Here is a 94593-nt window from a genome sequence, read left to right on the forward strand (position 1 = left end):
GAAGATATGTTTCAACGGCAGGGTTAACTTCAAGGCTGGAAAAGGACAGCCGTTTACACAAAATTATTGACGGTCCCTTTTCTCATTTTTGTTTACTTTATCCCTGAAAAAGGAAAGCGTTTACTAATGCTCAACTTAAAGGAGAGATAATGATGGCGGAGGATCCAAAAAAGCAGAACAGTACGTCGATAAGCTGGATCAGGAAGACAAAGACCAGATCATGCAGAACTTTAATACCTTTAAAAATTATCTTGGCGATCAGGTGAAAAAGGGTGAAAGTATCGGTCTCGGGAAAAAAGGGCTGGCGAAAGCCACCAAACGCGTCGCCGAACACCTGGCTAAGCACGAAGAGCCGCGCAACCGGGAGGAAAAGGTGCTGAACGAGCTCTGGCAGAATGCCGAAAAGGATGAAAAAGACGCCATTGCCAAAGCGCTTGTCCGCATGGTCGACCAAACGAATAAGGACGAAACCGAAGCATAAAAAAAATCCCGCTTTTCAGCAGAAACTGAAAAGCGGGATTTTCATTCACTCATTGTCATCCGCCCTGTATGGCGTTGTAAATAAAGTAAGCAATCACAAGTACAATGGCCACCGGCAAAATAAACTTAAAGAAACAGCCAGCCATACGGATAGCAAGAAAAACAAATACGATAAGCAGCAGAATACCTATAATAAATTCCACGAATATGGCCTCCCTTCTAAAACACAGCTATCTATCAAACATTATTAACTATTTTTCACTTTAATACTGCTAACACATATCTTTACACCGTAGGCTTTTAATAAACATTATTCAGCACCTTTCGATATTATTACACATTTCTTCATGCAAAAAAGCCCTCATGCAAGGACTTTTCAGCTGCCGCTATGCGGCTTTTGGAGTTTGTTGTTCTTTAGGCCCCCGTCCGACTTTTCCTTTTAAAGCTGGAACAAAGCGGTCAAGGCCGATTTTACCGGCATTACCTTTTCCAGCCAGGATGAGGATTGCGAGAATAAGCATGATCGGGTTCGTCGACACTGTGCCTGCGAGCAGAAATGCCATGTTCATCGTACCGCCGAAGAAGGCAGCAGTGGTTGTAAACAAGCCAACAATTAAGCCGGCACCCACCAGTACTTCACCCCACATGACGAGAAAGCCAAACAGTCCGGCATTCGGAATGGCGACATTTTCCAGGAAGGCTGTGTACCATGGATAAGCTGCTGCTGTGCCCCGGCCCTGCATAACCGGTTCAGCGACCGCCCCCTGCAGAAATCCTCCAGGATTAAAGCCCTCTGTTATTTTACCAAGTCCCGAAGTGAGCCACGTCCAGCCTAAGTACAAGCGTGCCAGCAGAAACAGTACCGTCGCAATCGTCGATTCCTTCAAAAAACGAATAATCATTATGAATCCCCCTTTTGTGAATATATTCACATATTTCTTATCTTTAATATACCATATTATATTTTATTGTGAATAATTTCACATGAATGGTCACAAAGTATTCATATATGTAAGATGTTGAAAATGATAAGCAACTTTTTCGCGAACTCCTTTTGGATCGTGCTATAGTATTTTGGCAGAAGGAGGGCTTAAGCAATGAACGAAAAATATACCCCATTATTTCAACCATTAACATTACCGAATGGAATCACCTTGAGAAACCGCTTTGTACTGGCACCGTTAACCCACGTGTCCTCCAACGAGGATGGCACCATTTCCGACCGCGAGCTTCCTTACATTGAAAAACGGTCGGAGGATGTCGGTCTGGCTATTACCGCAGCAAGTAACGTAACAGCTCTGGGAAAAGCATTCCCCGGACAGCCGTCCATTGCCAGAGACTCAGACATCGAAGGCCTGCGCCAGCAGGCTGCTGTCATGAAAAAGAACGGCGCAAAAGCCGTCGCCCAGATTCACCACGGCGGAGCCCAATCTTTGCCAAACTTGACTCCCGGCGGCGATGTGGCCGCGCCAAGTGAAATTGAACTGGCGAGCTTTGGCGAGCCGCAAAAGCATCATGCCCGCCCGATCACGCATGAAGAAATCAAAGAAACAATTCAGGCGTTCGGGGAAGCGACAAGACGTGCAGCCCAGGCAGGCTTTGACGGCGTAGAAATTCACGGCGCCAACCACTATCTCATTCAGCAGTTTGTGTCCCCGTATTATAATCGCCGGGACGATGAGTGGGCTGACCCATTTAAGTTTCCACTGGCCGTGGTCAACGAGGTAACCGCCTCAGCCAGGGAACACGGCGGCGACGATTTCATCGTGGGATACCGCCTTTCCCCGGAAGAAGCTGAATCCCCGGGCATCACAATGGAGCTGACGAAGGAATTAATTGATCAACTGGCCGAGCAGCCGCTGGATTATTTCCATGTGTCGCTGATGGATATTCATTCCGAAACACGGGAAGGCCAGTACAATGGACAAAAACGTATTCAATTGATCCACAATTGGATTGGCGGGCGTGCTCCGCTAGTCGGTATCGGCTCCATTTTCACGGCAGATGATGCCCTGAGCGCTCTGGAGACAGGCACGGAATTAGTCTGCCTCGGACGGGAATTGCTGCTCGATTATCAATTTGTGCGAAAAATCCAGGAGGGGCGCGAGCACGAGATCAATGCCACCTTTGATCCAAACGAGCCGACGAAATACCACGTTCCAGAACCGCTATGGCAGCAGCTCTACAACGGATTTTATCCGCTGCCGAGAAATGACAGCTGATATTTTTATACGGCTGATAATAAAAATTAGCTAAAAAATAAGAAAAACCGCCCCTGGGTCGAGCGTTTTTACGTTGAACCAGGAGCGGTTTTTTCTTTCATAAGCTAAATAATAAAACAGTGCAAACCAATAAACCCGCAGCCCATCACCATCAGTATCCAGTCAAATTAGGATCGGTTTTTCTTTCCATTGATTCGATATTCGGTGTCCGGTTTCTGCTTCAATGATGTTTAGTGCTTTTAAGGCGACAGCAAATTCTTTACGGTAATACTTTTTGATTTCCCAGGCCAGCGTATTCTGCAGTGACATACCCTGTTCATAGCGGCGGATGGCAAAGCTTAAATGATCAGTCAATGCAACATATAAGTAATCATCAAGCTTCACGCCAAGCTCCTCTTTAGCCAGCGAAATAATCTGCTCTGCAATTGCCAGGTAGGTTTCGGACACGTCTGCGAGCAGCTCCGCCAGCTGATCGGAGACATTTTCGTTTTCAAGCACGAACGTTTTCTCTACCTGCTCCTGATCAACCGCTTCGCCTGCCTTGCGCTGAAAGGCAAGTCCTTTTCCCATCACTACCATTTCTTTTCCGTAGCGGTTTTCCGTCAGTACTACGTTGTTGTTAAAGACTTTTTTTATTTGCATATCTCCTCGCCCTTTGCCTGAATAGTCCAATAAAAAAACCTAAACTCACACACCATTCTACCACGAACGGCGCGAAGTTTAGGTTTTGCCTGCTTTCTCAGTAACAATCCTAATTTAAGGGAATATTCTTTTGTAAACGCTTTCTATATATCTATTTTTACCACAGGCCGGAGATAGGGTCAATACTTATTTCCTAAATAATAACCAGGACTTTAGATTTTCGTTGCAGCCTCCCGCATCGTTTCCTTCCTTCTGCATCTGCACGTGCCAGGAGAAGGCTTCTTCCAGCAGATGCGGCGTCTGTCCGCTGGCTTCCTCACAGGCACGCTGAAAATAGCTACACAGCTGCTCCTGGTAAAGCGGATGCGCGCAGTGCTGAATAACTTCTGCAGCCCTCTCCCGTGGGGCAAGTCCCCGGAGGTCAGCATAGCCCTGCTCCGTTACGAGAATATCGACGTCGTGCTCCGTATGATCCACATGGGAAGCAAACGGCACTATGCTGGAAATATCGCCGTTTTTGGCAATTGATTTTGTTACGAAAATAGCTGTGCGGGCGTTGCGGGCGAAGTCACCCGAGCCGCCAATGCCGTTCATCATATTCGTACCATTTACATGAGTCGAATTAACGTTGCCGTAAATATCTGCTTCGAGGGCCGTATTAATGGAAATCAGGCCGAGGCGCCGGATGATTTCCGGGTGATTGGACAATTCCTGCGGACGCAGGACCAGCTGATCCCGGTAATTTGCAAGCTTCGGAAACACTTCGTTCATTTTTTCCCCGGAAAGGGTAATTGAACAGCCGGAAGCAAACCGGACTTTGCCAGCGTCCATCAGGTCAAACACGGCGTCCTGAAGCACCTCGGAGTACACCTCCAGATTCGTAAATTCTGAATCCAGCAGCCCGTGAAACACAGCGTTCGCTACTGTACCGATGCCGGACTGCAGCGGCGGAAGTTCTTTTTCAGCATTTCCGTGCCCGTATTCATTTTTCAAGAAATCGATCAGGTGTCCGGCTATTACCTTTGTCGTTTCGTTCGGACTCGTAACAGTGGATGGGGAATCCAGTTCATTCGTGATAATGATGCCCTGGATTTTTTCCGGGTCCACAGGAATAGCGGTGGTGCCGATCCGGTCCTCTACGTCCCTTAGTGGAATCGGACCTCTTTCTCCCTGGCGGCCCATATGGTAAATGTCGTGCATCCCTTCCAGTTCGGCAGGCTGAGCCGTATTCAATTCCACAATAATCATCTCAGCCTCTTCTGCAAAAACCGCCGAATTGCCTACTGAAGTGGAAGGCACGAGCCATCCTTCTTCGGTGATTGCTGCTGCTTCTATAATTGCAGCATCAATGCGGTTCAGCGATCCGTGGCGCACGCCTTCTGCAGTGTGGGACAGATGCTGGTCAATAAACGAAATATTACCCTGGTTGATCTCTTCGCGCATCCGCTGATCCACCTGGAAAGGTAATCGCTTACAAACAATGCCGGCGTCAGCCATGATCTGATCCGTATCCGAACCGAGCGAAGCGCCAGTATAAACGTCAAGGCAGAAATCTTCATGCTTCGCTTTTTCCACAAGAGCCCCGGGCACAGCTTTTACATCTCCTGCACGTGTAAAGCCGCTCAGTCCGACGGTCATTCCATCCTTTATCCATCCTGCTGCTGTTTCGCTGTCCACAATGCGTTCCTTCAGATCGCTGTGCCGAAGCACCTGCTGCAGCTTATTGTTCACGGTAACCCCTCATTTCTTTTTGTACAGCGTAGCAGGATGTGTCATAAGATTCTTTCAATTATGCACAAGCGACCGATATTTATGAACAAGCCAGCAGGTATGCGGATGAATCAGAACTGCAGCCGCCACCGGAAGCTGCTCGCATACGTCTGGCCGACCGGCACGCGGGATCCATCCTCCATGATGAGCGTAAAGGTGGAATGCGAATCGGGCTGAATGTCCCGGATTTTGTTTATATTTACGATAAATGAACGGTGGCAGCGGATGAACGTATCCTCCGGCAGCAGCCACTCCAGCTGGTGCAGCGTGAATTTGTTTGTGCCCCGTTTTTCACTCGTCTGTATCCACGTTTTCCGGTCGTATGCTTCCATATAGGAAACCTCGCTGTACGGCACGGGTTTCCATCCATTTTCATGCTGCATCGTCAATATTTTAAGCTCTTCCGGAGCTTCGCCCGGCACGGTAATGGCCGTCAGACAGCCGACGAGTTCATTTTTCTGAATAATGGGCACCGATGTTCCGTAGTAAGGGACACCGAACACGTGACTGCTCACATGACGGGATGTTTTCTTTTTCCGCATCAGCGAATGGTAGCTGACCGTATCCTGCACAACTCTGTCGCCCGGGGTAATCGACAGATCAACTGTCCGGCTCGGCTTATAGTAGATGAACGCATCTGTACTCGCAGCTGCAAACGAGGTCTCCTTTGGAAACAACTCCTTAAAGCTGTCGATTAACGGCGCAATGGATGAGCTGTCCATGCTTTTCCTCCTTCTATTCAAAATTTCTCCTGCTTTTATTATATGGTAGTTTGCTGCCGCAAAAAATTCTGCTTTCGAATACGCGGCATGCTTCCCTTCTATTTTCCCGATTATTTTTTGACGAGCTGCACGCCCGCTTCTTTTTCAAGCACAAGATTAAAGCCTGTCTTTCCCTTATTCAAAACTGCCTGCCTCCAGCTTTCCTCCGGCGGGTCGAACAATTGATGAAATTCCTTCTGCAGCTCTCTAGCATCTGCTTCTTTTTTTGCCCCGTACCAGTAGTACTGATTTTCATGCACGACAATATCGAGCGCTCTCATCTGATCAGGCAGCCGGTTGCCGATCGTGCCGAATTCCAGCAGGCAGGAGAAGATATACTTATCCGGATGCCTCCTGCTGTAGACGTCCTTCACGTATTCCGCATCCTCGCCTTTAATTTCCCGCACATCTGTTTTTTGCACATCATTTACCTCAGGATCCCCGAACTGCTTTTGGAGCTGCTTTTCCTTGCGAGGGTCTGAATGCGGCACCTGCAGCCACAGCTGTTCGGCGGGACCAAGGCCGGTGTGAATATCAATATGGATGACCGTTTCGTATTCCTTTACCCACTCATCTATGCGTGACAGGAGCTTTTCCACCGGTTCTTCATGAGCTGCCCCGCCGTAAAAAATACCGGTGGGATACTGGTACTGCCCCATCGTTGCCGCTTTTTCCAGTCCGGATACGCCGCGCTTAAACACCTTTGCCCCGAGAGCGCTTAATAGATTCCATCGCTGTTTTTTCCAGCTTTTTACCGGCTCTTCCGGCACAAAGTGCTTCTTTTCTTTTTCAAATCGCTTGTTCAGTGAGGCAGGCACATTGTTCCAATCTTTTATAAAATTACGGTTCAGATCCACGTTATTTTCGCTCACCCGCCGCCGGTTTTTCATCCCCCACGGATTCACGGCATGCACGAGGCGTATCCCGGTCGTATTCGGATTCAGCTGGGTTAAATATTCATCGATGAACAACTGCAGAAGCGCCGATCCTGCATATCCTTCTATCCCGTGTACGCCGGTGGTGACGATAATCAGCGTGCTTGAATGGTATTTGGCGTCCGCTGCAATAATATCGGTCGTATTATTGTTTTCCGGTTTTCCAACAGCATACTGGGTCAGCGAGGCCTCCGGCCAGACCGCTGCCACGTCTGTGCTTCGTTTCCGGAAGGCCCTTCTTGCTCCCTCATACGTCGGGGAAAAATGTTGATCGGATTGTTTCATTTTGTGCTGCCTCCCTGTTCAAAATTAGTCTTACGCTCATTATTCCTCGTCATTTCGGGTACAAACCTATTAGCGGCAAAAGAAACTACAAAAAAGGATGATAACTATGCAGCTGCCTTCTTCTTTAGTACAACTCGCCAATGAACGGATTGAACCATTTGACTGCGAGGGATTTCTGCCGGGCGCCGGTCCGTCGGAGGCCACAATTATGTTTGTCGGGGAAGCCCCGGGTGAGACTGAAATTCATAACGGCATCCCCTTCAGCGGCAGGGCGGGAGTCATTTTTGACTCGTACCTCGACGACTTGAACATTAAACGGGACGATATTTATATTACCAGCGCCGTGCGAAGCCGTCCGTTCAAATGGGGACAGACCAAAGCCGGAGTGCTCCGAAAATATAACCGGACGCCAAACCAGAAGGAAATTCAAGCTCATGCGCCTGTGCTCGATTATGAAATTTCCCGGGTGCAGCCACAGTGGCTTGTGCCGATGGGGAAAATCGCCTATCAGCGGCTGCTCGGAAAAAGTCCCAGACTCGGTGACGTGACCGGCCGAATACAGACATCTCCCGTGCAGCAGTGGGACGAAGCAGACGAATCATACGTTTGGACAAAGGAAAGCTACAACATCTTTCCGATCTATCATCCGGCCGCGATCCTGTATAACCGGAGCCTCGAGCAGACGATGAAGGACTATCTGAACACACTTGCTGCCCACGCGCTTCATGCATGAAAAAGCTCCGGAGTACAGATGAATGTCTGGGCTCCGGAGCTTTGTATTAGTAGACTTCGTACGTCTGGCCGGTCTGCTGGCCTTCGACACTTTTCTGATATGCAAGAGCGACTTTATCTCCCGGCACGGGGTCAAAGCCGCGGAAAAAGCCGCCAAGCTTTTCTGCCGATTCGCTTAACAGGTTCGGGCTGATATTGTTAATCCGGATCCCTCTTGGCAGTTCAATTGCCGCAGAGGTGACGAAGCCTTTCACGGCACCGTTTGCCATTGCTGCGGACGTTCCCTGAGGAATCGGATCATCCATCATGACTCCGGATGTAAGCGTGAAGCTGCCGCCGTCATTCACGTATGGAATGCCAAGCAGCACCAGATTAATCTGGCCCTTCATTTTACTGTTGATGGCCGTCTGGTTCTTTTCCGGAGTCAGCTCGGTGAGCGGGGCAAAGCCGGCGCTGCCGGACGCTGTAATAACGGCATCCACGCGGCCGGTTGATTCATACATTTGGCGGATGCTGTCTTCATCTGTAATATCCACCTGCACGTCCCGGCCGTTTCGTCCGGCGCAAAGAATGTCGTGCTCGTCCTTTAAGCGTTCGTACACGGCACTTCCGATCGTACCTGAAGCCCCAACTAACAATATGCGCATGAAAATCTTCCTTTCTTTCTCCAAAGTTTCTCTACGCTTTATTGTTCCACTTTTTTCCGTCTTACAAACACAGGACATTTCATCATTCCCACTGCAGAGACTGAAGCTCCCATGCGTCGACGTGAAAGACTGCCGGCGCTTCAGCTGAAAATTGGAGCTCTCCTTCTTCCTGCTCCGGGAAGATGCGGGAGGTCGAGACGTATTCCCCGTCGTTCACAAACACTTCTGCAGAGGAACGGTCAAACAGGCACCGAATCGAACGCGCACTGTTTACCCGGCCAGTACGGCAGACCGGAGCGCCCGTCTCCAGATCCGGCCGTTCAAAGGTAATCGTCTGCTCCCGGGCATCATAGGAAATATGAAAATAACGGCGCCAAGAGACGGTCCAGCTTTTATCCTCCTCCACATCCAGGTAAACCTCTGCCACTGCGGCATTCCATGACTGCCACACTACCGCCTCATTATCCACAGCAACAACCGCGGATGCGTGTTCTTTTCGCAGCTGGCGATACTCTTCAATTGGCTGCTGGTACAGATGCCCGTTCTGCATTGTCAGCTCCCGGGGGGCCGTCAGACAGTGAACCCAGCCGTCGGCAATCGTCGGCTGCGCCTGTTCCTGCTGGTCCGGCACTCCCATCCAGCCAATCAGCAGGCGCCGGCCCCGTTCGTCCAGAAACGTCTGCGGGGCGTAAAATTCAAAACCGAGGTCTATTTCACGAAACCTCCCATGGGAAAACGTGCCTGTTTCAGGGGAGAATTCACCGGCAAAAATGCCGGTCTGATACTGATTCTGATACCGATACGCTTCTGCTTCAAGCCCCTGCGGAGATATGAGCAGAACCCGCGAGCCGTCCAGTTCAAAAAAGTCCGGGCATTCCCACATGTAGCCAAAGGAAGCACCCAACGTAACGCCTTTTCCGGCAAGCGGCCCTAAATATTCCCATTCCCAGAGGTCCGGAGACCGGTACAGCAGCACCTGCCCTTCCAGATCAAGGCGCTGGGCACCGATCACGAGCCACCAAAAGCCCGACTCAAACCATACTTTTGGATCACGGACGTGAGCGGTGTATCCTTCCGGCTGATAAATTACGGGACCGTGCTTTTCAAACTCCACTCCGTCGCTTGAAACCGCAACACACTGATAGCTCGTCCGGTTCCCGTGCTCGTCCTTGACGTTTCCGGTATAAAACAAGTATAGAAAGCCTTCATGCGCTACCGCACTGCCGGAATAGCAGCCGTTTTTCTCAAAATCATGCACCGGTGCGAGTGCCGGGGGCAGAAGCTCCCAATGGACCCAGTCCCGGGTCGCCGCATGCCCCCACCATTTGCTGCCGTGGCCGGTATGAAACGGCATCCACTGGTAAAACACGTGGTACACTCCCTGCCACTGTACAAGCCCGTTCGGATCATTCATCAACCCAGCAGGAGGCACCAGATGAAACTGCTGTCGAAAGGGGCCTGCCGCTTCGACTGTTTGTATTATTTGTTCTGCTTCCTTTCGAAGAGCCTGCTCCTCTTTCATGGCTTCCTCCTTATACAGCTTTTTCCTCACTGTCTTTTTCTGTGTTTGTCTCTTCTTTCTCCGGCTGCTGTTCTTCTTCCTGCCAGCCGAGCAGCCACGTCGCGCTGAATGCGCCTCCGACAGCAATCAATATTCCAATTGCATAATTAATAGGATCGTTAGCAAGCGCAAACATCGGGAGCCCGGTAACGCCAATTCCGTTCGCTGTTACAGTAGTTATCGTCACGTAAGCACCGCCAAGAGCGCCACCGATAGCGGCTCCAATAAACGGTCGGCGGTAACGGAGATTCACTCCGAAAATGACCGGTTCTGTAATACCGAGAAATGCTGCCAAAGCCGATGGCGCAGCTATCTCTTTCATTTTTTTATTATTCGTTTTCAGCCAAACAGCAAGACCAGCTCCGCCCTGGGCTACATTTGCCACCGCCCAGATTGGAAGCAGATAGTTAAAGCCGACCTGGCCAAGAATTTCTGCCTCAATCGCATGAAAGCTGTGGTGTACGCCGGTTAAAACGATCAGTGAGTACAAGCCGCCAAACACAAGGCCGGCAAATCCTGCTCCGTTTTCATAAAGAAAGCTTAGTGAAGAAGTGACCCCTTCTCCAAGCAGACGACCAAGCGGACCCACGACCATCAGTGCTACAAACCCTGTCGTCATGATCGTTAAAAACGGAGTCACGAGCAGGTCCACCATATTTGGTACGACTTTGCGGAACAGCTTCTCCAGCAAGCACATCACATACACAGTCAGCAGTACCGGAATAACCGTGCCCTGATAGCCGAGAAGTTCAATATTCATACCGATGAAGTTCAATGTTTCCGGCTGAACGTTTGGATCCTGAAGCCCCCATGGATTCAAAAGATTCGGGTGAGTCATAATCCCGCCGACGACAGCCCCCAAGTACGTGTTTCCGCCGAATTCCCGGGCCGCGCTGTAGCCAATCAAAATTGGCAGAATAATAAAAGCGGACGCAGAAAACATATCAAGCAGAATGTATAGAGAGCTTTCGCTGTCTGCCAACCCAAAACGGTTTAATAGATTCAGCAGCCCCATCAGCATGCCGGCAGCGACGATGGCTGGAATAATCGGTACAAAAATATTGGAAAGCACTTTCGCAAATCGTGATACCGGATTCATTTTCTTTTTTACTGCTTCGTTATGATCCAATTGTTTTTGCTTATGCTCTGCGGACTCATCATCGAGACCAATTTCCTCGGCAAATGGCTGAAACACTTTATTAACCGTGCCGGTGCCAAAAATAATCTGAAACTGACCGGAGCTGGAAAAGGCTCCTTTTACGCCCTCCAGGTCTTCAATTTCCTGCTTATTAATTTTGCTTTCATCATCGATGACCAGCCGGAGTCTTGTGGCACAGTGGCTGGCGCTGATAATATTATCTTTCCCGCCAAGGAGCGGCACGAGTTCTTTTGCTGTTTGTTTATGATCCATTCGGACATTCCCTCCCCTGAAGTAACGGAAGCTGTTTTTAAACATAAAAAAGACCCAAAACGAGAAGGGTAAACGTGTCCCTGGGATACACGTTTCCTGTCCTCATTTTGGGTCTTGCCTGCTCGAAGCAGTAACAACTCCCGATATGTGTAATGTACGGAAAGTATACAAAAAGAAAATGTTCATGTCAACGCTTTCTTTTCAATTTTATGAAATCGACTGATTCGATAAAATGCGCTGAATATGAAGCGCAATATAGCCGATTTCCGGCAGAGGAAACGGGAGACCCGCCTCCTGTTTAACGTAATCAGCCAGTTCGTATGCGACAGCATAGGCCTTTTCGTATTTCGTCTGAATCAGCTCCAGCATATCGGGATCCATATCATCAAATACCTTTCCGTCCTCTGCTCGCGAGAGGGCGAAGTTTAAATGAACGACGAGCCGGTGATACGACATGCCGCGATCCTCAAGCTCGAGCCCGGCACGGTCTTCGACGATTTGAATCAGCTCCTGAATCAGCGATGTTCTGTGCATCGTCTCCTCCATCGATCCGGTCTGCAGCTTCGCCGTATGCAGATGCAGCGCAATATGACCCGCTTCGTCCTCAGGCAGTTCGACGCCCAGGTCTTTTTTGATCTTCTGAATGGCCCAAACGCCGATACTGTATTCCTCCTGATAAAGCGCCTTAATTTCATGAAGCAGCTTGTTTTCTATTGTAAAACCCTGTTTAATGCGCTCAAGTGCAAATGCCAGGTGATCAATAATGGAGATATGAATGTGGTCGCTGAGCGGCAGATGCATTTCCCCCTCCGCATAGCTGATAATTTCTTCCCCTACTTCAATAACTTCAATTGGAAGAGTCTTCAAAAGCTGCTCAAATTTTGGCGTTTCTTCTTCCATGCTGAATATCTTTTCTATTTTCTTCTGGTTGACGGGATCGTTTTTACCTTTTTGAAATCCAATTCCTGCCCCAAAAACGATCTTCTCCCGGTCTCCGTGATGGACGACTACTGCATTGTTGTTCAGTACACGCAGGATTTTCATGCACCGGCCTCCTCTCCTTCGATACTATATCACCCTCCGGCCGACATTTCACGCGGCGAGCAAATACGCCTTTCCCGGAAAAGATAACACAAAAAGCCGCCGGTAGTATAACCCGGCGGCTCCATAAGGGGTGCAGATGCATTTATTTCAGGCCGTGTTCTTTTTTGTACGCTTTCGAATACTGATCGGCTGCCTGCATCGCGCTTACAACGTCATAGGGAGTCAGCGCAAACGGCATGTTGTGGCTGCTTTCCCCTTCGGTCAAGGCCGCTTCCGCCACCTTCATCAAGTCCTCCTCTGAGGCGTCTCCAAGATGCAGATCCTCCAGAGTGATCGGCAGCTCCAGGCGGTAATACAGATCCACATACTTTTCAAATTCTTCTTTCGAGCGGTTCTCAAGTGTCAGCTGGCTCAGTGTGCCAAAGGCTACTTTTTCCCCGTGCGTCATGTGATGCACTTCTCCATCGAGAACGGTAAATCCGTTATGAATCGCATGGGCAAGCGCAAGACCACCGCTTTCAAATCCAAGTCCGCTCAGGAGCGTGTTTGCTTCAACAATCTGCTCAAGGGCATGGGTGACAATCTGCCTTTTGTTGGACTCATAGGCAAGGAGTCCATACTGAAACAGCGTTTCTTCACATTTTTCTGCAATTGCTGCGCCGGCAATTGTGGAAAGGCCGCCGGACATCGCATTGGCATTCGCCTGAATAGCCATGCGTGCTTCCACCCATGTAGCCATCGCATCCGCAATCCCGGAAGCGAGAAAACGAGGCGGGGCGCCGGCGATGATTTTGGAATCCATCACGATTAAATCCGGATTTTTCGAATAAAAACGGTATGATTCAAATACGCCCTCGTCCGAATAGATAACGGAAAGAGCGCTCGTCGGGGCATCTGTGGAAGCCGTCGTCGGAACGATGACGCAGTAGGCATCCGGAATTTGGTCACGGACCCCTTTTGCTGTATCGAGCGTCTTACCGCCTCCTACAGCAACAATCATTTCTGCGCCGGCCGATTTGGCTTCTTCGATAATCCGGTTAATTTCCCCGGTGGAAGCTTCCCCGCTAAAGGTAACGTTTACAGCTTCAATGCTCTGCTGCTTGAGGCTGTCGACTACTCTGTTGCCGGCCAGGCCCCATACAAATTCGTCTGCAATAACAATCGCTTTACTGCCCATTTCTTTAACATAGGATCCTACTTCATCAACAACATCGACACCCTGTACATATTTACTCGGACTGATAAATACTTTGTTTCCCATTTTCATTCCTCCAGCTTCAATTTTTCACTCTTTGTTCCTATTCCCACTCTGTTTAATTTTTATTCAATCAACAATAGGAACAAATGTTCCCATAAAGGTTGTCATATTTAAAAAAAGATGCCTTTTATACGTATAACCTAAAGGAGGAATCCGCATTGACCGCGACCTTTCACCAGCAAACGCTCATTCAGCACTTTTTTGACTCCTCTGAGCACCAATACTTCTGGGAACATGGGTATACAGATAAGCTCGATGAAGCCTTCCGTGCCTTTTTTCTTGATGTAAAAAAGCGAGTCTACATGCAAAAAACAATTTACTGGGCAGCGATTCACTATGATAAGCGGGAAAGAAAGCACCGGGACCGGTTTCCACTCGCTCTTGATTCAGAGGAAGAAACGTCTCAGGCACTCCTTCCGGCTGTCGCTTTTGCGGATCAGTCCCGGAGCTTTGCCGTCAAACTTTCCGGACATATTGAAAATCCCGAGCTTTATGACATTATTCAACAGCGGCCGGAAAAGGAGCAAGCAGTGCTATACGCGTTGTTTGTTGAAGGATCGACAACGGCGGAGACCGCCCGGACGATGAACGTTTCCCAGCAGGCTGTCTCTAAAATCAAACAAAAATCCCTGCGCATCCTAAAAACGCATTTGGAAAACTGTGAGATATCCATTGATAAGTAATTTATGTTTTTTCTTGTCTTCCTTTACAGGAATTCCTTGAAAAAAGTGTCCGAGCACCTCTGAAAAATGTATAATAGATGCAACCTTAATTGAAGGAGGATACATATGGGAAATTGGTTAACAGCTGATACATGGTTTTATAACCTTGTAGGGTCTCTCAGTGACGTGATCTGGAATTATTTGTTAATCGCACTCTTACTTATTTTAGGCGTTTATTTCACCATCCGTACCGGCTTTGTGCAGTTCAGAATGCTAAAAGAGATGGTTGTACTTTTATTTAAAGAGGGCACTGATCGCTCAGGCTTCAGGGAGCGCAAGGGTACTACAGCGTTTCAGGCATTTACGATCAGTACTGCTGCCCGTGTCGGTACCGGGAACCTCGCCGGGGTAGCCCTTGCCATCAGTGCCGGCGGCCCTGGCGCAATTTTCTGGATGTGGGTCATCGCTATTATCGGTGCCGCTACCGGTTTTGTGGAAAGTACACTTGCCCAGATGTATAAAGTGAAAGACAAGGACGGCTTCCGCGGCGGCCCGGCCTACTACATGGAGCAGGCGCTGAACGCCCGCTGGCTCGGGATTATCTTCGCTGTTTTGATTACCCTTTGTTTTGGTTTTATTTTCAACGGCGTGCAGACCAACACCATCGCCCAGGCGTTCAACGGTGCTTATAACATCCCAACAGTTTATGTCGGGATCGCTATTATGCTTTTAATTGGTGTTATTATTTACGGCGGGGTCCGGCGTATTGCTGTGGCAGCCGAAATTATTGTGCCAATTTTTGCTTCGCTGTATGTAATTGTAGCCGTTATCATTATGATTATTAATATCGCAGACGTTCCGCAGGTATTCGGTCTTATTTTCGGTCAGGCCTTCGGGATTCGCGAGGTCGCCGGAGGCACAATTGGCGGTGCTCTCATGCTTGGTATCCAGCGCGGGCTCTTCTCCAACGAAGCCGGTATGGGTAGTGCACCGAACGCGGCCGCAACAACGTATGTGAGCCACCCGGTCAAACAGGGACTCGTTCAGTCTCTCGGCGTTCTGACAGACACGCTTATTATCTGCAGCGCCACGGCGTTTATCATCCTTCTTTCCGGTACGTACGCTGATGCCGGGGCTAATATTGAAGGCATCCAGCTGACCCAGCAGGCGCTCGCCTTTCACTTAGGGGACTGGGCGCAGACATTTGTGTCTCTTGCCATTTTCTTCTTTGCTTTCAGCTCCCTGCTCGGGAACTATTATTACGGCGAGGTAAATGTGGAGTTCATCTCTCCGAAACGCAGATACGTTCAAATTTTCCGTGTCTGCTTCCTGCTGTTCGTTCTTCTTGGAGCAGCCAGCGGCCTCGAGCTTGTGTGGGCGATGGCAGACCTGTTTATGGGCTTAATGGCAGTCGTCAACCTTATAGCGATCGCGCTGCTCGGTCATATAGCTGCCGCTGCCCTCAAAAACTACATGGATCAGCGCAGACAGGGCATTGATCCGGTCTTTTACAATGACAGCATCCCGGGACTGAAAAATTTAAAGGTCTGGGGCAAAAAACGATAATTCTCCACCATTCAGCTTTCATCCTTTCGAAAGGATGGATGCTTTTTTTGTGCATTTTTTTCTGTGTCTACCGTGTTACGTGGTACGATGAAAGTATAATGTTATAAACAATACCTCGTGCCGGACACGGGCTTTGAAAGGAGTACGTCTATGCCAGACCGTTCCACCGCTATCCAGCCTATTGTTTCCTATTCGCCGGAAGAGGGCCTTTACGCAGCAGAAGACCAGGTTGCCCTGGAAAAGCCGATGACGATTGTCGTAAACGATGAAGAGTTCGCAACGCTTGTATGCACCCCCACCCACGTTGAGGAGCTCGTCGTCGGGTTTCTCGCATCCGAAGGAGTCATCTTATTCTACCGGGAGATTGAATCGGTTTCTCTCGACGATGACCTGGGCTTTGCCTATGTTTCCATCAATTCCAACCGGGTTAAGGAAGCTTCTTTTTACTCCAAGCGGGTAATTGGTTCCTGCTGCGGCAAAAGCCGCCAGTTTTATTTTCAAAGCGATGTCCAGACGGCGAAAACAGCTGTTACCAAACGCACGCTTACACCTGAGCAGTGTCTTGGGTTTATGAAGGAAATGCAGGACAACAGCGTCGTGTTTAAAAACACCGGTGGCGTCCATAACGCTGCCATTTGCGATACAGACGGCATCATCGTCGACCGCTCTGACATCGGCCGGCATAATGCCCTCGATAAGCTGTACGGTTACTGTCTGATGAACGGTATTCAGGTACGCGACAAGGTACTTGTTTTCAGCGGGCGCTTAAGCTCCGAGGTGCTGACAAAAGCAGCCAAAATGGGCATGGGTATTATTTTATCCAAATCCGCTCCGACAAACCTGGCAATCCGCCTTGCAGATGATTTAAACATCACAGCTGTCGGGTTTATCCGGGGCTCCACCTTTAACGTTTATGCCCATGCCGAACGAATCAGCGCCGACGTCCCTTCTGCGACAAAATAAGCACTGGCCCTTACGGCTCAGTGCTTATTTTTCAGTTTATCCAGCTTTTTATACAGGGACTTTTTCCATTCCTCTGAAAGGGCAGCACATTCCAGCGCCTCTTCGACTTCGGCCGGATCCCCTGAATGGTACGTGATCCGGTTCACGCCAGCAACGCTTAAGGAGGTTGTTCTCGTTTCGAGGCGCAGCGGCTGATGTTTTTCTATGGTGCCTGTCTGGCGTACCCGCAGATAATAGCCGGAATAACTGGTTTCCCTGACATAGAGAGGCAGCTTTTTAATGCCGTGGCGTTTCGCAATTTTATAGCAGGGCTCCCGTGGCTGGCTGATTTCCACAACTGCTTCTCCCCAGCGGAAAACGTCGCCGATCATCACATCCTCCTCGACGCCGTTCTGAACCGTAATATTTTCCCCAAATCCTCCGTGCGGAAGAGCATCCTCAAGCGTTCTGCTCCAGTACGCGTAATGCTCCCATGGATATACACATACTGCTTTCTCCAGGCCCCCGTGGCTCTTTTTGTCGGCCTGCTCGTCTCCGTCCAGGCCGGTCTCCGATAAATACAGGGACTCTTCGAAGCGCTTTGTTTTATTAATAGCCGAAAACACCGGCTTTTCTTTTTCAGCTGATATGTCTTCCGGTTTTCCCGTAAACCATTCCATTACCCGTATGTTCATATGCTGCCCCCCTTCTTTTCTTCAGTCTACCGCGAGTCCTCCATCCTGCCAATACATTCTCAGCCTATATTTAAGACTGCCGGTTTAAGGATGCTTTCCCCATTATTTTGCCAAGCAGTGTGTCCCCGTAAACCGTAGCAATAATTGCCACAAAGACGAGCACGATGCCGAAGGTCTGCCAGAGCGTAAAGGAATCACCAAAAACAGCTACACCGATTACGATCGCCACCACCGGCTCGATAATCGAAAGGATGGAGGCCCTTGAAGATTCCACATGGGCCAGGCCGGCTGTGTATGCTACGTATGCTATCGTTGTAGCTGCCACCGCAAGCCCGATGCCGTTCCACCATACCCCTGGCTCCGTAAAAGCCTCCGCCTTTTCCCATAGGCGGCTCGCAGGCAGTAAAAACAGGCCGCCGAGGATCATGGAATAGGTCGTGATCGTAAGCGGATGATACCGGCCGCTTAAAAACTTTCCAAAAATACTGTAGAGCGCGTAAAAGAAACCAGAAGCAACTCCGAACAAAACGGCCGCTGCAGCGACACTGTCCGACCCAAGAGGGATCAGTCCGACCGCGTACATGCACCCCGTAATCATAATCACAAGCGCCGCTATTTTCCCTGCCGTCAGCGTTTCCTTAAAAACAAATTTGGCGATAACGGCCACAAACAACGGTCCCGTGTAAAGCATCACTACTGCGAGAGAGATGCCGGAGACCTCCATCACGGAGAAAAAGAAAAAGTTAAAAAAAGCAATACTGATAATACCAGTGCCGACAAACAGCGGCAGATCCTGCCAGCGGATGCGCAGCAGGCTTCTCTCCACAATACTTAAAAAAAGGGTAATAATAACCGCTGAAAAAATCAGGCGGATGCCTACGACCTCCCATGGCGTGAATCCATATGTATATAAGTTTTGCACAAACAGCCCCGTTGTGCCCCACAATGCCGCCCCTGCCAGGACGAGCAGATAAGCTAACCGTGCCGGCATGACCCTCTCTCCTTTGTATGTTCTGCTGCATTATTTATATGAACTAAGCTTATCATATCCTCCGGCCCAGCTGACAAAATCTGCATAAAAAAGCAGAAGACCATATGGCCTCCTGCCTCTGTTCACATCGCGTGCTTGATACCTTTGTCAACGAGCCACCAGTTTACCGGGTAGCTGGTTAAAAATCCGATGACCATCGCAATCTGCATCATAAACCAGAACGTCGGCCCGGCCGGACTCGGTGGTGTGGCAAAGAATACAAAATGAACTAAAGCCATAAAACCAAACATACCGATCTGGTAAGCAACAAGCGAGAGCGTATCCGCTTTGGCGGCTTGTTTGATGCCATGGCTTTTACTCATCTGTTCATTCATCGGCAGGATAGACGCCAGCTGAAAGAAAATCCCGAACGTATAGGCCAGTATAAATTCTACGATATAGTCGGCAAACAGCCGGATACCTGCAATCGTCCATCCTAAAGCCACAACGATGGGAATACCTATAATATCCCCAAGCGCACACCCCGCGCCGCAGTGGCTGGTGGATGCGACCGTAGACTGCCACATTGGCTTTTCGCCATGTCCTTTACGTCCGATATAATAATAAAAAAACAGTCCCAGCGGCCCCGAATACAGCACGGTGAGCGGCCAGACAACATTCATAACCATCATAGGCTGCGGATTTCTCCGGACATCTACGATCACGACCGCTGTAGAAATAAAGGCAGCTGCCAACGAAACAACAGCAATAATAGAAATCGTCTCCATCGTGTTTTCCCCTTTCTTTTTATTTCATGGACAACGATACCCCGCAACCGTATATTTTACACATCTGCAATACATAAAAAAGGCTTTCCATCCCGGAAAGCCTTCTCTGTTTACACTTCTTTGTTACGGCCGGCACCCATACCGGCACCCACCTGAAGAACGGATACAATCATTAAAATAACCAGTGCAGGCATCCACGTTTCCCAGGCATCAAAGGAAGCACCTACCAGGATCGGCCCAAGGGCAGCCATAAAATAACCCACCGACTGGGCCATCCCCGATAAATCCGCTGCCCGCTGCGGAGTGGAAGCACGGATGCTTAACAATGCCAGCGCGAGGCTGATGCTTCCACCCTGGGCAAGGCCGATGAACAGTACCGCGATCGTAAGCATGAACGACCCTGTGTTTGTCATAAGGAGCACCAGGCCGAGCACCGCAACCACACCGATTATGGCAATAATGCCCTGCTGATTACGGAACCTGCCGGCAAGAATCGGCGTTAAAAAGGTAGCCGGAAGACTTGCGACCTGCATAAGCGCCACAAGCCAGCCCGCAGCTGCAAGCGGCATGTTTCCAAGGTTATTTAAAATATCCGGCAGCCAGGTGATAGTCACATAAAATCCGATGGACTGCAGGCCCATAAATAATGTTACCTGCCACGCGAGCGGAGACTTCCAAATCGAGCCTTCGGACCTGCTTCGCTCCACCGCTCTCACACGGCCCGGCATCTGAAGCTGCCTGTTTTTCAGCACAAATCCCCAGCACAGCAACGCTGCTGCTGCGGGAACAACCCAGAACAGGAGCGACCACTGCCACCCCAGGCCGGCGCTGGCCGCAAGCGGCACCGAAACCCCTGAACCGACTGCGGCCATCAATACCATCGTAGTCGTATAAATACTGGTCATTACACCGACATTATGTGGAAAGGACTCTTTAATGACACCGGGGAGGAGCACATTGAGCATCGCAATACCCGCTCCTACAAGCAGGCTGCCGGCAAACAAAAACAAGGCTTCGGGCACGTAGCGCATAACAATTCCCACAATGAGTACGATAACACCAACCATTAAAGCCCGCTGGTGCCCAATTTTTGATCCGATTTTTGGCGCCACCGGCGAAACTGCCGCAAACGTCAGCAGCGACAGAGTCGTAATCAAACCAGCCGTCCCTCTTGTCAGGGAAATATCCTCCCGGATTAACGGGATTAACGGACCGACGCTTGTTAACGCCGGCCGGAGATTGACCGCGAGCATAATGATTCCGGCAAACAGCAGGGCAAGCTGTGCTGTTGATAAATGCTGCCCCCGCTGACGCAGTCTTTCTCCTGTCTGTTTATTCTGCATACTTCTCTCTCCTACGAACGCTTTTCATATTGGTTTACTCTACATTCTTTTTCATTGTACAACAACCTTTCTCTGCTTTTCTTCCTGCTGCCACTTTGATTCTCAATTTCAGAACAAGGCAGCCTTTAGGTTAAAAAATAGCGCCGGATGTCTTCCCAATGATCAACTCTAGTATATGCCGTGTCGTAAACATTGTGAGGAGCGGTATATAAAATTCCTTTGCCGGCAAAGCGTTCGAAGTGTCTGGCATTATCATCTATCAAATAATCTGCATGAATGATGCTTTTATCGCCACAGAATACAAAATTCATATCTCCCAAAAAAGACAGATTGTCTTTCAGCCACTCATATTTTGCCGCAAACGACGGCGGAAATTCCATCGCTGCTGTTGTAATAAACACTTCATATTGCCTGGCAAGCTGTTTGATTACCTCCGGCGCACCGTCCATGATCTGCAGATGACGGAAAAAAGACGGTTCGTAGAAATAAGCTTTAATCTCATCATGAAGCTCCGGATGCAGGGCCTCCAGTTTCATGCCTCTAAGGTCCTCAGCTGTAACACTGTATCCGTAATCCCTGTTAAATCTATGTAGCAGCGTCGGCAGCGTATTTACCGTTACTTCATCCATATCAATCGCTATCCGTTCCATGTGAAACCTCCCTTTTTACATTAAGAAGAAGCCGCGCAAATGTGCGCAGCTTCCATCTGTTATTCAAATGTAATGACTGGTTTGATCGTTTTGCCCGCTTTCATGTCTTCAAGAGCCTGTTCCAGATCTTCAAATGGATACATGGTAATCAATTTATCAAAAGGAAATTTCCCCTGCTTGTAATATTCCACAAGCATCGGAATAAACAGCTTCGGCACGACATCTCCCTCTACAACACCTGACATGGTTGCGTTTGGCACGATGAAGTTCTGATGCACATGAAATTCGGTATCTGCGCCGGCACCGACGACGGCCGATTCTCCCTTGTAGCGGAGCACGTCCATCGCCTGTTTTGCCAGGACAGCCACTCCGGTGGATTCAAGCGCATAATCTGCCCCGCCATCGGTCCATTCCTTCACTTTTTCAACAACGTCTTCCTTTTTACCATTGATCGTATGCGTCGCTCCGAGCTCCTTCGCCAGCTCCAGACGCTCCTCATTGACGTCTACGGCGATGACCTGCAGGGCTCCGGCGAGATGCGCGGCCATAACGGCACTCATACCGACTCCTCCGCAGCCAAAAACGACTATCGTATCGCCAACGCCTACGTTCAAACGGCTGAGAACTGTGCCTGCACCAGTCTGGACACCGCAGGCTAAAGGACCGAGCAGACGGATATCTACGTCTCGGCGGACTTTTACTACATTATTGACGGGTGTCACAGCGTAGGTGGCAAGTGATCCCTGCCCGAACAAAGAAGACACTTCACTGTCTTCACTGTGAAGACGACGGGTGCCATCGTTCATAGTGCCGCCAAAATTCAGGGCATTAAAATTTTCACATGCCCCGGGATGTCCTTCGCGGCAGTTACGGCACGTGCCGCAGTGCGAAAATGTGATAACCACATGGTCACCGGGCTCTACATCCGCGACCCCGTCGCCGACCTTCTCCACCACGCCTGCTCCTTCATGTCCTAAAGCAATCGGGAGCGGTGTCGGGATCTCCTGCTGCTGCACCCCGAGGTCGGTGTGGCAAATACCGGCTGCAGCAATTTTCACTCTTACTTCCCCTGTTTTTGGTTCATCGAGCTCTGCTTCTGTATGCTGAATGGCGCCAGCTTGTTCACTGACCACAGCTGCCTGAATTTTCATTGCTATCCCTCCTGCTTGATTCTTCCCGATAGAACGCAAAGGGAAACCGAGTCTAGAAGTGAACATTCATCCAATGTTTACCTTCCAGATACCTTGCCACGAGCATACTTGAAACGTTATCACCCGCAACATTTACAGTTGTCGCAGGAGGATCAACAACAATTCCGATAGCAGTAATAATAGGCAGGGCTTCGATAGGCAGGCCGTAGAGCGTAATAATCATAATTTCTCCAATAAATCCTCCGCCGGGCACCCCGCTCATCACCATTCCACTGAGCAGCGCAATGCCGATCGCCGTTAAATATGTATCTAACCCGGTAAATTCCATTTGAAAAACACCGAATACAAAAGCTATTTTTAATATAGCTGATAAGCAGGAACCATCCATATGTATGGTAGCTCCGATAGGAAGTATTGTTTCTCTTATATCTTTAGGTACTCCGGCATTTCTGGCTGCATTTAAATTCACCGGAAGGGATGCTACGCTGCTGGCTGTACCAAGTGAAGTTACTGCCGGTGCAAAGATATTTTTCCAAAAGCGGCTGAATCCCTGCTTTCCTCCGGCCACCCAGGCGTAAAAAGAAAAACCAAGAATAAAATACAAAATGGCTACCGGGTAATAAACTGCTACCGCTTTAGCGTATTCTCCGATCAGTTGTGGGCCGTATTCTCCTACCAGGGCTGCAAAATAAGCGCCTAACCCAATTGGGGCATAATAAAGAACCAGAGCCACTATTTTCATGAATACTTCCGAGCCGCTCTGTAAAAACCGTGCAAAAGGCTTTCCAGATTCCCCCGATAAACCTGTAGCTACGCCGACAAGCATCGCAAAAACAATAAGAGCGAGCATATTTTCAGTTGAAAATATGTCTATAAAATCAGAAACTGTGAATGTCTCTACAAGCTGATCAGCAAACGAGCCCTCTTCCTCCTGCTGGGATGGCTGCTCTTCGCTTACACTTACGTTTTCTGCAGGCGGAAATACTACAACAGCCGCCAGCATAAGGCAGGAAGAAATAATGCCGGTTACAATAAAAACAATCATCATTGAACCCAGAATACGGCCAAGCCGCTTCACCGAATCCATGACCGCTACGGCTGAAGCAATAGAGAAAAACACCAATGGTACTACAATAGTAAACATCATATTTAAAAATAAATCACCGAGAGGCTGGACCACCATGGCGTCTTCGCCCCAAATAAAACCCGCTATGCTTCCAATGATAATAGCAATAAGCATAATTACCGGAAACCGGTAAGCCTTCCAGGATCCCATGCTTTCACTTCCTTTCCTTTTAAACTTTTAAGATAATAAATAATATTATTTATTATACGGAAAGCTGAAGTGGAAAACTATGGAACTTTGAACATTTTTTAATTTTTCAAAAAGCAAACCATCCAGTGCTCGTCATCGTATCCTTCTTCTGTTTTCATCGCTTCTTTTTCTGTCGAAAAGACAGAAAATCCGCAGGCTTCGTACAGGCGGACAGCATGCTTATTTTTACTCACTACGGTTAACTGCACCTGCTCCACCCCGTCCTGGTCTGCCTGCTTCAAAGCAGCCTCTACGAGCCTGCCTCCAAACCCGTTTCCCCTGTACGCAGGCTTTACATACATAGCGAGAATCGTCGCTTTATGCTGAAGCTTCTGCATTTGCATCGGGAGCAGAGTGATGACACCCGCCAGCTCGCTTCCGGCCTCGATTCCCCATGTAAAAGACCGGCTTCCCTCCAGTCTTTCTTTATATTTTCTGACCAGGTCCGGGTTCTGTCTTTCCTCTTCCAGGGTCGAAGCAAAGGCCTCCGGACTCTCCTCCAGGGCCTGCATCCGAAGCGCTGCGTATGCTTCAGCGTCTCCGCCTCCTAAAACCTTCAATTCTGCTTCCTGCACCCGTCTCACCGCCCGTTCTCTTTTCCGAAGTCCTTCGCCGTAAAGTCTCCTCCTTTTTTCGGATGACTACCTGCCTCTACTTCCCCGGCGTAGTCCTCTGCATTCTCCCGTGGCTCGTAGCCAATTTCTTTTGCCCGGGTGTTTTTAAATTTCGCCCGGGTGTTATTTGAAATGCCGTAAACAATCAGGTACTCAGGCACTGCGCACGTGAGCGCTGCTTCAAATAATCGCTCTGCATCGCGAGGGCTGAACCAGTTTTCCAAATCGTGTTCGGATGCCGGCCGGTCCTGAAAATTACAGATACGCACACCAATGCCCTTTAACCCAAATTTGTCGTGATAATAACGACCGAGCGCTTCCCCGTAGGCCTTACTAACCCCGTAAAGCGTGTCGGGCCGCACTGGTGAGGCTTCGTCCACCCATTCGTCCGCCGGATAAAAGCCGACTGCATGGATACTGCTCGCAAAAATCAATCGTTCCACACCGGCCTCAGCCGCCGCCTCCATTACATGAAACGTGCCTTTTATATTCGCCTGCTCAATGGATTCAAAGTCCACCTCAACCGGTATGCCTCCCAGATGGATGACCGCCTCCACCCCGTGCATCAGATCGCGGACCTCCGCTTTGTTCGTAATATCCGCTTCCATGAATGTTTCTTCGCTTGTTAAGTCCCCCGGGGGTTTCGTGTCTGTCAGTACAAGATCAAAACGCTTTGACAGGTAGTTTCTCAGCACAGTGCCGATTGTACCTGCAGCTCCCGTAAGTAATACCTTCTTCATATGTAAGTCTCCCCTTTCATGTCATATTCTTTTATAAACCTTTTCCTTTTATTTGAAACCTACGGCAGGCACTTTTTTTGCTTTTCATTTATTTATTTTTTATCCTCAAGGAAAGACTTTATATAAAGAAGGGATAAGCTATGGCTATCGAACACTTTCATTTAACGGCGGACTGGCCCGGCGGCCGCAATGCGGTCGGCTCTATTGATGCCGGTCAGCTGAAAACGAATATTTCCATTCCCGAAGAAATGGACGGGCCGGGCGTTGGCACAAACCCCGACGAAATGCTCTTAGGCGCCGCAGCCACATGCTACATCATCACACTCGGCGCCATGCTTGAACGGGCGGAGCTTCCGGTCGACTCCATGGCTCATACGAGTGAAGGGCGCGTAGATGTCACAAACGGCGTGTTTACGTATAAAGAAATTATCCATCGCCCGGTAATCACCCTCGAAGCCGGCGCTTCCGACAAACAGATGGACAAAGCGCAGAAGCTGATCGAAAAAGCGGAAACAGCCTGTATGATTTCCCGGGCCATCCAGGGGAACGTGGAGCTTACGCTCGAACCAACGCTCCACCGTACAGATAAAGCCCGTACCTGAAAAAGGCACGGGCTTTTTTTGAGAGCCGTCAGCTCTGCTCCAGCAGATTGGTCAGTTCATAAACAACCAGCCGCTGATAGTCTGCATCGTCTCCGTATCTCGAAAAAATACTTTCATATGCTGCCGAGCGTTCATCTGCATACGATTCATCATTTTCTGTGAGCCCAAGGCTTTTAAAATACTTCATTGGCTCCTGAACAAAAGCGGGCCTCGGTCCCCAGCTGAAATAAACCTTTCCGTGTTCATCAGAAACCACCACTTTTGGCACTGACGTGCCGCCGAGCGTCCGGAATTGATCGATAAAATCCGGGTGCTCCTCCTGAATAAACACTTCCACCGGAACGCCTGCTTTTCGCATCACTTCCACGATTACCGGAAAGTTCCGGTGCACATCCCCGCACCAGTCGGATGCAAGGATAGAGCAGTGCAGATCATCCCTGGACTGCAGGGCGAGCAGCTTATCCTCCGGGTGATGGTTCCAGGAGAAAGCGGCCTGCCACGGCTCCATTTTCTCCCGGTACGTTGGGCGCATGCGTTCAACAAAATCGTCTACGGCCAGGCCGTGGCCTGTTTTATCTGAAATATCAAAAGCGGATGGCATAATTATCGTCCTCCTTGGTAGTTATCTTCCTCAGCTGACTTTTCTTTAAACAAACGTTTTCTGAATATAATCCATGCTTATACGCACGCTTTCCAGGGGCTTTCGTCGCGAGGCGTCCTGCTCCACGATCTGCCAGGAAGCCCCGGCCTCCTCTGCTTTTTTCATAATCGACTCTATATCCATTTTCCCTTCGCCGAGCTCCGCAAAAAATTCCTCTCCGTCTTCAGTCATATCTTTAATATGCACAAGTGAAAGCCGGTCCCTGAGCCGGTCCATCAAGTGAAAGCCGGTCCCTGAGCCGGTCCATCCAGGCAAAAGGGTCTTCCCCCGCCTTCTTTACCCAATATGTATCAAGCTCCACCTGCACGTGCTCCGGCTTCATTTCCTCAAGCATCACTTCAAATGGCAGCTGTCCTTCGAGCGGGAGCAGTTCGAAATCATGGTTATGATACGAAAATGTGATGCCTTCCTTCCGGCACGCTTTTCCGATTCTGTTCAGCTCCTTCGCCGTCTGCTTATAGGCCTTCAGACTCGAGCGTTTTTCTTCATCGAGATATGGACAGACAATGTGGCGGCATCCAAGCGCCAGATGCTTTTCTATTACCCCGTCCAGGTCATCCTGCAGATCCTCCAACGACACATGGCTCGAGACTACCTGAAGGCCAATGTTTTTCATCGTTCCCGCTAGCTCCTCTGTACCGAAGCCGCCGTTCTGGCCGGCGAGCTCCACCGCTTTGTATCCCATGGTTCTCACCTGCTGGAGCGTTCCGATAAAATCCTCTTCAAGCTCGTTTCGAAGCGTGTAAAGCTGCAGTGCGATATTCATAGATTCATCTCCTTTTGGTAAACGTTTACATATAGTATATACGGTTTTGCTGTTCTATACAAAAAAGCCTCCGGCACAGGAGTCCGGAGACCTTTCTATTACGCTTTTTTTGCTTTGGATAAACCGTTTCCAAGACCTGTCTTTTCACAGAACGACTCATATTCCGTATTCCAGGCAGTATGCTCTTTCGGGGAAAAGGCGTTTACGTTCACTGCTTCGCGAATATACCTGCGCGCTTCGTGGCGGTCTTTTATTTTTCCGGCAGCGGTCAGCTGCACGGTGATATTGCCGAGGGCACTCGCTTCCTTCGGCCCGGCCCACACGTTACGTCCAAGCGCATTTGCTGTAAACTGGGACAGATGTGTATTTTTAATGCCGCCTCCCACCATGTGAAGCCCGGAAAAATACTGACCGGAAAGCTGTTCCGTCCGTTCGAGCACGTAACGGTATTTCATGGCCAGACTCTCCATAATGCACCGTCCAATTTCCCCCTTCGTTTCAGGGATTTTTTGGCCGGTCTCCCGGCAGTACTGCTGGATTTGGGAAGGCATATCTGCCGGATGCAGAAACTGGAGATCATCCGGATCGATAAATGACTGAAAGGCCGGGGCTTCTTCCATTTGGGCAAGCAGGGCTTCATGCGAAACATCATCGCTGCGCCAGACACGCCGGCATTCTTCGAAAATCCACAGCCCCATAATATTTTTCAGCAGCCGGAAGGTCCGCTCAACACCGCCTTCGTTGGTGAAATTCCATTCAAAGGCTTCCGGGGTCGTAGCAGGCTCTTCAATTTCGGTGCCCATCAGCGACCATGTGCCGCAGCTTAAATAGGCAAAGGAGGAGGATTCAGCCGGAACTCCGGCTACCGCTGCCCCCGTATCATGCTCGGCGCTTGTGTAGACAGGTATTGCCGGCACCTGCAGCTCCTGCTGCAAATCTTCACGAAGCTCTCCCACCCGGGTACCCGGCATCACTACATCAGGCATCCACTCCCTTGGCACGCCGATAGCCTTTAACAGCTTCTCGTCCCAGTCCATTGTCCGGGGGTTAAACAGCTGGGTCGTGGTCGCATTTGTAAATTCACTTTTTATTTCTCCCGTTAAAAAATAGCGCAGCAGGTCAGGGATCATTAAGAGCGTCCGCGTTTCCTTTAAAACTGGGGAATCGGTCTTCACCATCGCTTCAAGCTGATAAATAGTGTTAAATGGCAGAAACTGAATGCCGGTGCGTTCAAAAATAAACTCCTTGCCGAGACGCTCCGTTACCTGCTCCATCACTCCATCTGTATGAGCATCGCGGTAATGATACGGGTGGCGCAAAAGCTCTCCGTCCTTCCCTACACAGCCGAAGTCGACCGCCCAGCTGTCGATGGCGATGCTTTCAATGTCCTGCCGCTCCTCATAAGCCGCACGAATGCCTTCTTTTAATTCGTGAAAAATACGGTAAATATCCCAGTGAAAACGGCCATTCACCCGTACTGGTTCATTTTTAAAGCGGTGCACATCCATGGTTTCAAGCCGCCCGGCTTCGATCCAGCCAAGCACGGCTCTTCCGCTGCCTGCACCTAAATCGAACGCGAGTACACTCACCAGCTGGCACCACCTTTGCCGCGGGAGAGGATTTTTTCCCCATAGCCGCTGGCGCGATAAGCGTCCATCGGCTTCACCGAAGCGCCTGCTTCTTCGCGGAATGCTTCGAGAAGCGGTGTAACATCAGCTTCAAAGGCAGACCGGATCGCGCGTTCAGCACCTAGAACGTCCTGCTTCTCCTGAGCGTTTCTCAGCTCCTCCAAATTCACCAGGCACGCCTTGGCATACATTGTCTGAACGTTTTCAATCGAACGGATCATGGCCGGGATTTTTGGTTCCAGGTTATGGCACTGGTCGAGCATATACGCGATATTTTCTGCGTTTTGACGAACCGCTGGATCCGGGTCCTCCTCAGCCTGCACAATCTGCTGCAGAATTAAAAATACTTCATACGGATCATGCGCGCCGACAATAAGATCATCATCTGCATACTTGCGGCTGTTAAAGTGAAAGCCGCCCAGCTTCTGTTCGTCGAGCAGGTACGCCACAATGTGCTCGATATTAGTCGCCTGCGGATGGTGTCCGGTGTCCACCAGCACCTCCGCTTTGCTGCCAAGTTTGTTGGCTGCGTTAAATGCCATGCCCCAGTCTGCAAAATCAGTGTGATAAAACCCCGGTTCGAAAAACTTGTATTCAATCAGCATGCGCATCGAATCGTCCAGGGCGTCATACGTGCTTTTCAGCCCTTCAAGCATCCAGTTTTTCCGCTTCCGAAAGTCCGCCTGCCCCGGGTAGTTGGTACCGTCGGCAAACCAAAGGCTTAACACATTGGAGTCTACTTCCCGTACAATATCAATGCATTCAAGCAGATGATCGAGCGCCTTCCGACGGATCGCCGGGTCCGTATTGGTTAAGCTGCCAAATTTATAATCGTCATCCTGAAACAGATTCGGATTCACCGCTCCAATACTCACGCCAAGACTTTCTGCGTGCGCTTTCAATTCCTTGTAATTATCTACTTTATCCCACGGAATATGAATCGCCACTGAAGGGCTTGAACCGGTGTGCTTGTGCACCTGAGCGGCGTCCTCCAATTTTTCAAAAGGATCTCGCGGTATGCCTTCCTGCTGAAATACTTTAAAACGGGTGCCGGAATCTCCAAAGCCCCAGGAAGGGGTTTCGACCTGCAGCTTCTGCAGCTTCTTTTTAACCGCTTCGAGGTCAATGCCCCTTGCCTGCTGCTGTTCTTCGAATAATGTATAATGACGATCACTCATGTGTTATCCTCCTATCTCTATTTCAAAAGCGGGCCACACCGATGTCTGTCTTCTTTATTCAGAAGGGGCACGCCCGCCGGAGATTTTCCCGGCAGGCAGCTCCTTGTTTTCGTTTAGCGTGTGAAGGCCGCTGGTACACCGCCGTCTACGGTCAGCATGCAGCCGGTTGTTTTTTCTGATTTTGATGAAGCAAAGAAAGCAATCGCTTCTGCAATATCCTCCGGATAAATATTAACGAGCAGCGTTGTGCGTTTACGGTAATGTTCATCGAGTTCGTCAGCTTCAATACCGTAGGCCGCCGCCCGTTCTTCCTTCCACGAAGAGGACCAGATTTTCGATCCCTGCAGCACTGCGTCCGGCAGAACAGAGTTCACGCGGATGCCGTACTCGCCGCCTTCGGCTGCGATGCAGCGTGCAAGGTGGGTTTCAAGTGCCTTTGCCGAGCTGTATGCTGCCGCATTTTTTCCGGCATATACCGAGTTTTTAGAGCCGACAAAGACCATATTCCCTCCGGTCCCCTGCGCTTTCATCTGGGTAAATGCTTCACGGGCCACCAGGAAGTAGCCGGTACCAAGCACGTCCATATTCAGCTGCCACTGCTTCAGCGTCGTTTCGTCTAATGGGCTTGAAGAAGCCAGGCCGGCGTTATTCACGATAATATCCACACCCCCGTACTGCAGAGCCGCTTCTTTAAAGGAAGCCGCGACAGCTTCTTCAGAGGTAACATCCATCGCCACGGCATAAGCTCTTTCTTCACCGTACGCCTGCGTGTATTCCTCCGCTTTTTCCTGCGCTCCCTCGGCGTTTAAGTCGGCAATCACCACATGGGCACCGTCGCCGAGCAGTTCTCTGCAGGCTGCTGATCCGATCCCGCCGGCTCCTCCGGTGATAAATGCCACCTGTCTCGAGAACTCTGCTTCCGGCGGAGCAAGTGAGAGCTTATACAGCTCGAGCGGCCAGTACTCCACGTTATAGGATTCATTCTCCGACAGGGAAACGAAAGAACCGAGAGCAGTGCTTCCTTTCATAACAGCAATCGCCCGGTGGTAGAGTGCTCCACTTACATTGGCCATCCGCTTATCCTTGCCGGTATTGACCATACCTACGCCCGGAATTAAAATGACGCGCGGCGCCGGCTCAAACATCGTGTCGCCCTCATTTTTGTTTCTTTCAAAGTACCTGGTGTATTCCTGCTTGTATGTCTCGATGCCTGCTTTTACTTTTTCAGCCAGAGCGTCTTGTCCCTCGGATGGCTTCCAGTCAACAAACAGAGGCGTTCGTTTCGTGTGCACGAGGTGGTCCGGGCAGGCAGCTCCCACCTGGGAAAGCTCAGGTGCGTCTTTACTGTTCACGAATTCAAGCACTGCTTCGTCGTCCGAATAAGAAAGAATCATTTTTTTATGGTCGCTCACTGCTCCGCGGATAACCGGCATCACTCCGGCAAGCAGTTCTTTGCGTTCTTCCTCCGGCAACGCCTTTGTATGTTCGCCTCCAAACACCGTTTGCTGATTTTCCTGCGTTTTTACAATGTAGTCTTCTGCTTTCTGAATTACTTCAATAGTCTGGTCGTAGCTTTCTTTCGATGTTTCTCCCCATGTGACCAAACCGTGCTTTTCCATCAGCACCATTTCTGCCTTCGGATTATTTTGTACGCCTTCGGCGATCATTTTGGACAGTGTAAAGCCCGGACGTACATACGGCACCCAGACAAACCGGTCCCCGAATATTTCGCGGGCAATATCCTTGCCGTTGTCTGCGCAGCAGATACTGATAATAGCATCCGGATGCGTATGATCCACGTGTTTAAAAGGCAGAAAAGCGTGGAGAAGCGTTTCAATGGATGAACGCGGATGGCCCGGGTCGATCATGCAGTGACGCAGGTAGGCTACCATTTCCTCGTCCGGCATTTCTTCGCGCTCCATTAACGGACGGATATCCTCCATACTCAAAGCGGTAAAGTGTTTTTCTTCCATGGTCGCAAGGTCCGAGCCGCTTCCCTTTACCCACATTACTTCAATGTCCCGGCCGCGGAAATCCTTTTCCGTGGTCTTCAAAGACGTATTTCCTCCGCCCCAGTTACATACCGAACGGTCCTGCCCCAGCAGGTTGGAACGGTAGCGAAGCTGTTCTACGCCGGTCTTGAACCTGGATGCTTCATTTTCATTCCAGAGGTTTTTCACCTTTTTAACGTTTGTAATCATTCTTCAACCTCCATTTAATCTTCTTTAAGCGTTTTCATACACCTATACTATCATAAACTACAGTAAAAACAAACATAAAACAAAATAAAACAAATAAAATTCACCATTTAATTTTCATTGTATGTTTTTACTTTTCTATTTGCGCTCTTTACGGAGAATCCGGGCATCGTTTTTATCCAGATTGCAATGAACAGCAAGCAAATCATCCGTTAACAAATCCGTGTATCTTCCGCACAGCTTTACCTGCGCCGGCTCTTTGGAATGATTCAGCAGAAATAAATATTGTTCGCCGTTCTTCACTCTTTCAACGGCCTCCACCCCGTCTGTCGCCCCATTCACTAATGGGGAAATGTTTTTATCAGCTGCGATGGTTGCCACCAAATCCTGCAGTGCCCGGTGTTCCATATGAGAAGCAACGTACCAGGCCTCTCCTTTTCCGAACTGATTTTTTGTTATCACCGGCATACCGGCGTAAAAATCTTTTTCATATTCTGCGATCACTTCAGCTCCTTCGGGGTGAAGCAGATCAAACAAATAACGGCATTCATAGGCGCCCTTCAGCTTGCCGACAGGACCCGAAACTGCCGCGGTATTCGTATAATCGGGCGGCAGGGCATCAATTTCTTCCACCCATATCCCAAGAACGTTCCGGAGCGGTCCCGGGTAGCCTCCGGGGTGAATGCGATCCGATTCATCCGCAATGCCGCTGAAATAGGTGGTGACAAAGATTCCGCCCTGCTTTGTAAAGCTTTCCACCCGCTCGGCCCATTCTTTTTTCACCATATACATCATCGGAGCAACCACAATGTCATACCCGCTCCAGTCCTGTTCCGGATGAACCATGTCTACAGGGATGTGGTTATCAAAAAAGGCCCGGTAATATGCATGAACTTCCCGTACGTAATCAATTTCTACTGACGGACCGCTCGACAGCTCTGCAGCCCAACGGGTCTCCCAGTCATAAAGAATAGCAGCGCGGGCGCGACTGGTACTATCCGTTAACGCGTTTCCGAGCTTTTGAAGTTCTTCGCCGAGCGCCGCAGTCTCCCGAAACACACGCGTATGTTCATGACCGGCGTGCTCAATCACCGCTCCGTGAAACTTTTCGGTTGCTCCGGGGGAACGCCGAAGCTGAAAAAACTGTACTGTGTCTGCCCCGTGAGCCACCGCCTGATAGCTCCACAGGCGCATCACACCGGGGCGTTTTAAGGAATTATACGGCTGCCAGTTCTGCTGGCTCGGTGTCTGCTCCATCAGCATAAATGGCTGTCCCTGCTTCAAGCCGCGCATCAGGTCATGCGTCATGGCGGTTTCGCTTGGAGGTGTTTCCATTCCCGGATAGTTATCCCACGACACGACATCCAGGTACGGGGCCCACTGAAAATAATCGAGACCTTCATACGTTCCCATAAAATTAGTCGTGATGGGAAGGTCCGGTGTGTAGCTTTTAATGGCTTCATACTCCATACGGTAGCAGGCCAGGAGCTGGGTACTCATAAACCGGCGGTAATCGAGCGAAATGCCCTGATTGTCGGTTTCACCGCCTTCCCGCTCTTCACTCAGCGCGTTCGGCACGACGATTTCCTTCCAGTCGTAAAACGTGTGTCCCCAGAACGCCGTATTCCATGCATAATTGAGCGCTTCCAGCGTCCCGTATTTGTTTTGCAGCCATTCCTGAAAGGCTTGTTCACAAAGAGCACAGTAGCACCGCCCCCCATATTCGTTGGACACGTGCCAGGCAAGCACGGCCGGATGGTGCTGATAGCGCTCGGCAAGAAAGGCAGCGATACGGGCGGCATAATCCCGGTAGACCGGGCTGGTTGGACACGAGTTGTGACGCCCGCCGAATTTGCGCTTCCGGCCGTGAAAATCTACCCGCAGCACTTCCGGATATTTTTTAGCCATCCAGGCCGGATGCGCCCCGGTTCCTGTGGCTAAGCATGTATAAATTCCGGATTCGTATAAGCGGTTAATCAAACGATCCAGCCACTCTGCTTTGTAGATTTGTTCATCAAATTGTATTTTTTCCCAGGAAAAAACGTTTAAGGTGACCACATCAATGCCGGCCATCTGAAACATCCGAATGTCTTCCTCCACGGTTTCCTCCGGCCACTGCTCCGGATTATAATCCCCGCCGTACCAAATTTTTGGCAGACTTTCATGAATCATTTCAATTCCCCCGTTCAATTATTCTTTTACGGAACCGCCAATAATTCCGGAAATAAAGTATCTTTGTAAAAACAAGAAAATAATGAATATTGGCAGAATCGAAATAGCCGCCCCGGTCATTAATACACCGTAGTCAATCGAACGCTGACCGGCGATCGTGGCAAGAGCTACCGGAAGCGTATACATGTCTTCAGAAATCAAAGCAATCAATGGCCATAAAAAGTTATTCCACTGGTGCGTAAATAAAAATATAGAAACAGCTGCAATGGCCGGTATCATCGTTGGGAGAGCGACCCGGAAAAAGATATATAACTCACCTGCTCCGTCCACTCTTGACGCCTCAATCAATGAATCGGGTATCGACTGCATGTTCTGCCGCATGAGAAAAATCGCAAATGGATAGGCCAGCTGCGGCAGAATAATCGCCGCATACGTATCAAGCAGACCAAACGATGCAAACAGTTCAAACTGCGGAATTACGAGTGCCTGATAAGGGACCATCATCGACAGAAGGAATACACCGAAAATAATTTCTTTACCTTTGAAATGGTATTTTGCGAACGCGAATCCGGCAGCCGCACTGATAATCCCTCCGAGCACCGTGTAAACAATTGTAATAAACGCTGAATTAAACAGCGCCTGCCATATGTCAATCTGGCTTAATAAGCTTTGAATATTTTCAAGCAGGTGACCACCCGGAATGAAATTAGGAGGAATACTGAGTGTCTCCCCGGACGGGTTTGTGGCGCCGACAATCATCCAGTAAAACGGCCCTACAGTTAGAATAACTCCGAACATGAGCACAATATAAAATGCTGTTTTTTGCAGTCTTACTTCTGTCATTTTCGTTCACCGCCCAATCTGAACTGTAGGAATGAAAGAATTACTATGATAACTACGACTACGTATGCAATCGCCGAAGCGTATTCAAAGTCAAAATACTCGAACCCGTTTTCATACAAGTACATCGTAATAGTGGTTGTCGCATTTACCGGGCCGCCGCCAGTCAGAGTATACGGCTCGTCAAACAGCTGCAGCGTACCAATGGTCGAAATAATAGCTGCAAATAAAATAACCGGACGGAGCTGCGGTACTGTAATGGAAAAAAACTGCCGTATTTTTCCCGCTCCATCGATGCGGGCCGCTTCATACAAGTCGTTCGATATATTCTGCAGGCCCGCCAGAAGAATGATCATGTTGTAGCCAGTCCAGCGCCACAGCATTACGAGTACTAGCGAAACCTTGGCCCAGAACGGATTGTTCAGCCATCCGACCGGTTCAAGCCCCACCGCCGTCAGCAGGTAGTTGATAAGCCCGTAATCCGGGTTTAACAGCAGTAGAAAAATCACTGATGCTGCTACAAGGGAGGTTACTGCCGGGGTAAAAAAGGCAACCCGGAAAAATCCTTTCATTTTCAAGAACGCTGAATTCATCAGTACCGCCAGAATAACAGCAAGAAAAATCATAATCGGCACCTGCAGCACGAGTAATAACAGCGTATTCCCTAAAGCCTGGTAGAAGACAGGATCCTGAAACAAACGCACGTAGTTGTTCAGACCGACAAACACCCGTTCTCCGGCTTCTGTAGTTTGAAAGCTCAACCAAAACGAAGCAATAATTGGATATGCCGTGAAAATTAAAAACAACAGCACAGCCGGGAGCAAAAGTACATATGGAGCTGTCTTTACAGTGAACCATGTTCTTTTTACCGGCCTGCCTCCAGGATCTGGCGAAGATCCTTTTTCCTCCGATTCTGTTTCCCAGTTCGTTTCTTCGGATGGATAACTCATTACTTACCGCCCCCTTTATTTATTCTTCATCCGTCTCTCCTACGTCTCTTCCTGTCCCCGCCTTCAGCCGCTGTTCAATTCTATCTACAATGTCCCCGGGATCTTCATCGTACAAATACATGGAAACAATCTCTTCGTTGAACGTATTGTCCGCTCTCGCGTAGTCGCTCGTATACGTTACTTCCGGTATTTCCGTAGCAATATCGGCAAAGTCGGCATACACTGACTGACCATCGAAGTACTCCTGACCTTCCTGGAAAATGGGAGCATCATATGCTTCGGTCAGCGATGGAAACAGCCCCTGATTTTCCAATCCGTCCAGTTGGGCATCGAGGTTGGTAGAAACGAACTCGCCAAATAAATAAGCTGCCTCTTTCTGTTCGGAAACCTGAGGGATGGCGTAGCTGGAGCCGCCGCTGTTGGCAGCACGGACGCCCTGCTCTTCAAATTCGGGAAGCGGAAACATACCCCAGGACCCTGACAGCTCCGGCATCTGGTCAGTCATTGTTCCGTACCACCAGACCGCGTTCGGCAGCGTAGCCACTTCGCCGTTTTTCAGGCCGGCCACCCGTCCATCCCAGTTCGTAACGTTCGACATAATATCTTTATCTTCAAATTCCTTCATTAAATCTGCAGCCCGTCTTGTCTCTTCTGAGCCCACGGTCAGTTCCCCGTCACTGTTAAAGTAAAAGGCATCCTGCTGATGGATCATGAAACGGTTCAGCGGAACGGATTCATTCAAGGTCAGACCGAGCATGTCTGCCCCGGTTTCATCTTTAATCGTCTCTCCTGCGTCCACATAATCGCTCCATGTTTCAATCGACTCTGCCTCTACACCCGCTTCTTCAAATATGTCTTTACGGTAAAAGACTCCCACTGGGCCAACGTCTCTTGGAAAAGCAATCACGTTGCCCTCTTCGTCTTTAATGGATTCTTCCTTGGTCGGAGTGAAGGAGCCCATATGCTCTTCAAATCCTGATTCAGAAAGATTTACAAATGTATTTGGAAAATCATTTTGAAATGACGGCAGTCGCTGGTCCTCTACCTGCACCAGATCCGGAAGCTGTCCACCCTCACCGGCTGCAAGTCCGGTTATCAGCCTTTGATACACCTGGTCTGGTCCTTGTTTATTGATATTCACTTCTATATTTGGATACCTTTCATTAAATTCCGGAACCATAGTTTCCAAAAAATCTGCTTCGAGTGCCCATGCCCACACGGTAATTGAACCTGAAACGCTCTCAGGATCTTCAGGCTTCTTTACCTGATCTGTCGAGGCTGTATTTCCGCTGCAGGCGGACAATATTAATGAACTGCCGAGCATAAGCGCAGCTGAGGCTTTAAGAATTCGTTTCATACGCGTCCCCGCCCTTTCTGTTTTGGGTTGCTTCATTTGTTTCTATACTTTCCTTTGCTCCTTCGTGCATGCGTTTATGCCATTGTGCCAGCCAGACAAAATAGAGGATGGGGAGACTCGCCCCGAAAAATAATGTAAGTCCCGGCACAAGCCACAACAAATACACCCACGCCCCACCTCCAAAAACAAATCCGAGTGATAAAGGAAGCCGGCCGACACTAAGCAGAAATGCCTGTCCAATTTCACGCGAGAACGTCCGGGGGAGGGCTTCGTTAAACATTAATAAGTATATGAGCATCACTGTTATTACAAATACCGCTGTCCCAACGAGACCAATGACCGGGGCCTGCCACCCTGGCCCCAGGCTTTGCAGCATTAACAGCTGCATACATGCAGCTCCCATAAAAGCTGCTATACCGAAAGCCCGGAGGTTCATTGCCCAAAAAAATTGTTTATAGAGCTTAAAGAATACACGTAACGAAGTTCGTTCCTGTCGCAGTTCTTTTTTCCATACTTCCGATACTGCTGCCGTTGCCGGCGCCCACCCGAATACAAATGCTCCCGCAGCTGTCCCTGTAAGCCAGTAAAAATTCAGTCTAGCCGCATTCACCACCCACTCCATCACCCGGATTGCTTTCATTTACTAACCTCCTTCAAAACAAAGTAAAATTTTAAGTAAAATGATAACGTTTTCATTTTATCTTAGAATGTTTAACACGCAGCGTCTTACCAAATGAAGAACTCCCTTACTAAATTTGGAACAAAGAATATACAATATTATTTCTTTACTGCCGACTCCGCCCGCTGTAAAGCAGCAAAAAAGCAGCCCTGCTTTACGCAGAACTGCTTTGCACGCTGTCACTCAACCAGGCCGAACAGCCTTGGCAGGAACAAACTGATTTCCGGAATGAATGCCACTAAGACAAGTGCTGCGACAAGCGGCACATAAAACATCATCAGCTTCGGTATAATTTTTTCGATTGGTACTTTACTGACACTGCTGCCGATAAACAGCACAGTCCCAATTGGCGGCGTCGTAACTCCGATTGCAAGGGCCATTGCCATAATCATTCCAAAGTGTACCGGGTGAATACCCATCTCTGTAGCCACCGGGAACATGATTGGTGTGAAAATGAGCAGGGCCGGCGCTACGTCCATAAACGTACCTACAACCAACAAAATCAAAAGCATAATAAGTAATAAAATGATGGTGTTATCTGTGACAGAAAGCATGGCGTTAGTGATCGACTGCGGAATTTCCGCGTACGCAAGCACCCAGCTCATCGCTGTCGATGCACCGATCAAAAGCAGAATAATGCCCGAATAGGAAACGGTCTCCTTCAAAATCTTTGGAAAATCAGAAAATGAAAGACTACGGTAAATTAAGCAAAGCAAAAGCGCATAGAATACTGCTACTGCAGCACCTTCGGTTGCTGTAAATATTCCGCCGGCAATACCGCCGATGACGACTACAATCAAAAACAAACTAGGTACAGCCTGCCAGACAATTTTTACTGCTTCACCAGCTCCCGTTTTATCAGCAACTGGATATTTCGCCCGTTTGGCAAGAATGTAGGCAACAATTATTAACAGCCCGACCATCAGAAGTCCCGGCAGATACCCGGCAATAAACAAGGCGCCGATGGATGTTCCACCAGTCAACAATGAATAGATAATCGGCATACCGCTTGGCGGAATGATCAGCCCGGTCGGTGCCGAAGCAATGTTAACTGCCGCAGAGTAGGAAGAGGAATAGCCTTCTTTTTCCTGCTGGGGGTGCATGATTCTTCCCATCGAAGCAGCAGCGGCAATTGCCGAGCCCGAAATGGCTCCAAACAGGGTGTTACCGATAATGTTTGTATGAGCAAGCGAGCCGGCCATTCTTCCGCCGATCAGCTTTGCCAGATTAATCAGCCGTAGCGCAATACCACCGTTGTTCATAATGCTTCCCGCAAGCATAAAGAATACAAGAGCGAGAAGCACGGTGCTGTCCACCCCGGTAATTAACTGCTGGGACACCGCAAGAAGCGACGCGTCCACGGATAAAATCAGCAGCGCAGCGGCGAATGTTGCTGCTGCAATGCTTACCGCGATCGGCACCCCGATAAATAAGAATAGGAAAAACAATCCAAATAGTATAATGCCAGTCCAAACAGCTACATCCATTCATGATCCCCCTTTTCTTCAATACGGGGCGCTTCCACTTCCCGGCGGTTCATCATGTTGTAAATTTGATAGAAAATAACGATGACCCCGCTTACCGGAAGTATGCCGTAAATCAATCCCATTGGAATTCTCAAAATAGGTGAAAGCTCCGCCATCGTCGCGCTTGCGATCGTATAGCCGCCAATCACCAGAACGAATAGCGCAAAGCCAATCACAATCAGGTCAATCAGCCAACGGAGCCCCAGGTGGGCTTTTCCGGTAATTTTGTCTCTTAAAAAGGAAATTGCCAAATGCTCGTCCTGGCCAAAAGCGTATGCTCCGCCTAAAAAGGCGATCCAGATTAATGAAAAACGCAGTACTTCTTCTGTAATAATACTCGGATCTCCAAGTACAAACCTCGTAAATACCTGCCATATCGCTGCTACAGTCAGAAATATAACCAGGGCACTTGTAATAACTAAAAGCACCATATCAATACTCTTTTTTACTGCCCGCATGTTCCTCACCCCTTACCTATCCACTTATTCTTCCATTGCTTCAATTTCACTGATTACTTCATCAACATCCGGATTTTCCGACCGTCGTTCCTCAATAAGGGGCTCCACCTTTTCCCGGAATGGTTCTTGATCAGGATAAGAGAATTCCACGCCCATTTCTTCTTTCGCCTGCTGCATGCTTTCTTCAATCATCGCATCCCAGCGCTCATTATGGGTCTCTGTCGTTTCCTTCCCGGCTTCCTGGATGGCCGTCTGTTCTTCCTCACTCAACTCCTGCCATGTGTTATCGCTCATCATAAGAAAGTCCGGTATGCGTGTGTGCTCATCAAAGGAGAACTGTTTTGCCACTTCACCGTGATTGGCGTCCGTCAGGGCAATCGGACTGCTTTCCGCCCCGTCAATGACGCCCTGCTGCAGGGAGGTGTAAACTTCCGTTGCTGCAAGCGGTGTCGGTGAAGCACCGAGCATTTCCATCGTCTCAATCGACGTGACGTTCGTCATTGTCCGGATCTTCAGCCCCTGGAGGTTCTCTGGGCTTTCAATTTTTGTATCACTTGTATAAAAGCTCCGTGCTCCTGCATCATAATATGTGATGCCGCGGAGCTGGGCTTCTGATAAATCGTTGTACATATCATCAATTGTATCCGTTTCCATAAATGAGCGGAATTGTTCGTTGGATGAAAATATATATGGCAGACTGAACACAGAGAACTGTTGATCAAAGCTTTCGACGACCCCGCCGTTCACCTTGGCGAAATCAATCACCCCGTTCTGCACCAGCTCCATTACCTTCGTTTCCCCACCAAGTACGCCCTCTGCGTAAATATCCACCTTTACGCTTCCATCAGTCTTTTCTTCCACTTTATCTGCAAAGTCTTCAAGGCTTTGATATACAGGACTTGCATCGTTGTGAATGTGTGCAAGTGTTAATGTCTGTGTTTCTTCTGCATTCGCCTCTGCTGAATCCGTCGAATTACTTCCACTCCCGCCGCAGCCGGCGAGTGTCAGCAGTGCCGAGGAAGTTAATGCTATCGTTCCAGCCCGTGCCCATTTCCACTCTTTCATATAAGAAACCCCTTTCTATTTTGTCAGCAAGGAAACATCTGATCTCTACTGCTTTGTTATTATTTTAAGCGCTTTCAAAACTTACGTCTTATTAAATTAAGAATTTCACTCTCAATTTCAGAAGAAAACAGAAGAATTCTATAAAAAAACAACTCCGGGAGAGTTGTTTTTCCTTGTTTATGTTGTATTCAATCGAAAGGTCGTAGAACTTTGGAATTGTTTTTCCGCCTCCAGATACGCAGTCGGCTTTCCTAAATGAGCAAAATCCACCGGCAGCTGCTGGGTCTCAATGCAGATTCCGCGGTGCTTTTCTTTAGGACCCGCTTCAAAATCCTGTTCAGGCGCGTTATTTGATGTATATACCACAGCCCCCGGTGCGCTTGTGATAATATCAAGTCTCCGTCCTGAGGCCTCATCCCATACACTGGCCTGCGGTTCTTTTCCTTCTTCGAGAATGAAGAAATGGTCAATGCCGCCAGCTACATCACGCACCTGCTCATGGGAGCTGTCGATATGTTCGCCAAGCGGCTTACCTCCGTTTAGTTCGAAGGGCGTTCCTGCCGTTGGCAGCAGTTCCCCTGTAGGAATCAGCTCCCTGTCAAGCTCGAGTACATCCGAGGCGTGAACCTCAGCATACTGTTCTGTAACCGGAAGCTTATTATTTCCACTCAGATTTATGTACATATGCTGGGTCGGGCTGAACCAGGTATCGGCATCTGACTCTCCCTTGTATTCCACGGTAAAATCGCCTCCGGCCTCTACAATGTACGTGACAGATGCCTTCACGTTCCCGGGATAGCCATCGGTACCGTCTGTTCTGCTAATCGAAAAACGCACCCATGCCTGCTGTTCATTTTCGCCGGTGTTTGCTTCCCAGTAAATATTGTCAAAACCGCCGTCTCCTCCGTGCAGATGATGCCTACCTTCATTTATAGTCAGGGCTTGCTTTTTATCCGCTGCTGTCATGCGCCCTTCCTCGATACGGCCGGCAACCGGACCGACAACCGCGCCAAGAAAAATACTATCCTGCTCGTATTGCTCCGGTCCTGCATAGCTGAGCAGAACATTTTCTTCGATGCCGTTACGGTCCTTCGCCCATATCCGTTGGATTCTTGCCCCAAAGTTTAACAGTTCGACCCGCGGGCTGTTTCCTTTTTGAATGATCCATTTTCGCATTTTTTGGTGTTTTAGCTCTTCTTCCTGAAGCATGCTTTTGTCCCCCTTGTATAATGCATGTTCAATACGGATAGCGGGCGTCGTCAATGCTCATCATTTTCTTTCCCCGTGCCCAGGAAGCTGTCGTTTCCCCCGGAAGCTTCCGCTCGGCGTAGCAGGCTTCAAGCACCTCTGCGAGTCCCGGAACATACGTTAAACCGAGGGAGGGATCCACCTGTTTTTCCTCCTCCGCAAACGTATAACTTTCCGGAAATGCCTGATGCACGCTTTCGATGGTCAGGATATGAGAGTAAGACGCTTCCAGACCGCAGCGGATATCCTGGGAATGCCCGAGCACCGCATCGATACATACATTAAGTTTATGCATATGTTCACTCTCAGGATCATTATAGCTTTTTTCTGCCCCGCTGTGCCACAATGCTTTCATCGGGCTGCCCCATTCATAGGAAACTACCGCCTCCTCAAATGCCATATAAAAAGAGGGGTTCACTTCTTTTTCAACCGCATGTGAAGCAAAAAACGTCAGATCCACATCTTCATCGGTTACCGCCCGGAGTGCACAAGTATCAAATGTCTCAATCGGGTTGGCACGGTACACCTCCATCTCGAGCGTGTTTATTTTTGCGCTTTCGTTCTTCTTCTCTCCAAGCACGTAAAATAAATTGTGCATAAAGTGGGCTGTCGCGTTATTCGCCACGCTGTCAAAAATCGGGGCATCGCCTGCGCCAAGCTTTTTCCCGGCCCAGCTGGAGCGGCCGTAATAGGCATCGTTCCGTGGCCAGAGCACCAGGGCGCTTCCGTGAAGCGGCCGGCCGAATTTACCCGTCTGAATATCCTCCTTGAACTCGAGCACGGCGTCACTAAACGACCAATTAAAGCCGACTGCTAAAAATTTTCCGGTTTCGTCGCGCACCCGGCGCATTTCTTCCGCTTCCTCCCACGATGCCGACGCCGGTTTTTCGCAGAGCACGTGACTTCCCGCCCTCATTGCTGTCACCGCCTGGCCGGCATGAAGATGGATAGGTGTCGCAATTACTGCCAGTTCAGCTTCCTTTTCGGCGTAAAAAGCCTCAAGTGATTCATATACCGGGATGCCTGCTGCCTGAATATCCGGATAAAAAGAGCTGTTTTCCGGAAAAATATCGACCACCCCCTCGAGCCAGGAAAGGCGGTTTTGTTCTTTTAAAGTCTGCAAATATAATTCTCCGTATCCTGCTGTGCCTGCCAGGACGATCCGGCATGACTGTTCCATGTTGGCCAACCTCCTGCTACCTTTTAATCTTCACTGCCTGCTTTTGTGCCTGCAGGCTCAGCTCCGCCGCTTTAAACGCATGCTTCTGCGGCATGGCTGTTGCTGTGCCGTGCACTACGTCCTTTGCCAGCCGGAAAAAGTAAGGAAATCCTACCTTACCTTCTACATCAAATTTTCTTTCGCCGCCCTGGTTAACCAGGTACAGCCGCTCGCCGCGCGAGCTGTCTGTAAGGTCCACGTATTTTCTGAGCTCTATATACCCTTCTGTGCCCAGTATAATTGTCCGTCCGTCCCCCCAGTTGCTGAGGCCGTCCGGGGTAAACCAGTCAACGCGAAAATAGTGTACCGCTCCGTTATCTCCCCGGAAATGGGCGTCGCCGTAATCCTCAAATTCCGGGTGCTCCGGGTGCGCCATATTTGCTGCTGTACTGCTGAGCACCTCTGCGTCCCGGGCACCGCTGAACCAGAGAAACTGTTCAATTTGGTGGCTGCCAATGTCGCATACAATGCCCCCGGTTGGCTCTTTCTGAAAAAACCATTCCGGGCGCGAATTTATATTCAACCGGTGCGGACCAGTTCCAAGCACCTGAATGACTTCTCCAATCGCCCCCTGCTCAATCAGCTGCTCGGCAAAGCCGGCGCACTCCACCTGCAGCCGTTCACTGTAAAAAACGGCCCAGTTCAATCCTGTGGCTTTCGTTTTTTCCTCCGCCTGCTGCAGCTGTTCGAGAGTCGTAAAAGGGGCCTTAGCGGAAAAGTAATGTTTGCCATGATCCATCACCCTGAGGCCAAGCGGACCTCTTTCCGCAGGAATGGCGGCGCTTGCCACCAGATTTACTCCCCCGTCCTGCAGAATCTGCGAAAGTGATGCTGCCGCTTCTGCTTCCGGAAAGCTCTGCTGAAATATACGCACCTTTTCCGGATCGTTGTCCCAGACCCATTTGATTGCCGCACCAGCGCTTTTCATTCCATGGCACATGGCATAAATATGGCCGTGCTCAAGACCAGCAGCGGCCATCGTCAACGCTCCTTCTTCCACGGCTGTCTCTTTGTGGTGCACTGGCTCAAAATTCGTGTGTTCGGACGGCTTCGACATTAAAACATCTCTCCTTCTGCGCTGTAACATACGACAATAGCGGCAAGCCTTACGGCCCCGCTATTATCGGTTTACACATAGGTATGATAGGCTTCTTTCATCTGCTTTAGGGTTTGCTCCCCGAGCTGGTCCCAGATGGCCTGATTAATAATTTCCACCTCTATCGGGCCATTGTAGCCCTGTTTTTCGACCGCCTGGCGGATGCGCGGAATATCAATGACGCCTTCTCCCATCATACTCCGGCCCTTAAAAATATCCGGCAGCGGCACGCTCCAGTCCGATACGTGAAAGCCTAAAATGGTTTCTTTGGCACGTTCAATTTCCTCGTATAAGAACGGGTCCCACCAGACGTGAAACACGTCCACGACGACACCGAGCTGGCTGCTGCCCACCTGCTGCTGAAGCTGATTGGCTTCTCCGAGAGTGGTAATTACCGAACGATCCGCCGCATACATCGGATGGAGCGGTTCAATTCCAAGCTTCACCCCGTGCTGCTCTGCAAATGGAAGGACTGCTTCAATCCCTTCACGCACCCATTCCCTGCTCTGGATAAGATCTTTATCCGGAGAGGGCCCGCATACGAGTACCAATACGTCAGTACCGAGTTCGGCAGCCTCCTCCACCGCCCGTTTATTGTCATCGATGCGCCGGCTGCGTTCTTCCTTCTCAGCGGCTGGAAACATTCCGCCCCGGCAAACACTTGAGACCTGAAGGCCATTGGCGTCGATTATTTTTTTGCTTTCCTTTAAGCCTATTTCCTGTATTTTGTGCCGCCATACAGAAATCCAGGGGACCTGCTGTTCAGCGCATCCCCCAGCGGCCTCCTTCAGCGACCAGTTTTCCGTAGTGATCTGATTCAGGCTTAGACGGTTCATTTCAGGAGCGGCCATTATTTATAAGCCTCCTTTGTCTGAAGCCCTGCAAGCTCAAGTACCGGCTTCATGCGTGCTGCAGCAAGCTCCGGATCCCGGAACACCCTGGCTTCGTCGGCCAGGCGGAATAATTCGCTAAAATGAAACACGGAGCGGGCACTTTCAGCACCGGCGATCATGCGGAAGTGCGGCTGATGGCCATTCAAATAAGCCAGGAATACCACACCGGTTTTATACGCAAATGTCGGATGCTGAAAAATATGACGGGCAAGCGGAACAGTCGGATCCATAATCTCGTGATATTTCTTCATATTACCTGCATCGATTTCCTTCAGTGCAGACGCTGCTGCAGGGGCGATCGCGTCAAAAATGCCAAGCAGCGCATGGCTGTAGCCCTGCTCGTCTCCTTCAATCAGACTCGGATAATTAAAGTCATCACCGGTATACATTCTAACGCTTTCCGGCAGTCTCCGGCGCATCTCGATTTCTTTTTGATCATCCAGAAGTGAAATTTTGATGCCTTCAATTTTGTCTGCATGCGTATGAAGCACGCGCAAACACACTTCCATTGCTTCATCGACGTTGTCTGACCCCCAGTAGCCGGCAAGGTTCGGATCAAACATATCTCCGAGCCAGTGCAGAATTACTGGCTCCTTTATCTGCCCCAGAATTTTACCGTAGACGTATTCATAATCTTCCGCAGACGAGGCCGCTCTGGCAAGAGCCCGGCTTGCCATCATAATAATTTTGCTTCCGGCCTGCTCCACGAAGGAGCACTGCTCTTCGTACGCTTTCACCACGTCGTCAATGGTAACGTCCGGACCAGGCTCCAGGTGATCGGTGCCGGCTCCGCTGGCTATGTTACCGTTAACGCTTTTTGCTTCACGGACCGAGCGGGTGATCAGTTCTTTGGCGTCTTCCCAGACCAGACCCATACCCCTTTGGGCGGTATCCATCGCTTCTGCCACCGACAGGCCGAGAGACCAAAGGTAATGGCGGTATTCCATCGTTTTATCCCAGTCAATTGCAGGATGGCGGACCGGATCACTGCTTCCAAACGGATCCGCTGTTACGTGAACGGCGGAGTAGGCCACTCTGGATGTAAATTCGTTTTTCGAAGGAGCCGGCAGCGCTTCTGTCTGCGTCAATTCATACCGATACGTACTGCCGTCTGCCTTCGGTAGATAAATATAGTTTGTCATCAGCTGCGCCTCCTTATATATTCAGTTCCGGTACATCCAACCAGCGCCGTTCTTTGGATGACTGCAGGCCAAGATCGGCCAGCTGCATGCCCTTTGCTCCTTCGAGCAGATCCCAGGGAAAAGCCTCGTCCTGATGAACGTGCTTTAAAAACATTTCCCACTGGATTTTGAACGCATTTTCAAACAGCTGGTTGTCCGGTACTTCTTCCCATTGATTTTGAAAATCGATCGTGTTTTCGATATCAGGATTCCATACAGGCTTTGGTGTATTCACCCGGTGCTGCGTCTTACAGTTTCTTAGTCCCGCTACAGCACTGCCTTCAGTTCCATCCACCTGAATCGTCAGCAGGTCATCACGGTCGACCCGCACGGCCCATGATGAGTTAATTTGCGCTGTAATGCCGCCTTCAAGCTCCATCGTCGCGTAGGCTGCGTCATCTGCCGTTGCTTTATACGTATTGCCCTCCTCGTCCACACGCTCGGGAATATGCGTTTTCACCGAAGCAGACACCGATTGGACCGAGCCGAATAATTCATCAAGCACGTAGCGCCAGTGCGGGAACATATCCACCACGATACCGCCGTCTTCTTCTTTTTTATAGTTCCAGGACGGGCGTTGGGACTCCTGCCAGCCGCCTTCAAATACCCAGTAGCCGAACTCCATGCGGACCGAGAGTATTTCTCCGAAAAACCCGGCATCGATCAGCCTTTTCAGCTTCAATACTCCCGGAAGAAAGAGCTTGTCCTGCACAACCCCGTTTTTAACTCCTGCATCTTTAGCCAGACGCGCTAATTCAAGCGCTCCTTCCATCGAAGTGGCTGTCGGCTTTTCACAGTAAATGTGTTTACCGGCTTCAATTGCCCGTTTAATGCCTTCAGCACGTCTGGATGTCGTCTGGGAGTCAAAATAAATCACGTTATGTTTGTCTGCGAGTGCTTCATCCAGGCTGGTTGTCCAGCGTGTAATATCATGCTCTTCCGCAAGCGCTTTCAATTTTTCTTCGTTTCTGCCCACTAAAATAGGATCCGGCATGATGTATTCACCCTTATCAATCTCGACGCCTCCCTGCGCTCGGATAGCTGCAATCGAGCGGATAAGGTGCTGCCTCGTCCCCATTCTTCCTGTTACCCCGTTCATAATAATGCCAATAGTATGTTCGGCCATCTTGATCCTGCTCCTCTCTAAACTGATTACTTCTCAGTCTAGAGAGAAATGTATGCGCTGTCTTATTAGTTACAGTCGTTTATTCTCAGATTCGGAAATGATTTAGTGTCAGCCTTGAGTCCCTTCCCTGTTTCTCTGGGTCGTCCGGTACATGTTCGGCGGGACTCCGACATGTTTTTTGAATAAACGGTAGAACGTGGACAACGATTCAAACCCTACTTCAAAGCAGATGGATACAATATCTTTATCACTTTCCACCAGCAGCTTCTTGACGAGTCCGAGACGGACCTCGGTCAAATACTGCATCGGGGTCCGTTCGTAGTATTCTTTAAAAATTGTCTGCATATACCGCTTACTCATCCCCATCCGGCCGGCGATATCCTCTGCGCTTTCAATATCGTAATAACGCGTATCAATGTACTGCCGGAGGCGTTCGACCCGCAGTTTATTTGTATCTCCCGGCCCTGCCTCCTGATTGGAGCGGGCGAGTGTGCAAAGGAGTTCAGCAATATGGATTTTAAGCGCCATCTGCCAAAGCTGATCACCATGTGACTGCTCGTAAAGCATTTTCCGCATAATCTGCCGGAGCTCACTGCTGTCAATAGCGCTGAAGGACTGCACGCGGGCCCTGCCAAAAACGTTTGGAATCAGCTGCGTACGTACGTCCTGGCTGAGCTTCCCGGCGTCAAATTCAAGCACCAGGACCGTCATATGTGAATCCGCACGGATGGAATGCTTCGTTTTTGGAGGTACAATAAGAAAGGAGTCTGCTGTAATATCATACACATGTTCATCCAGTTCCCCGGCCCCGTCTCCGTCAAGAACATACAACAGCTGATGGGTTTCATGCGCGTGCGCAGCTACCATGTCCTTTTCTTTATGCTTGCTTTCATACAACGAAATAACTGCCGACTGTTCCTTGTTCTGCATGATGGCCCTCCATCTTTGTGAAGATTTGATATTATTTGATTTGTGTGGATTCACTTTTGTTCATCATACCATATGTACTTTTCTGTTTTAAAAAGAATCCGGATGCCAAAAGGCACCCGGAAACCTTGATTACAGCACGTACTTACTCAGTGCACGCTGGACGTCAAAAATATTGTCATCATTGCGGAAGGTTTTGGCTACAGGCTCTGCCGTGCTGCCCACCCATATTTTTAATTCACTGTCCAAATCAAACGTACCGGCAGTTTCTACACTGTAGTGGGTAATGCTCCGGTACGGAACTGTGTGGTATTCCACCTTTTTCCCGGTGACTCCCTGCTTGTCGATCATAATCAGACGTTTGTTTGTAAATACCATTAAATCCCGGTACAGTTTAAAAGCACTTTCGACCTGTTCGCCTGCCGTTAACCATTCCCGAAGTTCTTCCTCTACCTTTTTTGAATCCGCTTCAGAGGCGTTTCCCATCAGTGCATCAAACAATCCCATAGTTCGATCGTCTCCTTTTCCAGTAGGCATAAGATGAATAGATGCTGCGCCTTTAGTGTATCATTTTTTACGGGCAAGCTCCCGTGCCTGCCTCACCCTTCTGCTAAATGAATCACCGCTGTAAACGAGGACACTTCCACGGTACAGACGAACGCTGAACCAGGCCGCCGCTGCCACCAGAGCAAGAGTGAGTCCGATGCTCAGGCCCATCTGCCACCACGGAACGTCTAAAGCATTCGTTCTCACAAACATTGTAAACGGAGTGAAAAAAGGAATAAAGGAGCTTGCAGTCACGAAAATATTCCCCGGCGCAGCGAGTCCAAAGTTCGACAGAACAAATGCCCCTACGAGCAGAAATGTGAGCGGCTGACTGAAGTTCTGGACTTCTTCCGTTTTGGCTGCCATCGATCCGACCATGGCGTACAGCGTGCCGTAAAGGACGATGCCAAGAAGCAGGAACACAACGGCATATATCCACGTGGAAACAGCGGCTCCGCCAGCCGAGCTGATAAGCGAAGTGATGTCGTCCAGGCCGGCCACGTTCACATAAATCACTGCCGTCACCGCCACGAGGGCCATTTGGAAAAGCCAGATGGCTGATACTCCGAATGCCCGGCCGAACAAATGCTGAACCGGCGACGCACTCGAGATAAGAATTTCCATCACGCGCTGCTCTTTATCCTTGGCAATCTGCATCGCGATCATGATTCCGCACATCAGCGAATAAATATAAATGATAAAAACCACCGCGTAGGAGAGAAGATTAAACCCTTCTTCGGAGGAGGATTCCCCGCTCCCCTCTGTGCTTTCTGCAATCTGCACAGGTGCGGTAATATTTTGGACCTCTTCGCCTGTAATACCGAGTTCTTCTGCGTATTGAGAGACATGCGCCTGCTGGATGCCGGCGGAAAGGGCACGAGCTGTGTCTCCTGTGTCTTCATCGGTATATAAATTTCCATTATATCCGCTTCCGCTGTTTTCAAAGAGCAGGTAGCCGTCTGTTTCCCCGTTTTCCCATGCGTTTTCTGCCTGCGTTTGCTGCTCATACGGCACAAGCTCTATACCGGCCGCCTCCCCGGGCAGCTGAAGAGAGTCACTGTCGTTAACGACAGCCAGGCTGCTGATCTCTGTGTCCCCACCTTCGAAAAAGTCGATAATTCTGGGCAGGCTCAGGGCAATAAGCACGACGACAAGCATGACTGCTGTCGACACAATAAATGATTTTGCACCTGCCCGTACCCGGAACGTATGAGCAAAGATTCTCCACGTATTACGCATCGCTTTCACCTATTTTCTCTTTGAAAATCTCTTCGAGCGACGGAGGCTCCATCCGGAAGATGCGTACGTCTCCATATGTAAACAGCTGCTGCAGAATATCCTGGGATCTTGCTTTTGTGTCCGTGTAGATGTGCATTTTTTCTCCGTAGACACGCACCTCACGGACCCCTTCCCACATCCTGACATCTTCCGGCGGGCAGGGTGCTTCAGCGACAATCCGGTTTTGGTCCATGCGCTCCTTGATTTCCCCGAGGCGTCCGCTCAAAATATCCCTGCCGTTTTTAAGCATAACGAGCTTGTCGCATATCTCTTCCACGTGCTCCATGCGATGACTCGAAAAAATAATAGTTACTCCGTCCCGGCGCAGGTTCTGAATGGCTTCCTTTAAGATATCCGTATTCACCGGGTCGAGCCCGCTGAACGGTTCATCAAGGATAAGAAAATCGGGGCGGTGGACGAGTGCAGCGATCAGTTGAATTTTTTGCTGGTTGCCCTTAGAGAGCGTGTTTAATTTCTGCTTCTTTTCCTTTTCAAGCTCGAACACTTCGAGCCAGTAGGCCATCGAAGTCTTTGCTTCTTTCTTGTTCATGTTTTTCAGACCAGCCAGAAACTGCAGCTGCTGCTCAACCTGTTCTTCCGCAAACAGCCCCCGTTCTTCCGGCAGGTAGCCGACCTGCTCAAGCGGCAGATGATGGACTTTTTTGCCCTGCCATTCCACCGTTCCATCTGTCCGCTCCATCAGACCAAGCAGCATACGGAACGTAGTCGTTTTACCAGCTCCGTTCTGGCCGATCAAACCGAGACTTTCTCCAGGCTGAATAGAAAAAGAAAGCTCATCAACAGCCTGCTTTTCTAAAAATCGCTTCGATAAATGATTTACTTCAAGCATACACGACCTCCTCCAGAGAATGAAAACTTCTATTCCATGATAAACAATATAACATCCATTTTATACCACAAATTCCCAAATAATCTTTTTCGAAGACAGACCCTGGCATTAAAATGTTCGACAAAAAAAGCCTGTTCCCTTTGTCATTGTTTATTGAAATTAAAGGTAAACGCTTATCTTTCAGATGGAATTGGTTTATGATGGAAACAACTGCTTTTTATGCAAATGATTGATTTTTTACATAAGGATGATAGCTATGACCATTACAAAGCGTGATCACGCGCTGTTTTTAACTGCGGTTTTTTGTTTCTGGTTCGCGACCTATGTGTACGTGCCGGTATTTAGCCTGTATTTGGAAAACAGCAATTTCACCTACACCGCGATCGGTATTATTCTCGGCGCCTACGGAGCAACGCAGGTGCTGTTGCGCTATCCTCTCGGCATTCTTTCTGATGCTTTAAAGGGACTGTTGAAAAAACTGCTGATTGTTGGGTTTGTCAGCGGATTCATCAGCGGCGTGCTGCTCGTCTTATCTGACTCTTTTGCGGCGGTTTTTACCGCCCGGCTGCTTGCCGGGGTGACCGCCTCAATGTGGGTAATGGCGACAATTATGTATTCCCGTTACTTTTCTCCTGACCAGTCCTCAAGAGCAATGGGCGTCCTGCAGCTTTTAACGGTTTTCACCCAGTTTATCAGCATGATGTTCAGCGGCTATCTCGCTGATTTATTCGGGTTTACAGCGCTGTTTTGGATTGCTGCAGTCTTTTCTCTTATCGGCATCGGATTTACGCTGTTCACAAAAGAACTTCCGGTACAAAGCAAAGCCGGGCCATTGAAAATTCGTTCTTTAATCAGCCGTACTCTTCGGCTCCATGACCTGCGCTGGATTACGTGCGCGAGCTTTATCGGTCACTCTATTATTTTCATGACGATTTTCGGCTTCACCCCGCTGTATGCGTCTTCGATAGGCGCTACCGAGCGGACGCTGGTTATTATTTTTATTGCCTTTTTTGTTCCGCACCTTTTAGCTTCTTTGTTTCTATCGTTTTACACCGTACCGGTCCGTATGCATAAGCCGCTCCTTTACGGCTCCTTTCTCACAGGGGCAGCAGCGCTTGTGTGGATGCCGTCGACCACGTCTTTATGGGAGCTGAGCATGAACCAGGCAGTGCTTGGACTCGCCCTTGGAATTGTGCTGCCCCTGCTTTTGGGAATGGTCGTCCAGGTGAGCCCCGGGCCGCTGAAAGCAAGCGCAATGGGATTTTACCAGTCGTTTTACGCTGCCGGAATTCTTCTCGGCCCGGTCGTCGCCGGATCTGTCGCCGAACAGCTGTCCCTTTCCAGTGTCTTTTATTTTGGGGCACTGCTTGCACTCGCTGGGCTTTTCATTACCCGGCTGATCCGTTTTCAAGTTCAAACAGAAGGGGAAAATTCCCCGGGATGAATAATAAGCCGTTTCCTGCCCGGGAAACGGCTTTTTTCACCCTAAGAAATATCCGGCAGCTGCCGCCAAAATCCCCAGCGCATAGCTTCCAACTCCGTACAATAAAGCATTTCTTCCTTCTCCCGCTTCTATTTTTTGGATGATTTCCATATTAAAGGTGGAAAACGTCGTAAAGGCACCTAAAAAACCGATGCCGATGCCCGCTGTTTCTGTAATCCCGGCTTCACGGGCCATGATCAGGCCGAGAACAAACGACCCCGATACATTCACAAGCATCGTGCCAAATGGCAGTACCCGGTGCCATCCGTTTTCTTTGGACCACGACACCAGCGCCGCGCGGGCAGCAGCACCGATGGCTCCTCCAAGAGCGACAAGCAGCCATGTCATCAGCTTCTCCTCCTTCCTGCGCGGTAACCAATACCTGCAGTTACAAGTCCGCCTGCAGCACTGACCAAAACGTAAATCCCTGCTGCAAGCAACGCCTCGTTTTCGATTAACTGAATGGTTTCCACACTGAATGTTGAAAAGGTGGTAAAAGCACCAATAACTCCCGTGCCTACTACAGCCTCCCACATAGACGGCCATGCTTTTCGCTGTATAATTTTTGAGGTAAACCATCCAAGTAAAAAGCAGCCGGTAATGTTTGCAGCCATTGTTCCCCACGGAAATACACCCGGAGCCGCTGCAAACAACCGGTCTACAAGGTAACGCAGCAGACTGCCCACTGCCCCGCCAACTGCCATCCATACGTACAGTCTCATCTCTTGTCCTCCTTATTTAACGCAAAAAATCCTGTCTGCACACGTATCCCGTGGACAGACAGGAGTCATCAGCTCATTTCAGAGCGGTTTCGGCGAACTCCATCGCCATCATTTCTGCACCAGTATACCATAATCCTACACTCAGGATTGATATTTTTATGAACAGGGAAATCAAAAGTCAGGGGGCGTGGTCGCTATGTTTATTGTCTTTCAGTTTATTTTAGTTTTTCCTTTTCTGCTGCTGCTATTCGTTGCTCTGATGATCGGATTGAAAGAAGACGTCCGTACATTAACCTTTACCAGGCAGCAGGTAGAAGAAGACACCTCCGGCATCATGTTCGTTTTCCATGCGTTCGAAAAACGGGTGCACGAATGGACAAGCTCCCTATCCCCTCTCTGGCAGAACGTTGTCCGCCGCCTCGTTTTTCTCGTCCTCGCTCTTCTATGTACAGGATGCATCTATCTCATTTTATTTTAATACAGAAAGGATACTTATCATGAAACGATGGCTTCTTGCAGCAATTCTTCTTCCTGCCGGCATTCTGCATTTCACTTCACCGGAAAAATTTGAGCGTATTCTGCCGCCAAAAGCCCCCTGGAGAAGGGCCGCAGTATACGTATCAGGAGCAGCAGAGCTGGCTTTAGGCACAGCTTTCACAGTGCGGAAATGGAGTAAATACGCAGGCAGACCGGCAGCCATCTTTTTTATACTTATTTTCCCAGCTAACGTGTATATGGCTGTCAACAAGATTCCTTTACGTCCAAACGGCAGGGCTTATCCACTTCTATACTGGCTGCGTCTTCCTTTGCAGCTGCCATTAATCCAATGGGCACTTGCATGCAGCAGAAATGAACCCTGATATACAGAAGAAGCCGCCGTCTTCCTGTGGAAGAACGACGGCTTTCTTTTACAGTTTCTGGGATTTCGCTGAACGACCCTTCGGAGCAATAGCTTCCGGAAGCACCGGCTTGTTCTGTCTTCGCCGCATACGCCGGTAATACTTAAAGATGACGTAGCCAATCATCGCACCGATCGTATTCAAAATGATCGAATCAATATCAGCCACCCTCGTCGGGTAACCGATAATTAAGTTAATGCCAAACTCCATCAGCTGTATGGAGAAGGATAAAAGCGTACCAATGGCAAAAGCCCAGATAAAGTGAATATCATCACTGATCAGTATGCCAAAAAAGATGGGCAGCAGCAGGTACAGCAAAATCTGCCCTCCTATCACACCTAACCACGTACCTTCCTGAAACGACTCTACAATCGTATAGAATGGTAGAAACTGATAATATTCCCCCAGCTGAAGGCCGGGCCCGAGCGACCCTTCATAAGGTGCCGGAATCAATGTAAAACGAACAATTGTTGCCAGGTAGATCATAAATACTGCAGCCAGTATTTTTCGCCCAATCGGATCATGGGTGCGCCGCAGCCAGAAAAACAAAAACGTTATTACAATCAAGATTAAACCAATGGTAATCCACAGAAACGGATCAATAAACAGTCCGGTCATTCTTCCACCCCCTCATATAACATACAAAGAAATCCTTTTCTCCCCATACCCGTAATTCGTCAGATATATGAGACAACAGCTAAATTTTTTCTTTGCACATCCATGACAATTCGGTGAACCGACTATTCTTCAAACAGCGGCTTCGTCTGCTCTACCACATATTCACTGCCGCCACGGTCTTCGACATTTTGAATCATCGAAGTAATCAATAAGTCCTCCTCTTCATTATCGTACGCCACAAACCAGCCATTTTCCGTTCCTTCTTCTTCCCCGGCCTGCTTCAGCTCCGCCGTTCCGGTTTTGCCTGAAATCGAAATATTTTCATTTACAGGCTCATACGCAGAGCCGCGGTCATCCTCCACTACGCCTTCAAGTCCTTCCTGAATCGTCGAAATGCCGCTTTCAGGTACAACGTTCTCTTTCCAGACTTCCCGGTCAGAAGAAGCAAGCAGCTGCGGAGCAAGCATGTCTCCCTCATTCGTAAAGGCTGTAAATGCCGAAGCCAGATGAACCGGAGACATCTGCATCTGCCCCTGGCCGTATCCGGTGTCAGCGAGCAGCACTTCAGAATCGAGACCATCTGAAGCAATCGTCGACTCTCCTATTGGAAAATCGTATGGAATCTCCTGATTAAAACCGAATCCTTCCAAACCAGTGGTGAAGTCTTCTTCTCCAGTATTCAACGCGGTGCGCGCAAAATAAATATTATCCGACGTAATTAACGCCTCGCGCAGGTTCACCTCACTCAATGCATCATCCACCCGGGTCACTGAATAGCCTCCCCAGGAGCTGTCAGGCTGCCACTCAAGGCCTTCGATTGTCATTTCCTCATCCGGGGTAATGGCTTCATTACTCAGCCCAATCGAAGCGGTAATAGGCTTCACCGTTGAACCAGGAGCGTACGTGCTGTTGAATTTAGCAGCACGCGGACGGTTCTCGCTGTCATTGAAATCATTCAGCTCATCTTCCGGCCAGCCGTAAATGTAATTGTTTGGGTTGTAGGAAGGAGCACTGACCAGTGCCCGCGTATCCCCGTTCTGCGGATTCAGTGCTACCGTAGCTCCCACGTCCTCCTCTATCTGCTCGTAGGCACGCTCCTGCAGAGAAATATCGATGGTCGTCTGCACATCTTCCCCGTCAACCGCTTCTTCCTCTGCAATTACGTCATCTTCCGAAGTAGAGATCAGCATGCCTGGCTCACCGCGCAGCCGGTCTTCATACACATATTCAAGCCCGGCCTTACCGATTTCGGATGACTGTGTGTACGTGCCTTCCCGTTCTTCAAGCTCTTCCCCTGAAATATTTCCAGTATAGCCTGTTAAATGAGCAGCGGCCTCCTGTTCCGGATAATACCGCTGATTTCCGACTTCAGAAAGCTGGACTCCTGGAAGATCCTCCACTGCTGACGCTGCTTCTTCATCATCAGGAGAGAGGGTCTTTACCGGCACCGAGCTCTCGTCTGAAACCCAGTCCTGATCGAGCGCCCCGGTAATATCCTCTTCCGGCATATCCAGTTCTTCTGCAATAGTGGAAATGGTATCCTCCTGCTCCTCTCCCATACTGCCAGGCACCAGACTTACTCTGGTCGTTTCCACATTCGTTGCAAGCGGATCACCGCCTTCTGCCAGAATTTCTCCGCGTTCCGGCTCCGTCCGTTCTACATTTACCGTCTCTTCCCATCCCAGTTCATCAAATATGTACGAAGGGGACCAGTCCAGCTGCCATTCCTCTCCATCTTCTGTCTCTTCAAGCACCCAGGAGGCCTCACGCTCAAAGGAAACATCGCCCGCGCTCGTTACCATGCTCACAGTAAAAGGAAGCGCTGTTTCTTCTTCGCCTTCAGCGTCTTCCCCCGCCTCGCCGGTTTCAATATTCAGCTCCTCAGCATTTGTATCCTCATAAATCGTTTCGTGCCGGTTAATAAACGTTTCCTCGTCGATCTGTTCGCGTGCGTCTGAGCTTAAATACCCGTACATTTCTTCGAAATTTTGGTTGTTCCAGGCATCCGTAAATTCCTGCATTTTGTCCTCCGCGCTCTCTCGGTTATTGCAGGCGCTAAGCCCTCCAAGGAGTACTATGGCGCCCGCTGCGGCAGCCGTTTTTTTCATGTTTCCCCTCCGTTCTCCATTTCTCCAGCCATATTTTAACATAAGTCAGCTTCGGGCGCCGTATCCGGCTACAGCTTATAGGAACGACTTCCCTTCCGTATACGGGCGGCCCGTGCCCCCTGCTGCCTGGCATACTCTTTTCTCTGTCTTCTCACTCTGGTTACATGAACCTGGTGTGTCAACGCTATGACCGGACGGATAAACATCTGCAGGCTACCGATCACAAACAGCCAGGTGCCGTAAAATGTTGTTGCCTCTGAGAAAAATAAAAAGCTTCCCGCTAAAAAAACGAGAGCAAGCAGCAGGTAATTGATATGATATATCAGCTGATATACTTTTGTAATACGCAGTTCATAGCCGCCAAATACGAGGTCAATATTTTTTCCCAACATTTTCACTCCTTTTTACTCATTGTTCTTCCCTGTCTCCCGACCCTATAACATAAAAATCACCCGCAGCAGCGCAGGTGATTAAATGTAAAGCGAGAGAAACCATATAAAAGCAAGAAAACCTGTCAGTACAAATCCGTTACGAACAATTTTTGCCTGGCGTGCATTTTTATTTTCACTCCGGCTGAACTTTCCTCTTTTATGCACCCAGAAAAGCGTCAAATAAAAGATCAGACAGAAAATAATAACCGCCGGCATAAGTATGGACCGAAAGAAAAACTCTACTTCCATTCCCAGTTCCTCCATGTGTGCCTTTCCTCTTACTATACTGCTAATACAGGGGCGGAAACAACCATGTACAGGCTGCGGGAAACTGGGAAATGAAATACTTTCTTTCATGCATAGCCTTCGGTTTTATATGAAGCGCCACCTGATTTTCGAGCTGCTTCCGGAGAAGTTCATACATCATCTGCGTTCTCGGTACCATGTATGGCTCAATAAGCGGCTGCCCGCTCCCTTCCCACTCTCCTACATACAGATATACATAGTGGCGCAGGGTAAGAGAGAGTCTGTCTTTAATAAAAGATCCCATCCCTTCATACCACAGCGAAGCAGAAAGCAGGCCGACCTTATGGAACACATGGGGATACAGATCGGCAATATAAATTGAAACCAGCCCTCCAAGTGAAGCTCCAATCAACCCGGTATGTGAAGCCTCTGTTCTCACCCGGTATTTTTCGTTAATATACGGACGAATGCCATTGGTTAGGATGTATGCATATTCTGTACCGAGACCCTTAAAATCCGGATGGTGCAGAGAGAGCGCCTTTGAAGGCCATGGTGTGTACTCATGAATACGGCTTTTCGGTTCCACACCAACCATTACGACCGGCTGCATATATCCCGCTTCCATCAGAGCTTCCCACACACTGCCCGACTCCCGGAATAAATATGCCCCGTCCTGAACATAAATAACAGGATAACGCTTCTGTTTGTTCCGGTGGTAATCCGGAGGCAGGTATACATATACATCGCGGTCCATAATCTGATGGTGAATGATTGTTCCTCTCATGACCTGCCTCCTTTCTGCTGCATTCTTCCAATTATCTCTTTTTTACCAGTGGCTTTTGTCTCATTAGCAACAGGTTAATTGAAAAAGATTATCATTGTCAAATGAAGCGCAAAAGGTTTACTACGCAGGCAAAAAGGGTACTTTAGCTTATCTTGTATTTTTAGCCAGTGAAGGAGGATTTGCTTAAAATGGGACATTATGTAGCTGTAGAAGAAGATGTCCATGTTTATGTGGAGGATATCGGTGAAGGAACGCCGGTCGTTTTTATCCACGGCTGGCCGGTCAACCACAAAATGTACGAATACCAGATCAATGAGCTGCCAAAGCACGGATACCGGTTTATCGGCATCGATCTCCGCGGCTACGGCCAATCCGACAAGCCGTGGAGCGGATATGATTACAATCAAATGGCAGACGACGTCAAAGGAGTCGTTGACGCCATGGGGCTCGACAGCTTTGTCCTGGCCGGTTTTTCCATGGGAGGCCCGATTGCTCTTCGCTACATGGCCCGGCATAAGCAGCAGGGAGTTTCTAAATTACTTCTGCTTGCGCCGGCGGCTCCAAGCTTCACGCAGCGGGAAAACTTTCCGTATGGCATGGAGAAAAAAGACGTGGATGGCATCATTGATAACCTGAACACCGACCGTCCGAAAATGCTCGAGGATTTCGGAGGCATGTTCTTTGGCAGTGACGATGTTTCTGATGTATTTAAAACCTGGTTCCACGGCCTGGGGATGGAAGCCGGCAGCTATTCGACGATCCATTCAGCAGAAGCGCTGCGGGATGAAGATTCCTTTGAGGATCTTTCTTCCATCACGGTCCCTGCCGAAAGCTTTCACGGAAAAAACGACCAGATCTGCCCGTATGAATTTTCCGGCGAGCTTCAGAAAGGAATCAAGGACTTGAAGGTTGTTCCTTTCGAAAACAGCGGCCACGGCCTGTTTGTAGATGAAAAAGAAAAGTTCAACCAGGAGCTGCTCCGTTTTCTCAAAGAGTAGTATAACGATCAAAGGACACGCAGGCAGCGTGTCCTTTTTTCTATAATAAGTGACGCTCGAGGTATGACCGCAGCATTTCCGGCGGCTTTCCAGTGAGTCTCTCCACATCCGAAGTAACCTCTCCCATTAACCCCATCGAGGCCGCTTCATACAGAGAAGCGTTCACACTCCCAAAGCCGGAGCCGTCATCATATGTTCGTGCAAATTCCTGCACCCCCATCGGTTCATAACGAATACGTTCTCCTGTAATGTTGGAAAGCAGCTCACACAATTCATCCATCGTATACGCCTGTATCCCAGTCAGCGTATAAACACCTTCGTGTCTTTCAGGCGCTGCAGCTGCAGCAGCTATAGTCTTAGCGAGATCCCTTCTCGAAATAAAGGAAATAGCTCCTCTTCCTGCAGGATAAGGCAGCCTTTTGGTCCGAACCAGTTCCTCCGTGTAAGAAATCAGCGGGTCGGCATACACCCCGTTGCGAATAATCGTTCCAGCCATTCGGCTCATGGCAATACGCCGCACAGCATAGCCGAAAAATGGACTCATATGAAAGGGATTGTTCCAATGGTCTGCCATGAATCCAATAAACATAAACTGCTTTACCCCAGCCTGTTCCGCCGCTTCGACAGAAGTTTGAAATTCTTTGATCCGCTGCTCGGATGGGTGTGTAATACTCGGAATGTAAAGCACAACGTCTGCACCCTGAAAGGCGCTCACCTGCTCATCAAATGAATAGTAATCCATTTTTGCCGTGCTCACGTTCTGCTCTCTGAACACCGCCGCTTTTTCAGGATTGCGTACTCCCAGGACCACCTGTTCCTTTGGAATAAGCTCAAGCAGCTCTTCCGTTACTTTTTCCCCGAGCTGTCCCGTGGCTCCCGTAATAACGTATTTCATAGCTTCACCCTCTCAGCCGATTTTTTCTCCGGTCTTCGTTTCGTGATCTGTTTGCAGAAGAGTCACCCCTTCGTCCGTATAGACGCCCAAAATTAAGCATTCTGAAGTGAATGAAGCAATTTTCATTGGCGGAAGATTCACAATACCAATCACTTTTTTTCCTTCCAGGTCATTGATTTCATATAGTTCTGTAATCTGAGCACTGGACTGCTTTACTCCCACTTCTTCTCCAAAGTCCACCCACGCCTTATACGCCGGCTTTTTCGCCTCTGGAAATTCCTTTACTTGTACAATCTTTCCTACTCTGATATCCAGGTCGTGAAAATTTTCAATAGAAGCCATCGAAATACCCTTCCTTTCTCTACTTTGATTATGTATCATCGTATCATAAGCGGTTATATTATTTGTAATATCCTGGTACATTTTCGGCTGGGAAACTCATTCGAGGTGAATTGACGTGCGGCGTTTTCTAACATTTTTGCTCGGAATTATTTTAGGTGCCGCCATGAATATACCTATTATCAGCATTGCCCGTTTTTCTGCTGAGTTATTTATCGGGCAGGGGTACTGGCTGATCGGCATCGGGGCATCGATTGTCCTGTGGCTTGTGTTTAACCTTCCATTCATTCAATGGTTCGCTGCTTTTGCTGTGCGCTGGAGGTGGATGAACCGTATCGGCATTGGCCTGCTGATGATCGGTGTAGTCACTGTGTTCCAGTTGAACAGCGGTGAACTGTTCTGGTATTACATAGAAATTGGAGTCATTATGGCCGCTTCCCTCTGTCTTTTGGTGCAGATTATTTTCACTCCAAAGAAAAGACCCCCACATGTGAAGTCGTAAGCTTCCGGCAGAGAGCCGGGAGTTTTTTAATACTCGTACAAACAACCAAAAAATTTTCCGGCAGAGCTCCCGGGATTTCCCTGGCATGGACGGCTCCCAATATATTTTTCCCTCCTAGAAAAAATTGGATGATTGAATCCACACACAACGGGTATCATATATTCCGATGCCACTTATCATTTTAAAGTAACTAACGTTATGGCAGAAACAGCTTATAGAAAAAAGGAGCGATACACGTCATGACAGAACTTCAGGGTAAAACGTTTATTATTACAGGAGCAAGCAGCGGTATTGGCAGAGCAACTGCTAAAAAACTCGTCGAAAACGGCGCTAACGTAGCACTTGCCGCCCGCCGCCTCGAACGCTTAAACGAAATTAAAGAAGAGCTTTCCGATCAGCCTGGCGAAATCATTGTCAAAGAGACCGACGTTACTTCCCGTGAACAGATGGAAGAACTCGGACGCGAAGCAGTAAATCACTTCGGCAAAGTATACGGCCTCTTTAACAACGCCGGCTTAATGCCGCTTTCTTTATTAAAAAACCAAAAAGTGGATGAATGGGACCAGATGGTGGATGTAAACATTAAAGGTGTCCTTTACGGCATCAATGCTATCCTTCCACACATGATTGAAAATAACGATGGCCATATTATTTCCACATCCTCTGTGGCTGCCCACCAAATCTTCCCAGGCAGCTCCGTATACAGTGGTACGAAGTTTGCTGTGAAGGCTATCATGATGGGCTTAGAACAGGAAGTTGCCCAAACTAACATTCGTACTACAGCCATCTCTCCAGGCGTGGTTAATACAGAGCTGACTGAAACCATTACGGATAAAGAAGTAATGGAACAGTTCGATTCAGTACTGAACGTGCAGCAGCTGAACTCTGAAGATATTGCAGAAGCAGTATATTATGCACTTACCCAGCCGGCTCACGTGGACGTCAATGAAATTGTCGTTCGTCCGGTGGATCAGCCTTAAAATCATGAACGTATTTAAGCCTTTGCTCCGTATTCGGAAGCAGAGGCTTATTTTTTGCGCAGTCTCGCGGCTCCCACGCTCACCCCGGGGCTGACCATCACATGATCGGGACGCCCGTCTGACTGCCTGAACCCGCCAGAAGTGAGGAGCCCGTTTTCCTCTTCTTCATACTCCCCACGGTACAGCTCCCACGGCTCGTGTACTACGTCCCCGTACCATATCTGTCCGTCCTTAGCCGTATAAAAACGGTATCTTTCAGCAAGCCAATTTTCGAGCGAGCCAGCTTCAGCCGGCAGTTGTTCTCCTGTCGCCCGGTACCTGGCACGAAAGCGCACGTTTCCCGATCTCCGGTGGTGATTCCAATATGTCCAGCTTTGATGATGGCGGATCGAAAAACGTGCCTGGTAGTAAGGTATAGCAAAATTCCGTCGTGCAATCCAAACACCGAGCGGAGAAGCTGCATCTAAGTTATAAAAGTAAATGCCTGGCACCCCGCCTACACTTACATACGTACGCAGGTTCAATTCCGGGAAGTTCAGGCCAGTCCGTCCAGGTAGAAAAAACGGACGGATATCATACATTGAAAACGAAACCACACCTACATACGCCTTCCCCCGAAACGTATCTACATCCATACGATCCGGCAGAGTGCGGGCCACTTCCGCGGGGTCTTTTTCCCAATGTGCAAACAAGGCGTTTCTCCATTTCATCCGTATCAGCTGCGGCTCTTTCATCTCTGCACCTCTTTTCCACTTCGTTTGATTCCACCCAATATACTACGGTTTGGCCCTGCTTTAAACTTAAACGGCTACAGCTGTACTATTTTTTTCCTGCTTCTTATTTTCCTCTGCAACAGGGTTTATGATACATTGAAGGAAGCTTATTCTTCGTAAAGGAGCTTATATATGGAAGACGCCAGAATGAAAATGTTCAGCAGCATGCTTTTAGCCATTTCTGCATTACTCGTTATCACCACTGATATTCTTCTGATTGTGACAGCCATCGTAGTGGGCGGCGGTATTTCGTTATACGTTTATGCCGGCCTTGTTATTACCGCTCTGTGGGGCGTTGGCCTGGCGGCTCATTTTAAAGCCCAGAGCCGGATAAGCTTTCTCATCTTTTTTATTTTAACGGTGCTTCTGCTGATTAATCTGTTCAGCGGCATTTTAACCGGACCCGCAGTAGAATTTTCATAATAAAAAAAGGCCGTTCGCGCGGCCTTTTTTTATTTCCCGGGAAATATGCCTACAGCTAACCTTCCTCCTGCTCCGGCTTTAAATTCATAATAATACCATAAGCAAAGGCAATGGCGACAAGTGCAATATAGATAATTAATTTATAAGGAAATGGTAAAAGATCCACTGCAGATATCACAAGCCACACCACCATCAGTAAGGCAATAATTAATGCGTACGCTGGCAGAAAGCTCTTTTGGAGAATCCGGACCACGATAGCAGTAGCCATGATTGCAGCTGGCACAAACCACCATTTAAATGCTGTTGGAAAAACTAGATCCCCCTCAGGCACATTTGTTATGAGATCGCGCCCGAAAATGACCAGAACAAGCGTTGCTGCTTGAGGAAGATACTTTAGGATCTTCTTTAGCCGATTTGAACGAAACGCCTGAAGGGATCTGCCGTAAATCATTAAATAACTGACTATTAAAGCTCCCGGACCCAGAATGACAAAATACCAAAACGAAAACACAAGCATGCCCCGCAACAAATCCCAAGACCATAAAACTAAAAAAAGAATCCATGCCACCAGTATTAAAAATGATATATGTTCGCCTGCAGCAGGTGACACCTGCTTTTTAACTTCTTCGCTGTAGGATTTTGGCTCCTTCGGCACTACATCATACATAGAACCCCCAGCTTTTTCCTCTGCCTCGACTGCTTCTTTGTCTAGCTGGATGTAACGTTCTGTATCCTCCGTTTTTCTTCCATATAAATAAAGGAAATCCCTGACTTCCCGGAAATACTCTTCAGCTTGTTTGGATAAAGACATAAGATCCCCACTTTCCATATCCTTATTTTTCCATCAACCTGTATTCACTGTCAATACACATAAAAAAGCCTGCTCCGCCGGGCGGAACAGGCTTTACCTCATTATTATCTTCTTCTTTTTCTAATGCCCCATAATGCTGCTAATATAAGCGAGACCACCGATACCGCGGTCATCCACCAGAAGTAAGGCGGGTAGTATGTGAGGGAAAGGTTGTTTTCCCCTTCTTCAAGCGGAACGGCAGTAAACGCCCCGTTAGCTTTTTCAATCGGCACGCCCTCTCCGTTTACTTTAGCTCTCCATCCTTTTTCATAAGGAATCGGCATCACAGCGTACGCATCTCCTGTATCATTTTCAATAACTGCGTCAACTTCATTACCATTCACGTCTACATCCCGGGCGTTCTCCTCTGCCCAGGCGTCGGCCTCGTTTAATTGTTCATACGTTTCTCCGTAAACGGAGAGGTCTTCAAGATGATATTCTCCTTCAGGCATCCGGATCTCTATGACGTTGTCCTCGGGATTCTCCACACGGATTGTTAAATCATTTTCATCGGTGCGGTACAGCGAATCTCTTGCCTTACGGGTGGTTTCAAATTCGTTTACGTTCATCCGGAAAAAACCAACGCCGGGCTTCTGGCGGAGAAGAAAGTCCACGTAGTAATCCTCCACGTTTTCATTCTCCGGCACTGTAATATCGAGTCCGCCCTCTTCCCCGTTAACCGTAAGCATTTCGTTCTCGTAGGTACTACCATTTACCGTTTCAACATTTTCACTGTTAATGACAGACTCTTCCTGCGGAAATTCAGCTGCTTCCTCCGGATTCTCAAGAATCACACCATTCAGCATGGCATGCTCCTTCGCGATTGGTGCCGCTTCTTCCGCTTCTTCGTAGGCGTACACCTGGTCTGTGGTCCGTACAAATGGCAGCACATTTTCATTCTGGTAAATAATATAGTCATCATTTTCTATAAATGGAGTAAACCCGTACGGTACGTTTTCGTCCCCGTCCTTTTCAAACATGGCGTATTCACCGCGCAGCAGGCTGTAAACGTTGGCCCTTCGCCCGAAATCCGAATACCGGCTGATGCTCTCCCGGCCAAGATCGATCTGAAGATCATTGTAATAAAACATGAGTATTTCTTCATTCAAAATACTTGAGTACGCCCCCGCACCGTAAAAATCCAAATAAAGCGGCGTATTCGTGCGCTGGGGGTCCTTGATCCATGTAGTTCGGGACAGAGCGTCCGGATCCTCCTGCGAAGCTTCATCCAGCAGTTCGATTTGATCTGCGTCCATGTACTCCTCACTCATGAGAAATTCCTGCGTCGTGCCGCTCATGCTTCCGCGTTCAAACAGTTTTTCATACTGGTATTGGTTCGCGACAACCACGCTCGTAATAATGGCAAAAACGGCAGTAATGATTCTTTTGCCGCGCACATCCGTAATTGTGGTGACGATAAATGCCGCCAGGGAAATGATGATCATACCAGGCGTCAGCCATCCGCTCCAGTGCTCAATGGAAAAATCGTCATCCAACAGATAAAACAGAACGTACATGCCTGTCGCAAAAATAAGCGAAGGCACCAGCTCCCGCCAGTCGAGCTTCCGGATATGCTGAATACCTGCTGCCACTGCACCGGCAAGTAAAAACGCAGCAATGTACTCAAACCGGTTCCTCGGTGCGGAAAAACCGTTAAATACGCTTCCCATCAGCGGACTGTAATGAAATACGATAAATAAAAGCGAGAGAATGGTAAACAGCACAAACCGCGGATCCTTATAAAGCTGCTTCCAGACTGCGAACACTAAAAAGATGGTCGGCACAATGAGGAAGCGGCTGTCGAGCAGAATATTGCTTGTGTTATCAAATAACACGATCTCCTGTTCAAAGTCCGGCCGGTAATTGTTAAAGTAGCCGTACACTCCGGCGAAGAAGCCAATCAGGCCAATACCGAATCCGAGCATGGAGCTGCCCCCGAAATACAGTATCTGTTTACCTATTTTTGTTTCTGCAGGCCCAAGGCGGATCAGCCATCTGGCCAGTATATAAATACCGATAAAAATAAGTACAATATAGGAAAAGTAGAAGTTCGAAAAGACGGTTGCTGCGAGTGCAAAAATAAACAGCAGCGGCTTTTTCTCCCGAATAATTTTTTCCACGCCAAATACGAGCAGCGGGAGCCAAATGAAAGCATCTGCAAAAAATTCCCAAAATGCCGCGTGACGGAAGTACATTACACACGTGGCATACAACAGGGCACCTGTCAGAGCAGGTACACGGTCGAGCTTCATATAACGAAAGCAGGCGTATGCTAAAAAGGAAACGAGTATCATCCGGGCCATGCTGATAAAAATGACGGCCTCGGTCCAAAAAGCTGCATCCGGCTCACGAATCAGCCCCAAAAGCTCCAGCATATACACCACGGCCATCTGGAAATAAAAGAACAGGTTCGTCGAGTAATAGTACCCGAGCTGGGTGAACATACTGCCGCCAAGTCCAAGCTGAAAGGAATAAAAAAATTCTCCGCTCGTGTAATGATTATACAGCAGCTGCTTAAACGGGCCCATCTGGTTTAGACCGTCATTCGGCCCGGCCATATACGTGTTATTGGTCCATTGATATAAGAAAAATGCATGCGCTGCAATAACTGCCAGAATGACTGCTGCCGCAACCCCCCATATATGCTTGTGTTTCAACATTCTCTCCCCACGCTATCTTTTTAGTATTTTTCCTGTGACAATGAACGTGACCGGTATAGTAAAAATCACCGCTCCCAGAGGGGCGATAGTACTGTTAATACTCAGCCATTCCACGAATATATAAGCAAAAACGGATGAAGCCCCTACATTTACTACCTGGGTCAGCGGAAATTGGAAGAACTTCTTCCATGTCGGCCGGACCTTGTAGGTGAAGTATGTATTTAAAAAGAAGGAAATAACAAAGCTGATAAAAAATCCGGTGATGTGGGCGATCATATATGGTACCGAAAGCACCACGTGGAGCAGTAAGTAGGCGGCATAATAATTTAACGTATTCATACCGCCCACTAAAACAAATCTGGTAAACTCATTATCCAACTGTTTCATGCATCTCGCCTTTTCGTATTAGATTCCTGCACCAAATAATGCGGGCGCCTTTTCGTTTCATAGTAAATGCGTCCAATATACTCTCCGAGCACGCCGAGACTTAACAGCTGTACGCCCCCCAAGAACAGTATAGCGGAAATTGTCGTAAAGTAACCCGGCACCTCTATTCCCATCCGCATAATCTGCACAAACGTAATACCGATATAAACAAGGGCAAGCAGCATCACGACAAGGCCGGTATACAAACAGACACGAAGCGGACGGTTATTAAAGGAAATCATGCCGTCAACTCCGTAATTCAAAAGGCTCGAAAACGACCATTTGGTTTCGCCCTCCTGGCGCTGAACATTTTCGTAGTAAACCGTTTTGGACGGAAAGCCGATCCATGAAAAAAGCCCCTTCGAAAAACGATTGGCTTCACTTAAGGAGAGCAGGGCATCCAGTGCCCGCCGGCTTAACAGGCGGAAATCACCGACGCCGTCTTCAAGCTTCACATCCACCATTCTATTAATAAATTTATAATACATCGAGGCCATGCCGGAACGGAATTTTGAATCGCCTTCCCGGTTCCGTTTTGCGATCACCTGATCATAGCCTTCTTCGTAGCCCTCAATTAATTCCAAAATCACCTCGGACGGATGCTGCAGGTCAGCGTCAATGATTACTACGGCATCGCCGTCTACGTGATGCAGTCCTGCAATCAGTGCTGCTTCTTTTCCAAAATTACGGGTAAAAGAAACGTAGCTTACATTTTCGTACATCCCGGCAAGCTCTCTCATCTTTGTCAGTGTCCGGTCCGAGCTTCCATCATCTACATAAAGTGCCTCTATTTCATAGGGCAGATGCCCTAAATGGTTCTGCAGTGATTCATATACAGATATAATATTGTCCTCTTCATTAAACGAAGGAATTACAATTGATATCTTTTTCATTCCATTTCCTCCCTGAACCCTTCATCTCCCACTGTTTACACAGTACTTTCATATCGTACCCTTCTCTGTATCTTTTGTATCACTGTAGAGGGCTAAAAAAATCTCAAAAATTGTGTGATGGCTGTATATGCTCTGCTTTCCGGGCGTAAAAAATAACATCCGGCCCGCCGCGTCCGACCTCCACCTCCTCTATCCATACAGTATCGAAAACCACCTTCAGACTCTTTTCAAAGGCCCTGGAATAAGAAGCACTCCAAAAAGCAGCCACTCCTCCGCGCCGGAGCACGGCGTAAACCGTTTGAAGCCCTCCCGCCTCGTACATGTGATGGTTGTCTTCCCGGACAAGCCAGTCAGGGCCGTTATCTGTATCCATGCACACAGCGTCCCAACGGTTGTTTGTTCCTTTTTCCAGAAATACCTGAAGGTCCTCCTCCACGATTTGGGCTTTACTGTTTTCAAGAGCCCTTCCGTTCCATTCCTGAAAATACAGACGGTTCCACTCAATAATACATTTCTCCAGTTCCACAACGGCTACATGAACCGTTCCTGCATGCTGCACCGCTTCTTGGAGTGAAAAACCAACGCCAAGGCCTCCAATCAGCACCGACTCTGCTGAACAAGCATGATTCAGCGCTTCCTGAACCATGCGTCGCTCCGACTCTCCGTTGTGGGTCGCCATCAAAAATGTACCGTTACTGATGACTTCGTAATGCCGACCGCGGCGCTGCAGCTGCAATTCTCCGCTTTGCCCCTGAACATTCGCTATTATTTCTCTGTCACTGTTCATTCAAGCTTACTCCTTTCCCGCCCGGCAAGTATATTTCATATTTGCAAAACCAGAAAAAAAAGGTACGATTAAAAAGTGTGCAGAATTTTATCACTTATGAAATTTTCATTTATTTTTGAATGATCTGTTTACTATTTCAGAAGAAGACCAGGAGGTTGTTTATATGCTCGGCGCCATCGAAGCAGGAGGAACAAAATTTGTCTGTGCGGTCAGTGAAAATGGCCGTGACATAAAAGAACGCATTTCCATTCCAACTACGACGCCTGATGAAACCATGAAGCAGGTGTACGATTTTTTCCGTGCTTTTTCTATCGAAGCTGTTGGCATTGGTTCCTTTGGTCCGATTGATATTAATACAAAAAATGATACATACGGCTATATCACCACAACGCCAAAAACAGCATGGCAAAACTTTAACATTCTCGGAGACGTACAAAAACACCTCGCTGTGCCGGCAGGATTCACCACCGATGTTAATGCGGCGGCGCTCGGGGAATGGAAGCATGGTGCCGGTGCCGGAAAGACGAGCTGCCTGTATATGACAGTCGGCACCGGCATCGGTGTTGGTGCTGTTATTAACAACAATATTCTTGAAGGTCTGAACCACCCGGAAGCAGGCCATATTATTGTCCGCCGCCATCCTGAGGACCATTTCACCGGAACATGCCCTTATCACAGCGACTGTCTTGAGGGGCTTGCTTCAGGTCCCGCCGTGGAACAGCGCTGGGGAGAAAAGGGCAGCGAGCTGACCTCCCGGCCGGAGGTGTGGGACCTTGAAGCTTATTATCTTGCTCAGGCAATGATGAATTACATTCTGATTCTTACTCCTGAGCGGATTATTATTGGCGGCGGCGTGAGCAAACAGCCTTCCCTGCTCACAAAAGTACAGGGACAGACGCAGCAGCTTCTGCAGGGATACGTTCAGGACCCAATGATTACTCACCATATCGGTCAATATATTGTTACTCCGGGGCTCCAGGATGATGCGGGCATCACCGGCGGATTTGTCCTTGCTGCCCAGGCCCTCGAAGATGCCCCCAGCTAAAGGCAGACAGCCCCAAAACACAAATACTTGTTTATACTTCCTGTACGCAGGTTGAAAAAGAAAGGAAATCAGCTGAGTGAAAAGACATGTCTTGCTACTGATGACCGGTTTACTTCTCATTCTGGTTGTACTCGGATGGAACAGCAGGCAGAACCCTCTTCCCGAGGTGGAAGCAGGCGAAGTCGTCGAACAGAACACCCTTCATCCTGTTGTGGAGGAGCGGAAAAATGAATGGATCCAGCGTGCAGAACAGCAGGGGATTGAGGTTGTCGTAACGGATGAATACCGTTCGGTGGAAGAGCAGGATGCTTTATATGCCCAGGGCCGGACTGAGCAGGGAGAAATTGTCACGCAGGCCCGTGGCGGCGAATCGTATCATAATTACGGCCTAGCCGTTGATTTTGCTTTACGTTCACCGGACGGAGAGCTTGTCTGGGATATGGAACGCGATGACAACGGTAACGGAGAAGCAGACTGGACGGAAGCCGTGGAGATCGCTAAGGAGCTCGGCTTCAGCTGGGGCGGGGACTGGCCTGGTTTTAAAGACTACCCTCACCTTGAAATGACCTTCGGCCTGAGCCTGGAGGAGCTCCGTGCCGCTGAACAGCAGAATACGTAATTACCATCGTCCGGCTGGTTGTCCGGACGCTTTTTCTAGTTGGACGAGTTAATTCTCTGCCAATTCGTGGTATACAGCTGTATTACCTTATATCCTGAAAGGAGTTCTCTTCAATGACTAAAACCGCCCTAGTCGTAGGAGCGACCGGCATCATAGGCAGCAGTATTTTAAAACATATTTCATCGCTCGAAGACTGGACTGCTGTAGGTATTTCCCGGCACCAGCCTGAAGACACCCACGGGGCCGATTACTACGTGGAGGCCGACCTCTTAAAGGAAGAAGAAATAACACAGGCACTTCAGGACATGCCTGCCATAACTCATATTTTTTATGCATCCTACCAGGATTATGACCCCCTCTCCAAAGAACAGATCACAGTTAATACCAATATGCTCCGAAGTGCCGTTCAGGCCGTGGAAGCGACTTCCGACCAACTCCAGCGTGTCGTATTGATGCAGGGAGCCAAAGTGTACGGGGCACACATCAGCGCTTTTAAAACCCCGGCACGGGAAAGCGACCCGCGTCATATGCCGCCGAACTTTTATTACAATCAGGAGGATTACCTGCGAAGCCACCAGAGAGGGAAAAGCTGGTCGTGGACAATTTTGCGTCCCGACGTCGTATGTGGCTATTCGGTAGGCACTCCTATGAATTTAAGCATGGTGATTGCTGTTTATGCCTCTATTTCTAAGGAACTCGGCCTTCCCCTTCGTTTCCCGGGAAAGGATGTTACCTACCGGTCACTCGCACAGGTGACCGACGCCGGCCTTCTCGCCCGCTGCTCCGTATGGGCTGCGCTGCATGAACCATGCGCATTTGAAACGTTCAATATTACCAACGGAGACTTCTTTCGGTGGGAGCACATGTGGCCGGTCATCGCCGAAGAGTTCCATATGAACACCGGGCCCGTGCAAACAATTACACTTTCTGATTTTATGCCGCTGCAGCAGGAGCTGTGGGAGGATATGCAGGAAAAATACAGCCTGCAGAATATTCCATTTGATAAAATGGCCGCCTGGCCGTTTGGTGATTTCATTTTCAATGTAGAATACGATGTGATGTCTGATACTAATAAAGTAAAACAGTTTGGTTTTACTGAGGTCGTGAACAGCGATGATATGTTCCGGCAGCTGCTTCGTGAATTTCAGGAGCAGCGGCTGATTCCGGACTTTTCAGAATGAACTTCCACTTGCCTGAACCCCCCCCCCATCCAGTTTCTGCCGGGTGGGGGGTTTCATCATTTGCCAATATGCTTGTGTACAAACGCCCGCATGTAGTTCATCGCTTCCTGGCCATCCTCCTCAAGTGGAAAATGGCTGATAAATCCGTGAATCGTACCGTCCACCCGGTGATGATGCACGACTGCATTTGCCTCCTTCAGCTGACGCGCCAGTTCCTCGCCTTCATCCCGAAGCACATCATACTCTGCCGTTATGACAAGAGTAGGGGGATTTTCGCGTTTTGCTTCATCCTGCATCGGCACAGCCAGCGGGTCCCTGCGTTCATCCCAGGCTGATAGGTAATGCGCCCAAAAGTCGCCAATATTTTTAGCCGTCAGGCCGTATCCCTCACTAAAACGATGATAAGATACGTACGCCGGATCCTCCTCCCGGTTGTAAAAATCAGCGACAGGATACAGAAGCATCTGTCCTTCAAGGTATGTCTGCTCTTTTCGGAGCAGCGTAGATGCTGCATACACAATATTGGCTCCAGCGCTGTCACCGCACAGGTAAAACCGGTCCTCCGTATTCGGCCATTCCCGGTACTCGGAAAGCACCCAGCGAACAGCGTCCAGGCAGTCGTACACCCCCGACGGAAACGGGTGCTTCGGCGCGAGCCGGTAGTCCACCGCTACAACATATGCTTCGAGTTCATTGGCCAGTACCCGGCAGAAGGTGTCATGAGTTTCAAGACTCCCTACGGCAAAACCGCCACCGTGGAAAAAAATCACTACAGGAAGCGGCTCTTCAGATGCTGGTTTATATCTTCGGACGGTCAGGGTCCGTCCTTCTAAATCAATATCTTTATCCAGCACTTCAGCTACAGCAGGCCGTTCCGACGGAGCTAATGTCATTTCGTTTCTTCGCCTGCGTTCATCGACTACTTCCTCCACCGTTTCCACCTCGAAGGAACTGTTCTGCTCCAGATATTTCTTTACATGGTCTCGAAGTTCCATGATTTCTGCCCCCTTCTTTCTATACAACCCATACCCTGAATTTTGATTGCCTACCCCTTATCCCGTCTTCATTTTCTTATCCATTGACGATCACTGCCTGAAGTTATATAGTTACGCTAACATAATGACTATGGCTAAAGTAGGGGTAAATGTATGGAACCTATCATTCAAGTGTACGAACTGCGAAAATCATTCAAAGACATGGAAGCGGTCAAAGGCATTCATTTTGATGTCGCGCAGGGCGAGATATTCGGCTTTCTCGGCCCGAACGGTGCAGGAAAAAGCACGACTATCAACATGATCTGCACGATGCTCGCTCCGACTTCCGGAAGCGTTACCATTAACGGATATGACGCTTTTAAACAGAAAGCAAAAGTCCGTGAAAGCATTGGCATCATTTTTCAGGAAAATACACTCGACGAAAAATTAAGCGCTCTTGAAAACTTAAAGCTTCACTGCCGGTTTTACCGTGTCCCTAAAAACAAACGGGCAGAACGTATTCAGGAAGTGCTTGAAATTGTAGACCTGACTGACAATCAAAAGAAAAAAGTAGAAGAATTCTCCGGCGGGATGAAACGAAGGCTTGAAATTGCCCGCGGTCTGCTGCACTATCCGAAGGTTCTTTTTTTGGACGAACCTACTGTCGGTCTTGATCCCCAGACACGGGCCCATATTTGGGAGTATATTCTCCGCCTGAAGGAAAAGGAAAATATTACAATATTTCTTACCACCCATTACCTCGATGAGGCAGAAATCAGCCACCGTATCGCTATTATGGATAAAGGGACTATTATCGCCCTCGATACGCCGGAGCGCTTAAAGAAGCAGGTTGGCGGAGACGTCATTGAACTCGGCACTGAGGATAATGACACTGTCGCCACGCAGCTGCAGTCAGCTATGCCGGAAGCCGAAATAAAACAGGAAGCAGGCATTCTGCGTATCCAGGTACCAAGCAGCGACCAGTTTATTTCTACTTTTCTGCAGCAGATCCCCGTTCCTATTACGAGCCTGAACATACGCCGGCCCACGCTTAACGACGTATTTTTGTCCTATACAGGACGAGATATTAAAGCCGGTCCCGCCTAAGAAAGGAGATCAAACATATGGAAGGTATTTTTGCCATCTGGCAGCGGGACCTAATGAAATTCGTCCGCGACCGGCCCCGTCTGCTCGGCTCTTTTGCGATGCCTATTTTATTTTTAATTATTTTTGGCGGCGGCTTCAGTGGAACGATGGAAAATTTAGTAATGAATCAAACCTCTGAGATCGAAGATTTTAATTATCTTACGTTCATCTTTCCGGGGATTGTCGCCATGACCCTTTTAATGACCTCAATTTTCTCTTCTTTATCAGTTATCCAGGATAAAGAATTCGGCTATATGAAAGAAATTCTCGTGTCCCCAGTCTCCCGGGTGAACATTGCCATCGGTAAAATGCTCGGGGCCTCTACGGTTGCGTTTATGCAGGGGGTGCTGATGTTTATTTTAATCCCCGTTCTGGGAGTAACCTACGAATGGAGCAACGTACTGGCTGTGCTGCCAATTATGTTTCTGCTTTCCTGCACGCTCGCTTCCCTTGGCCTGCTGATAGCAAGCCTGCTTCGCTCAACGCAGGGGTTCCAGCTGATTGTGCAGGTACTCGTGTTTCCAATGGTGTTTCTTTCCGGAGCGTTGTTTCCAGTAACGAATATGCCAGCCTGGATGGATATTCTTGTTAAAGTTAATCCTGTCACCTACGGCGTAGACGCTATGAAAAAAGTGATGACCGGCGCCGGGGACCTCCCGGTCGCCGCCCAGGATGCACTCGGATTAAACCTCCAGCTGTTCGGGCGTACCGTAACAGTTGCAGAAGAGCTGCTCTTTTTAATTATTTTTACTTCTATTCTGATCGCGCTTGCCACCATCAGCTTCCGCAGAGCCAATGCCTAAGCGGCGGCTTCACGTCTGTTCTATAAATTCCATCACCAGCCGCTCTACAATACCCGGCTGCTCATGAATTACCCAATGCGTCGCATCGGATACAAAAATCAGCTCTCCGGCGCGGCAGTATTCAAGGCTTGTCCGGGCAGAGGCCTTCGATAAAAAGGCGTCTCCCACACCCCAGATAATCCGTACTGGTGGAGTCACATGACTTGATTCCACAATATCCTTTGACCCTTTTCTCATCCCTCTGTACCAGTTGATCATGGTCGTGGCCGCATTCGGCTGCGACCATGCTTCTTTGTATTTTTCCAGATCTTCCCCGGTAAAAGCTCCGGGCCTGCTCGTTTTTACGAGTCCGTTGGCAAATTCCTCAAAGTCATTATAGGCAAGCAGCTTTTCCGGCAGTTTTGGAAGCTGGAAAAAAAGCATATACGAGCTTCTCAAAAGCTGCGTTGGATCTTTTTTCATGCTCGCCGGCATAGCAGGCAGGTGCGGAATATTGATAGCAATAAATTTTTCCACGTATTCCGGCCTTGAGGCTGCCGTGTACCATCCTACCGCTCCGCCCCAGTCGTGGCCGAAGATCACTGCTTTTTCCCGTCCCAGCGCTTTGATTAGCTCTGTCACGTCGTCGCGCAGCTCGTCCAGGACATAAGCTTCGATTTCAAGCGGCTTGCTGCTTTGATTGTATCCGCGCTGATCGGGCGCCGCCACCCGGTATCCACGTGCTGCAAGCGGCCCGATTAAATGTCTCCACTCGTACCAAAACTCCGGAAAGCCGTGCAGAAGTACAACAAGCGGCCCCTCCTCCGGACCAGCCAATGCCGTGTGTAAAGAAACGCCGTTTACGTTTATTGTCTCAAAGCTGATATTCTGCATACGTACTGCCCCCTGGTTGTTTTTTCTGAATAAAGCTTTTGATGAGCTGCGTGACGAGCTCCGGCTGTTCATGATGTACCCAGTGCGTCGCTTCTTCAATAAAAATCCCGTCTCCATCGCTGCAGTATTTCAGGCTCTCTTTAGCAGCAGCGGTGCCCAAAAACCAATCGTGCATGCCCCAGATCATACGCACGGGCACTTTGATAGCTTCTGTGCTCATCGCTTCTACCGGCCCATACGGGATTGCCCGAAACCAATTGAACATTGCCGTTACGCTCCCGGGCTGCGACCAGGCAAGCTGGTATCCGTCCAGAGCCCGTTCTGAAAACGCTCCGGGACAGCTTGTCACAGTCAGGTGAGCCTTCAGTGCAGCGTATTGGAACATGGCAGCCGCTTTGTCAGGGAGGGCGGGAAGCTGGAAGGCCGCCATGTAATACCCCTTGAGCAAGTCCATTGGGCGGGTGAGCATCGTCTTTGGCATAGCTGTTAAATGCGGCATATTAACAGGGATAAACAATGAAATGTATTCCGGACGGGTAAGTGCCATATACCAGCCTATTGCCCCGCCCCAGTCATGACCGGCTATTACAGCTTTTTCTCTTTTGAAGTGAAAAATGAGCCCGATGATATCGTCCCGGAGAGCGTCCATCGTGTAGGATGCTGTGCCGGAGGGCTTGGCGCTCAGGTGATAGCCCCGCTGATCAGGCGCCACGACAAAATAGCCCTCCTCCGCCAGTGCGAGCATCTGCTTTTCCCAGGCCCTCCAAAATTCCGGGAAGCCGTGCAGAAGGATAACCATTTCCCCGTCCTTTGGGCCCGCAGCAGCGACATGAAGACGGATGCCGTTCACATGTACATATTTAAATGATAGTTCTGCCATCAAAAACCTCCTTCACTCTATGAGTTTCTTTACCCGGAAACGCTTTGTTTCAATGGTGAAATTCTATATGCCGCTTAAACTACAAAAGCATCTGCCCACATGGACAGATGCCGTTGTTTTACATTTGTGCGGTTGGACGCACGACAATTTCATTAACCGATACTTCCGCCGGTTCTTCCATTGCGTACCGAATGGTGCGGGCAATGCTTTCTGAAGAGATCGCGTTTTTATACAGCTCATCTATGCGTTCTTTCACCTGATTATCCGATATCGTTTCGGTAAGCTCCGATTCCACAGCCCCAGGTGAAATAATGGTGGAGCGGATGTTGTTTTCCGGCGATTCCTCTTTGCGAAGCCCCTCCGAAATAGCGCGCACAGCGTATTTCGTGCCGCTGTAGACAGCACCGCCCGGAGATACCTGATGGCCAGCTACTGAGGAAACGTTAATAATATGTCCTTCTTTTCTTTCCCTCATGTAGGGCAGCACAGCACCAATACCATAAAGCACGCCTTTAATGTTCACATCGATCATCTGGTTCCAGTCTTCAAATTGCCGGTTCCGGAGCATCGAAAGCGGCATCAGTCCTGCATTATTTACTATAACGTCAATTTGGCCGTACGTTTCATTGGCAAACCGGGCAAGTTCGTCCATCTGCTCCTGGGAGGTGACGTCCACTACTTTATAGGCTGCAGTGCCGCCGTCCTGTTCAATGTCTTTCTGAAGTTGCTGCAGACGTTCCTCGCGGCGGGCAGCCAGCACTACTTTAGCCCCCTTGGCGGCTAATTCCTTAGCCGCTGCTTCACCGATACCGCTTGAAGCACCGGTCAGTATAACTACTTTTCCTTCAATCTCTGCCATGTTATTTCCTCCAATGCTGTTCTGAATTGATCACGTACTCTCTATACCCGCCGCACTATAATCATAACCTTTGCTGCTCATCAAAAAAGAGCCCCCGGACTCCGGGAGCTTTTTCAGTTCAATTATTCTGCATGCCAGCGGACTAATAACGCGGACTGCGCGAGACCACCGCCAAATCCGTAAATAAGCACGAGGTCGCCGTTTTTCAGCCGTCCGTCCTTCTGTGCTTCCCGGAGGGACAGCGGAATCGTAGCGGACGAGGTATTGCCGTAGTACTCCAGGCTCGTCAGCGTCTTTTCCACCGGAATACCGGTACGCTCGCAAATGGACTCGATCATTCTCATATTTGCGCTGTGCGGGGCAAACCAGTCGATCTCCTCAATCGTCACTCCCGCATCATTCAGAAGCTTATCGATGCCCTGAGGCACTGTTTTGACCGCCCATTTGTACACTTCCCGGCCGTTCTGGACGACATAGCCATCTGAGTCTATTTCCTCTCCGCCGATTTGGTTGGATAAATCGGTGCAGTATAAATACTCTCCTTTTTTACCATCCGAATCTGTCAAGGCGGCAAGAAAGGACGGAGTGCTTTCGTCTGCTTCCACAAGAGCCGCTCCGGCGCCGTCCCCGAACAAAATACATGTTGCCCGGTCCGTATAATCTGTGATTTTGGACAGCGTTTCAGCGCCGATTACCAGCACTTTACGGTGAAGACCGGAGCTGATCATCCCGTCTGCCACATGAAGCCCGTAGGAAAACCCAGCGCAGGCAGCATTTAAGTCAAAGGCACCTGCCCCGGAAACGCCCAAATCGGCCTGCACAAGAGAGGCGACACTCGGCGTTTTGTGGTCCGGCGTCAGCGTACATACAATAATCAGATCCACGTCGTCAAGCGTCTTCCCGCTTACCTGCTGGAGCTCCTCCGCTGCTTTCACGCAGATCGTGCTGGTGAATTCGTCCTCTGCCGTGATCCGGCGTTCCTTGATGCCGGTGCGGGACGTAATCCACTCATCGTTTGTTTCCACCATTTTTTCCAGATCATCATTCGTCAGTCGTTTTTCCGGAACAAAGGATCCTAATGCTGTAATTGAAGCTTTTGATTGTACCATCGGTATGTAACCCCCGTTTTATGTATAATTATCGCCTATGCGCTTTGATTTTCGTTGTATCTCATTCTTATTCATATTATCACAAAACAAAGGCTTATGCCTCCTTTGCTTTGTCCATCCCACTGGTTCTGAGCAAACAAAAACCCTCCCTGGCCCAGGAAGGATTTTTGGATTATTTATTTGCTTCTGCCTGCTCATGTTTTTGAATCAGATCTGCTGTCAGCTGGCCGGACAGTGTCACCATCGGTACACCGCCGCCGGGATGCGTGGATCCTCCGGCAAAATACAGATTGTCATATATTCTGCTTTTCGCCGGCACTTTAAATCCGCCGTTCACTTTTTGATCAGAGGCTACGCCGTAAATGGAGCCTCCATTAGCGCCATAGAGTTCTTCAAGGCCTTCCGGAGTGAAGCGGTATTCAAACTCGATCGACTCCCGCAGGCCACCCAGTCCGTTCCGCTCTAATTTATTCAAAATTGTCTCCTGGTATTTGTCCCAGTCAAAGGATTTTTTCTGCCTGGCATCCATCGGAGGTACATGCGTCAGGACGAACAGATTGTCTTTTCCCTCCGGTGCCTGGGTTTCATCCGACCGGGCGGAGATACCAATATACACTGTCGGGTCATCCGCCGGAACCTTTTCTTCGAATACCTGCTTAAATTCAAGCTCAGGATCCTCTGAGAAAAAGAAATTGTGGTGGTGCAGACCGTCGAATTTTTTATTTACCCCGAGCAGCAGCACGACGCCGGAAACGGTGGGAATAAACGTTTTGCTTAGTTTTTTGGATTCTTTTTTTGCCTTCGTTTCCGGAGGAGCAATCGTATTGTAGGCAGGGATGGCTTCAAGGTTCGAAACGACAACATCCGCCTCATACCTGTTTCCGTCCTCCGTTTCCACACCAGTCACCCTGTCGTTTTCCACAAGCAGCTGGCTGACCGGGCTGTTCAGATGAATATCAACCCGGAGCTCCTGCATCAGGCGTTCCATGCCCTCGGCAATTTTGTACATGCCGCCCTTCACATAGTGGATGCCGAGCCCAAGCTGAACATAGACGAGCTGGTTTAAAATAGCTGGCGCTGCGTACGGATTGGATCCGACATACATAATGAAAAAGTTGAACATCTGCTCGAGATATTTATTGTCAAACTGTTTATGCGTCGCTTTGGCCACCGTATTCAACGGATCCATCTTCATTAAGTCGCCCAAAGTGTGGTGGCTTTTTAAATCCTTTAAGTCTTCAATGCTGTATTTATAAAAGCTTTTCATGCATAATTCATACATTTCTTCGGTATAGGATAAAAATTCCGTAATTTTACGGCTCGGCTGATCTGTTACTTTCGCTGCCTCTTCAATCATACCGGGCAGATCGCTCGTCACATTCAGCGATGTCCCGTCCTCGAAAAATGTCTTCCACTGCGGCTCGACCCGTTCTACCTGTATGTAGTCATCAAGGTAACGGTTCGCGCTGTGGAACAGCTGTTCAAGCACCCAGGGCATTGTCAGAATAGACGGCCCGGTATCAAAGGTGAATCCCTTCCCGCTGCGACGATTTAATTTACCGCCAAGATTTTCATTTTTCTCCAGTAATGTTACCTCATAGCCATCGGTCTGCAGCCGGATCGCTGCGGACATGCCTCCAAGGCCTCCGCCAATGACAATTGCTTTTTTCTTCAAATAGCACACCTCCGTGAATTAGTACAAAAATGGGATCAAACGGTTTCTTTGCCGGCACCATAAACGATACGTATCGCCGTGCGTCTGGCGCAGCATTTCTTCTTCAATGCGGATACGGTAAAGAAGTGCCGGCACCATGACTCCTGTACTTATGACTGCTGCTCCGGGGCTATTCATGAATAAGCAAAAGCCAAGTACAATAAAAAACAAAGCGGTATACAGCGGATGGCACAAACGACGGTACGGCCCGCTGCTTACCAGGCGGTCCCCGTTTCTGACAGAAACGTCTCTGCTGAACTGGTCCCGCAAATGGAGAATTCCCCAATACCGCAGGGCAATGCCGGCTCCGTAAAGACAAAGGCCGGCAGCCTGCAGCCAAACTGATGAGAGACTAAGAAAACCAGTCTCGCCAAATACTACTGCGGTCCCCACCGACAGAATGATGGCCGCAAGTATCCATCGGAACGAGCGGCGCTCAGTACGCTCCGGTTCCTTTGAAGGAGCCTTCCGTCTGAATAAAAAAAATTCGGCGATCCAGAAGAAGGTAACAACCACAAATATTGTATCAATCAACACCATGGTTTTACCTTCTCCCTTCACGCCTCGTTTCTTTTTACACTCGTTACCATTTCCCCCTTCTTGGCTGCTGCTAAACCAAATGCCCCTTCCTGTTTGTTCTTTACTTTACGCCTTCACCGTTTTTTTAGTTACCGGCTTTGCTTTCATCAAAAGATCCACAATATGCACCGTGTCAATTTCTTCTTCAAGACCTTCCCGCTGCACGCCCAGTTTCATCTGAAGCATGCAGCCTGGATTGGTCGTAACAATTCCTTCCGGACACTGCCGCTTAACGTCTTTCATTTTCACATCCAGAATATCCATCGCATCCTCGTGCTGCGTAATATTGTAGATCCCCGCTGAACCACAGCAGAAATCAGGCCGGTCGAGCTCTTGAAGCGTTACCCCCGGCACGGAGCGGATCAGCTGCAGCGGCGGTTCTTTTACCTTCTGAACATTTGTCATATGGCAGGAAGGCTGATACGTATAGGTTTCCTCGACCCTTTCGGTAAATTCCAGACCGTCAAGCTCCACCAGTACTTCCGTAATGTCTCTAACCTTATCGGAGAACGCTTTCGCCCGCTGCTCCCACTCCGGATCACCGGCAAACAGCTCTCCGTATTTATGCAGCTGGGCCCCGCACCCTCCGGCATTGTTTACGATATAGTCAACCGGCTTCTCCTCAAACGCCTGTATATTTTCCTTGGCAAGCTCTACGGCTTCAGGCTCTTTGCCTGCATGGGCATGCAGCGCTCCGCAGCAGGTCTGCGTCTTCGGCAGCTGCACCTCTGCTCCGGAAAGCCGGAGCAGTTCCATCGTTTTTTCGTTCTGTCTAAAAAATACACTGTCCATCACACATCCGGTGAAAAAAGCAACTACTGCTCTTGGGGGCCCGTCCGGATGCAGGCGATTTTTCCTCGCATGTCTCTCTTTCGGCGAAGGGACAGGAGGCAGAACCTGCTCGAATTTACCGAGATGAAGCGGCGCTGCAGACATTACATTCAGCCCCCGGGCTGCTTTTTGCAGACCGCTCATCTGATACAGCCACGTGGCATTTCCAAGCTGGTTCATCCATGCTGCAGAAGGGAAGAATGAGTGAAACAAAAAGTGCTCGGTTTTTTGCTGTACGAACGTTTTTTCTTCATATTCATCAATTACATGCTTTGCACTTTCAAACAGCTGTCCGTACTGTACATCTGTCGGGCAGACAGTCGTACATGCCATGCATCCCAGGCATTTGTCGATCGGCTGTTTTAAATCCTCCACTGACGCTTTCCCTTCTGCGACCATTTTAATTAAATTAATACGGCCGCGCGGGGAGTGGGTCTCCCGCTCCATCGTTTCATAGGTCGGGCACACAGGAAGACAGTAGCCGCACTGTACACAGTCAAAGGTCAAATCGTAGCGCAGCATGTCTTTGAGTGTATCAGCCATCACGCAGCACCAGCTTCTGCCCTTTTTCTGCGAAGATTTTCCCCGGATTCATAATGTTGTTAGGGTCCCAGGCGTCTTTGATCCGTTTAAGCATCGATACTCCCACCTCTCCCATTTCCTGTTCCATAAAGGGGGCTTTCATCGTGCCGATCCCGTGTTCTCCGGAAAGCGTGCCGCCGATCTCCAGGGCTGCTTCGAAAATTTCCGCGACCGCTTTTTCAGCGCGGATCATTTCTTCTTCATCCCGCTGGTCACACATAATATCCGGATGCAGATTGCCGTCCCCGATATGCCCGAATACGACGAGCTCCACCTGATACGCCTCCTTGATTTGCTTCAGCCGATCCATCATTTCCGGAATCCGGCTTCTCGGCACCGTAGCATCTTCAGAAATTTTCGTCGGTTTGATCGTCGCAATGGCCGGCGACACAAGTTTTCTTGCACTCCAAAGCTTCTGTGCTTCTTCGTCGCTTTCCGCTGTAATGATTGGGTCCGCCTGCAGCTCCTCGAGAATTTGTTTCACCTGTTCGGCTTCTAATTTAATTGTCTCCGGATGTCCATCGAGTTCGATCAAAAGCAGTGCTTCCGAGGAAGTGGGAAGGCCTGACGGGCGGTACCGCTCAACGGCTTCAATACAGGCCCGATCCATAAATTCCATTTTTGCCGGAAGCACTCCGGAAGTGAGCGTTTTGGAGATAGCTTTCCCGGCTGTCGCCATGTCTGTAAAGGCAGCCATCATCGTTTGTACGGCCGGAGGCTTGGGGACCAGCTTGAGCGTCGCTTTTGTAATTACGCCAAGCGTCCCTTCGGAGCCGACAAGCAGCTTCGTTAAATCGTAACCGGTTACATTTTTAATCGTTCGCCCGCCAGTATGCATGACGTCTCCCTCGGGGGTAACAATTTCAAGACCGATCACAAAATCCTTGGTTACGCCGTACTTCAGCCCTCTTGGCCCTCCGGAATTTTCGGCCAGATTCCCGCCAATCGTTGAGACGTGGGCACTGCTTGGGTCAGGCGGATACATTAAACCGTGATTTTCAGCGGCTGCATGAATATCAGCTGTCAGCACACTCGGCGTGACGACTGCGATTAAGTCATCAGCGAAAACGTTAATTTCCCGGGGCCATTGAGCCATGTCCAGCAGTATTCCTCCCTTAACCGGCAGCGGACCTCCGCTCAGACAGGTGCCCTGCCCTCTGGGCGTTACGGCCAAGCTGAACTGATTGGCGATTTTCATGATTGTCTGTACTTCTTCTGTCGTTTTGGGCTGTACGACCACTTCCGGCAGATGCTCGCCAAAAGAAGCATCAAAGCTGTAGCTGTATCGGTCGGCAAGCTCTGTAAACACTCGTTTATCACTTAAAAGAGCGCGCAGTTTTTCTTCCCATTCGTGCAATAAAAGCAGCTCCTTTCTCCCTTCTCTTTAACAACTTATCATTATCGTACTCCCCCGTCCGAATGAATGCAATATTCTGGCAAAAGAAGGCCGGAGCTGCCCGCAGACAGCCTCCAGCCTTCACAGCTTCCCGTTTAAAAACTGGGCTTCTCCCAGCCCGAAGCTCCAATCCGCTTCTGTGTTATCAGTGATTGACACCATTACGTCTTCCGGATCGATAGAACAGCGCTCCTGCAGGTTATTGGCAATTTTTTTATACAACTGTTTTTTCTGCTCTGCTGTACGTGTTTTACTGATCACTTGAATAACCACAATATTATTTGTCCGTTCAAAGCCGAGCCCGGTATCTTCGATATACATTTCGTACAGCTTATGCTGATTAATTATCTGATAGCGGTCCCGTTCCGGAACTTCAAAGCTTTCTACCACGGCATCATGTATGGCGTCTGCGAGCAGCTTTAATTCCTCCTCCGTGCGCCCCTCGATAACATCCATTCGTATTAACGGCATCGTACCCCTCCTTCAGGAAATTTCATTCTATTTTGGCTTCAGAAGCTTTGCCTGCGCTGCCAAAAATATTCATATGCTTTAAAACGTTTGCATTGGCTCACTTCACCTCGCTCTGATGCAGGTCAAAATGGTTTTGCCAGACTCTCTTCGAGATGCACGTATCGTTTCCCTGCACCGTTATCTTATTGAATGTCGATGCTCATTTTTTCATTTGTACAAATAATACCGCTTTCATAAAATCAAAAAAATATAGTTAAGCGCTTAACTAATTATAAACATATTCCACTGGCGTTTCAATACTTCCCTGCATATAAAAAGACTCCGAAGGAGATCTCCGGAGTCCAGGCATTATTCTCTTGCCGATTTGTTAATGTCGTCATCCATGTTTCCGGTAGATCCGATCGTTGGAAGATCGCTGTCGCTGTACTTGGAAGCATCGGTAGCGCTCTGATACTCTTTTGTTTTCGTATCATCATTGTCGTCAGAGCCTGAAACTTCGTCTTTAGCTTCTTTTACCTGGCTGCCGGCTTCTTTTAATTCCTCTCCGGCATCCCTGGCCGTGTCGCCTACACCTTTCAACTCTTCACCAGCTTCTTTCGCTGTCGATACCACTTCTTCTGAGTCGTCCTTCACTTTTTGCACCTGGGCGATCAGATCTTTGCCGTAATTATTGTATACCTCCTGAAGCTGGGTGCCGATTGTTTTTGCCAGCTCTGTAGCGTTCTGGATACGTTCCATGAAGTCATCCTTATTCACTGCATCGCTGTTTTTGGCATTTTCCTTGTACTGACTGGCCGTTTCTTTTGCTTCTGAAGATTTTTCCTTCACCGTGTCACGGGCTGAACGATTTAGAAATACTGCCCCGATCCCTGCAATAATTACAGAAGCTATAATAATTGGTAATTTGCTGTTTTGCTGCTCTGTCATATGTTTCTCCCCTTTATTCTCAGTATCCTTCGTAATAGAACCTATCTACCCCTTACCTTTATCTTTTCTTTAGTAAACGTGAATTTATACGAAAATGTACACTTATTCATACGCTCTGAGAAATGTTTAGCTTTTGGTTACAGGTGAAATATAAATGAGTGTGCTGAAATTACAAAGGAGTGACGTTTAAATGGCAATGAATCGTGTAACACTTGGAAAATCTGAAGTCACTGTAAACCCTCTTGGCCTCGGAACCAACGCAGTAGGTGGCCATAATATTTATCCCGACATGCTCGATGAAGAGCAGGGAAAGGCGTTGACCGCTACTGCCATCGATAACGGCGTGGATCTCCTGGATACAGCTTTTATTTACGGACCGCGCCGTTCAGAAGAACTCGTCGGTGAAGTAATAAAAGAAAAAAACGCCCGTGAAAAGGTTGTTATCGCTACGAAAGCAGCCCACAAATTTCTAGATAACGGGGACACTGTAATGGATAACTCTCCGGAATTTTTAAAGCAATCCGTAGATGACGCACTCCGCCGCCTTCAAACGGATTATATTGATTTGTTTTATATTCATTTTCCGGATGAAGACACACCGAAGGATGAAGCAGTCGGCGCTCTGCAGGAAATGAAGGAAGCCGGAAAAATCCGTTCCATCGGCGTATCAAATTTCACTCTGGACCAGCTGAAGGAAGCAAATAAGAACGGATATGTGGACGTAGTACAGTCCGAATATAATCTGTTGAACCGTGAAGTGGAAAAAGACATTCTTCCATACACTGCAGAAAATAACATCACCTTCGTTCCTTATTTTCCACTTGAATCCGGACTGTTGGCCGGAAAATATGATGAAAACACGACATTTAACGATCTCCGTGCCCAAAAGCCTAATTTCCAGGGAGAGACCTTCAAAGAAAATCTCCGTAAAGTTAATGAAGTGAAAAAAATCGCTGAGCAAAAAGGCGAGGAAACAGCCCATATCGTTCTCGCCTGGTATTTGCATCAGCCTTCGGTTGACGTTTTGATTCCGGGAGCCAAAAGCTCTGATCAAGTAGTTAATAACCTGAAAACCTCCGATGTGGAACTGACGAAAGAAGAAGTAGAACAAATCAGCAGCATTTTTTCCTAAAAACAGAAAAGAAGCTGGAGCCAACATGGCTTCAGCTTCTTTTTTATCAGGAAAGCTCTTCGAGAGTTGATTCTCCGGCAACTCCATCTGTCCTTAATCCTTCATACTTCTGGAAAGCTTTCACCGACGAGGTGGTGACTGAACCGTAAACCCCGTCTGTTTTCCCACTGTGAAACCCTTCCTGCTGGAGAGCTTCCTGAAGCTCCTCCACCTCTTCTCCCCGGTCTCCTGGATGCAGCGTTTCGCTCCCCAGAGAGGCATTGGCCTGTGCAGGTACGAATAATAATAAAGCAGCGAGCATGAACGCTGATATTCCTCTTTTCATTACAATCCCACGCTTTCTATCGTCTGATCCCATTTTATTGTAAGCAAGGGGAGCGGATAGAACAATGGCTATTACAGAGTTGTAAACAATACGTAACTCTCTGTTCATACGTGTAATTTTATAAACCTTCCCTGCCGGACTGAATAAGAGCACACCGTTTCTGCTGAACGGTGTGCTCTAAGTATAATTTAGAAGCTCCCGGCCCCGAGGTAGCGCGGTGCCCAGTATGAATTACTCATGCTGCTGATAGTGACGCCCGTCGAGGATCCTGCGTGAATGAATTGATTATTTCCAATATATATTCCATTGTGCGAGGCTCCCGCTCTGTACGTGGTGAAAAATACCATATCCCCCACCTCTGGGCTTGATACCTTTTTACTCACAGCGTACTGCTGGGCCACCGTACGCGGAAGACTCGTGCCATGCTGCCTGTATACATACTGGGTGAACCCACTGCAGTCGAACCCTCTTGTCGTCGTGCCTCCCCATACATACGGCACGCCTATAAACTGTTTCGCTGTACTTATCAGTCCCGATACACTGCCTGAAGAGCCTGAACTCACTTTGTCCGGAGAGGAGCTCGTGCCGCTTTTCAACGAAGAATCGCTTAATGCTTTCCATGTATTAGAACCAACGATGCCATCAGCGCTCAAACCAGCTGCCCTCTGCAGAGCCTTCACTGCCCCTGCTGTCTGCGGACCAAACTGGCCGTCCGCTGCGCCTGAAAGAAACCCTTTGCTTTTAAGCGTCTGCTGCATGCTTTTCACATTACTGCCCGTATCTCCCTGCCGGAGCGTTCCAGTTCCGGTTTCCGAAGAGGAAGTATCCGGCTTGGCAGTGCCTGAATCATTCGTACTGCCTGAGGATTTAAAGCTGCTTAACGCTTTGAACGTATTAGGGCCGGCTACACCGTCAACGCCGATCCCGGCTGCCTTTTGAAACGCAATGACTGAAGACTTCGTGACCGGGCCAAACTCTCCGTCGAGCGATCCAGTATGAAAACCTTTACTTTTCAGTTGTGCCTGTAGATCCCGGACATCGCTTCCTGAAGCACCTGCCTTTAATACACTTGAAGATGAACTGGAGGCACTGCCAGTATCTTTCGGGCTTTTTTCGGGCGAAACTTGTTTTTTGTTTAAACTCATTTTGGAAAATGTATTCGATCCGGCTATACCATCAGAGGTAATACCCACTGAACGCTGAAAGGCCTGCACAGACCCTGCGGTCGCCGGTCCGTATATCCCATCCACTGCCCCGTTGTGATAGCCATTTCCCTTTAACCAGTCCTGCAGTTCTTTAACCTCCGAACCCGTTGAGCCCTGACGTAGTGTTTGATCACCTAACGCAGCGTCTGCTGCAGTCGGAGCTGCAAAAACTACTGTTGCCGCAGCAACAATTGCTGCTGGATATGCATATTTTTTCATACATTTTCGCTATAAACTTTCGTACCGCTGCTCTGAATAAGCGCAATGCGAAAAGCCCGAGCGAATCCACCCCCTATTTGATCATGTGCTGCGATGCCTGACTCTACTGTTGTGTATAAAGCAGTATATAAGTGCCAGGGGGCATAGACAATATACTCAATACATTTGTATTAAAACTGTAACATTGGGATAAATAATCATAATATGGAAATTAAGAGTGTCTTTAGTATTAAAATACGTTAACTATCAAGGATTTTCGCGATTAATATGCTGTGTATCCTCATTTGAATCATTATTAAATGCCTATTAGTTAATTCCTATTTTGCTTTTTCTGATGTTAAATATTCTTCCACTGCTTTTACTACCTCTTCCGTAGAAGCCTCGCCTCCAAGATCCTTCGTAACCGTTCCCTCTTTGATGACATATTCTATAGCGTTCATTAATGTTTGCGCCGCCGTGCTTTCTCCAAGATGCTCAAGCATCATTTGAGCCGTCCACAGCTGGCCGATCGGATTTGCCAGTCCCTGCCCTTCAATATCCGGGGCAGAGCCATGCACCGGCTCAAACATGGATGGATATTTCCCGTTTATATTAATATTGGCAGCCGGAGCAATGCCAATGCTCCCCATCAAAGCGGCACCGATATCTGTCAAAATATCTCCGAACAAATTGCTGCCGACAACAACATCCATCGTCTCCGGCTTGGTAACAAAGGCTGCTGCCAGAGCATCAATGTGCTCTGCCCTGGTTTTTATTTCAGGATGACTTTCCTTCACTTCTTTAAACACTTCATCCCAAAATGGCATCGAAAACACAATCCCATTGGATTTCGTTGCAGAGGTCACGTGGCTGCCGCGATCTTTTGCCAGCTGAAAGGCATACTCCATGGCTGCTTTTACTGCCTTTTTGGAAAATACGTTGTTTTGAATTGCAATTTCGTCTTCTCCTCTGTACATTCGTCCCCCGACTTCGCTGTACTCACCCTCGCTGTTTTCTCTGACAACCATTAGATTGAACTGGTTCGGATTAGCAAGCGGAGAAGCAAGCCCTTCAAACTGGCGGGACGGCCGTACATTGATCTGCTGCTCAAAGCCACGGCGGATGTTAATTAAAAGCCCCCATAGAGAAATATGGTCCGGGACGAGATCCGGATGACCGACCGCTCCTAAAAATACGGCGTCAAAGCCTTCAAGCTGCTCCAGGCCATCCTCCGGCATCATTCTTCCATGCTCAATATAGTAATCGCAGCTCCAGGGAAATTCTGTGACACGAAGCTCAAAGTCTCCCTGCACTCTTTCAAGCGTTCTCAACACTCTCCATGCAGCCGGTACAACTTCTTTGCCTATTCCATCTCCTGCAATTGACGCAATCGTATATGTATTCATTTCTTCATCTCCTTTGTATTGTATGCACTTTCATTTTTCCATTTATTTATACGTTTGTCATCTTTTCTTTCTCTAAGATACTTAATGTTACTTTTTCACTTGCTCAGGCAGTTGTAAAAGTTTAGATTAAACAAATAATGATCGTAATTATCATTATAAAAAAATAATTGACAAAAATGAACATATAAAGCAGAATCTTAACTACATTGTGTTCATTTCAATCATAAGAGGTGTTAAAAATGAACATAGATGAAAGAAGAAACAAGATTGAAACCGTAGTGCAGGATCAGGGAAAAGTTGATATTGATTCTTTAGTTCAGAAATTAAAAGTTTCGCCAATGACTATTCGCAGAGATTTAATGTTTCTTGAGAAAAATGAAAGATTAATACGTACACACGGTGGAGCTGTAGCAGCAAAGGGGCTAACCAATGAAACTCCTTACATGAATAAAGAAAACCAACATGCTGCAGCCAAAAAATCTATATCCCTAGAGGCAGCTGATCTCGTGCCTGAAAACAGTACGATCATTCTAGACTCTGGAACAACAACATTAGAATTAGCAAGGCAATTGAATGACAGAAACGATATTACTGTTATCACGAATGATATATATATAGCAGCAGAATTAACCACCAGCTCTGTTAATGTCATCGTGAGCGGAGGAGAACTGCAGCCACACGTCGGCGCAATGTTTGGTTCCCACACCCAGGAGCTGTTACGTTCTGTCCATGTTGACCTTTTTTTCCTGGGGGCACATGCTGTAGATCCTGTTTACGGGGTAACTGCTCCTACGCTTGAAAAAGCTTATATTAAGAGGTTGATGAATCAGGTAGCTGAAAAAACCTGGTTAATAGCTGACGCCAGTAAATTCAATCAAAAAGTATTTGCCACCGCTTGTTCTTTACAAGATCTTCAGGGAATTGTTACGGACAGTTCTTTGGATACAAAGGCTGAAGCTGAATACCATGAAACCATTATTCGTGCTGATGTTTAGAAAGTAGGTCATGACAATGAGAATTGGAGTAATCGCAGATGATTTAACAGGAGCTAATGCTACTGGAGTAAGAATGAGCAAAGAGGGAATTCAGACTGCTACTGTTGTTCAGGGAACACTTTTCCCTTTCCAGGCAGAAAATGATGCTTTAGTTGTTGATACAGACAGCAGATATTCTTCTGGTGCACTAGCACAAAAACGTGTGCGTGATTCTATCAATGACTTAACCCAATGGGGGGCTGATTTGTTCTGTAAACGTATCGACAGCACAATGAGGGGCAATATTGGAGCTGAACTGGAGGCCCTCCTTGATCAACTTGGGGAGTCTGCACGTATCATAGTTGCCCCTTCCTTTCCTGATTCAGGACGTATCGTTATTGGCGGTTATTTGTTAGTGAATGATGTGCCACTGGAACAAACAGACGTAGCGCAGGATCCGGTATATCCTATTAACCAGTCTTGCGTTCCTCCACTCATTTCACAGCAGACCAAATATTCCGTAGCTTCTCTTTCACTCAGTGATGTTTTACAAGATCAAAAGCACATCGCCCGTAAAATGAGAGATCTGTGTAAAGATGCGCAAATCATTGTTTGTGATGCCACTACAAATGAACAAATTGAAAATATCGGAGAGGCCATGCAAGCGATTAAAGAATATCAGTTTGTGGCAGCAGATCCCGGGCCGCTGACTGCAGCTTATTCAAAAGCAGTTTTGCATAGCACTCGGCCTAATAAAAGAATTATTCTAACCATTGGAAGTGCTACTCAATTGACAGGACAACAGCTAAATTATGCCCTCGAAAAAACTGGAGCGGATCCAATATATGCTGATCCCATGAAGTTGGCCAGCTACTCTTCTACGTGGGAGGAGGAAATTGAACGAGTTACAAAACAAAGCGTTCGTTCAAACGACACCTTACTAATCGTGACCACTCATCACCCAGGACATGCTTTGATTGATTTGAAATCTAAAGCTTTGGAGGAAAACACTTCTGAAGATGCATTAGCTAAACGAATTACTGATGCTTTAGGGAAAATAACCAGGCAGATTATCGAAAATGCAGATAGTCCAATCAAAGGCTGTTTTTCAAGTGGCGGAGATGTAACCGCCTCATTGTGCGCTATTTCGAGAGCAGAAGCCATTGAATTAGAGGAAGAAGTATTACCACTCGCTGCTTTTGGAAGAATTAAGGGAGGTTATTTTGATTCTCTACCTTTAATTACAAAGGGAGGACTTGTGGGCGATAAAAAAGCAATATTTGAATGTATTCAGTATTTACGCGCAAAAATATAATTTTAAAAAGGAGAATGAAAATAATGAATAAACAACCGATCATAGCTGTTCCTATGGGAGACCCTGCAGGCATTGGCCCAGAAATCACCATTGGCGCTCTTACAAAACAAGAAGTATTTGAGGCCGGGAAGTCAATAGTTATAGGAGACGCAAAAATCCTAAAAAAAGCTGCTGAACAATTAAATATCACGGTTACTATTAACGCTGTTCCAAGTGTTGAAGAAGCTGTATTTACTTTCGGCACGATAGATGTGATTGATTTAAACAATGTAGACTTTTCAACTTTTGAACACGGAGTAGTACAAAAGCAATGTGGCCAAGCTTCCTTTGAATATATTCAGAAAGCCGTAGAACTTGCAAATACGGGAAAAGCAGATGTTATTGCTACTACACCTATTAACAAAGAATCTTTAAAAGCTGCTGAAGTACCATACATTGGCCACACAGAGATGCTGGCCGGGATGACTAATACTGATGACCCTTTAACAATGTTTGAAGTACGTAACATGAGAATTTTCTTCTTAACCCGGCATTTATCCTTAAAAGACGCTATTGGACAGATGACTAAAGAAAGAGTTAAAGACTATTTAATCCGCTGTGATGCCGCATTACAAAAGTTGGGCGTGGATAAAAGAAAATTTGCAGTCGCAGGATTAAATCCACACAGCGGTGAAAATGGATTGTTTGGTTACGAAGAAGTAGATGAAATTACTCCAGGAATTAAACTAGCTAACGAACAAGGGATTGAAGCAGTAGGTCCTGTACCAGCTGACTCTGTTTTCCATCAAGCTCTCCAAGGTAAATACGATGCTGTTTTATCTCTTTATCACGATCAAGGCCATATTGCAGCTAAAATGACTGACTTTGAACGGACTATCTCTATTACTAATGGACTTCCTTTCCTTAGAACCTCTGTAGATCATGGCACCGCTTTTGATATAGCAGGAAAAGGCATTGCTAGTTCTGTGAGTATGGAAGAGTGCATTAAGTTAGCTGCCAAATATGCTCCACATTTTGTGGAAGAACAGGAAGTTTAAAGAGAGTAATTTTAGAAGGGAGAGAGAATTATGGAAGCTGGCGGTCAGATGATTTTCGGTTTAATTTTAGGGGTTTTCGCATTAATATTATTAGTGCTTAAAACAAAAATACACCCCTTTGTTGCTCTCCTTATAGCTGCTTCCATCACCGGACTCGTCGGGGGCATGCCTGCCCCTGATGTAGTTACAGCGATTACCGAAGGCTTCGGAAGTACTTTAAGTACTATTGGTATCGTTATAGGTCTCGGGGTCATGATGGGACGTATCTTAGAAGTCTCAGGAGCCGCTGAACGTATGGCTTATACTTTAGTAAAAATGCTTGGTAAGAAAAAAGAAGACTGGGCTATGGCAGTAGCCGGATATATAGTTTCTATTCCTATCTTTGTTGATTCGGCCTTTGTTATTTTAGCTCCTTTAGTGAAAGCGCTATCTAGAAATACTGGCAAATCTGTTATTACTCTCGGTGTAGCGCTCGCTATAGGATTATCTGCTACCCACCATGCCGTACCTCCTACCCCAGGACCGTTGGGAGTTGCCGGAATTTTCGGCGTCGATATTGGTGTAATGATTTTATGGGGACTTATTTTCGGTATCCCGATTATCATTGTTGGTGTCTTTTACGCCCGTTGGCTAGGTGAAAGAATTCATCAGCTGCCAACTGAAGATGGTTTAGGCTTTTATCGCCCAGACAAAATTGAATCGTTAAATGATTTTTATCAGCTGCAGGAAGAGAAAGATCTCCCATCTCTCTTGCGCTCTACGGCTCCGATTTTTATACCTATTTTGCTTATTTTTATGAATACAAGTGTAAGCGCTACCGGAATCGAAGGTGGGGTTTTTGATTACTTAATTTTTATAGGTAACCCCGTTATTGCAGTGGCAATAGGTTTAATTATTGCTATATACGGCCTGTTTGGTAATGCTTCGCAAACTGAAACTATTGATCGTATGGAAGAAGGTATTAAATCTGCAGGCATCATTCTTCTTGTAACAGGTGCCGGCGGCGCCCTCGGGGAAGTTCTGCGCCAGGGCGGCGGTGGCGATTACATTGCTGAAGCTATCGCTGGTACTGGATTGCCATTAGTTTTACTCCCTTTTTTCATCGCTACAGTCGTACGTTTAATTCAAGGAAGCGGTACCGTTTCAATGATTACTGCCGCCTCTATTTCAGCTCCTATTATCGCCGGAGCCGATATCAATTTAGCATTAGCTGCACAAGCCGCTACTCTTGGAGCGTTAATTTTTTCCTATTTTAATGACAGTTTATTCTGGGTAGTAAACCGGATGCTTGGCATAACAGATGTCAAAGAACAATTACTGGTTTGGTCCGTGCCTACTACACTTGTCTGGTTCACTTCCTTCCTCATGCTTTTAGTGGCAAATGCCTTCTTTGGATAAAAATAAACTCATAAGCTCTCTGCGTGTGTTCCGGATATTATCCCGGCGCCGCAAAGCTGCTTGTGAGTTTTTTTGCAATAATCATTTAACTATTTTGGCTCAACACCAAAATATGTTCTTGATAAAAAGAAATGAAAAAACATCTGCCCCTCTGTTATGTTGAGAGTAC

Annotated in this window: 97 protein-coding genes and 1 riboswitch; of the genes, 24 read left to right on the forward strand and 73 right to left on the reverse strand. The window is 48.5% G+C overall.

The genetic code is table 11. The annotated features are described in order from the left end of the window. Positions 1 to 220: 220 nt before the first annotated feature. Positions 221 to 481: a DUF3243 family protein gene (locus ACTTK7_RS07405; RefSeq protein WP_462867062.1), complete on the forward strand. Its 261-nt coding sequence runs from the start codon at positions 221 to 223 to the stop codon at positions 479 to 481. A 55-nt stretch (positions 482 to 536) separates the two neighbouring features. Here the strand turns inward: ACTTK7_RS07405 and ACTTK7_RS07410 are convergent, their stop codons facing one another. Beyond that, positions 537 to 683, reverse strand: a complete 147-nt coding sequence (locus ACTTK7_RS07410) for a hypothetical protein (protein ID WP_462867064.1) — start codon at positions 681 to 683, stop codon at positions 537 to 539. 183 nt (positions 684 to 866) lie between these two features. Further along, entirely contained in the window at positions 867 to 1382 is a 516-nt protein-coding gene (locus tag ACTTK7_RS07415; protein ID WP_462867066.1) for a DoxX family protein, read from the reverse strand. A gap of 195 nt (positions 1383 to 1577) precedes the next feature. On the opposite strand from ACTTK7_RS07415, the gene ACTTK7_RS07420 reads away from it, so the two are divergent. Beyond that, positions 1578 to 2702, forward strand: a complete 1125-nt coding sequence (locus ACTTK7_RS07420) for an NADH-dependent flavin oxidoreductase (RefSeq protein ID WP_462867068.1) — start codon at positions 1578 to 1580, stop codon at positions 2700 to 2702. A gap of 162 nt (positions 2703 to 2864) precedes the next feature. Here ACTTK7_RS07420 and ACTTK7_RS07425 read toward each other — a convergent pair whose 3' ends face one another. The 4 genes from ACTTK7_RS07425 to ACTTK7_RS07440 form a co-directional block, all read right to left on the reverse strand. Beyond that, the gene (locus ACTTK7_RS07425; protein WP_462867070.1) at positions 2865 to 3344 is read right to left on the reverse strand and encodes a CAT RNA binding domain-containing protein; all 480 of its coding nucleotides are present in this window, start codon (positions 3342 to 3344) and stop codon (positions 2865 to 2867) included. 186 nt (positions 3345 to 3530) lie between these two features. Continuing rightward, positions 3531 to 5075, reverse strand: a complete 1545-nt coding sequence (locus ACTTK7_RS07430; RefSeq protein ID WP_462867072.1) for a succinate CoA transferase — start codon at positions 5073 to 5075, stop codon at positions 3531 to 3533. Between the two features lie 110 nt (positions 5076 to 5185). Beyond that, positions 5186 to 5836 (reverse strand): LytTR family DNA-binding domain-containing protein, encoded by a 651-nt coding sequence (locus tag ACTTK7_RS07435; RefSeq protein ID WP_462867074.1) that lies wholly within the window; start codon positions 5834 to 5836, stop codon positions 5186 to 5188. Between the two features lie 110 nt (positions 5837 to 5946). Next, positions 5947 to 7095 (reverse strand): M14 family metallopeptidase, encoded by a 1149-nt coding sequence (locus tag ACTTK7_RS07440; protein ID WP_462867075.1) that lies wholly within the window; start codon positions 7093 to 7095, stop codon positions 5947 to 5949. A gap of 106 nt (positions 7096 to 7201) precedes the next feature. Between ACTTK7_RS07440 and ACTTK7_RS07445 the strand changes: the two genes are divergently transcribed. Beyond that, on the forward strand, positions 7202 to 7828 hold the full coding sequence (locus ACTTK7_RS07445; RefSeq protein ID WP_462867077.1) for a uracil-DNA glycosylase: 627 nt from the start codon (positions 7202 to 7204) through the stop codon (positions 7826 to 7828). Between the two features lie 46 nt (positions 7829 to 7874). Here ACTTK7_RS07445 and ACTTK7_RS07450 read toward each other — a convergent pair whose 3' ends face one another. The 5 genes from ACTTK7_RS07450 to ACTTK7_RS07470 form a co-directional block, all read right to left on the reverse strand. Further along, a complete protein-coding gene (locus ACTTK7_RS07450) occupies positions 7875 to 8474 on the reverse strand; it encodes a short chain dehydrogenase (protein ID WP_462867079.1) in 600 nt (199 codons plus the stop codon). An 82-nt stretch (positions 8475 to 8556) separates the two neighbouring features. Beyond that, the gene (locus ACTTK7_RS07455) at positions 8557 to 9996 is read right to left on the reverse strand and encodes a glycoside hydrolase family 32 protein (RefSeq protein WP_462867081.1); all 1440 of its coding nucleotides are present in this window, start codon (positions 9994 to 9996) and stop codon (positions 8557 to 8559) included. Between the two features lie 10 nt (positions 9997 to 10006). Next, entirely contained in the window at positions 10007 to 11446 is a 1440-nt protein-coding gene (locus tag ACTTK7_RS07460) for a sucrose-specific PTS transporter subunit IIBC (protein WP_462867083.1), read from the reverse strand. 207 nt (positions 11447 to 11653) lie between these two features. Continuing rightward, positions 11654 to 12490, reverse strand: a complete 837-nt coding sequence (locus ACTTK7_RS07465; protein WP_462867085.1) for a PRD domain-containing protein — start codon at positions 12488 to 12490, stop codon at positions 11654 to 11656. A 142-nt stretch (positions 12491 to 12632) separates the two neighbouring features. After that, a complete protein-coding gene (locus ACTTK7_RS07470) occupies positions 12633 to 13751 on the reverse strand; it encodes a glycerol dehydrogenase (RefSeq protein ID WP_462867086.1) in 1119 nt (372 codons plus the stop codon). A gap of 155 nt (positions 13752 to 13906) precedes the next feature. Between ACTTK7_RS07470 and ACTTK7_RS07475 the strand changes: the two genes are divergently transcribed. The 3 genes from ACTTK7_RS07475 (at position 13907) to fdhD (ending at position 16939) form a co-directional block, all read left to right on the forward strand. Continuing rightward, entirely contained in the window at positions 13907 to 14431 is a 525-nt protein-coding gene (locus tag ACTTK7_RS07475; RefSeq protein WP_462867088.1) for a sigma-70 family RNA polymerase sigma factor, read from the forward strand. 105 nt (positions 14432 to 14536) lie between these two features. Beyond that, positions 14537 to 15976 carry an alanine/glycine:cation symporter family protein gene (locus ACTTK7_RS07480; RefSeq protein WP_462867090.1) on the forward strand — a complete coding sequence of 480 codons (1440 nt, stop codon included), beginning with the start codon at positions 14537 to 14539 and terminating at the stop codon, positions 15974 to 15976. A 150-nt stretch (positions 15977 to 16126) separates the two neighbouring features. Then, the gene (gene fdhD / locus ACTTK7_RS07485; RefSeq protein ID WP_322526777.1) at positions 16127 to 16939 is read left to right on the forward strand and encodes a formate dehydrogenase accessory sulfurtransferase FdhD; all 813 of its coding nucleotides are present in this window, start codon (positions 16127 to 16129) and stop codon (positions 16937 to 16939) included. Positions 16940 to 16956: 17 nt separating this feature from the next. On the opposite strand, the gene ACTTK7_RS07490 is transcribed toward fdhD, so the two are convergent. The 9 genes from ACTTK7_RS07490 to ACTTK7_RS07530 all read right to left on the reverse strand — a co-directional run bounded on the left by ACTTK7_RS07490 (position 16957) and on the right by ACTTK7_RS07530 (position 25184). Beyond that, on the reverse strand, positions 16957 to 17613 hold the full coding sequence (locus ACTTK7_RS07490) for an MOSC domain-containing protein (RefSeq protein ID WP_462867092.1): 657 nt from the start codon (positions 17611 to 17613) through the stop codon (positions 16957 to 16959). A gap of 70 nt (positions 17614 to 17683) precedes the next feature. Next, a complete protein-coding gene (locus ACTTK7_RS07495) occupies positions 17684 to 18604 on the reverse strand; it encodes a DMT family transporter (RefSeq protein WP_462867094.1) in 921 nt (306 codons plus the stop codon). A 122-nt stretch (positions 18605 to 18726) separates the two neighbouring features. Beyond that, entirely contained in the window at positions 18727 to 19371 is a 645-nt protein-coding gene (locus ACTTK7_RS07500) for a DUF4396 domain-containing protein (protein WP_462867096.1), read from the reverse strand. A 110-nt stretch (positions 19372 to 19481) separates the two neighbouring features. Further along, positions 19482 to 20714: a CynX/NimT family MFS transporter gene (locus ACTTK7_RS07505; RefSeq protein WP_462867098.1), complete on the reverse strand. Its 1233-nt coding sequence runs from the start codon at positions 20712 to 20714 to the stop codon at positions 19482 to 19484. Positions 20715 to 20839: 125 nt separating this feature from the next. Then, positions 20840 to 21364 (reverse strand): 5' nucleotidase, NT5C type, encoded by a 525-nt coding sequence (locus ACTTK7_RS07510; RefSeq protein WP_462867100.1) that lies wholly within the window; start codon positions 21362 to 21364, stop codon positions 20840 to 20842. Positions 21365 to 21423: 59 nt separating this feature from the next. After that, positions 21424 to 22515 carry an NAD(P)-dependent alcohol dehydrogenase gene (locus ACTTK7_RS07515; RefSeq protein WP_462867102.1) on the reverse strand — a complete coding sequence of 364 codons (1092 nt, stop codon included), beginning with the start codon at positions 22513 to 22515 and terminating at the stop codon, positions 21424 to 21426. A 52-nt stretch (positions 22516 to 22567) separates the two neighbouring features. Beyond that, a complete protein-coding gene (locus ACTTK7_RS07520; RefSeq protein WP_462867104.1) occupies positions 22568 to 23791 on the reverse strand; it encodes a dicarboxylate/amino acid:cation symporter in 1224 nt (407 codons plus the stop codon). A gap of 98 nt (positions 23792 to 23889) precedes the next feature. Beyond that, positions 23890 to 24414, reverse strand: coding sequence for an N-acetyltransferase family protein (locus ACTTK7_RS07525; RefSeq protein ID WP_462867106.1), 525 nt, complete (start codon positions 24412 to 24414; stop codon positions 23890 to 23892). Then, the gene (locus ACTTK7_RS07530) at positions 24411 to 25184 is read right to left on the reverse strand and encodes an NAD-dependent epimerase/dehydratase family protein (RefSeq protein WP_462867107.1); all 774 of its coding nucleotides are present in this window, start codon (positions 25182 to 25184) and stop codon (positions 24411 to 24413) included. The genes ACTTK7_RS07525 and ACTTK7_RS07530 overlap by 4 nt, the downstream gene beginning before the upstream one ends. Positions 25185 to 25324: 140 nt before the next feature. Between ACTTK7_RS07530 and ACTTK7_RS07535 the strand changes: the two genes are divergently transcribed. Further along, positions 25325 to 25786 (forward strand): OsmC family protein, encoded by a 462-nt coding sequence (locus ACTTK7_RS07535; protein WP_462867109.1) that lies wholly within the window; start codon positions 25325 to 25327, stop codon positions 25784 to 25786. A gap of 28 nt (positions 25787 to 25814) precedes the next feature. Here the strand turns inward: ACTTK7_RS07535 and ACTTK7_RS07540 are convergent, their stop codons facing one another. The 24 genes from ACTTK7_RS07540 to ACTTK7_RS07655 all read right to left on the reverse strand — a co-directional run bounded on the left by ACTTK7_RS07540 (position 25815) and on the right by ACTTK7_RS07655 (position 51628). Then, positions 25815 to 26387, reverse strand: a complete 573-nt coding sequence (locus ACTTK7_RS07540; protein ID WP_462867111.1) for a thioredoxin family protein — start codon at positions 26385 to 26387, stop codon at positions 25815 to 25817. Positions 26388 to 26432: 45 nt separating this feature from the next. After that, positions 26433 to 26633 carry a hypothetical protein gene (locus ACTTK7_RS07545; RefSeq protein ID WP_462867113.1) on the reverse strand — a complete coding sequence of 67 codons (201 nt, stop codon included), beginning with the start codon at positions 26631 to 26633 and terminating at the stop codon, positions 26433 to 26435. Continuing rightward, positions 26623 to 27213: a sugar phosphate isomerase/epimerase family protein gene (locus ACTTK7_RS07550; protein ID WP_462867115.1), complete on the reverse strand. Its 591-nt coding sequence runs from the start codon at positions 27211 to 27213 to the stop codon at positions 26623 to 26625. The genes ACTTK7_RS07545 and ACTTK7_RS07550 overlap by 11 nt, the downstream gene beginning before the upstream one ends. A 98-nt stretch (positions 27214 to 27311) precedes the next feature. Further along, on the reverse strand, positions 27312 to 28802 hold the full coding sequence (locus ACTTK7_RS07555; RefSeq protein ID WP_462867116.1) for a rhamnulokinase: 1491 nt from the start codon (positions 28800 to 28802) through the stop codon (positions 27312 to 27314). Beyond that, complete coding sequence (rhaI, locus tag ACTTK7_RS07560; RefSeq protein ID WP_462867118.1) at positions 28799 to 30019, reverse strand: L-rhamnose isomerase; 1221 nt, start codon at positions 30017 to 30019, stop codon at positions 28799 to 28801. The genes ACTTK7_RS07555 and rhaI overlap by 4 nt, the downstream gene beginning before the upstream one ends. A 113-nt stretch (positions 30020 to 30132) precedes the next feature. Beyond that, on the reverse strand, positions 30133 to 32220 hold the full coding sequence (locus ACTTK7_RS07565) for a bifunctional aldolase/short-chain dehydrogenase (RefSeq protein WP_462867120.1): 2088 nt from the start codon (positions 32218 to 32220) through the stop codon (positions 30133 to 30135). Positions 32221 to 32355: 135 nt separating this feature from the next. Then, positions 32356 to 34389, reverse strand: a complete 2034-nt coding sequence (locus ACTTK7_RS07570; protein ID WP_462867122.1) for a beta-galactosidase — start codon at positions 34387 to 34389, stop codon at positions 32356 to 32358. Positions 34390 to 34407: 18 nt separating this feature from the next. Then, entirely contained in the window at positions 34408 to 35232 is an 825-nt protein-coding gene (locus tag ACTTK7_RS07575) for a carbohydrate ABC transporter permease (RefSeq protein WP_462867124.1), read from the reverse strand. After that, on the reverse strand, positions 35229 to 36179 hold the full coding sequence (locus ACTTK7_RS07580; protein ID WP_462867126.1) for a carbohydrate ABC transporter permease: 951 nt from the start codon (positions 36177 to 36179) through the stop codon (positions 35229 to 35231). Before ACTTK7_RS07580 ends, ACTTK7_RS07575 begins: the two co-directional genes overlap by 4 nt. 19 nt (positions 36180 to 36198) lie before the next feature. After that, a complete protein-coding gene (locus ACTTK7_RS07585) occupies positions 36199 to 37536 on the reverse strand; it encodes an ABC transporter substrate-binding protein (protein WP_462867128.1) in 1338 nt (445 codons plus the stop codon). Next, positions 37520 to 38176: a YesL family protein gene (locus tag ACTTK7_RS07590; protein ID WP_462867129.1), complete on the reverse strand. Its 657-nt coding sequence runs from the start codon at positions 38174 to 38176 to the stop codon at positions 37520 to 37522. Before ACTTK7_RS07590 ends, ACTTK7_RS07585 begins: the two co-directional genes overlap by 17 nt. Positions 38177 to 38394: 218 nt before the next feature. Further along, complete coding sequence (locus tag ACTTK7_RS07595) at positions 38395 to 39702, reverse strand: TRAP transporter large permease (RefSeq protein ID WP_462867131.1); 1308 nt, start codon at positions 39700 to 39702, stop codon at positions 38395 to 38397. Beyond that, a complete protein-coding gene (locus tag ACTTK7_RS07600; RefSeq protein ID WP_462867132.1) occupies positions 39693 to 40199 on the reverse strand; it encodes a TRAP transporter small permease in 507 nt (168 codons plus the stop codon). Before ACTTK7_RS07600 ends, ACTTK7_RS07595 begins: the two co-directional genes overlap by 10 nt. A 24-nt stretch (positions 40200 to 40223) precedes the next feature. Beyond that, complete coding sequence (locus ACTTK7_RS07605) at positions 40224 to 41264, reverse strand: TRAP transporter substrate-binding protein (RefSeq protein WP_462867134.1); 1041 nt, start codon at positions 41262 to 41264, stop codon at positions 40224 to 40226. A 177-nt stretch (positions 41265 to 41441) separates the two neighbouring features. Continuing rightward, complete coding sequence (locus ACTTK7_RS07610) at positions 41442 to 42473, reverse strand: aldose epimerase family protein (protein ID WP_462867135.1); 1032 nt, start codon at positions 42471 to 42473, stop codon at positions 41442 to 41444. 28 nt (positions 42474 to 42501) lie between these two features. After that, the gene (locus ACTTK7_RS07615) at positions 42502 to 43692 is read right to left on the reverse strand and encodes a Gfo/Idh/MocA family protein (RefSeq protein WP_462867137.1); all 1191 of its coding nucleotides are present in this window, start codon (positions 43690 to 43692) and stop codon (positions 42502 to 42504) included. Positions 43693 to 43708: 16 nt separating this feature from the next. Then, on the reverse strand, positions 43709 to 44788 hold the full coding sequence (locus ACTTK7_RS07620; RefSeq protein WP_462867138.1) for a Gfo/Idh/MocA family protein: 1080 nt from the start codon (positions 44786 to 44788) through the stop codon (positions 43709 to 43711). Between the two features lie 71 nt (positions 44789 to 44859). After that, positions 44860 to 45678: a sugar phosphate isomerase/epimerase family protein gene (locus ACTTK7_RS07625; RefSeq protein WP_462867140.1), complete on the reverse strand. Its 819-nt coding sequence runs from the start codon at positions 45676 to 45678 to the stop codon at positions 44860 to 44862. Beyond that, positions 45678 to 46862 (reverse strand): dihydrodipicolinate synthase family protein, encoded by a 1185-nt coding sequence (locus tag ACTTK7_RS07630; RefSeq protein WP_462867141.1) that lies wholly within the window; start codon positions 46860 to 46862, stop codon positions 45678 to 45680. Before ACTTK7_RS07630 ends, ACTTK7_RS07625 begins: the two co-directional genes overlap by 1 nt. A 13-nt stretch (positions 46863 to 46875) precedes the next feature. Beyond that, positions 46876 to 48027: a Gfo/Idh/MocA family protein gene (locus tag ACTTK7_RS07635; RefSeq protein WP_462867143.1), complete on the reverse strand. Its 1152-nt coding sequence runs from the start codon at positions 48025 to 48027 to the stop codon at positions 46876 to 46878. Between the two features lie 108 nt (positions 48028 to 48135). Beyond that, positions 48136 to 48957 carry a helix-turn-helix domain-containing protein gene (locus tag ACTTK7_RS07640; protein WP_462867145.1) on the reverse strand — a complete coding sequence of 274 codons (822 nt, stop codon included), beginning with the start codon at positions 48955 to 48957 and terminating at the stop codon, positions 48136 to 48138. 129 nt (positions 48958 to 49086) lie between these two features. Further along, on the reverse strand, positions 49087 to 49461 hold the full coding sequence (locus ACTTK7_RS07645) for a PH domain-containing protein (RefSeq protein WP_462867147.1): 375 nt from the start codon (positions 49459 to 49461) through the stop codon (positions 49087 to 49089). A gap of 60 nt (positions 49462 to 49521) precedes the next feature. Next, on the reverse strand, positions 49522 to 50739 hold the full coding sequence (locus ACTTK7_RS07650) for an ABC transporter permease (protein ID WP_462867227.1): 1218 nt from the start codon (positions 50737 to 50739) through the stop codon (positions 49522 to 49524). After that, positions 50732 to 51628: an ABC transporter ATP-binding protein gene (locus ACTTK7_RS07655; protein ID WP_462867148.1), complete on the reverse strand. Its 897-nt coding sequence runs from the start codon at positions 51626 to 51628 to the stop codon at positions 50732 to 50734. The genes ACTTK7_RS07650 and ACTTK7_RS07655 overlap by 8 nt, the downstream gene beginning before the upstream one ends. A 256-nt stretch (positions 51629 to 51884) precedes the next feature. Here ACTTK7_RS07655 and ACTTK7_RS07660 point away from each other — a divergent pair, with 256 nt between their 5' ends. Further along, entirely contained in the window at positions 51885 to 53072 is a 1188-nt protein-coding gene (locus ACTTK7_RS07660; protein WP_462867150.1) for an MFS transporter, read from the forward strand. A gap of 36 nt (positions 53073 to 53108) precedes the next feature. On the opposite strand, the gene ACTTK7_RS07665 is transcribed toward ACTTK7_RS07660, so the two are convergent. Then, positions 53109 to 53459 carry a fluoride efflux transporter FluC gene (locus tag ACTTK7_RS07665; protein ID WP_462867152.1) on the reverse strand — a complete coding sequence of 117 codons (351 nt, stop codon included), beginning with the start codon at positions 53457 to 53459 and terminating at the stop codon, positions 53109 to 53111. Continuing rightward, complete coding sequence (gene crcB, locus ACTTK7_RS07670; RefSeq protein ID WP_462867154.1) at positions 53459 to 53833, reverse strand: fluoride efflux transporter CrcB; 375 nt, start codon at positions 53831 to 53833, stop codon at positions 53459 to 53461. Before crcB ends, ACTTK7_RS07665 begins: the two co-directional genes overlap by 1 nt. Before the next feature lie 52 nt (positions 53834 to 53885). Beyond that, a riboswitch (Fluoride riboswitch) is annotated at positions 53886 to 53949 on the reverse strand. Positions 53950 to 54029: 80 nt separating this feature from the next. Here crcB and ACTTK7_RS07675 point away from each other — a divergent pair. Together ACTTK7_RS07675 and ACTTK7_RS07680 are read left to right on the forward strand one after the other, a co-directional pair. Then, a complete protein-coding gene (locus ACTTK7_RS07675; RefSeq protein WP_462867156.1) occupies positions 54030 to 54311 on the forward strand; it encodes a hypothetical protein in 282 nt (93 codons plus the stop codon). 19 nt (positions 54312 to 54330) lie between these two features. Beyond that, the gene (locus ACTTK7_RS07680) at positions 54331 to 54693 is read left to right on the forward strand and encodes a DoxX family protein (protein ID WP_462867158.1); all 363 of its coding nucleotides are present in this window, start codon (positions 54331 to 54333) and stop codon (positions 54691 to 54693) included. Positions 54694 to 54741: 48 nt separating this feature from the next. Here ACTTK7_RS07680 and ACTTK7_RS07685 read toward each other — a convergent pair whose 3' ends face one another. The 5 genes from ACTTK7_RS07685 to ACTTK7_RS07705 all read right to left on the reverse strand — a co-directional run bounded on the left by ACTTK7_RS07685 (position 54742) and on the right by ACTTK7_RS07705 (position 58919). After that, positions 54742 to 55350 (reverse strand): VanZ family protein, encoded by a 609-nt coding sequence (locus ACTTK7_RS07685; RefSeq protein WP_462867160.1) that lies wholly within the window; start codon positions 55348 to 55350, stop codon positions 54742 to 54744. A gap of 122 nt (positions 55351 to 55472) precedes the next feature. Further along, positions 55473 to 57458 (reverse strand): penicillin-binding transpeptidase domain-containing protein, encoded by a 1986-nt coding sequence (locus ACTTK7_RS07690; RefSeq protein ID WP_462867162.1) that lies wholly within the window; start codon positions 57456 to 57458, stop codon positions 55473 to 55475. Positions 57459 to 57526: 68 nt separating this feature from the next. Then, positions 57527 to 57847 (reverse strand): YrhK family protein, encoded by a 321-nt coding sequence (locus ACTTK7_RS07695; protein WP_462867164.1) that lies wholly within the window; start codon positions 57845 to 57847, stop codon positions 57527 to 57529. 81 nt (positions 57848 to 57928) lie between these two features. Further along, positions 57929 to 58138 carry a hypothetical protein gene (locus ACTTK7_RS07700; protein WP_462867166.1) on the reverse strand — a complete coding sequence of 70 codons (210 nt, stop codon included), beginning with the start codon at positions 58136 to 58138 and terminating at the stop codon, positions 57929 to 57931. Positions 58139 to 58178: 40 nt separating this feature from the next. After that, a complete protein-coding gene (locus ACTTK7_RS07705) occupies positions 58179 to 58919 on the reverse strand; it encodes an alpha/beta hydrolase (protein WP_462867168.1) in 741 nt (246 codons plus the stop codon). A 188-nt stretch (positions 58920 to 59107) separates the two neighbouring features. On the opposite strand from ACTTK7_RS07705, the gene ACTTK7_RS07710 reads away from it, so the two are divergent. Then, complete coding sequence (locus tag ACTTK7_RS07710; protein WP_462867170.1) at positions 59108 to 59917, forward strand: alpha/beta fold hydrolase; 810 nt, start codon at positions 59108 to 59110, stop codon at positions 59915 to 59917. 40 nt (positions 59918 to 59957) lie between these two features. On the opposite strand, the gene ACTTK7_RS07715 is transcribed toward ACTTK7_RS07710, so the two are convergent. Next, positions 59958 to 60812 (reverse strand): SDR family oxidoreductase, encoded by an 855-nt coding sequence (locus ACTTK7_RS07715; RefSeq protein ID WP_462867172.1) that lies wholly within the window; start codon positions 60810 to 60812, stop codon positions 59958 to 59960. A 12-nt stretch (positions 60813 to 60824) separates the two neighbouring features. After that, positions 60825 to 61154 (reverse strand): tRNA-binding protein, encoded by a 330-nt coding sequence (locus tag ACTTK7_RS07720; RefSeq protein WP_462867174.1) that lies wholly within the window; start codon positions 61152 to 61154, stop codon positions 60825 to 60827. Between the two features lie 115 nt (positions 61155 to 61269). On the opposite strand from ACTTK7_RS07720, the gene ACTTK7_RS07725 reads away from it, so the two are divergent. After that, positions 61270 to 61653 carry a hypothetical protein gene (locus ACTTK7_RS07725; protein WP_462867176.1) on the forward strand — a complete coding sequence of 128 codons (384 nt, stop codon included), beginning with the start codon at positions 61270 to 61272 and terminating at the stop codon, positions 61651 to 61653. 239 nt (positions 61654 to 61892) lie between these two features. Continuing rightward, on the forward strand, positions 61893 to 62633 hold the full coding sequence (locus ACTTK7_RS07730) for an SDR family oxidoreductase (RefSeq protein WP_022793291.1): 741 nt from the start codon (positions 61893 to 61895) through the stop codon (positions 62631 to 62633). Between the two features lie 47 nt (positions 62634 to 62680). Here ACTTK7_RS07730 and ACTTK7_RS07735 read toward each other — a convergent pair whose 3' ends face one another. After that, the gene (locus ACTTK7_RS07735; RefSeq protein WP_462867178.1) at positions 62681 to 63367 is read right to left on the reverse strand and encodes a YqjF family protein; all 687 of its coding nucleotides are present in this window, start codon (positions 63365 to 63367) and stop codon (positions 62681 to 62683) included. 171 nt (positions 63368 to 63538) lie between these two features. Between ACTTK7_RS07735 and ACTTK7_RS07740 the strand changes: the two genes are divergently transcribed. After that, complete coding sequence (locus tag ACTTK7_RS07740; RefSeq protein ID WP_022793289.1) at positions 63539 to 63829, forward strand: hypothetical protein; 291 nt, start codon at positions 63539 to 63541, stop codon at positions 63827 to 63829. A gap of 55 nt (positions 63830 to 63884) precedes the next feature. Here ACTTK7_RS07740 and ACTTK7_RS07745 read toward each other — a convergent pair whose 3' ends face one another. From ACTTK7_RS07745 to ACTTK7_RS07765, 5 genes are all read right to left on the reverse strand, one after another. Continuing rightward, positions 63885 to 64496, reverse strand: coding sequence for a hypothetical protein (locus tag ACTTK7_RS07745; RefSeq protein WP_462867180.1), 612 nt, complete (start codon positions 64494 to 64496; stop codon positions 63885 to 63887). A 248-nt stretch (positions 64497 to 64744) separates the two neighbouring features. Continuing rightward, positions 64745 to 67336 carry a YfhO family protein gene (locus tag ACTTK7_RS07750; protein WP_462867182.1) on the reverse strand — a complete coding sequence of 864 codons (2592 nt, stop codon included), beginning with the start codon at positions 67334 to 67336 and terminating at the stop codon, positions 64745 to 64747. A 15-nt stretch (positions 67337 to 67351) separates the two neighbouring features. Further along, complete coding sequence (locus ACTTK7_RS07755) at positions 67352 to 67726, reverse strand: GtrA family protein (RefSeq protein ID WP_298784865.1); 375 nt, start codon at positions 67724 to 67726, stop codon at positions 67352 to 67354. Next, positions 67723 to 68658, reverse strand: a complete 936-nt coding sequence (locus ACTTK7_RS07760) for a glycosyltransferase family 2 protein (protein ID WP_462867184.1) — start codon at positions 68656 to 68658, stop codon at positions 67723 to 67725. The genes ACTTK7_RS07755 and ACTTK7_RS07760 overlap by 4 nt, the downstream gene beginning before the upstream one ends. 103 nt (positions 68659 to 68761) lie before the next feature. Then, a complete protein-coding gene (locus ACTTK7_RS07765; RefSeq protein ID WP_462867186.1) occupies positions 68762 to 69445 on the reverse strand; it encodes a spermidine synthase in 684 nt (227 codons plus the stop codon). Between the two features lie 163 nt (positions 69446 to 69608). Between ACTTK7_RS07765 and ACTTK7_RS07770 the strand changes: the two genes are divergently transcribed. From ACTTK7_RS07770 to ACTTK7_RS07780, 3 genes are all read left to right on the forward strand, one after another. Beyond that, complete coding sequence (locus ACTTK7_RS07770) at positions 69609 to 70490, forward strand: ROK family protein (protein WP_462867188.1); 882 nt, start codon at positions 69609 to 69611, stop codon at positions 70488 to 70490. A gap of 76 nt (positions 70491 to 70566) precedes the next feature. Next, positions 70567 to 71109, forward strand: coding sequence for a M15 family metallopeptidase (locus tag ACTTK7_RS07775; RefSeq protein WP_462867189.1), 543 nt, complete (start codon positions 70567 to 70569; stop codon positions 71107 to 71109). Between the two features lie 113 nt (positions 71110 to 71222). Continuing rightward, positions 71223 to 72290, forward strand: a complete 1068-nt coding sequence (locus ACTTK7_RS07780) for an SDR family oxidoreductase (RefSeq protein WP_462867191.1) — start codon at positions 71223 to 71225, stop codon at positions 72288 to 72290. A 56-nt stretch (positions 72291 to 72346) separates the two neighbouring features. Here ACTTK7_RS07780 and ACTTK7_RS07785 read toward each other — a convergent pair whose 3' ends face one another. Further along, complete coding sequence (locus ACTTK7_RS07785; RefSeq protein WP_462867193.1) at positions 72347 to 73285, reverse strand: alpha/beta hydrolase; 939 nt, start codon at positions 73283 to 73285, stop codon at positions 72347 to 72349. Positions 73286 to 73438: 153 nt separating this feature from the next. Between ACTTK7_RS07785 and ACTTK7_RS07790 the strand changes: the two genes are divergently transcribed. Both ACTTK7_RS07790 and ACTTK7_RS07795 read left to right on the forward strand, forming a co-directional pair. Beyond that, positions 73439 to 74371: an ATP-binding cassette domain-containing protein gene (locus ACTTK7_RS07790; RefSeq protein ID WP_462867195.1), complete on the forward strand. Its 933-nt coding sequence runs from the start codon at positions 73439 to 73441 to the stop codon at positions 74369 to 74371. A gap of 17 nt (positions 74372 to 74388) precedes the next feature. Next, on the forward strand, positions 74389 to 75213 hold the full coding sequence (locus tag ACTTK7_RS07795) for an ABC transporter permease (protein WP_462867197.1): 825 nt from the start codon (positions 74389 to 74391) through the stop codon (positions 75211 to 75213). A 9-nt stretch (positions 75214 to 75222) separates the two neighbouring features. Here ACTTK7_RS07795 and ACTTK7_RS07800 read toward each other — a convergent pair whose 3' ends face one another. The 10 genes from ACTTK7_RS07800 to ACTTK7_RS07845 form a co-directional block, all read right to left on the reverse strand. After that, a complete protein-coding gene (locus ACTTK7_RS07800) occupies positions 75223 to 76086 on the reverse strand; it encodes an alpha/beta fold hydrolase (protein ID WP_462867199.1) in 864 nt (287 codons plus the stop codon). Then, complete coding sequence (locus tag ACTTK7_RS07805) at positions 76067 to 76966, reverse strand: alpha/beta fold hydrolase (protein WP_462867201.1); 900 nt, start codon at positions 76964 to 76966, stop codon at positions 76067 to 76069. The genes ACTTK7_RS07800 and ACTTK7_RS07805 overlap by 20 nt, the downstream gene beginning before the upstream one ends. 118 nt (positions 76967 to 77084) lie before the next feature. Then, positions 77085 to 77825 (reverse strand): SDR family oxidoreductase, encoded by a 741-nt coding sequence (locus ACTTK7_RS07810; RefSeq protein ID WP_462867202.1) that lies wholly within the window; start codon positions 77823 to 77825, stop codon positions 77085 to 77087. Between the two features lie 122 nt (positions 77826 to 77947). Continuing rightward, positions 77948 to 78934: a beta-ketoacyl-ACP synthase 3 gene (locus ACTTK7_RS07815; protein WP_462867204.1), complete on the reverse strand. Its 987-nt coding sequence runs from the start codon at positions 78932 to 78934 to the stop codon at positions 77948 to 77950. 172 nt (positions 78935 to 79106) lie between these two features. Continuing rightward, complete coding sequence (locus tag ACTTK7_RS07820) at positions 79107 to 80609, reverse strand: phytoene desaturase family protein (protein ID WP_462867205.1); 1503 nt, start codon at positions 80607 to 80609, stop codon at positions 79107 to 79109. An 18-nt stretch (positions 80610 to 80627) separates the two neighbouring features. Beyond that, the gene (locus ACTTK7_RS07825; RefSeq protein ID WP_462867207.1) at positions 80628 to 81188 is read right to left on the reverse strand and encodes a methyltransferase family protein; all 561 of its coding nucleotides are present in this window, start codon (positions 81186 to 81188) and stop codon (positions 80628 to 80630) included. Positions 81189 to 81293: 105 nt separating this feature from the next. Further along, the gene (locus ACTTK7_RS07830) at positions 81294 to 82601 is read right to left on the reverse strand and encodes a (Fe-S)-binding protein (RefSeq protein ID WP_462867209.1); all 1308 of its coding nucleotides are present in this window, start codon (positions 82599 to 82601) and stop codon (positions 81294 to 81296) included. Continuing rightward, the gene (locus ACTTK7_RS07835; protein WP_462867211.1) at positions 82594 to 83997 is read right to left on the reverse strand and encodes an FAD-binding oxidoreductase; all 1404 of its coding nucleotides are present in this window, start codon (positions 83995 to 83997) and stop codon (positions 82594 to 82596) included. The genes ACTTK7_RS07830 and ACTTK7_RS07835 overlap by 8 nt, the downstream gene beginning before the upstream one ends. Before the next feature lie 120 nt (positions 83998 to 84117). Next, a complete protein-coding gene (locus ACTTK7_RS07840; protein WP_462867212.1) occupies positions 84118 to 84507 on the reverse strand; it encodes a tautomerase family protein in 390 nt (129 codons plus the stop codon). A gap of 348 nt (positions 84508 to 84855) precedes the next feature. Next, positions 84856 to 85434 (reverse strand): hypothetical protein, encoded by a 579-nt coding sequence (locus ACTTK7_RS07845; protein WP_462867214.1) that lies wholly within the window; start codon positions 85432 to 85434, stop codon positions 84856 to 84858. A gap of 196 nt (positions 85435 to 85630) precedes the next feature. Between ACTTK7_RS07845 and ACTTK7_RS07850 the strand changes: the two genes are divergently transcribed. After that, positions 85631 to 86566 (forward strand): aldo/keto reductase, encoded by a 936-nt coding sequence (locus ACTTK7_RS07850; RefSeq protein ID WP_462867228.1) that lies wholly within the window; start codon positions 85631 to 85633, stop codon positions 86564 to 86566. A 46-nt stretch (positions 86567 to 86612) separates the two neighbouring features. Here the strand turns inward: ACTTK7_RS07850 and ACTTK7_RS07855 are convergent, their stop codons facing one another. From ACTTK7_RS07855 to ACTTK7_RS07865, 3 genes are all read right to left on the reverse strand, one after another. Further along, positions 86613 to 86891 (reverse strand): peptidoglycan-binding domain-containing protein, encoded by a 279-nt coding sequence (locus ACTTK7_RS07855; protein ID WP_462867216.1) that lies wholly within the window; start codon positions 86889 to 86891, stop codon positions 86613 to 86615. Between the two features lie 188 nt (positions 86892 to 87079). Next, positions 87080 to 88315: a C40 family peptidase gene (locus tag ACTTK7_RS07860; RefSeq protein WP_462867217.1), complete on the reverse strand. Its 1236-nt coding sequence runs from the start codon at positions 88313 to 88315 to the stop codon at positions 87080 to 87082. Between the two features lie 317 nt (positions 88316 to 88632). After that, complete coding sequence (locus ACTTK7_RS07865; protein ID WP_462867219.1) at positions 88633 to 89700, reverse strand: tartrate dehydrogenase; 1068 nt, start codon at positions 89698 to 89700, stop codon at positions 88633 to 88635. A gap of 239 nt (positions 89701 to 89939) precedes the next feature. Here ACTTK7_RS07865 and ACTTK7_RS07870 point away from each other — a divergent pair, with 239 nt between their 5' ends. The 4 genes from ACTTK7_RS07870 to ACTTK7_RS07885 are packed head-to-tail and all read left to right on the forward strand — an operon-like array spanning position 89940 to position 94424. Then, entirely contained in the window at positions 89940 to 90695 is a 756-nt protein-coding gene (locus ACTTK7_RS07870; protein ID WP_462867221.1) for a DeoR/GlpR family DNA-binding transcription regulator, read from the forward strand. 16 nt (positions 90696 to 90711) lie between these two features. Next, positions 90712 to 91989, forward strand: coding sequence for a four-carbon acid sugar kinase family protein (locus ACTTK7_RS07875; protein WP_462867222.1), 1278 nt, complete (start codon positions 90712 to 90714; stop codon positions 91987 to 91989). 23 nt (positions 91990 to 92012) lie between these two features. Next, on the forward strand, positions 92013 to 93026 hold the full coding sequence (gene pdxA / locus ACTTK7_RS07880; RefSeq protein ID WP_462867224.1) for a 4-hydroxythreonine-4-phosphate dehydrogenase PdxA: 1014 nt from the start codon (positions 92013 to 92015) through the stop codon (positions 93024 to 93026). 30 nt (positions 93027 to 93056) lie between these two features. Then, positions 93057 to 94424 (forward strand): GntP family permease, encoded by a 1368-nt coding sequence (locus tag ACTTK7_RS07885; RefSeq protein ID WP_462867225.1) that lies wholly within the window; start codon positions 93057 to 93059, stop codon positions 94422 to 94424. The last annotated feature ends 169 nt before the right edge of the window (positions 94425 to 94593 follow it).

This window comes from Marinococcus tarijensis, from assembly GCF_054971385.1.

Coding starts and splice junctions, on each gene's coding strand:
- ACTTK7_RS07405 (WP_462867062.1), top strand. CDS start 221: ATGCAGAACTTTAATACCTTTAAAAATTATCTTGGCGATCAGGTGAAA.
- ACTTK7_RS07415 (WP_462867066.1), bottom strand. CDS start 1,382: ATGATTATTCGTTTTTTGAAGGAATCGACGATTGCGACGGTACTGTTT.
- ACTTK7_RS07420 (WP_462867068.1), top strand. CDS start 1,578: ATGAACGAAAAATATACCCCATTATTTCAACCATTAACATTACCGAAT.
- ACTTK7_RS07425 (WP_462867070.1), bottom strand. CDS start 3,344: ATGCAAATAAAAAAAGTCTTTAACAACAACGTAGTACTGACGGAAAAC.
- ACTTK7_RS07435 (WP_462867074.1), bottom strand. CDS start 5,836: ATGGACAGCTCATCCATTGCGCCGTTAATCGACAGCTTTAAGGAGTTG.
- ACTTK7_RS07440 (WP_462867075.1), bottom strand. CDS start 7,095: ATGAAACAATCCGATCAACATTTTTCCCCGACGTATGAGGGAGCAAGA.
- ACTTK7_RS07445 (WP_462867077.1), top strand. CDS start 7,202: ATGCAGCTGCCTTCTTCTTTAGTACAACTCGCCAATGAACGGATTGAA.
- ACTTK7_RS07450 (WP_462867079.1), bottom strand. CDS start 8,474: ATGCGCATATTGTTAGTTGGGGCTTCAGGTACGATCGGAAGTGCCGTG.
- ACTTK7_RS07455 (WP_462867081.1), bottom strand. CDS start 9,996: ATGAAAGAGGAGCAGGCTCTTCGAAAGGAAGCAGAACAAATAATACAA.
- ACTTK7_RS07460 (WP_462867083.1), bottom strand. CDS start 11,446: ATGGATCATAAACAAACAGCAAAAGAACTCGTGCCGCTCCTTGGCGGG.
- ACTTK7_RS07465 (WP_462867085.1), bottom strand. CDS start 12,490: ATGAAAATCCTGCGTGTACTGAACAACAATGCAGTAGTCGTCCATCAC.
- ACTTK7_RS07470 (WP_462867086.1), bottom strand. CDS start 13,751: ATGGGAAACAAAGTATTTATCAGTCCGAGTAAATATGTACAGGGTGTC.
- ACTTK7_RS07480 (WP_462867090.1), top strand. CDS start 14,537: ATGGGAAATTGGTTAACAGCTGATACATGGTTTTATAACCTTGTAGGG.
- fdhD (WP_322526777.1), top strand. CDS start 16,127: ATGCCAGACCGTTCCACCGCTATCCAGCCTATTGTTTCCTATTCGCCG.
- ACTTK7_RS07490 (WP_462867092.1), bottom strand. CDS start 17,613: ATGAACATACGGGTAATGGAATGGTTTACGGGAAAACCGGAAGACATA.
- ACTTK7_RS07495 (WP_462867094.1), bottom strand. CDS start 18,604: ATGCCGGCACGGTTAGCTTATCTGCTCGTCCTGGCAGGGGCGGCATTG.
- ACTTK7_RS07500 (WP_462867096.1), bottom strand. CDS start 19,371: ATGGAGACGATTTCTATTATTGCTGTTGTTTCGTTGGCAGCTGCCTTT.
- ACTTK7_RS07505 (WP_462867098.1), bottom strand. CDS start 20,714: ATGCAGAATAAACAGACAGGAGAAAGACTGCGTCAGCGGGGGCAGCAT.
- ACTTK7_RS07510 (WP_462867100.1), bottom strand. CDS start 21,364: ATGGAACGGATAGCGATTGATATGGATGAAGTAACGGTAAATACGCTG.
- ACTTK7_RS07515 (WP_462867102.1), bottom strand. CDS start 22,515: ATGAAAATTCAGGCAGCTGTGGTCAGTGAACAAGCTGGCGCCATTCAG.
- ACTTK7_RS07520 (WP_462867104.1), bottom strand. CDS start 23,791: ATGGGATCCTGGAAGGCTTACCGGTTTCCGGTAATTATGCTTATTGCT.
- ACTTK7_RS07530 (WP_462867107.1), bottom strand. CDS start 25,184: ATGAAGAAGGTATTACTTACGGGAGCTGCAGGTACAATCGGCACTGTG.
- ACTTK7_RS07535 (WP_462867109.1), top strand. CDS start 25,325: ATGGCTATCGAACACTTTCATTTAACGGCGGACTGGCCCGGCGGCCGC.
- ACTTK7_RS07540 (WP_462867111.1), bottom strand. CDS start 26,387: ATGCCATCCGCTTTTGATATTTCAGATAAAACAGGCCACGGCCTGGCC.
- ACTTK7_RS07550 (WP_462867115.1), bottom strand. CDS start 27,213: ATGAATATCGCACTGCAGCTTTACACGCTTCGAAACGAGCTTGAAGAG.
- rhaI (WP_462867118.1), bottom strand. CDS start 30,019: ATGAGTGATCGTCATTATACATTATTCGAAGAACAGCAGCAGGCAAGG.
- ACTTK7_RS07565 (WP_462867120.1), bottom strand. CDS start 32,220: ATGATTACAAACGTTAAAAAGGTGAAAAACCTCTGGAATGAAAATGAA.
- ACTTK7_RS07570 (WP_462867122.1), bottom strand. CDS start 34,389: ATGATTCATGAAAGTCTGCCAAAAATTTGGTACGGCGGGGATTATAAT.
- ACTTK7_RS07575 (WP_462867124.1), bottom strand. CDS start 35,232: ATGACAGAAGTAAGACTGCAAAAAACAGCATTTTATATTGTGCTCATG.
- ACTTK7_RS07580 (WP_462867126.1), bottom strand. CDS start 36,179: ATGAGTTATCCATCCGAAGAAACGAACTGGGAAACAGAATCGGAGGAA.
- ACTTK7_RS07585 (WP_462867128.1), bottom strand. CDS start 37,536: ATGAAACGAATTCTTAAAGCCTCAGCTGCGCTTATGCTCGGCAGTTCA.
- ACTTK7_RS07590 (WP_462867129.1), bottom strand. CDS start 38,176: ATGAAAGCAATCCGGGTGATGGAGTGGGTGGTGAATGCGGCTAGACTG.
- ACTTK7_RS07595 (WP_462867131.1), bottom strand. CDS start 39,702: ATGGATGTAGCTGTTTGGACTGGCATTATACTATTTGGATTGTTTTTC.
- ACTTK7_RS07600 (WP_462867132.1), bottom strand. CDS start 40,199: ATGCGGGCAGTAAAAAAGAGTATTGATATGGTGCTTTTAGTTATTACA.
- ACTTK7_RS07605 (WP_462867134.1), bottom strand. CDS start 41,264: ATGAAAGAGTGGAAATGGGCACGGGCTGGAACGATAGCATTAACTTCC.
- ACTTK7_RS07610 (WP_462867135.1), bottom strand. CDS start 42,473: ATGCTTCAGGAAGAAGAGCTAAAACACCAAAAAATGCGAAAATGGATC.
- ACTTK7_RS07615 (WP_462867137.1), bottom strand. CDS start 43,692: ATGGAACAGTCATGCCGGATCGTCCTGGCAGGCACAGCAGGATACGGA.
- ACTTK7_RS07620 (WP_462867138.1), bottom strand. CDS start 44,788: ATGTCGAAGCCGTCCGAACACACGAATTTTGAGCCAGTGCACCACAAA.
- ACTTK7_RS07625 (WP_462867140.1), bottom strand. CDS start 45,678: ATGGCCGCTCCTGAAATGAACCGTCTAAGCCTGAATCAGATCACTACG.
- ACTTK7_RS07630 (WP_462867141.1), bottom strand. CDS start 46,862: ATGACAAACTATATTTATCTACCGAAGGCAGACGGCAGTACGTATCGG.
- ACTTK7_RS07635 (WP_462867143.1), bottom strand. CDS start 48,027: ATGGCCGAACATACTATTGGCATTATTATGAACGGGGTAACAGGAAGA.
- ACTTK7_RS07640 (WP_462867145.1), bottom strand. CDS start 48,957: ATGCAGAACAAGGAACAGTCGGCAGTTATTTCGTTGTATGAAAGCAAG.
- ACTTK7_RS07645 (WP_462867147.1), bottom strand. CDS start 49,461: ATGGGATTGTTTGATGCACTGATGGGAAACGCCTCTGAAGCGGATTCA.
- ACTTK7_RS07650 (WP_462867227.1), bottom strand. CDS start 50,739: ATGCGTAATACGTGGAGAATCTTTGCTCATACGTTCCGGGTACGGGCA.
- ACTTK7_RS07655 (WP_462867148.1), bottom strand. CDS start 51,628: ATGCTTGAAGTAAATCATTTATCGAAGCGATTTTTAGAAAAGCAGGCT.
- ACTTK7_RS07660 (WP_462867150.1), top strand. CDS start 51,885: ATGACCATTACAAAGCGTGATCACGCGCTGTTTTTAACTGCGGTTTTT.
- ACTTK7_RS07665 (WP_462867152.1), bottom strand. CDS start 53,459: ATGACATGGCTGCTTGTCGCTCTTGGAGGAGCCATCGGTGCTGCTGCC.
- crcB (WP_462867154.1), bottom strand. CDS start 53,833: ATGAGACTGTACGTATGGATGGCAGTTGGCGGGGCAGTGGGCAGTCTG.
- ACTTK7_RS07675 (WP_462867156.1), top strand. CDS start 54,030: ATGTTTATTGTCTTTCAGTTTATTTTAGTTTTTCCTTTTCTGCTGCTG.
- ACTTK7_RS07680 (WP_462867158.1), top strand. CDS start 54,331: ATGAAACGATGGCTTCTTGCAGCAATTCTTCTTCCTGCCGGCATTCTG.
- ACTTK7_RS07685 (WP_462867160.1), bottom strand. CDS start 55,350: ATGACCGGACTGTTTATTGATCCGTTTCTGTGGATTACCATTGGTTTA.
- ACTTK7_RS07690 (WP_462867162.1), bottom strand. CDS start 57,458: ATGAAAAAAACGGCTGCCGCAGCGGGCGCCATAGTACTCCTTGGAGGG.
- ACTTK7_RS07700 (WP_462867166.1), bottom strand. CDS start 58,138: ATGGAAGTAGAGTTTTTCTTTCGGTCCATACTTATGCCGGCGGTTATT.
- ACTTK7_RS07705 (WP_462867168.1), bottom strand. CDS start 58,919: ATGAGAGGAACAATCATTCACCATCAGATTATGGACCGCGATGTATAT.
- ACTTK7_RS07710 (WP_462867170.1), top strand. CDS start 59,108: ATGGGACATTATGTAGCTGTAGAAGAAGATGTCCATGTTTATGTGGAG.
- ACTTK7_RS07715 (WP_462867172.1), bottom strand. CDS start 60,812: ATGAAATACGTTATTACGGGAGCCACGGGACAGCTCGGGGAAAAAGTA.
- ACTTK7_RS07720 (WP_462867174.1), bottom strand. CDS start 61,154: ATGGCTTCTATTGAAAATTTTCACGACCTGGATATCAGAGTAGGAAAG.
- ACTTK7_RS07730 (WP_022793291.1), top strand. CDS start 61,893: ATGACAGAACTTCAGGGTAAAACGTTTATTATTACAGGAGCAAGCAGC.
- ACTTK7_RS07735 (WP_462867178.1), bottom strand. CDS start 63,367: ATGAAAGAGCCGCAGCTGATACGGATGAAATGGAGAAACGCCTTGTTT.
- ACTTK7_RS07740 (WP_022793289.1), top strand. CDS start 63,539: ATGGAAGACGCCAGAATGAAAATGTTCAGCAGCATGCTTTTAGCCATT.
- ACTTK7_RS07745 (WP_462867180.1), bottom strand. CDS start 64,496: ATGTATGATGTAGTGCCGAAGGAGCCAAAATCCTACAGCGAAGAAGTT.
- ACTTK7_RS07755 (WP_298784865.1), bottom strand. CDS start 67,726: ATGAAACAGTTGGATAATGAGTTTACCAGATTTGTTTTAGTGGGCGGT.
- ACTTK7_RS07760 (WP_462867184.1), bottom strand. CDS start 68,658: ATGAAAAAGATATCAATTGTAATTCCTTCGTTTAATGAAGAGGACAAT.
- ACTTK7_RS07765 (WP_462867186.1), bottom strand. CDS start 69,445: ATGAACAGTGACAGAGAAATAATAGCGAATGTTCAGGGGCAAAGCGGA.
- ACTTK7_RS07770 (WP_462867188.1), top strand. CDS start 69,609: ATGCTCGGCGCCATCGAAGCAGGAGGAACAAAATTTGTCTGTGCGGTC.
- ACTTK7_RS07780 (WP_462867191.1), top strand. CDS start 71,223: ATGACTAAAACCGCCCTAGTCGTAGGAGCGACCGGCATCATAGGCAGC.
- ACTTK7_RS07785 (WP_462867193.1), bottom strand. CDS start 73,285: ATGGAACTTCGAGACCATGTAAAGAAATATCTGGAGCAGAACAGTTCC.
- ACTTK7_RS07790 (WP_462867195.1), top strand. CDS start 73,439: ATGGAACCTATCATTCAAGTGTACGAACTGCGAAAATCATTCAAAGAC.
- ACTTK7_RS07795 (WP_462867197.1), top strand. CDS start 74,389: ATGGAAGGTATTTTTGCCATCTGGCAGCGGGACCTAATGAAATTCGTC.
- ACTTK7_RS07800 (WP_462867199.1), bottom strand. CDS start 76,086: ATGCAGAATATCAGCTTTGAGACAATAAACGTAAACGGCGTTTCTTTA.
- ACTTK7_RS07805 (WP_462867201.1), bottom strand. CDS start 76,966: ATGGCAGAACTATCATTTAAATATGTACATGTGAACGGCATCCGTCTT.
- ACTTK7_RS07810 (WP_462867202.1), bottom strand. CDS start 77,825: ATGGCAGAGATTGAAGGAAAAGTAGTTATACTGACCGGTGCTTCAAGC.
- ACTTK7_RS07815 (WP_462867204.1), bottom strand. CDS start 78,934: ATGGTACAATCAAAAGCTTCAATTACAGCATTAGGATCCTTTGTTCCG.
- ACTTK7_RS07825 (WP_462867207.1), bottom strand. CDS start 81,188: ATGGTGTTGATTGATACAATATTTGTGGTTGTTACCTTCTTCTGGATC.
- ACTTK7_RS07830 (WP_462867209.1), bottom strand. CDS start 82,601: ATGGCTGATACACTCAAAGACATGCTGCGCTACGATTTGACCTTTGAC.
- ACTTK7_RS07840 (WP_462867212.1), bottom strand. CDS start 84,507: ATGCCGTTAATACGAATGGATGTTATCGAGGGGCGCACGGAGGAGGAA.
- ACTTK7_RS07845 (WP_462867214.1), bottom strand. CDS start 85,434: ATGACAGAGCAGCAAAACAGCAAATTACCAATTATTATAGCTTCTGTA.
- ACTTK7_RS07850 (WP_462867228.1), top strand. CDS start 85,631: ATGAATCGTGTAACACTTGGAAAATCTGAAGTCACTGTAAACCCTCTT.
- ACTTK7_RS07855 (WP_462867216.1), bottom strand. CDS start 86,891: ATGAAAAGAGGAATATCAGCGTTCATGCTCGCTGCTTTATTATTATTC.
- ACTTK7_RS07860 (WP_462867217.1), bottom strand. CDS start 88,315: ATGAAAAAATATGCATATCCAGCAGCAATTGTTGCTGCGGCAACAGTA.
- ACTTK7_RS07865 (WP_462867219.1), bottom strand. CDS start 89,700: ATGAATACATATACGATTGCGTCAATTGCAGGAGATGGAATAGGCAAA.
- ACTTK7_RS07870 (WP_462867221.1), top strand. CDS start 89,940: ATGAACATAGATGAAAGAAGAAACAAGATTGAAACCGTAGTGCAGGAT.
- ACTTK7_RS07875 (WP_462867222.1), top strand. CDS start 90,712: ATGAGAATTGGAGTAATCGCAGATGATTTAACAGGAGCTAATGCTACT.
- pdxA (WP_462867224.1), top strand. CDS start 92,013: ATGAATAAACAACCGATCATAGCTGTTCCTATGGGAGACCCTGCAGGC.
- ACTTK7_RS07885 (WP_462867225.1), top strand. CDS start 93,057: ATGGAAGCTGGCGGTCAGATGATTTTCGGTTTAATTTTAGGGGTTTTC.